Raw genomic sequence first — 111,553 nt, 5'->3', positions numbered from 1 at the left:
TGGAAGGAGTTGTCCGGCGAGATGCTAGTTAGATAAACTAGCGAAAATCGCCACAACACATGATCGACCGTCACGGTCGAAGAGATGAGGCCGCGGATGCACGGGTCGACACCCATCGAGGGGCCGTCCTCGGCCGCAGGTCCAGGTCCTGCCGGGATGCCGGGAGTCGGGGTCCGCACCGACCCGACCCAGCGCGCCGATCCCGCGACTCGGACCGACCCTCGCCACGCCTACGGCGATCCCGCCCTCCGAACCGACCCCGCGGCGATGCCCGTCGTGCCGGCCACGACGCCGCGACCCTCATCGGCCCCGGGCTTCGACGCCCCGGCGTCTAACGAGCCCGAGCCGGTCGGAGAGGGCGCGCCGAGGTACGAGTTCCTCGAGCACATCGGCTCCGGCGGCATGGCCGACGTCTACCGCGCGCGCGACAACGAACTCGGCCGCCACGTCGCCGTGAAGCTCTTCCGTGAGACCGAGGAGACGGTCGCCGACCAGCAGCGGCGCGAGCGCGAGATCAACCTCCTGAGCGGCCTCACGCACGTCGGCCTGGTCCCGGTCCACGACGCCGGCAGGCTCATGCACGCCGGCATCGAGCGGCGCTACCTCGTCATGGAGCTCGTCGACGGACTCTCGCTCGCCCATCGGATCGCCGAAGGGCCGCTGAAGCCGCGCCAGGTCGCCGACGTCGGCGCGCAGGTCGCCGACGTGCTGAGCTACGTGCACGGCCGCGGCGTCATCCACCGCGACATCAAGCCCGAGAACATCCTCGTCAGCGAAGTGCCGACCTTCGGGTACACGCTCATGACCCGCCTCGCGGACTTCGGCGTCGCCCAGTTCGTCGACGGGACCAGGTTGACCGGCCACGGCACCATCATGGGCACGGCCGCCTACATCTCTCCCGAGCAGGCGCGTGGAGAGGACGTGACCGCAGCGACCGACATCTACTCGCTCGGGCTCGTGCTCCTCGAGGCGCTGAAGGGCGAACGCGAGTACACCGGCACCCCGATCGAAGCAGCGCTCGCGCGGCTGCACCGGCCGCCTGCCATCCCCGAGAGCCTCAGCCCGGAGTGGCGAGCGATCCTCGGCGCGATGACCGCCGACGATCCCGCGGTGCGGCCCAATGCGCACGATGTCGCGAGCACCATGCGCGACCTCATCCGGCTGATGATCCTCCAGACCCAGGTGCGCAAGGGTCGGCTGCCGATCTGGGCGCGTGCGAACGGCGGCGCGTCCGACGCGACCGAGCGCCGACGTCGAGCGGCGGGCATCGCGGGGCTCGTGCTCGGGGTGCTCGGGGTCGGCATCGCGATCGCGGTCGGCCTGGCGGCGAGCAGCGGCCTGATCTGATCGTGGTGACCGGGACCGAACGGAGCGGATCGGGCATGCGCGCCCGTCGGGCGATCGGCGCGGCGCGGCGACCGTGCACGCGCCGGTCACGGGCGTAGCGTCGCAGCCATGTGGAGACGCGTGGCCGGAGCCATCCGGAAGCCCGAGCCGGCCGTGCATGCCGAGGTGACCGCCGATCGGGACCCGAGCGCCCCCGAGGTCCGGATCCGCGCCTTCCGGATCGGCTTCGTCGGCGCGATCGGCGTGCTCGTCGCGCTGTTCCTCGGCGGTGTCATCGGGCAGCTCAGCACCGTGATCCTCTACATCGCGCTGGCGCTCTTCCTCGCCCTCGGCCTCGACCCGATCGTGAGCTGGCTTCAGCGCCGGGGCATGCCGCGATGGGTCGCGATCCTCATCGTGTTCGCGTTCGTCATCGGCCTCTTCGTCGGGCTGATCGCGACCATCGTGCCGATCGTCGTCGCGCAGATCACCGAGGTCGTCACGAACTGGAAGCAGATCGTCGCGGACTTCCAGAACAGCGACCTCGTGGCTTGGATCGGCTCGATCACGGGCAGCAGCACGTGGCTGTCGGACTCGATCTCGGCCATCGGCGACTGGCTCGCCGATCCCGCGAACATCGGGGCCCTCACGGGGGGCATCCTCGCGGTCGGCGCCGGGATCGCCGGCGGCTTCACCGGCGCGACGATCGTGCTGATCCTCACGCTGTACTTCCTCGCCTCGCTGGACGCCATGAAGCGCTACGCCGCGCGGTTCGTGCCCGCGTCCTCGCGCAACGGCTTCGTCGACGTGTCGCAGGAGATCACCGGATCGGTCGGCCGCTACGTCATCGGCCAGATCAGCCTCGCGTCGGTGAACGGCGTGCTGAGCCTCGTCTTCCTCACGATCATCGGCGCACCCGCACCGATCCTGCTGGCGTTCATCGCGTTCCTCGGCTCGCTCGTCCCGCTCGTCGGAACGCTCACGGGGGCCATCGTCATCTCGCTGATCTGCCTGGCCGCCTCGCCCGCCACCGGCCTCGCCGCCGGCATCTACTACCTCGTCTACATGCAGCTCGAGGCCTACGTGCTGAGCCCGCGGATCATGAGCCGCGCCGTCGCCGTGCCCGGTGCGCTCGTCGTGATCGCCGCGGTCGCCGGTGGCACGCTCGGCGGCGTGCTCGGCGCGCTCGTCGCGATCCCGGTGGCCGCGTCGCTCATCATCATCGTGGAGAAGGTGATCTTCCCGCGGCAGGATGCCGCCTGACGGCCCCTGTCAGAACCAGATGCTGAGGTGCGGCGCGCGCGGCGACGCGAACATCCGGTCGGCCAGCTCGAGCGCGCCGTTCGAGGACGCCGTGATCCGACCGGCGCGCGCGAGCACCGACGGGCGCACGCCGCCGAGGTAGATCGACGCGAGGTCGCGCACGTCGAGCTTCAGCGAGCGGGGCTCCGCGGCCCGTGCAGCGCTGCGGGAGCCCGAACCCTCGGCGCCGGCGCGGGCTCGGGATCGTTCCCGCTTCGGCGCGGCGGAGGCGTTCGACGGCGCGTCGGCCCCGGCATCCGCCGACCCGTCGGAGCGGGGGACGTGCACCACCGCACGTCCGTCTGCCGACGCGAGCAACGTGTAGCGGCCCGCGGCGTAGCCGAGCGGGTCGTCGATGTCGAGCACGAGCTCCCCGGCGGCGCCGTACCGGCGCGCGCCGAGCGCCGCGGCCGCGTCCACGATGCGGATCCAGAGGTGGTCGGTCACGTCGCACACGGTCACCGCGCGGGGGTCTTCGAGCAGCCACTCGATCGGCTCGTCGATCGAGCGGAGACGCCCTCGGACGCCGGTCACGAAGTCCTGCTCGACGAGCACCCGCCAGAGTGCGCGCTCGGCGTCGTCGGTGGCCGCGGCGAGCACGTCGAACTCGGCCCAGCCCGGCTCGTTCGGCTCGCGCGTGACGCGGAAGGCGGCGAACCCCTGGGGTTGGCCGTGCTCGTCGTCGTAGCGGATGGCGCGCAGCGCGCGCGACGCGTCGGAATCGGGATCGACGAGTCCGAGCATCCGGTCGAGGATGCCGGCCCATCGGTCGATCTCACCGGGGGTGCGCGACACGGCGCGCCGCGAGATCGCCGCGGCCGCGTCGCGGAGCGCCGCCGGCTCGACGAAGTGCACGCGACCGGGCGCGCTCGGCCCGTTCCACTTCGCCCGGCGCCGGTCGATCTCGATCGTCGCAGCCCTCGCCGCGGGTGCGTAGCCGTACCTGCCGTAGATCGTCGCCTCGGTCACGGTGAGCATGGCCACCGCGGCGCCGGCGTGCTTCGCCGCGCGGAGCTCGGCCTCCATCATCGCGCGGGCGATCCCGCGCCGTCGGTGCGTGGGGGAGACCGTGACCGAGCTCACCGCCCACCCGTCGACGCTGCGACCCCCCGGCACGCTGAGGCCGGTCGGCCAGCTCGACACGGTCGCCACCGGCACGTTCGAGTCCGGAACGCCGGGGTCGAAGACGCCGTGGAGCCGACGCTCGCCCATCACGCGCCGCTCGTACCCACGAGTCACCTCGCGCGGGCGCGCGTGGTGGAACCCACGGTGATCCGCGTCGATCCAGCCGTCGAGCGCCGTGGTGTCGCTCGGATCGATCAGGCGGTAGTCGAGTCCCTTCGACGCGAGCGCGCCCTTGGCATCGGGATCAACCGGGATGGAGCTGGGTTCGAACGACACCGATCCAGCCTACCGAGGCTCCCGACGACGAAGCCGGGAGCCCGGGTGAGCGTTGAGGTGCTGCTCAGGTCCGCATCAGCGAGCCGCCCGCCCGCACGCGGGAGACCGCGTCGACCGTGGCTGCGAGGATGAGGACGCCGCCGGTGACCATGAGGTTCACGCCGGCGGGGAGGTTCAACAGGCCGAGGCCGTTGGTGATGACGGCGATCACGAGGGCGCCGATCGCGGCGTGCATGAGGCGTCCGCGTCCGCCGAACAGGCTCACGCCGCCGACGACGGCGGCGGCGACGCCCGAGAGCACGATCTCGCGGCCGGCCGCGGCGTCGATCGACCCGACCTTGCTGATCGAGAACAACCCGGACACCACGGCGAGGGTGGAGCAGACGATGAACGCGGTCCATCGGATCGCCATGACCTTCACGCCCGAGCGGCGCGCGGCTTCGGCGTTGCCGCCGATCGCGTACAGGTACCGGCCGAATCGGGTGCGGTCGAGCACGAACGTGCCGATCCAGAGGATCACGAGCACGATCGGCACGACGATGGGCACGCCCTCGACGACACCGACCGACTGCCCGCGGTTGCGGCTGAGGACCACGATCGCGGCGCCGCCGATGACCGCGATCACCCCGAGCTTGATCCAGACCAGCGCGATCGTGCGGTTGGGGACGCCCGCGCGGGTGCGTCGGGCGCGATCCCAGAACGAGATGCCGGCGGAGATGGCGAGGATGATGCCGAGCATGACCCAGCCGGCCCAGACGGGCATGTTGGAGTTCTGGATGTCGCGGATCTCGGGGATCTGCACCCGGTACAGGCCGCCGGAGCCGATGATCATGAGCGTCAGGCCCTGGTAGCCGAGGAAGAGGCCCAACGTGACCACGAAGGACGGGATGCCGACCCTGGCGACGAAGAAGCCGATCAGCGTTCCGGTGAGGATGCCCGCGGCGAACGCGATCGCGAGCGCGATCGGCCACGCGATCGCGTGCACGTTGACCAGGACGATGAACAGCGCCATCGTCATGCCGCTGGTCACGCCCGCGGAGAGGTCGATCTCGCCGAGCAGCAGCACGAACACGAGTGCCATGCCGAGCATCACGAGCGTCGCGGCCTGGGTGAGCAGGTTCGCGAAGTTGCGCTCGGTGAGGAAGAACGGGCTGAGGAAGCTGAACAGGATGGTCAGCACGACCAGGCCGGCGACGGCGGGCAGGGCGCCCATGTCGCCGTGCTGGATGCGCTGGAGGTAGGCGCGGGCCTGGTCGGCCACCGAGCCCTCCTGCCCCGAGCCGATGAGGTCGTTGACGTCGTTCACGCTCGTGTCGGGCGCGGGACCGGTCGTCTGCGGCGTCTGCGGCGTGGTCATGCGCTGGCTCCCTGCTGGACCTTGGTGCCGGTGATGTACCCGACGACGTCGTCGCGGGAGGTCTGGTCGGCGTTCAGGTGCGCGACCATCTGGCCGAGGTAGAGGACGTCGATGTGATCGGCGACCTCGAACACGTCGGCCAGGTTGTGGCTGATCAGGATCACCGCCACGCCCTGGTCGGCCAGGCGCCGCACGAGGTTCAGCACCTGCTCGGTCTGGGCGACGCCGAGGGCCGCGGTCGGCTCGTCGAGGATCACCAGGCGGGCCTTCTTCAGGACCGCGCGGGCGATGGCCACCGTCTGGCGTTGCCCTCCGGAGAGGCTGGAGACCTTCTGCCGGACCGACTTGACCGTGCGCACCGAGAGGGAGCGGAGCGTGTCGGAGGCCTCCTTCTCCATCAGGCCCTCGTCGAACGTGCCGAACTCGGTCTCCTCGCGGCCGAGGAACATGTTCTGGACGATGTCGAGGTTGTCGCACAGCGCGAGGTCCTGGTAGACGACCTCGATGCCGAGCCGGGAGGCGTCGCGCGGATGGTGCAGCGACACCGACTCGCCGTCGAACCTCACCTCGCCTCCGTCGTAGGGCTGCACGCCGGCCAACCCCTTGATCAGGGTCGACTTGCCGGCGCCGTTGTCGCCGACCAGTGCGGTGACCCGGCCGGGGTAGGCCTTGAGGTCGACCCCCTTCAGCACGCTGACCGGGCCGAAGCTCTTCACGACCCCGCTCAGTTCGATCAATGGCGCGTCCATGGGCGTTCCTTCCGACATCGTCGTCGTCGCTCCCAGCGTGGCACGCTCGACGCCGCGGCGGGAGAGGGAATTGGTCCCGGGTCGCGGCAGCGCGCCGCGACCCGGGACGGATGGATGATGCAGCCGGCTAGCGCCGGCCGTGACCGATCGTCACTGGATGCCGTACTCGGTGCACTTGGCCTCGACCTCGCCCTGGCAGAGCTCGGCCGGGTCGGCGTCACCGGCATCGACCACGTCGATGACCTCTTCCGGTCCGACGAGCTGCGGGGTGACCGCGAAGTACGGCGTGCCGTACGGGTCCTCGAGACCGGGGTCGTCGGGCGTCTCGCCGTTCAGCAGCTGCACCGCGAGGTCGACGGCGGCCTCGGCCTCGAGCTTGACCGGCTTGTAGACCGTGGCGGTCTGCTTGCCGAGCAGCACGTTCTGCAGGCCCGCGATCGAGGCGTCCTGGCCGGACACCGGCACGACGAGGTTGTTCTTGTCGAGGACCGTGATGACGCCCGCGGCGTTGGTGTCGTTCGCGACCCAGACCGCGTCGACCTTGCCGTCGAGCGAGGTCAGCGCCTGCTCGAAGTTCGTCGCGGACTTGTCGCCGTCCCACACGCCCGGCGGCTCGGCGGCCGGCGTGATGCCCTCGGCCTCCATGACCTCGACGGCACCGTCGTGGAACATCTTCGCGTTGTTGTCGGACGGGTCGCCGCCCATGTAGACCACGACCGCCTCGGCCGGGTCCTTGCCTGCGGCCGCGAGGCCGTCGAGGATCGACTGGCCCTCGAGTCGTCCGACCTCGACGTTGTCGAACGACACGTAGTAGTCGGCGCCCTCGATCGAGCGGTCGTACGCGATGACCGGGATGCCCTCGGCCGTCGCCTTCTCGGCCACGGCGGCGCCGGCGCCGTTGTAGTCGACGAGCAGCATCACGCCGCAGCCCTTGCTGAGCTGCTGGTCGGCGATCGTGGCGTACTTGTTCGTGTCGCCCTGCGCGTTCTGGATGTCGGTCTCGAAGCCGGCGTCCGAGAGTCCCTCCTCGAGGTACTTGCGGTCGAAGTTCTCCCAGCGCGGCGACGACGCCGCATCCGGCAGGATCACGCATGCGCGTGCCGCAGCCGCGTCTCCACCACCTGATCCACCACCGGAATCACCGCTCGAACAGGCCGCCAGCAGCAGCGCTGACGCGCCCGCGACTGCGACGGCGGAGACCAAGGATGTCGTTCTCATGTCTCTCCCCTAGCAAGGTGAGGTCGACCCCTCCGGGTGTCACCGTCATCATCGGCGGTGGCACGGGCCATATTCCTCCTTATCGCCAGAGGCCCCAACAATTGTTGGTAACGCTTCCGTAACTCCCGGCATTCGGGGCGGAGAGCGCTCCCACCCGTTCGGGGGACGTCGCCGAGGACTGGCGGGCGGCCCCGAACAGCGGCAGAATCGGACCATGCATGGGCAAGCGCTTTCCGAAATCGAGCGGGCCATCGACGGACGACGGCCCGGACGCTCGGTGCTGCGGCTGCTCGCCATGCATCGGGGTCGCGTCGCGGCATCCGTCGCTTTCTTCGCCCTGAAGGACACCCCGCTCTGGCTCATGCCCGCGGTCACTGCCGAGATCATCGACGTGGTCGTCGCCGGCGGTCCGCTCCGCGAGCTCGCTCTGTGGGCGGGCATCGCGATCGTCGCACTCCTCCAGAACTACCCGAACCACGTCGCGTACACGAAGCTCTTCATGGGCGCCGTGCGCGACATCGGCCGCGACCTCAGGAACGCCCTCGCCGCACGGCTCCAGGCGCTCTCGATCGGGTTCCACACGCGCTCGAACTCGGCGATCGTGCAGACCAAGGTCGTGCGCGACGTCGAGAACATCGAGGTCATGCTCCAGCAGACGGCGCATCCGCTGCTCTCGGCGACCATGGTGCTGATGGGCGCCATCGTGATGACCGCGACCAACGTGCCGCAGTTCCTGCCGGTGTACGCCCTCGCGATCCCGCTCGCGGTGCTGCTGCGCGCCATCCTGAACCGCCGCAGCCGGGTGCGCAACGAGCGCTTCCGGCTCGAGGTCGAGCAGTTCTCGGCGCGCGTCGGCGAGATGGCGACCCTGCTGCCCATCACCCGGGCGCACGGCCTCGAGCACGTCGCGGTGGATCGCGTGGCGACCGGGGCCGAGGGCGTGCGCTCGGCCGGCCTGCGGCTCGACCTGCTCAACGGCCGCTTCGCGTCGCTGTCGTGGGTGACGCTGCAGCTCCTCGGGGTCGGATGCCTCGTGCTCGCCGCCTGGATCTCGATCGCCGGGTGGCTGCCCATCACCGCCGGGCAGGTGGTGCTGCTGAGCTCCTACTTCGCGCTGCTCACGTCGGCGGCCACCGGCCTGCTGATGCTGCTGCCGATCATCGCGCGCGGCACCGAGTCGATCCGGTCGATCGCCGAGGTGCTGCAGGAACCCGACCTCGAGTTCAACGAGGGCAAGCGTGCCGTGCAACGCGTCGACGGCGGCATCCGCCTCGACGGGGCCGAGGTGCGGTACGAGTTCGGCGAGCCGCCCGCGCTGGACGGGATCGACCTCGACGTCCGCCCGGGGGAGACCGTCGCGTTCGTGGGCTCGTCGGGCTCGGGCAAGTCGACCCTGCTGAACCTCGTGCTCGGCTTCCTGCGGCCCACGCGCGGACGCGTGCTGCTCGACGGCGTCGACACGGAGGAGCTCGACCTCCGCACGTTCCGCCGGTTCGTCTCGGTCGTGCCGCAGGAGTCCGTCCTCTTCGAGGGCACGATCCGCGACAACATCGTCTACGGACTCGGTGAGGTCGCGGACGAGCGCGTGCTCGCCGCGCTGCGCGACGCCAATGCGCTCGAGATCGTCGAGGCGCAGCCCGACGGCTGGGACACCGTCGTCGGCGAACGCGGCGCACGACTCTCGGGCGGCCAGCGGCAACGACTCTCGATCGCGCGTGCCCTCGTGCGCGACCCGCGCGTCCTGATCCTCGACGAGGCGACGAGCGCGCTCGACCCTGCCTCGGAGGCGAAGGTTCGCGACGCGCTCGGCCGCCTCATGCGGGGGCGCACGACGCTCGTCGTCGCGCACCGGCTCTCGACGATCCGGTCGGCCGACCGCATCGTGGTGCTCGAGCGCGGGCGCGTCGTCGAGATCGGATCGCACGACGAACTCGTCGCGCGGGGCGGACGGTACGCCGAGCTGCACCGGGTGCAGTCGGCGTAGGGGGCGCCGGCTCCCGGCGGCGCTGCGCCGCGCTGCGCGCAGTGCCGAGCCACGGCGGGCCGGTGCCGGCGGGGCGCGCGTCGTGCCGCCGCTCGCTCGGGAGGAACTTCTCGGGCGCGATCGGCGTGTCGCAGGCTCGTGCACGGCGTGTCGGGCGCAACTTCCTCCCGGCGGGTCGGCGGGTCGGCGGGTCGGCGGGTCGGCGGGTCGGCGGGTCGGCGGGTCGGCGGGTCGGCGGGTCGGCGGGTCGGCGGGCCGGCGGGCCGGCGGGCGGAGCCGCTACGCGACCCGGGCCGTGAATCGCACGAGGGCCCACGACTCAGGCGGCAGCGGCACGGTCGTCGCGTCGCCCGCGGTCGAGATCCGCTCGAGCGGGCGCGGTGCGGAGGCGGCGCCGCGCGCGGCGAGGTCGACCGCGGCATCCGTCGACGACGCGCCGCGCACGTTGTCGTCCGCGACGATGACGGATGCCTCGACGAGGCCCACGTCGGCGAAACCCAGGTGTTCCACGACCGCGTCGACCGGGTCGGCCGTGCGGTTCACGAGGATCGCCACGAGCGAGCCACCATCGGCATCCCACGTCACGGTAGCCGAGAGGCCGGCGACCTCGCCGTGCGTGTCCGTCGGGAGGATCGGCCCGTCGACGCGCGCGTCGAGCGCGACGCCCCGCGCGTGCGCGGCGGTGAGCGCGATCGGATGGAACGTGGTCTGCTTCCACGCGTCGCCGCCGGGCTCGGTGAGCATCGGCGCGATCACGTTCACGAGCTGCGCGAGGCACGCGATCGCGACGCGGTCGGCGTTGCGGATGAGGGTCGCGAGCAGGTCGCCGGCGACCACGGCGTCGAGCCCCGAGTACACGTCCTCGATGAGTCGCGGCTGCTCGAGCAGCTCGAGGTGGTCCTCGCCCGCGAACTCGTCGATGTACCAGACGTTCCACTCGTCGACCGAGAGCTTCAGGCGCTTGGCGGAGTGGCGGCGTGCGGCAACCGCGTCGGCCGTCGCGACCACCTCGTGCATGAAGGCCTCGAAGGATGCCGCCGAGCCGAGGAACGACGCCCGGTCTCCGCCCCGCTCCTGGTAGTACGCGTGCACCGAGATGTAGTCGACGTCGTCGAACGTGTGCTCGAGGACCACGCGCTCCCACTCGCCGAACGTCGGCATCTCGCGGCTCGACGACCCGCACACCACGAACTCGATCGACGGGTCGACGCGCCGCATGGCCTGCGCGGCCTGGCTCGCGAGCTTGCCGTAGTCGTCGGCGGTCTTGTGGCCGATCTGCCACGGGCCGTCCATCTCGTTGCCGAGGCACCAGAGCTTGACGCCGTACGGCTCCTCTGCGCCGTTCGCCCGGCGACGGTCGCTCCACGCGGTGCCGCCGGCGACGTTGCAGTACTCGACGAGGTTCGCCGCGGCATCCGCCCCCCTCGTGCCGAGGTTCACGGCCATCATCGGCTCGACCTCGGCCTTGCGCGCCCAGCGCATGAACTCGTCGGTGCCGAACGTGTTCGGCTCGATCGTGCGCCACGCGAGGTCGATGCGCGTCGGGCGACCCTCGACGGGGCCGACGCCGTCCTCCCAGGAGTAGTTCGAGACGAAGTTGCCGCCGGGGTAGCGCACGAGGCTCGTGCCGAGCGCGCGCGTGAGCTCGATGACGTCGCCGCGGAACCCGTCGTCGTCGGCCGTCGGGTGCCCGGGCTCGAAGACCCCGGTGTAGACCGCGCGGCCGAGGTGCTCGACGAACGATCCGAAGATGCGCCGGTCGATCTCGCCGACGACGAAGGACGGGTGGACGGTGATGCGGGCGGTCTGCGTCATCGCGGTGCTCGGCTCTCTGCGGGTTCGGCGGTTCGGTGGGCGGGTGCGGCGGTTCGGGGTGCGGCGCCGCGTTCGCTCGTCGGAGACGCGTCGCCCCGATCGGTCGCATCCTCGGGATCTTCGACCGGTCGGGGCGACGCGGCGGGGGCAGGCGGCCGGCGTCAGCCGGCGGGGGTCGGGGCGGATGCCGCAGCAGGTGCCGCGGCGGGGGCGGGCTCGGGCACCGGGGCGGCCGCGAGGTGCGGCGCCACGATGCGGTCGAACGATGCCGCGGTGCGCGCGACGACCTCAGCGTACGGCGTCGCCCAGATGTCGGCGTTGAAGAGCTCGACCTCGATGTCGCGGTCGTAGCCCGTCGCCTCGACCGCCCGGGTGAACGTCGCGAAGTCGATCACGCCGTCGCCGGGGTAGTGGCGGGAGAGCAGCACGTCGGCCGGGAGCGGGGCCTTCCAGTCGCACACCTGGTAGCTCGCGATGCGACCCTCGCGTCCGGCGCGCGCGACCTGGTCGAGCACCTCCGGGTCCCACCAGACGTGGAACGTGTCGACCTCGACGCCCACGGTCTCCGGGGCGAACGGTGCGGCGAGGTCGAGCGCCTGCTTCAGCGTCGACACGACGGCGCGGTCGGACGCGTACATCGGGTGGAGCGGCTCGATCGAGAGCTGCACGCCCGCGGCCGCGGCATCCGGAACCAGCTCGGCGAGGGCGTCGGCGACGCGGGCCCGCGCGCCGACGAGGTCGGTCGAGCCCTCCGGCAGGCCGCCCGCCACGAGCACGAGCACCGACGTCGAGCCGGTCGCACCCGCGGCGGCGAGCGTCGCGGTCTCCTCGATCGCGCGGCGGTTGTCGTCGATCGACGCGCGACGCTCCGGACCCTCGGGCATCGTGAAGAAGCCTCCACGGCAGAGGCTCGTGAAGCGCAGCCCCGAGTCGGTGAGGCGAGCGGATGCCTCGGCGAGGCCGACCGCGGCGACCGGCTCGCGCCACAGGCCGATGGCCTGGTACCCGCCGGCGGCGGTGACGTCGAGCGCTTCCTGCAGCGTCGCGTGCTTGATCGTCGCCTGGTTCAGCGAGAGGCGGGGGTGCGCGCTCATGCGTGGACCGCCTGCGGCGTCGCGTCCGCGTCCGCGTCGGTGCCGCGGGCGACGGCGGTGGCGGCATCGGCGGCTTCGTCCGCCGGAGCGGGTGCCGCGGCATCCGTCACCGTCGTGTCGACGCCGTTGATCGTCAGGAGCTCATGCCAGCGCGCGGCCGCGAGCTCCGGGCGCTCGAGCGCGCCCGAGGCGTTCGCGAGCTCGACGATGCGCGAGAGGTGCGGGAGGCTGCGCGCGGCGTGCAGGCCGCCGACCATCTGGAACGCGGCCTGGTGGCCGTTGAGCCACGACAGGAACGCGACGCCCGTCTTGTAGTAGTACGTCGGGGCGGCGAAGACCTGGCGCGAGAGCTCCTCGGTCGGGCCGAGGATGCGGCGGTACTCGTCGACGTCGTCGCGGTCGAGCGCCTGGATCGCCGCCGAGGCGTTCGGCGCGAGCGCCGCGAACGCGCCGAGCAGCGCGTCGGAGTGGCCCTCGTCGTCGCCCTCGATGAGTCCCACGTAGTGGAAGTCGTCGCCCGTGAACATGCGGGCGCTCTCCGGCAGGCGGCGACGCACGGCGATCTCGGCGTCCGCGTCGAGCAGGCTCATCTTCACGCCCTGCACCTTGTCGCGGTTCGCCTCGATGACCTGGAGGAGCGTTCCGGCCGCGGCATCCGTGTCGGTCGACCCGAAGTAGCCCTCGAGCGCGGGGTCGAACGCGGTGCCGAGCCAGTGCAGCACCACCGGCGCACCCGCCTTCGAGAGCACCTCGCGGTACACGCGGCGGTAGTCGTCGGCGCTCTGCGCGGCGCGCGCCAGGTGGCGGCTCGCCATGAGCACGGCGCCGGCGCCGGCATCCTCGGCGTGGTGGAGCTGCTCGGTGTACGCGTCGATGACCTGCTCGAGCGAGATGTGCTCGTCGTCGAGGTGGTCGGTGTTGACGCCGACCACGAGCGCGCCGCCCGCCGAGGCCGCCTCGGCGGCGCTCCGCGAGATGAGCTCCCGCGTCGCGGCCGCGTCGAGGCCCATGTTGCGCTGCGCGGTGTCCATGGCGTCGGCGACGCCGAGGCCCCACGACCACACGTGGTGACGGAAGGCGAGCGTGGCGTCCCAGTCGATCTCGGCCGGCTGCCCCGGCGTGTTGTCGGCGTGCGCCTTCGGCACGACGTGGGCGGCCGCGTAGGCTACGCGCGAGGCGAGCGGGCGGCGCGGCTTCGCGAACGCCGGCGGCGGGTTCAGCGGGACGGCGCGGGTCGCGCCATCCGCCCCCAGCAGCGTGAGCGTGGTCATGATCAGCGCGCCTCCGTCAGCTCGCTCGCCTCATCGGCGCCGGATGCCGCGGCATCCGCGGCCTCGACGCCCACGTCGAGCGTGACCTCGGGCACGTCGATGCGGCGGCCGGTCTTCGACGACTCGAGGCCGAGTTCGGCGAGCAGCATGCCGCGCGCACCGGCGAGGAAGTCGTAGGTGTTCGGGGCGTCCTCGACGACGTGGCGGATGAAGTCCTCCCACTGGGTCTTGAATCCGTTCTCGAACTCCTCGGTGGTCGGCACCTCGATCCAGTCGTGGGCGTAGTCGTGGTCGTCGGCGAGGTCGGGGTTCCAGACCGGCTTCGGCGTCGCGTTGCGCGGTTGGATCTTGCAGCCGAAGAGGCCGACGACGGCCGAGCCGAGCGTCCCGTCGACCTGGAACTCGACGAGCTCGTCGCGGTTGACGCGCGTGGTCCAGCTGGAGTTGAGCTGCGCGGTCACGCCGCCCTCGAGCTCGAAGATCGCGTAAGCGGCGTCGTCGGCGGTCGCGGTGTACCGCGCGCCCTTCTCGTCGACGCGCTCGGTGATCTCGGTCACGGCCTTGGCGTAGACGGACTCGACCCGGCCGAAGGTGTTCTCCAGCACGTAGTTCCAGTGCGGGAACATGTCGACGACGATGCCGCCGCCGTCCTCGGCCCGGTAGTTCCAGCTCGGACGCTGCGACGGGTGCCAGTCGCCCTCGAACACCCAGTAGCCGAACTCGCCGCGGACGCTGAGGATCCGCCCGAAGAAGCCCGAGTCGACGAGGCGCTTGAGCTTGCGCAGGCCGGGCAGGTAGAGCTTGTCGTGCACGACGCCGTTCTTCACGCCGGCGTCCTGCGCGAGGCGCGCGAGTTCGAGCGCCTCGGCGTAGCTCTCGGCGGTCGGCTTCTCGGTGTAGATCGCCTTGCCGGCCGCGATGGCCTTCGTGATCGCTGCGGAGCGAGCCTTCGTCACGAGGAAGTCGGCGTAGATCGGCCAGCGGTCGTCGGCGAGCACGGCGTCGAGGTCGGTCGAGTAGTGCTCGATGCCGTGCTTGGCGGCGAGGTCGGCGAGCTTCTTCTCGCTGCGGCCGACGAGGATCGGCTCGACCTGCACGCGGGTCTCGCCGTCGGCGAGGAGCACGCCGCCCTGCTCGCGGATCGCCAGGATCGAGCGCACGAGGTGCTGGCGGTAGCCCATGCGGCCGGAGACGCCGTTCATGATGATGCCGATGGTCTTCGGGGTCGTCGCGTCTGCCACGGTGGTTCCTCTTCGGTGCCGGGAGCGGTCGACTGCCCGGACCTCGTGGCCCGGCCGCCGCGCCGCTGCGGGAAAGCGTTTACCCGAGTGTATGGCACGTATCGCGGTTCGCGCAACACCCCGGCGGGTCGATCGGTCTTCGGGAGGAGATTCCGGTCCATCCCCGGCGTGTCGCCGCGCGACTCGCCGGGTGCCGCCGGAAGTTCCTCCCGACGGGGGTGCGCGAGGGGGGCCAGAAGGGTGCGCGGGCGGCGCAGTGCGGCGGCGCAGCGGCGCGGCGGCGCAGCGGCGGGGCGGCGTGCGGATGCCGTGTCAGCCGCGCGGCGGCGTCGACTCGCGCAGCACGACCTCGGTCTGCACCGGCGTGTCGTCGACCGCGCCCGGCTCGTCGAGCGCGAGCCGCAGGGCGCGGCGGCCGACCTCCTCGAGCGGGATCCGGACGGTCGTGAGCGGCGGGGTGACGTCGCGCACCGTGGGGATGTCGTCGAAGCCGGCGATCGCGACATCCGTACCGGGGGTGAGCCCGGCGTCGCGGATGGCCGACATCGCGCCGACGGCCATGACGTCGTTGCCGGCGAAGACGAGCTCGATGCCGTCGAGCCCGTCGTCGATGAGCTGCGTCATGCCCTCGTATCCGCCGTCGCGCGTGAACGCCGATCGCACGATTCGATCGAGCGTGCCTCCGCCCGCCTCGAGTCCGGCGCGGAATCCCGCGAGGCGCTCGTCGGCCGTGCGGATGCCCTCGGCCCCCGTGACCGCGGCGAAACGGCGATAGCCGATCCCGGTCAGCTCGCGTGCGAGCGCCTCGGCGCCGGCGCGGTTGTCGAGTTGCACGGCGCGGAACGCCCCGGCAGCGCTGCTGACGAACGCGACGCGGCCGCCGTTGGATTCGAACGCGTGCAGTTCGGCTTCGAGGGCGTCGTTGTTCGGGTCGTCCTCGCGACGCGAGGCGGCGAGGATCATGACGCGGGGCCGCTGGCCGCGCAGCGTGCGGACGAGGTCGAGCTCGCGCTCGGTGTCGCGCTCGGTCGCGGCCATCGTGACGATGAGGCGTTCGCGATCGGCCTCGCGGACGACGCCGGCCGCCATCTGCGAGAAGTAGGGGTCGGCGATGTCGGCGACGAGGAGCGCGACGGTCGTCGTGCTGCCGCGTGCGACGGCCTGCGCCGACAGGTTGGGGGAGTAGTTGAGCTTCGCGGCGGCGGCGAGCACCCGCTGGCGGTACTCCTCGTTGACCTTGCGGGTGCTGCCGTTCAGCGAGCGGGACGCGGTGGCCAGGGAGACGCCCGCCTCGCGGGCCACGTCGTGCAGGGTCGCGGGCGCGGTGCGCCGGTTCTCGACGGCGTCGTCGGTCATGCGTCCTCCGTATCCGTGAGGCACTCTCGCGAGGCTCTGGCAGGCGCCCCATGCTATCGCCGAGGGCGACGGATGCCGCGGACGTCGCGGCCGCGGGGTGCCCGGATGACGCAATGCTACCGTAGTGAGATAGCGCTTTCCCGGAGTGTTCGCGCGGGGGCGGCATGCGGATGGCAGGACCAGCGAGTGGAGCAGCGATGACGCAGCGGGAACGGTACGGACTCATCGGCGCGGGCAGCCGTGCGGGCATGTACATCGGGGCGATGAGCGGCACCGTGCTCGGCGCCGAGCGCGTGCCCGAGGTCGCCGAGCTCGTCGCGTGGGCCGACGTGAACCCGGGCCGGCTCGACGTCTACGAGCGCGAGGTCGTCGCGGCGGGGCATCCGTCGCCCGCGCGCTACGACGTCGACGACCTCGAGCGCATGATCGCCGAGGAGCGACTCGACCGCGTCGTCATCACGACGCCGGACGTCACGCATGCGCAGTTCATCGTGCGCGCGCTGCGCGCGGGTGCCGACGTGGTCGTCGAGAAGCCGCTGACGATCGACGCCGAGAGCGTGCGTCGCATCGGCGCCGCGATCGTCGAGACCGGTCGCGAGGTCATCACGACGTTCAACTACCGCTACAGCCCGCGCAACTCCACGCTGCGCCGGGTCATCGCCGAGGGTCGCATCGGCGCCGTCACGAGCGTGCACTTCGAATGGGCGCTCGACACCGTGCACGGCGCCGACTACTTCCGCCGCTGGCACCGCGACAAGGCCAACTCGGGCGGCCTGTTCATCCACAAGGCCTCGCATCACTTCGACCTCGTGAACTGGTGGATCGGCGCGACGCCGGTGCGGGTGTTCGCCAGCGGCGGGCTCCGCTTCTACGGCGCCGAGAACGCGGCGGCGCGCGGACTCGGCGAGCGGCCGGTCCGCGGCACGGGAGCGGGCGAGGCCGGCGGGCCCTTCTCGCTCGACCTCGCCGCCGACGCGCGCCTCACGGAGCTCTACCTCGACCAGGAGCACCACGACGGATACCTCCGCGATCGCGACGTGTTCGACGAGGGCATCACGATCGAGGACAACCTCGCGGCGCTCGTCGACTACGACTCGGGCGCGACGCTCAGCTACTCGCTGAACGCCCACGCGCCGTGGGAGGGCTACCGGGTCACGGTCAACGGCACCGAGGGTCGCGCCGAACTCGAGGTGGTCGAGCGCGGCGCCGTGCTCATCGGCGAGGACGGCCGGGTCGTCGTCGACCCGAGCATGCACCCCGACCACTCGCCCGTCGACGAGGTGCGGCCCGACATCGAGCGCCTCGTGCTGCAGCGGCACTGGGAGGGCGCGGAGGTCGTTCCGATCCCCGAGGGCATCGGCAGCCACGGCGGCGGCGACGCCTACCTGCTGCAGCACCTCTTCGACCGGGTGACGGATGACGCGCCCCTCGGTCGCGTCGCCGGCTACGCCGACGGCGTGCGCGCGGTCTCGGTCGGCATCGCCGGGAACCGCTCGCTCGAGACCGGCGAGCCCGTGCGGATCGCGGACCTCGACCTGGGCGCCTGAGCCGCCCGCGGCATCCGCTCGCCCGTCGCTCACGGCCGGGTGCGCCCCGTGGGGCTTAGTACCCGAGCGGATGCGCCGGGGTGCTGGGATCATCGCGACCATGAGCGATCCCACGAGCGCGCCTCCGGGATGGTACGACGACGGGCGCGGACAGCAGCGGTACTGGGACGGCACGCAGTGGACCGAGCACACGGCGCCGCTGCCGGGAGCGCAGGATGCGACACGCCCGTACGACACCGCGGCCCTCGGCGGCGAGGCGTCGCCCGATGCCTCGCCGTACGCCGACACGACGCCGTTCGCGGGGCTGCCGACGAACGGACCGGCCGGATCCGGCGGGGCTCCGCCCGCGGAGTACACGGGCTACGCCGCCTACGGCGGTGCCCCTGGCGCACCGGGCGCGCCGCCCGAACCCGCCGGGACGAACGTGCTCGGCATCGTGGCGCTGGTGATCGCCGCGGTCGGGTTCGTGTTCGCGTGCATCCCGTTCGTGCAGGTCGTGGGCCTCATCCTGCTGCCGATCGCCTTCGTGCTCGCGATCATCGCGCTGTTCCTCAAGGGCCGGAAGTGGCCGGCCATCACGGGCCTGATCCTCTCGGTCGTGGGCGGCATCATCGGAACGATCGTGTTCGCCGTCGTCGCCCTCGGGGTGTTCGGGCAGGTCGTCGATTCGGGTGTGATCCAGGACGAGATCGACCGCCAGCTCGAGGAGGAGTTCGGCGAGCCCACGGGCCCCGCGTCGGAGGAACCCGGCGACGACGCCGCCGAGGGCCAGGTGCTCCGGTTCGGGGAGACGATGGTGTGGAGCAACGGCGTCTCGATGACGGTCTCGGCTCCGGAGCCGTTCACGCCGTCCGACCTGTCGGCCGGCGCCGACCAGGCCGCGAACATCGTGTTCACGCTGACCATCCAGAACGACTCGACCGAGAACGTGCAGCCGGTCGTGTTCTCGCAGCTCTCGTCGGGCGGCACGGAGGCCACGCGCATCTTCGACGTCGGCGCCGAGGGCGGTCAGGTCGGCATCCCGCCGACCACGGCCATCCTGCCCGGCTCGTCGATCACCTGGAACGAGGCATGGTCGGTCGCCGACCCCACGTCGCTCACGATGCAGACGGCGCCGTCGTTCGAGTACGAGGACGTGATCTTCACGAACGAGCCGCAGTAGTCGGGGAACGAGCGTTCAACTCCCGTCGATCGCGGGAGCGTCCTTCGGGTAGGCGAGCAGCATGGCGCCGGACGCGATCCAGACGGCGCCGATCGCGACGATGAGCGCCTCGGCGCCGACGCCCGCCGCGAGGCCGGCGACCGCGGCGCCCGCTGCCGCGGCGGCGGCACGAAGGCCCGCCCCGACCGTGAAGACCTGCGAGCGCAGCGCGGGCGGGCTCTGCTGCTTGCGGATGAGGAGCATCGCGGCGGCGCTCGGGGCCGTGAACAGCCCCGAGGCGCCGATCGCGGCGATCGCCCAGGCCGGGCCGAGGTCGAACGCGGCGACGACCGTGCAGAGCCCGGTCGCGGCGAATCCCCAGCCCATGACCCACTCGGGCGAGCGGCGTGGCGGGCGCCGCGAGTTCCACAGCGCGCCGATGAGGCCGCCGATCGCGAACGACGTGACGATGATCGCGCCCTCGCCGGCGTCGCCCGAGCGGGCGATCGACAACGCGACCGCGGCGATGGCGAGACCGCCGGAACCGAACTGGCTGAGGGTGCCGCTCCACGTGATGACCGCGAGCGGCCGGTGCGTGGCGATGTGCCGGAACCCGGCCACGATCGTTCCGAGGAACGAGGGTCGGTCGTGGGGGGATGCCGCGGCCGGATGCAGCCGCAACGGCACCGTGCCCACCGCGCCCGCGAGCGCGCTCGCCGCCATCACGATCGTCGCGATGCGCGCCGAACCGAGGGCTGCTGCGGCCGCGACCACGGCCGGTCCGGCGACCGCGCCGAGGTTGTAGGCGAGCGCGTCGATCGCGTACGCGCGGCGTTCGTCGGGGATGCCCTCGGTCACGAAGCTCGACAGCCCGCCGAAGACGAACGGCGTCACGGTGCCGGCGACGACCAGTGCGATCGCGACGGCCCACGCGGGCATCGGCCCGAGGAACGCCGCGAACGCGTACGCGGCGGCGATGACGAGACCCGCTCCCGCGACGAGGGCGCCAGGGCGTCGACTGCGGTCGAGCATCGCTCCGGCGATCGGGGCCGCGACGATGCTCGGTCCGAGGGCGGCGGAGGCGAGGAGCCCGCCGACGGCGACGCCGACGCCCTGGTCGACCGCGAGCACGGGGATCGCGATGGTGATCCCGCCGACCGCGAGGCGCGGCGGGGTGGCGGCGACGAGGTAGGAGGCGACGCCCACGCGGCGGCTCAGCGGGCGGCGGGCGCGGCCCCGGCGGCGTCGCCGGAGTCGGCGCCGGCGTCGCCGGAGTCGACGCCGGGCAGCACGAGCACGCCGTCGACGCGACGCGGGATGCCGAGCGGGTTGCCGTCGCGGAGCTCGGGCGGCAGCGCGGCATCCGGTGCGTCCTGGAAGGCGATGGGCCGGAGGAACCGGCGCATGGCCGTGACGCCGACCGAGGTGTGGATCGTCGTGCTCGACGGGTACGGCCCGCCGTGCTGCTGCGCCCAGCTGACGGCGACGCCCGTCGGCCAGCCCGCGAACAGGACGCGGCCGGCGATCTCGGAGAGCACGTCGACGATGGGCGCGAGCTCCTCGCCGGGTTCGGCGTGCACGGTCGCGGTGAGGCTGCCGCCGACGGCGCGCATGGCGTCGAGGGCGTCCGAGACCTCCGTGTACTCGACGATCAGGGTCGAGGGCCCGAAGCACTCGTGCAGGAGCGTGTCGGGGTCGGCGATCACGGCCGCGGTCGTCGTGCGGAGCACGACGGGTGAGCCGGTGCCGGGTGACTGCCCCTCGGGGTCTCCCGCGACGACGTCGACGCCGTCGTGCGCGCCGAGTCGCGCGACGCCCGACGCGAAGGCGCCGGCGATGCCGTCGGTGAGCATGAACACCGCGCCGGCGGAGGCGGCAGCGAGGGATGCCGCCACGCGCTCGCCGAACCCGGAGCCGGCGGGCACGAGCACGACGCCGGGGTTCGTGCAGAACTGGCCGGCGCCGAGCGTGAACGACCCGGCGAGGCCGGTGGCGAGCTCGTCGGCGCGGGCCGCGATCGCGGCCGGCGTGATGAGCACGGGGTTCACGGCGCTGAGCTCGCCGTAGAACGGGATCGGGTCGGGGCGTCGCTGCGCGAGGTCGAAGAGCGCGCGTCCGCCGCCGAGCGAGCCGGTGAACCCGACGGCGCGGATCTCCGGGTGCTGCACGAGCGCGACGCCCGTCTCGTGCCCGGTGACGTGCGCGAAGACGCCCTCGGGTGCGCCGGCCGCGACGAGCGCGTCGCGGACGACCTCGGCCGTGCGCGCCGACAGGCGCGGGTGCGCGGGATGGCCCTTCACGATCACCGGGCAGCCCGCCGCGAGGGCCGAGGCGGTGTCGCCGCCCGCGACCGAGAAGGCGAACGGGAAGTTCGAGGCACCGAACACGGCCACCGGCCCGAGCGGGCGCAGCATGCGGCGGAGGTTCGGTCGCGGCGGGATCGTCGTCCCATCGGGATGGTCGATCGTCGCCTCGAGGTAGGAGCCCTCGAGGATCGCGTCGGCGAAGAGCCGCAGCTGAGCGGTGGTGCGGGCGACCTCGCCGGTCAGGCGCGCGGTTCCGAGGTGCGTCTCATCGTCGGCGATCGGCACGAGTTCGTCGCGGGCGGCGTCGAGCGCGTCGGCCGCGGCGCGGATCCAGGCGGCACGTTCGGCGGCGCTCGAGGCCACGGTGACCGCGAAGGCGCGGCGTGCGGCGGCGGCGACCGCGTCGAGCTCCTCGCGCGTGGTGTCACCGGCCGTCGCGGGTGCGGCGGCGGCGCGTGCGGGTGCGGCGGTGTCGATCATCGGTCCTCCGTGGGTGAGACGGATGCCGTGGCATCCGTCAGCTCGTTCGAGAAGCGTACGCCGAGGCCCGGCTGCCCGGTCGTGGACACCGTGGCGCCCGAGACCGCCACGGGCGACGGCGCGGCGAGTGCGCCGAGCCCGGCGAACGAGGCGTCCTCGACGGACTCGACGAGGTGCTCGCCGGGAAGCGCGAGCGCGAGCTGCGCGGAGAGCTCGAGCAGCAGGTGGGGCGCGAGGCCCACGCCGCGGTCGGCGGCGAGCTCGGCGATGCGGAGGAACGGCGTGATGCCGCCCACTCGCACCGCGTTGGGCTGTACGAGATCGACGGCGCCGGCGTCGATGAACTCGGCGAACCGGTAGTGCGTGTGCAGGTTCTCGCCGAGGGCGACGGGCACGTCGATGCGGCGGCGCAGTTCGACGTGGGCGGCGAGGTCGTCGGCGCGGAGCGGCTCCTCGATCCAGGTGAGGTCGAACGCGGCGAGTTCGCCGATCGCGCGTTCAGCCTGCTCGAGGCTCCAGCGCTGGTTCGCGTCGATCATCAGCCCGCGGTCGGGGCCGAGCACCTCGCGCAACGCCGCGATCCGCTCGATGTCGCGCGCGAGGTCGAGGCTGCCGACCTTGACCTTCACGGCGCCGAAGCCGGCCTCGACCCAGCGTTCGGCCTGCGCGACCAGGTCGTCGAGGGGGTAGTGCAGGTTCACTCCGCTGCCGTAGACGGTCGCGGTCTCGTGGCGACGGCCGATGAGGTCGGTCAGCGTCAGGCCGGCTCGCCGGCCCGCGAGGTCCCACAGCGCGAGGTCGAGCCCGGCCATCGCGATCGTCGTGATGCCGCCGCTGCCGCCCTCGTGCAGGTGCTCCCACAGCGCCTGCCAGAGCGCGGATGCGTCGGCCTCGCGCCCGAGCGCGAAGGCACGGATGTCGTGGTCGAGGTGCGCGCGAACGGCGGCGGCGCCGATGCTCGGCGTCCACGAGAAGCCCCAGCCGACCGCGCCGTCGGAGTCCTCTACCTCGACCTCGATCACGGAGAGGTCGCGGACGTCGGGACCCCAGGGGCGCCGCAGGGGGATGCGGATCGGGCGCGTCGCGATGCGCGCGATGGAGGCGGTCACCGCGTCGCGGCCCCCGCGGCATCCGCCAGCGCCGTCGACGGGCACGCCGACGCGGCCGGGCGCGTGCCGCCGAGCTCGACGAGCGCGAGCCCGCAGTCGAGGATCGCGGCGAGGCGCCGCTCCTGCTCGGGCGTCGGGTCGACGAGCGGCGGGCGCACCGAGCCGACCGGGAGCCCGCGCAGCCGCAGTCCCGCCTTGATGAGCGACACCCCGAAGCCCGGTGTCTCGTCGCGGAGGCGCACGAGCGGCGTGTAGAACTCGCGCAGCAGCGACATCCGCGTCGTCTCGTCGCCGTCGACGTAGGCCCGGTAGTGCAGTGCTGCGAGTTCGGGGATCATCGCGAACGCGGCCGACGAGTAGAGCGGGATGCCGATGCCGCGGTACGCGCCCTGGCTGAGCTCGGCGGTGAGCAGGCCGTTGAAGAACGCCCAGTCGTCGCGGCCGGCGGACTCGGCGGCGAGCACGATCTCCTGCGCGAGGCCGATGTCGCCCGTGCCGTCCTTGAACCCGACGACCTTGGGATTCGCCGCGAGGCGCGTGACGGTGTCGGCCGTGTAGCGGGCCGTGCCGCGGTGGTAGACGACGACGGGCAGGTCGGATGCCGCGGCCACCGCCTCGACCCAGGCGACGAGCCCGTCGGTGGTGCCCGACACGAGGTACGGCGGCAGGAGCAGCAGGCCGTCGGCGCCCGCCTCGGCCGCGCCGCGTGCGAGCTCGATCGCGTGGCCGAGCGGGCCGCCGGCGCCCGCGATCACGGGGACGCGGCCGGCGACGACGTCGACGCTCGTGCGCACGACGTCGATCGCCTCGCGGGCCGAGAGCGCGTGGAACTCGCCCGTGCCGCAGGCCGGGAACACGCCGCCCGGGCCGAACGGGAGGCGAGTCTCGAGGTGCTCGCCGAGCACGTCGCGGTCGACGCGCCCGTCGCGGTCGAACGGGGTCACGGGGAAGAACAGCACGCCGTCGAAGTCGAGGCGGGCGGTGGGCCTGGTCATGCGGTCCTCGTTCCGGTCGTGGTCGTCGCGCCCTGCGCCGAGTGATGCCGTTCGCGCCGAGTGATGGCGGTGGGCCCATCCGTCTCGGCGCGACCGGTATCACTCGACGACGGGCCTGCGGTGGGCGTGGCGAGCTCGGCGCGCCAGTCGCGCGACGGCGACCAGCCGAGCCTGGCCCTCGCCTTCGCGATCGAGAAGACGGGCGCCGTGCCGACGAGGGCATCGGCGCCGGGGCCGAGGGCCGGCGCGTACTCGCGCCACAGCTCGGCGACGGGGCGCTCGGCGAGCGCGTCGGCGGCGCCGACGAAGAAGCCCTCGCCGTCGATCGTGTTCGCGGGGGCGGCGAGCCACGCGTCGACGAACGCGGCGACGTCGCGCGCGTCGACGTAGTTGAACAAGCTGACCGCGGCGAGGGCGGGATCGGCGAGCCGTTCAGCGACGGTGTGCCCCTGCTGGGTGGGCGCACCCGCCCACTCCTCGGGCGAGATCACGTAGCAGGGACGGAAGAACCCGTACGCGCCGGGGGCGGTGCGCGCGAACATCCGCACCGTCTCCTCGATCACGACCTTCGAGAAGGCGTAGGCGTTCGCCGGGGCGAGCGGATGCGTCTCGTCGATCGGCACCCCAGCGGCGCGCCAACCGGGGGAGGAGTAGCCGATGGGGGTCGGGCTCGATGCGGCGAGCACCCAGCCGACGCGGGCGGATGCCGCGGCCGAGAGCACGTCGTACGCGAGCGCCGTGTTGGTCAGCAGGATGTCGTGCTCGGGCGCGCTGAAGGGCACGGCGATGCCGGCGAGGTGCACGAGCGCGTCGGGGCGGAGGTCGGCGAGCAGCGCGGCGGCGGCTCCGGGCGCCGCGAGGTCGACCGTCCGCTCGTCGACGCCGTCGAGCCCGGCCGGCGCGCGGTCCAGGCCGACGACCTCGTGCCCGGCGGCGTCGAGTCCGGTCGCGAGCGATCGCCCGAGGCGACCGGATGACCCGGTGACGACGATGCGCATCGAGGCTCCGTTCCGCGAGATTGAGAAAGCGATTTCTCTGATCGAGCCTAAGTGAGATGCGGACTTCCCGGCAACTCGGACGCTACACTGAGGAACCGATTTCTCAACGCCGGAGGCTTCGGGGACCGGGCCCGAGCGGCTGACGAACACGGCGACGGAGCGCAGGAGGCGCACCGCGGCATCCGGAGGGGAACGCATGGGCGAGCGCAGCAGGGGCGTGACGATCTCCGACGTCGCCACGCACGCCGGCGTCTCGCCGGCGTCGGTGTCGCGCGTGCTGAACGGCCGGGCGAGCGTCGACCCCGAGATCGTGCGCAAGGTGCAGGCGTCGATCGCGACGCTCGGCTACGCCCCGAGCCTCGTCGCCCGGAGCCTCGTGCACGGCCGCAACACGACGGTCGCGATGGTCGTGCCCGACCTCGAGAACCCGTTGTTCCAGGGCATCCTCAAGGGCCTCAGTATCGCGGCCGCCGCCGACGGGTACCGCGTGCTCGTGGCCGACACCGCCGAACGGGCCGACGACGAGGAGGTGATCTCGATCGAGGCGCGCCAGCGCTGCGACGCGCTCGTGCTCTGCGCGCCGCGCATGCCGGAGGCGAAGCTGCGCCGGCTCGTCGAGCGCGTCGCGCCGGTCGTCGTCGTGAACCGCCCGCTGCCCGACCTCGACGTGCCGATCATCGGTGTCGACTACGTCCGCGGCATCCGCGACCTCGTCGACCACCTGGTCGGGCTCGGGCACCGGCACCTCGCGTACGTCACCGGTCCGGAGACGAGCGCGTCGAACGCGGAGCGCCTGCGCGGCATCGACGAGGCGCTCGCGATGCATCCGTCCGTCCGGATCGACCGCATTCAGGGCGGGTCGCGACCGGAGGACGGCGAGGGGGTCGCGGGCGCCGTCGTCGACGCGCACCGCGCGGGGGTCACGGCCGTCATCGCGTTCAACGACCTGGTCGCACTGGGCCTGCTCGCCAGGCTGCGGGAACTCGGCGTCGACGTACCGGGGGAGCTGTCGGTCGCGGGCTTCGACGACGTGCCGATGGCGCGGTATGCGACCCCTCGCCTCACGAGCATGTCGGTGCCGCGGACCGAGATCGGCACCCAGGTGTGGGTGCGGCTGCGCACCCTGATCGGCGGTGAGCCGGCACCGCACACGGTGCTCTACCGACCGAGGCTGGAGGCGCGCGAGAGCACGGCGGCGCCGGCGAGCGGGGCCTCGGCATGAGTCCGCCCGCGCACGCGGCATCCGCTCTCGGGACCGATCGTGCGCCCAAGCGCGCCCGCGTGCTCGAGCTGCTCGATCGGCACGGCGCCTCGGCCGTCGTGCTGCGGTCGCACGCCTCGGTCGCGTGGATCCTCGACGGGGCGCGCACGCACGTGTCGCTCGCGGGCGACCCGGTCGCCGCAGTGGTCGTGCGGCGGACGGGCACGGAGGTCCACGTGTTCGCGAATGAGGTCGATCGACTGCTCGCCGAGGAACTCGGCGACGCCTCCGACCTCGAGGTGGTGCGCGTGGCGTGGCACGAGCCGCTCGTGCCGACACGTTTCGACGCGCTGGACGAGTCGGAGGTGGCCGTCGACCTGCGCGCAGCCCGCGCCTCGCTGCTGCCCGCCGAGCTCGCTCGCTACCGCGTTCTGTGCCGCGAGGTCGCCGAGGTGATGACGGATGCCGCGCTCGCAGCGTCGCCCGCCGACTCCGAGCGAGCCGTGGCCGCTCGCCTGACCGGCGGCCTCGCTGCGCGCGGGATCGACCCGCTCGTGACCCTCGTCGCCGGGCGCTCGAGGCTGGGCCACCGGCATCCGCTGCCCACCGACGCGCCGCTCGACGACCGGGCGATGCTCGTCGCCTGCGGGCGCCGCCACGGCCTCATCGCCAACGCGAGCCGGTGGGTGCGGTTCGGCGCGCCCGACCCCGACGAGACGGATGCCACGCGCCGCATCCTCGACGTCGAGGCCGCGTTCCTGGACGCGACCGTGCCGGGAGCGACGCTCGCCGACGTCTTCGCGTCCGGCACCGCTGCATACGGTTCGCACGGCTTCGACCCTCGCGAGTGGACGCGGCACCACCAGGGTGGCGCGGCCGGCTACGCCGGCCGCGACCCGCGCGCGGTGCCCGGCGTCCCCGACGTCGTGCAACTCGGCCAAGCCTTCGCCTGGAACCCGACCGCGGTCGGCGCGAAGGTCGAGGACACGGTGCTCGTCGGCGCCGGCGGCATCGAGGTGCTCACGGTCGACCCGCGGTGGCCGACGGTCGTGGTGGGGGAGCGCGAGCGACCCGCCGAGCTGCAGCCGGGCTGACACCGCGCTGCATTGGGCGTCCCGTCACTGAGAATCCTTGCGGGCGGGGCAACTGCGACGACGGTGGGCCAGGCCGAAGCGACCGGGCGTTCGCTGCGCGGTTGTGGCGGTCACCACGGCCGCGCAGGCTGCGAGCATGAACGAGTTGCTCATCGGATACGCGCGCGTATCCACGCACGACCAGGACCTCACGGTGCAGCGCGAGGCCCTCGAACGGCTCGGCGTCACGGCCGAGCGCATCTACACCGACCAGGGCCTGACGGGCACCAATCGCGATCGCCCCGGCCTGCGGCAGGCCATGGCCGCATGCCGCGACGGAGACACGTTCGTCGTCACCAAGCTCGACCGTCTCGCGCGGTCACTCCGCGATGCGAGGGACATCGTCGACGAGCTGACGGCGAAGAACGTCAAGCTCAACCTCGGTGGGTCCATCCACGACCCGAACGATCCGGTCGGTCGGCTGCTCTTCAACGTCCTGGCGATGGTGGCCGAGTTCGAGTCCGACCTCATCCGGGCACGTACACGGGAGGGCATGGAGGTCGCACGCGCGAAGGGCCGGCTGCGCGGGAGGGCGCCGAAGCTGTCCGCGGCGCAGCAGGAACTGCTGATGCAGGTCTTCCGAGCCGGAACCCATACGAGCGCCGAGCTCAGCGCCATCTTCAAGGTGTCGCGGGCGACCGTCTACCGCACGATCCAGCGCAACACCCATTGACGGGACCGCGCGGAACAGAGGAATCGCTGAGGGACCGGCAAATGGGCGGTGGGCTGCAGTGTTCCGCTTCAACGCCAGCGCCACGTGCGGCGCCATCCGCAGCTGTGGCAATGTTTGTCCGGTGACTGCCCAAGACGACCTGAAGGCTGCCCTGCGAGATGCGTTTGGACCCGTCGCTCGTCGGCGGGGGTATCGGGGGTCGGTGCCGACTTGGAGGAAGTCCAGTCCGACTGATGATTGGGCGATCGTGAACGTCCAATCGTCGTCGTGGAGCACCGCGCAGAGCCTTTGTTGCGTTATCAACATCGCCGTCGCTCCCGAGCCATGGTTGCGATGGCAGCGTCATCGGCTGGGGGCGCGGATGCCGAAGCAGGTTAGTGAGTCCCTCGGGCTGTTCCGAGACCGGGTGCACCCGACCGGTACGCCGGAAGGTGTCGACGGCTGGTGGCAAGTCAGTGACGCTTCATCCACTGCCCGCGTGGTGGCGGACATGGTGCGGCGCATGGAGGATGTCGGTTGGGCGACGTTGGATTCCATGATGCCTAGGCAGGGATGCTTCAACGGATCGAGTCCGGCGACCTTGGACTGATGAAGCGCGAGCACCAAGGGATCTTCTTTTCGCGAGCTGAAGCGTTGATGCTGATGGACGAAGGGCCGAGCGAAGCTCTAGAGGCCTGCCTAGTCCGGGCGATGGGCAGCGCGATCCCCGTCACCGCGCGTGATTATGCAGAAGAGTTCGACAGATGGGTCAGAAGCAACGCGACCTCTCGAGCCACATCCGGTGTCATGCAGTCGCCAACGGAGCGCTGAGGGATCGTGTTTGATCTCTGCCGTCGACTCACCGGCGAGCGGTGCGCGTGTAGACCACGGTCATCACGGTCGCGACGATGAGGGCGATGGCGCCAGCGGGGAGTAGCACCGGCCGAACTGAGATCAACGGAAGGAGGACAGCGGCCCAGAGCCCGAAGAGCGTGAGGGCGGTCACGGCACCCCAGAATGCGGCGGTCGCTACTGGGTGCTTCTGCTCGGTCTCGGGAGCACTCATCGCGTCAGCATTTCGTGAGGGTCACAGCGGTGTCAACAGTCGCAGCGAGGGATCCGGGGCTGCGCGCGGGTTAGGCTCTGCCGCATGACGGGCAGCGGCCTCAACGAGTCCGAGCAGTGGGCATTCGCGGTGCTGTCCGATGTGCTGGACGCGGACGTCGAAGCGGCGGACATCACCCCGGCACCGGCAGGAACCGTCGACGGCAGGCTCCTCTATCGCGATGGCCGCGAGGGCGCGGTCGAGGTCACTGAACTGGTCACGACCGAAAGCCGACGCCTGGACGCGTTGCTCCGCCAGCGCGGGCGCAAGCTTGACCCGGTGGGGACGTGGGACTGGTCCATCGTCATCGACGACGCGCGCGAGCTTCCCGCGCTCGTGGAGCACTATCCCGAAGTGCTCACAACGATGGAGCATCTCGGTGTCGACCAACTCCACAAGCTTCCTCTCGAGCTGACCATCGAGCGCCCGGCGCTGCGATGGGCGATGGAGACTTCGACAGTCCAGTTCACACCATTCGGGCGTACGCATGGCGCAGGCTCCGGGAGGATCCATCTCTCACGCGGGGCGACCGCGGTGTGGGCAGCCGACAGCGATCCGATTGGGGAGGCGGTGCGCGATGCGGTCGCATCCCACGACCTGATTGCCCGTAAGCTCTCGAAGCTGCTCCCCGTCGAAGCGGACGAGCGGCACCTGTTCCTGGTTGTGGGACAAGGTGGACTCACGGACGCCGCTTACCTCGAGCTCGCGATGCCGGAGCGCACGCCTTGGACTGACCCTCAGGCACCGGATCGGTTGACTCACCTCTGGGTCACGAGCGGATTTGGCCACGAGGTCCTGTGCTGGGAACGAGGCGCAGGCTGGGAGGCACGGCGTCTTAGCACGGCCTCCTAAGGACCGGCTCACGGGCGCGCCGGGCACGATCGCGCTGCCGTTACGCTTCCGACATGCAGTCGTCCGTGCTCGCCGCGATCGTGTTCCCCGGTCTGATCATCGGGGTTGGCGCGTGGATGCGTTGGCGCGCACTCGCGTTGGCGCGAAGGAACTACCGCAACGGATTCCTTCGCATGGTCCACGGAGAAACGTCGGTCGAGGGCCTCGAGCGTTGGTACAGAACGATGGGAGTGATCTACATCATTGCTGGACTCTCCACGGCACTGTGGGGCGCACTCCTCATCTTTGGAGTGGTGCCGACGCTCCCGAATGCGTAGCGATTGACGATCGTAAGCGAATCGACAGTGTGGTCGCGGCTCAGATGCCCATGACGAGGCGAATGCCGTCGGCGATCTTCGTCTGAACGTAGCTCGGGAGGTGCCCGACCGGGAACGCGTCGAGGAACTCCCGGCTGACCGGACCGACTTGCGACACGACCGCCACCGAGTCCTTCTCGAGGCCGGACGCGTCGACGGGCACGAGCACGTTGCCGGGGAATGCTTCCAACGCGACGTTCGACGTCAACGGCACGACCAGGACGGTGGCGATCCGCGTGGCGAGCAGCCAGTCCTCCTGCATCACGACGGCAGGTCGCCGCTTCGCCGGTTCCGATCCCCGCGGTGAGCCGAAGTCGACCCAGACGACGTCGCCGTGGGCGATCACCACTCGGTCGCCTCGAGCATGCGGCGCTCGGACTCCGTGAGGAACGGGCTGTCGGCCGAGGGCTGCCCGACGCGTTCGATGACCGCGTCGGCCAAGGCGGTCAGCTCTGCCTCGCCCTCGAGTTCCTCGACGAAGCGACGGCCAGCGCGTCGAAAGAACTCCGAACGGTTCATGCCGTGCCGGGCGGCCACGCGTTCGAAACGCTCGAAGTCACCATCCGGGATGGAGATCGCAGTCTTCATGGCCATAGTATAACCGGTCATACCAACCGTGTCGTTGAGGGATCCAGGTCGTGAGAGCGGGAGATCGGAAGAATGCCACCAGAGCTGCAGAGCGATCGGGGCGGCGACGCCCCATGCGCCGTGACCACTCCCGGGCTCAGCGTTGGACGCCGAGCTTCGCGAACTCGTTCCCGGCCGCGAATACGCCGAGCGCGATGCAGAGCGCGACGGGGGGAATCCACGCGGCCCGCCGCCGCGAACGCAGAAGCGCGATCGAGCTGACGATCGCGACGAGGCCGACCACGATGGTGCCGAACCTCGAGATGTAGTGCCCCGCGAGGATGAGGTCGCGGTTGCAGTCGGTCACCGGCGGAGTGCAGCGATCGCCGACGAAGAACACGACGACGGCATACCAAGCGAGGGCTGCCAGGACCGGCACCAGGAGGACGAGACCGACGATGGTCAGGCCGCGGTCCTCGCGGTCGATGGGCCTCCGGGCCACGCTCAACTCCATCGGTGGATCGTCCATTCGCTCGACCCTACGGTCGATGCGTTCGTCCGGGACGGCGCCGGACCGTCCGCGCCGGAATGAAGCGGAGGTCGTCGCGTCGGCACCGGCTCGACGCGGGTGGGCGCCGGGGGATGAGGAGAAGTGGCGCCGACCGTAGTCTGAGCACGTCGCGCTGCGTGCACGAGGGGAGCCTCAGGGATGAAACCGCTTCGGTACTCGATCAACGTCACCCTCGACGGCTGCGTCCATCACGAGGCGGGAGTCGCCCCGGATGAGGAATCGATGCGGTTCTGGACCGCTGAGATGGAACGGGCCGATGCCATGCTCTTCGGCCGGACGACCTACGAGATGATGGAGTCGGCCTGGCGGCGGCCGGCCACGGGCACGTGGCCCGACTGGATGCGGGAGTGGGAGATCCCGTTCGCCGAGGCCATCGACCGCACGAGGAAGTACGTCGTGTCGAGCACGCTGAGCGCGGTCGACTGGAATGCCGAGCTGGTGGGAGGCGATCTCGAGACCACGGTCCGGCGACTCAAGGAGAAACCGGGCGAGGGCCTGTCGGTGGGTGGCGTGACGCTCCCGCGAGCGTTGGCGGACCTGGGGCTGATCGACGAGTACGTGTTCGTCGTCCAGCCGATCCTCGCCGGACACGGGCCGACGCTCCTCGCCGGGCTCCGCGAACGCATTCCGCTCGAGCTCGTGGATCGCCAGGAGTTCCGGTCGGGCGTGGTCGTACAGCGCTACCGGGTCAGTCGCCCGGCGGGCGGCGGAGGCGCTTGACGTCGGTTCGCCGCTTCTTCGCCTCGAGGCGCCGCTCCTTGGACCCGCGGCTCGGCTTGGTCGGTCGTCGTTCCGGCGCCGGTGGGCGCAGCGCGTCCGCCACGAGCGCGGCGAGCCGAGCTCGCGCGGCATCCCGGTTGCGCAACTGGGAGCGGTGCTCGGATGCGGTGATCGTCAGTACGCCGTCGGTCACGCGACTGCCGAGGCCCGCGAGGACTCGCTCGCGCTGGAGTGCGGAGAGCACCGCCGAGCCGGCGACATCCCACACGAGTTCCGCGCGGGAATCGGCGGTGTTCACGCCCTGCCCGCCCGGGCCGGACGATCGCGAGAACCGCCACGACAGCTCCGACTCGGGGATCGTGAGCCTCGAGTCGACCCGGAGGCCGGGACGGTGGACGGCAGGCATGGATCCATCATGCTCGTTCGCTCGGCCGCCAGGGCTCGTGCTCGTGTGCGAGCCAGACCCGGTCGGGAGCCAGCGAGCGGATGAGTCGCTGCCCATCGGTCTGCGGATCATCGAGCTCGCCGAACCACACTGCGGTGTCGCCGGCGATGACGACCGGGCCATCTGCGCCGTCGACGACGACGATCTGCGAGCCGGGGGTGTGACCAGGCGCCGGAAGAAGGCGGATGCCGGGCAGCAGCTCGAGTTCGCCGCCGACCTCGACGTAGTGCACGCCCGGCGGGTCGACCCATTCGCGGATCGTGTAGTCCTCCTGCGTCCGGGCGTCGTGGAGTTCCCGTCGCTGGACGTGGATCGGCGTGCCCGGGAAGAGGTGATTGCCGCCGCAGTGATCGAAGTGCAGGTGGGTGTTGACCACGAGGTCGACGCTCGCGAGGTCGAACCCCTGCTCGTCGAGCGGGAAGGGTCGGGGATCGAGGTCGGCGGCCGCCGGGTGGACCTCGGTGAAGCCGGTGTCGACCAGCACGCGACCGTCGGCATGGTCGATGACGTGCACGTAGACGGGCATGAGCTCGCCCTCGGCGACCAGGTCGGCGACGCGGATCGGCGTGACGCCGATCGAGGCTCGAGCGGTCATGGTGCGCCTCCGCCCGTCATCCCGCCGCGACCGGGAAGCGGGTCGCGATGCGGTCGAGGATCGGAACGAGGTCGCGAACCATCTGGTCGAAGAACTCGTTCTCCCAGTCGGCGCCGCTGCCGTAGGCGCTGGTGACGACGCGGAGCACGCACGTGCCGCCCGACGCCGCTTCGATCAGGAACTCCGTGGCGATCGGCGTGACCCCGTCGAGGTCGGCGTAGACCTCGGAGAGCGGGGCGCCGATCGATTCGAACCACTCCGCCATGTCGGCCGGCAGGTCCTCGGGTCGTGTGCCGATCGGCCACGGCTCCTCGTAGGCGAACCGGCGGTTGGGCGCGTACTCGGTGACCACTCCGGTCGAGGTGAGCTCGCCCAGTTCGAACGAGATCTCGCCGCCGGCACGAGGTTCGAGTCGGGCCGGCGCCATCCACGACGAGATCCCGTCGGAGGTGGCGATCGCCTCCCACACCTGTTCGGGCGTGGCGACGAGGTCGTAGGTGCGTTCCAACCGGTGCTCGACGCGGTCCGGTCGATCGGGCGAGGTCATGGCGACTCCTTCGGGCGTGGGTAGGACGAGACGGTCAGGCGATGCGGTCGACCCTCGTCGTGGTGGTACTTCGCGACGAGGGCGGCGATCGCCGACTGCAGTTCGGCGGCGAATGCGGCCCGATCGTCGGGCGTCGCGAACCCGATCACCGTGTCGACCGTGAGCGTCGGCAGTCGCGTGCCGGGAGGCGCGTCGGCCGCGATCGCCCCGACCTCCGACACGGCCCGCGCGTTCACCGCGATCAGGTACGCGGCGGAGAGGCGATCGGCGACCGCATCCGGATCGACCGCGTCTGGCTGCAGCACGTTCGGCGAGACCACGAGGTGCCGAGCGGATCGACGCACGAAGCGTTCGTTGATTCCGCCCCACGTGCGGGTCTCGACCGGCTCGACGAGCCCGTGTGCTTCGAGCGACTTCAGGTGGTAGTTCACCTTTTGCCGGGTCGAGCCGATCTTCGCCGCCACCGTCGTCGCCGAACCCGGTTCGGCCAGCGCGTCGAGGATCGCCGCTCGGATCGGGTCGAGCGCGGCCCCCACGGCGTCGCCGTCTGCGAGTACCCGAAGCTCCTGCACGGGGTCAACCTACGCTTGACAAGAAATATTGTCAATGGTTGAGCCTAGGACGCAGAGCGACAAGGTATTCCGGGGTCGGCTCAGTCGACGCCGACGCGCTCCCTCAGGCCACGGAGCATTCCCCGCGACATCACGAAGTCGGCGGGCACGATGAACAGGTGCGCCCCGAGCGTCAGCCACCACGGCGCCGTGCGCGCACGCCACCGGAAGACGAGGCGGGTCGCACGACCGCCGTCGACGGGCGCCAGGCGGAAGCACCACGTCCAGCGCAGCCGGGCGAGCCCGCGCTCCCGCCACGACAGGGGCAGGTGGGTCGTCGATTCGAGGAGCAGGAGTTCGCCGGGCGCGATCTCGCGCACGATGAAGCCGCACTCGGTCTCCGGTGGGCCGTCTGGGATGAAGTCGCCCGCGGCGAGTCCCTGGAATTCCGGACGGATGCTGCCCGCGCTCGGTCGGTTCGCGGGGAAGAGGAGCACGTCGACCCAGCGCGGGGTGTACCAGCCGCCTCGATGCCAGCCGACCTGCACGAGCCAGGGCCACACCTCGTCGGGCGGCGCGTCGATCGTCGCCGCGTGCGTTGCGACGATCTGCGGCCGGTCGACGATCTCGTCGCCGGGGAGTCGTGCCGAGCGTTCCGCCGCGGTCGAGCCGGCGGTGCGACCGCACCACTGCAGTGCGGAGAACCCGGCGAGCAGCGGGACCGCGACGGCCAGGGCGATGCGACGAGGCGACGGCATGCGCCGAGTCTGGTCGGCGTCGGCTCGCTCGCAGGGGTCGATGGTCCTGCTGGATCGGACGGCACGGCGCGGCAGGTCCAGGGGGCGGGGTCGGCCGCATGCCGGGTCGCCCGAGGCGTGGCGCTGAGGTCGCCGGCATCCGCACGCTCGACCCGGGCCGACCCTCGGTCGAGCGGCCGTGCGACACTGGCTCGATGGACCCGGACTGGATCGAGCACCGGCGCGGCATCGACGGCGAACTGCTCGGCTGGATGGAGCCTGCCGGCGACGGCTTCGTCGTGATCGACCTGCTCGGTCGCCCGCGCGCCGGGCCGCTAGACTGGCTCGAGGCCGAGGAGGTGCTCGACGCGCTGGGCATCGGCTACCTCGGCGAGCCACACGAGCTGCGGCTGGAGACGGGGGAGTGGATCCGGGTGCGGATCCTCGAGGCGTCGCCCCGCGGCATCCGCCTGAAGAAGGACGACTGGGCAGCGCAGGCCGTCGGCGCGCCGCAGGAGTTCTTCGCCGTCGTGTTCCCGGCGCCGGCGGGGTTCCGGGCGCTCGTTCGCGATCCCGGATGACGGTGTAGGCTTGGGATAGCGCTTTCCAAAGGCGAGCGACCGCCACAGCGAGAGCCCCACCGCCGCATCCCGGATCGACGACGAACCCGAAGGAGCCCGATGCCCGACCTCCGCATCGCCAGCGACGACGACCGCCTGATGATCCACGCCGACGGCGAGGTGCTCGCCGAGTACGTCTTCCGCCCCGACCACCCCACGTTCGAGTCGCCGCGCCCGTACCTCAGCCCGATCCGCACGCTCGGCGGCGAGACCGTCTCGCTGTACCGCCCGCACGACCACGTGTGGCACAAGGGCATCGCCTGGTCGCTGCCCGTCGTCGGCGACGAGAACTTCTGGGGCGGGCCGACGTTCGTGCGCGGCGAGGGCTACGTGCAGCTGCCGAACAACGGCGAGCAGCGGCACGTCGCGTTCGAGACCGGTGAGGCGGATGCCCCGGCCGCCGGCACCGCGAACGACGGCGTCGCCCGCATCCGCGAGCGCCTCGACTGGGTCACCCAGGCGGGCGAGACGATCTTCCACGAGGTGCGCTTGCTCGCGGCATCCGTCATCGCCGACGATGCGTGGCTGCTCGGCTTCGCGACCGCGCTCACCGATACGACCGGCCGCGCCGTCCCGATCGGCTCGCCCACGACCCGCGGCCGCGAGAACGCCGGGTACGGCGGCCTGTTCTGGCGTGGACCGCGCTCCTTCACCGGCGGGCGGGTCCTCGCGCCGGGCGTCGCGGGCGGTGACGAATTGCGCGGCACCCGCGCGCCGTGGATGGGCTTCACGGGCCGCCACGACGAGTCGGGAACGGCGTCGACCATCGTCATGGTCGACGATCCCGGCAACCTGCAGCACCCGCCCCAGTGGTTCGCGCGCAGCGAGGAGTTCGCGTGCCTCTGCCCCGCGCCGTTCTTCAGCGAGGAGCACCTGATCGAGCCGGGAGCGACCATGGCGCTGCGGTACGGGGTCGTGATCGCCGACGGCGAAGCCGATCCCGCGCGCGCCGGCGTGCTCGCGGCCGCGGCCTCCGAGCGGTTGCCCGCGTTGCTCGGCCCGCATCCCGCAGGGCTCCGAGGCACCGCAGGCGTCGCCGCCGTGCCCGGCGGCGCGGAGAGCCCGGGCGCGCCGTGACCACCCCCGCCTTCCCCGGTGCGACCTCGGTCAGCGCCCTCCAGGTCTACGACGGCGTCGCACCCGACGGCCTCGCGGGCGGCGCGCCCCACCTGCACCTCGTGTCGGCCGAGGCGTACCTCGTGGTCGCCGGACGCGGGCGGCTCCACACGATCGACGGCGCCGGCGTGTTCGACGAGCGCGCGCTCTCGCCGGGCGACCTCGTCTGGTTCGCGCCGGGCGTCATCCATCGCGCGATCAACGACGGCGCGCTCGAGGTGCGCGTCATCATGCAGAACGCGGGCCTGCCGGAGGCAGGCGACGCCGTGATGACCTTCCCCGACGACGTGCTCGCCGACCCCGACCGGTACGCGGATGCCGCGCGCTTGCCGGGCCCCGAGGCATCCGACGCCGATCGCCTCGCCGCCGCGCACGCGCGCCGCGACCTCGCGGTCGAGGGGTACCTCGCGCTGTTCCGGGGCGACGGCACCGTCGACCCGGAGCGCCTCACGTGCCTGCACGCCCGCGCGTCCGACCTGGCTCGGCCGCGCGTCTCCGAGTGGCGCGCACGCTGGGAGGCCGGTGCGCACGCCGTCGCCCGCGAGACCGGCCATCGACTCGACGCGCTCGCGAGCGGGGGCGACCCGGGCCTCGCCGAGTCGCGCGTGGCCGAGGCATCCGTCGCCCACGCCTTCGGCATGTGCGGGCGGCTGCAGCGCTACGACACGACCCTCGACCCCGACATCGTCCGCCACGGAGGAGCCCGATGACCGACCAGACCGACCAGGCCGAGCAGACCGGCCCGGTCACCCCGACCACTCCGCTGCGCGCCGCCATCCTCGGCACGGGCGCCATCGCCGATGCGCACGCGCAGGCGCTGCGCGCCACCCCCGACGGCGAGCTCGTCGCGGTGGTCGACCGGCACCTCGACCACGCGCAGGCGTTCGCCGACCGCTGGGGCGGACCCGCGGTCGCCGACTCCCTCGGCGCGCTCCTCGCGGCCGGCGACATCGACGTGCTGCACATCTGCACGCCGCCCGGCGTGCACGCCGAGCAGGCGATCGCCGCGCTCGATGCGGGCGTGCACGTGGTCTGCGAGAAGCCCGCGGCCCTCTCGCTCGACGAGCTCGAGGCGATGACGGATGCCGCGGCCCGCAACGACCGGCGACTCGCCGTCGTGTTCCAGCAGCGCACCGGCACGGCCGCGGCGCACGTGAAGGGCCTGCTCGAGTCGGGTGCGCTCGGCCGGCCGCTCGTCGCGACGTGCCAGACGCTCTGGTACCGCGCGCCCGAGTACTTCGCCGTGCCGTGGCGCGGCAAGTGGGCGACCGAGGGCGGCGGGCCGACGCTCGGCCTCGGCATCCACCAGATCGACCTGCTCGCGTGGCTGCTCGGCGACTGGGCGAGCGTGAACGGGCAGCTCTGGCGGCTCGCGCGCGAGACCGAGATGGAGGACGTCTCGACGGCGACCGTCGCGTTCGAGAGCGGCGTCGTGGCATCCGTCGTCACGAGTGCGCTCTCGCCCCGCGAGACGAGCTCGATCCGCATCGACACCGAGCTCGCGACCGTCACGGTCGACCACCTCTACGGGCACGGGCACGAGCACTGGCGCATCACGCCCGCCCCGGGCGTCGACCCGGCCGTCGTCGACGCGTGGTCGGCGCTGCCCGCCGGCGAGGAGCCGAGCGGACACGACCCGCTCGTGCGCGACATCTACCGCGCGCTCGCCACCGGCGCTCCGCTGCCCTCGACGGCGACCGATCCGGCGCGCTCGTTCGAGATCGTCACGGCGATCTACTCGTCGGCGACGAGCGGGCGCACCGTCGAGCGGGCGTCGCTGCGCGACGACGCCGACCGGATGCGCAGCCTGGAGAGTCCGATCGTCGACCTGCGGCGATGAGCGGGCCGATCGACGACGCCCTCTTCCACGACCCCGTGCACGACGGGGCGACCGATCCGACCGTGATCCGCCACCACCTGACGGGGGAGTGGTGGATGTTCTTCACGCAACGGCGCGCGAGCGTCGACGAGCCCGGCGTCGCGTGGGTGCACGGCAGCCGCATCGGCGTCGCGCGCTCGGTCGACGGGGTGCGCTGGCGCTACGACGGAACCGTCGACGACCTGCGGCTCGGCGAGCGCGACGGCACCTGGGGCGAGACGCACTGGGCGCCCGAGGTGATCCACGACGGCGAGCGGTACCGCATGTACCTCACCGTGATCGACGGCATCCCCGACCGGTGGGAGGGGCACGCGCGACGCATCGTCGAGTACCGGAGCGACGACCTCGCGTCGTGGCGCCTCGTCGGCGAGATCCCGTTGGGCTCCGACCGCGTGATCGACGCGTGCGTCGCGCGCTGCCCCGACGGCCTCTGGCGCATGTGGTTCAAGGACGAGGCGGACGACTCGACCACGTGGGTCGCGGCGAGCGCCGATCTCGCGCCCGGCTCGTGGCGGGTCGGGGGTCGCGCGATCGGCGGGCGTCCGCACGAGGGCCCGAACGTCTTCGAGCTCGGCGGCTGGTGGTGGATGCTCGTCGACGAGTGGCGCGGCATGGGCGTGTACCGGTCGGCCGATGCGGTGCACTGGGTCCGCCAGGGCGGGCCCGACGACGTGATCCTCGGTGCGCCCGGTCGGCGGCGCGGGGACGCGACCTTCGGTCGCCACGGCGACGTCGTGGTCGGCCGGGACCGCGGCATCCTGTTCTACTTCACGCACCCGCACTGGGACGGCTCGGAACTGGGGTCGACGGATGCCGCGGCCGCGCGCCGCAGCGCCGTCTTCGCCGCCCCGCTCGAGGTGGTCGACGGCGTCCTGACGTGCGATCGGGATGCTTCAGCCGATCTCGGTTCGATCACGGATTGAAACGATTTTCCTCGCCGCATTGACCATTGGCGTCGATGGGGCTACATTTGGGGAAGCGCTTTCCCACCCAGCGTGAATGCACCAGGCAGACAGAGACGTTTCCGGGAGGACAACGATGTTCAACATCCGCACCCGACGCGCGGCCCTCGCCGCAGCGGCGGTCACGGCGAGCGCGGCGCTCGTGCTGACGGGCTGCTCCGGCGGCTCCCAGCCGGCCGCGACCTACGACCCCGATGAGGAAGTGACGCTCAACCTCGCGTTCTGGGGCAACGACGTGCGCGCCGACCTGTACGACCAGGCGATCGCAGCGTTCAACGAGGAGTACCCGAACATCACGGTCAACTCCTCCTTCCTCGGCTTCCCCGAGTTCTGGGAGAAGCGGCAGACCGAGGCGGCCGGCGGCGGCCTCCCCGACGTCATGCAGTTCGACTACTCCTACCTCCGCCAGTACTCCGAGAACGGCCTCCTGCTCGACCTCGAGCCCTACCTCGGCAACATCATCGACACCGAGCCGCTGAGTGAGAACATCCTCTCGATCGGTGTCGTGAACGGCGAGACCACCGGCATCCCGACCTCCACCAACGCGTGGGGCATGTTCACCAACCCGGTCCTGCTCGAGCAGGCCGGCGTCGACGACTTCGCCGGCGGCAGCTGGGAGGACTACAACGACTGGATGGCCGAGGTCACCGAGGCATCCGGCGGGGCGGTCTACGGCGGCACCGACTGGACGGGCCGCATCCAGAACTTCGAGATCCAGCGGCGTGCCGCGGGCGAGGACCTCTTCACCGACGAGGGCGAGCCGAACTTCACCGAGGAGGACCTCGCGGCCTTCTGGGAGCAGGGCGACTCGATCCGCGAGGACGGCACGGTCATCAGCCAGCAGCAGCTCGAGGAGATCTACCCGGTCTCGGGCTTCGACGCGGCGAAGACCGCGAGCGAGCTGACCTGGGACAACTTCGGCGCCGGCTACCTCGGCAACCTCGGCGAGGGCTACACCGAGCTCGGCCTCATCGCCCCGCCGGTCACCGAGGAGGACGCGAAGGACCTCTACCTCAAGCCCTCGATGCTGCACTCGATCGCCGCGACGACCGACCACCCCGAGGCCGCTGCCACGCTCGTCAACTTCCTCGTGAACAGCCCCGAGGCGGGTGCGATCTTCGGCACGAACCGCGGCCTGCCCGCGTCGGAGACCATGCTCGAGGGCGCTGAGCTCGACCCGATGGGCGAGCAGATCCGCGCCTACGAGGAGTCGATCAGCGACCGCCTCGGCGACGCCCCGCCCGTGCCGATCGTCGGCTACGGCACCCTCGAGGAGAAGTTCCGCCAGCTCGGCACCGAGCTCGGCTTCGGCACCCTCACCGTGGACGAGGCCGTGAGCCAGTTCTTCTCCGAGATGGACGTCGTCCTGAACCAGTAGGGATCCTCCGGGTCCGGGCCCAGACGGCCCGGACCCGGGGTACCCTCGGCACGGAACCGGGAGAGAGACCATGAGCACCACCCTGACGAGAGCCATCGTCACGGCCGATCAGGAGAAGCGTCCGCGCCTCCTGGGCCGTCGCGGCCCCGAGACCCCCACGCGGCACGGACTGAAGGTCCGCAACCGTCGCGAGACGGCGACGGGCTACACCTTCCTCCTCCCGTGGATGATCGGCTTCCTCGGCCTCACCCTCGGGCCGATGATCTACTCGCTGTACCTCGCGTTCACGAAGTACAACCTCTTCACCGAACCCGAGTGGATCGGGTTCGACAACTTCGTCCGGATGTTCACGGAGGACCCGCAGTACATCCAGTCGGTGCAGATCACGCTGGTCTACGTGCTGGTCGGCACCCCGATCAAGCTGGCCGCCGCGCTCGGCGTGGCGATGCTGCTGAACTACCGTGACCGCGGGTCGACGTTCTTCCGTTCGTCGTTCTACGCCCCATCGCTGATCGGCGCGTCGGTGTCGGTCGCGATCGTGTGGCGGGCGATGTTCTCCACCGACGGACCGGTCGACAACACCCTCAGCTTCTTCGGCGTCGACATCGGCGGCTGGGTCGGCAACGTGGCCCTGGTGCTGCCGATGATGATCCTGCTCGCGGTGTGGCAGTTCGGCGCCCCGATGGTGATCTTCCTCGCCGGCCTCAAGCAGGTGCCGCGCGAGCTCTACGAGGCGGCCGAGGTCGACGGCGCCGGCCCGATCCGGAAGTTCCGGTCGGTGACCTTCCCGATGCTCTCGAGCGTGATCTTCTTCAACCTGCTGCTCGAGCTGATCAACGCGTTCCAGGTGTTCGCATCGGCGTACATCATCTCCAACGGCTCGGGCGGCCCGGCCGGCATGACGAACTTCTACACCGTCTACCTGTACAAGCGCGGCTTCGCCGACCTGCAGATGGGCTACGCCGCCGCGATGGCGTGGGTCCTCGTGATCGTGGTCGCGATCATCGCCGCCATCCTCTTCAAGACCCAGAAGTCGTGGGTCCACTACGCGGGAGACAACCGATGACGACGTCGACCAGCGAGATCGCCCGTCCCGAGTTCCTCGAGATCGAGCTCGAGCAGAAGCCGGCGCCCGAGCGGCGTCGTATCAAGCGCAAGACGATCAACACGATCATCTGGTTCGTGGTGCTCGCCGCGCTCACCGCGATCGTGCTCTACCCGCTCGTGTGGCTCTTCATCGCCACGTTCAAGCCCTCGAGCGAGTTCGGCCAGAACCCGGGCCTGATCCCCGACAACCCCACGATCGACAACTACTTCAAGGTGCTCGAGGGCATCGCGGGCGTGCCGCTCTGGCGGTTCTTCGCGAACTCGACCTTCATCGCCGTGATGGCCGTGATCGGCACCCTGTTCTCATCGGCGCTGGCCGCGTACGCGTTCGCCCGGGTGCAGTTCAAGGGCGTCGGCATCCTGTTCGCCGCGATGATCGGCACGCTGCTGCTGCCGTTCCACGTCGTGATCATCCCGCAGTACATCATGTTCCAGAAGCTCGAACTCGTGGACACGTACTGGCCGCTGATCCTGCCGAAGTTCCTCGCGACCGAGGCGTTCTTCGTGTTCCTGATCGTCCAGTTCATCCGCAACATCCCGCGCGACATGGACGAGGCGGCGAAGATCGACGGCGCCGGGCACTGGCGCACGTTCTTCTCGATCATCCTGCCGCTGATCAAGCCCGCCCTGATCACGTCCGCGATCTTCACCTTCATCTGGACCTGGAACGACTTCCTCGGCCCGCTGCTCTACGTCAACAGCCCCGAGCAGTACCCGCTCCCGGTCGCCCTGCGCCTGTACAACGACCAGACGTCCACGTCGGACTACGGCGCCACCGTCGCGGTCTCCTTCCTCGCGCTGCTGCCGATCCTGATCTTCTTCATCGTCTTCCAGCGCTTCCTCGTCGACGGCGTCGCCACCCAGGGCCTCAAGGGCTAGGAGCGAGCGGATGTCACGGGCAGGCGGTCGCGCAGAACGCGACGCGCGTCGCGCCGAGCGGTCGGGCTCAGGTCCGGTCCGCTCGGGCGCGGCGCCCGCCCGTTTCCCCGGCGCGACGAGCGCGTTCGCGCTGCTCGGCGAGGTGCTCCTCGTCGGGGTGCTCGTCGCGCTCGTGTCGATCCCGCTCGTGACCCTCCCCGCGGCGCTCGCCGCCGGCGTGCGGCACCTGCGGCGGTACCTGCTCGCGGAGGGCTCCCGGCTGGGTGGGTTCTGGGCCGACCTGCGGGCCGGTCTCCTCGGCGGGATCGGCGTGGGCGGGGCATCCGCCGTGGTCGTGCTCGTGCTGCTGCTCGACATCGACCTCGCGAACAGCGGCGCGCTGCCCGGCGGGCCGGTCGTCGCGGCCGTCGGCTGGCTCGGACTCGCGGCCCTCGCCCTCGCGCTGTTCACGGCGGCAGGGCTCTGGACGCCGAACCTCGGCTGGCTGGGCGCGCTGCGCGCGGTGCCGCGCGCCGTGGCGGGCGACCCCGTCGGGGCGGCGTACCTCGTGGCCTCCGCGGGGTTCGCGGTGGTCGTGACCTGGCAGCTGTTCCCCCTCGTCGTGCCCGCGCTCGGGTGCGTGGCGCTCGCGATCGTGGCGGTGCCCGAGCGGCCGCGGCGTCGCCATCGGGACGACGTCGGCGGCTGACTCGCGCCTGCCGGAGGGGCGCCGCAGCGACGGGCGTCCGGGGCGCCACGGGCGACGCCGGTCGGACCGACGGACCCGCGCGCCGCGCGGACCCTCGTTCGACGGTGTCCGGTGGGCAGGTCGAGCTGAGTGCCTGCCGGACGGGGCGGACGCCCGGCGTCGGGCGCGCCGGGGCGGACGCCCGGCGCGCCTGTCGGGAGGAATATCGCGCCGGCGCGCGGCGTGTCGGCCTGCGCTCGGCGGCGTGTCGGGCAGAAGTTCCTCCCGAAGCGATGGGGTGGGGAGCGGGACGTGAGCAGGATGGGGAGCGGGATGGGGAGCGGGACGGGAGTGGGCCAGGGGCCGGCCCGGGTTGGGCCGGGCCGGGCAGGGCCTGGCAGGGCCGGGGCATCGGCGAGATTCCGGCCTTGACGAGTGAAACGTTGCACGCTACTCTGCGGGGAAGCGCTTTCCCAAAGCGCAGCACCTCTCACCCCCATTGCACGGAGGACGACGATGTTCACGAGGAAGAACGGCCGCCACTGGCTCACCGCCGCGGCGATCACGGGGGCTGCGGCCCTCGCCCTGACCGGTTGCGCGGGCGGCGGCGACGCCGGCGGCGAGTACGACCCCGAGGAGGAGGTGACGCTGAACTTCACCTGGTGGGGCAACGACGACCGCGCCGACCGATACGGGCAGCTCATCGAGGCGTTTGAGGCCGAACACCCCAACATCACCATCGACGGCACCTTCACCGACTTCCCGTCGTACTGGGAGAAGCGCAAGACCGAGGCGGCGGGCGGCGGCCTGCCCGACGTGTGGCAGTTCTCCGACTCCTACCTGCGCGAATACGCCGAGCCGGGACTGCTCCTCGACCTCGAGACGGTCGGCGACTACATCGACTTCGACGCGTTCGACGACGGCCTCAAGCAGACCGGCCAGCTCGAGGGCACGCAGTACTCGCTGCCGACCGGGTACAGCGCATGGGCCGTGTTCCTCAACGACAAGCTCGTCGCCGACGCGGGCGTCGAGCCCTACGAGGGCGGCACGTCATACGACGAGTACACCGAGTGGATGGCCGAGGTCACCGAGGCCACGGGCGGCGAGGTCTACGGCGGCACCGACATGACCCAGCGCATCCAGACGTTCGAGAACGTGCTGCGGGCGCAGGGCGGCAACCTGTACACCGAGGACGGCGAGCTCGGCTTCACCGAGGACGACCTCGCCGACTTCTGGAACTCTGGCGCCGAGGCGCGCGACGGCGTCGCGATCCCGCAGCAGCAGCTCGAGGAGATCTCGCCGATCTCGGGCTTCGGCTCGAACCGGACCGCGAGCGAGGCGAGCTGGAGCAACTTCCTCGGCGGCTACCTCGCCGACTCGGGCGCCGAGTCGGTGACCATGGTCGCCCCGCCCATCGACGAGGCCGGCGGCAAGGACCTCTACCGCCAGGCCGGCCTGCAGATGGCGATCTCGGCCGACACCGAGCACCCCGAAGCGGCCGCGATGTGGCTCGACTTCGTCGTGAACAGCGAGGAGGCCGGGCAGGTCTTCGGCACCACGCTCGGCTTCCCGGCATCGGAGACGAAGCTCGCGGGCACGACCCTCGAGGGCGTCGACGCGCAGGTCGCGGACTACCTCGACTCGGTCGCCGACCGCATCGGCGACGCGCCGCCCGTTCCCGTCGTCGGCTACGGCTCGCTCGAGCAGACCTTCTGGGACCTCGGCAAGTCGATCGGCCTCGGCGCGATCACCGTCGACGAGGCCGTGGACCAGTTCTTCGCCGAAGCCAAGGTGATCCTCGGCTGACGTGATCCGGCCCCGCGGGCGCCGGCTCCCACTCGGGGGTCGGCGCCCGCGGCATGATTCCCATGCGCGGCAGCGCCCCCGAGGCATCCGCCCGCCAGACACCCGACGAGGAGACCGACGTGCACTACGGCGCCGACTACAACCCCGAGCAGTGGCCGGAGGAGACCTGGCCGGAGGACGTCGCGCGCATGCGCGAGGCCGGCGTCACGATGGTCAGCCTCGGCATCTTCTCGTGGTCGCGCATCCAGCCGCGCGAGGGCGAGTTCGACTTCGGATGGCTCGACCGGGTGATCGACCTGTTGCACGCGGGCGGCATCGCCGTCGACCTCGCCACCGCGACCGCGTCGCCCCCGCCGTGGGCGACCGCAGCCTACCCCGAGATGCTGCCGCAGGACGAGGACGGCGCCACCTACTGGCCGGGCAGTCGCCAGCAGTTCGCCCCGTCGTCGCCGGTCTACCGCCGCCTCGCGGCCGAGCTCGTCACCGCGCTCGCCGAGCGGTACGCGAACCACCCCGCGGTCGTCATGTGGCATGTCAACAACGAGTACGGATGCCACCTCAACGCCGACTACTCGGATGCCGCGCGCGACGCGTTCCGCCGCTGGCTCGCCGGTCGCTACGGCGACGTGCAGGCGCTCAACCGCGCTTGGGGCACGGATTTCTGGTCGCAGCGGTACCAGGCCTTCGACGAGGTGTTCCCGCCGCGCAAGGCGCCCTACTCGCGCAACCCGGGGCAGGAGCTCGACTTCCGCCGGTTCACGAGCGACATGCTGCTCGAGTGCTACCTCATGGAGCGCGAGATCCTCCGCGCGGCGGGGGCGACCCAGCCGATCACGACGAACTTCATGGGCGCCTTCAAGCCGGCCGACTACGCCGGATGGGCCGAGCACATGGACGTCATCAGCGACGACTGCTACCCCGACCCGAACGACCCCGACTCGTTCCGCGCGGCGGCGTTCCAGCGCGACCTCGTCCGCTCGCTGAAGCCCGAGGTGCCGTGGATCCTCATGGAGCAGTCGACGAACGCCCTGAACTGGCGGCCGACGAACGCACCGAAGGCGCCGGGGCAGATGGCGGCGCTCAGCGCGCAGGCGATCGGGCGCGGTGCCGACGGCATCCTGTTCTTCCAGTGGCGGCAGTCCAGGGCGGGTGCCGAGAAGTTCCACTCCGCGATGCTCCCGCACGCGGGCACCGAGACGCGAACCTGGCGCGAGGCGGTCGCGCTGGGCGAGGCGCTGGCCGCGCTGCCCGCGCTTCCGGCCGGTGCCGAGACGGCCCGCGACGCGCGCGTCGCGCTGGTGTTCGACTGGGAGAACTGGTGGGCCGTCGAGGCGCCCGACCACCCGCAGAACGCGCTCGACTACGTCGCCGTGATCCAGCGCTGGTACCGCGCGCTGCACCGCCGCCACGTGCAGGTCGACGTCGTGCCCGCCTCGCGCGTCGGCGAGGGCTACGACGTGGCGATCGCGCCCTTGCTCTACCTGGTGCGCGAGTCGGATGCCGCCGCGCTCACCTCGTTCGTCGAGGGCGGCGGGCACCTGCTCGTCGGTCCGTTCAGCGACATCGTCGACGAGGCCGACCGCTTCCGCGACGGCGGGTTCGCGACGCAGCTCGGCCCGCTCTGCGGCATCCGCATCGAGGACTTCGGTGCGCTCGTCGCGCCGGATGCCGCCGACGGGGTGCCGGGGGAGCGGGTCGCGCCGTTCGCCGGGGCGGGGGCGGCCGCGGCGACGGATGCCACGGGCGACGGCGCGGCCGCCTCCGGTGCCGCGATCTCCGGCGTCGGGACCCTGCTCGCCGAGGAGGTCCACGTCGTCGTCGCCGACGCCCGCGTCGAGGCCGCGTTCGCCGGCGGACGCCGGAGCGGCGACCCCGCGCTGACGGCGCGCGCGGCCGGCGCAGGCACCGCGCGCTACCTCGCGACCGTGCCCGACGAGGCGGGCGTGCAGTCCGTCGTCGACCACCTGCTCGCGGCGACCGGAGTGGAGCCCGTCGTCGCGGGGCTTCCCGATCACGTCGAGGCGGCCCGCCGCGGACGGCTCGTCACCGTCGTGAACCACGGCGGCCCCGAGGCATCCGTCGACCTCGTCGGCACCGACGCCGTGAGCGGCGAGCGCGTCGAGGGGGTCGAGCTCGGCGCGTTCGACTGGGCCATGGTGCTCGTCGACTGATCGCCGTACGATGCAGCCCGACGAGGAGGTTCCCATGGCCGCACGCCGGATCGTGTTCGCGCCCGATTCGTTCAAGGGCACGGCGACCGCCGCCGAGGCCGCCGAGGCGCTCGCGCGCGGCTGGCACTCGGTCGCGCCCGACGACGAGCTCGTCGTGAAGCCCATGGCCGACGGCGGCGAGGGCACGCTCGATGCGTTCGCCGCCTCGGTGCCGGGCGCGCAGCGCGTGGCCGTCACCGTGCAGGGGCCCGACGACCGGCCGGTGGATGCCGCGTGGCTGCGCCTGCCCGACGGCGGTGCGCTCGTCGAACTCGCCCTCTCGAGCGGCATCACGCTCTGCGACCCGCTCCGCCCGCTCGACGCGCACACCGTCGGCTTCGGCCAGGCGATCGCCGCGGCGCTCGACGCCGGCGCGACCCGGGTGCTGCTCGCGATCGGCGGCAGCTGCTCGACCGACGGCGGGGCCGGCACGCTCGCCGCGCTCGGCGGCAGGTTCCTCGACGGCGACGGCCGGCCCGTTCCGAACGGCAATCGCGGGCTCGGTTCGATCGCGCGAGTCGACCTTTCGGGGCTCCGCGAGCGACCGCCGGGCGGCGCGGCGATCCTCAGCGACGTGACGAACCCGTTGTTCGGGCCGTTCGGTGCGGCCGCGATCTTCGGCCCGCAGAAGGGTGCGACGCCCGAGCTGATCGAGCCGATGGAGCGCAACCTCGGCCGCCTCGTACGCGCCATGCCCGACCGGGCGGCCTTCGCCGACGCGGCCGGCGCGGGGGCGGCGGGCGGCACCGGGTTCGGGCTGCTCGTGTGGGGTGCGCACATGGCGGGGGGATCGGCGGCGGTCGCCGATGCGATCGGGCTCACCGCGGCACTCCACGGCGCTTCGCTCGTGATCACGGGCGAGGGGCGCTTCGACGGTCAGTCCGCCGCCGGCAAGGTGCCGAGCGAGGTCGCCGCGCGGGCGGATGCCGCGGGCGTGCCCGTCGCCCTCGTGGCCGGCGCGGTCGACGCGGACACGTCGGGCTACGCGACATCCGCTTCGCTCACCGACCTCGCCGGCGGGGGAGCGGCCGCGATGGCCGACCCGCTGCGCTGGCTCGAGGCGGCGGGAGCGGAGCTCGCGCGATCACTCGGATGATCGCGCGAGCTCCCGGTCGGCCGCTGCCGGGCGCTCAGCCCTTGTGCATCCCCGGGTGCGGCTTCGGCCGCTCGTCCTCGCGCGTGTAGTCGCCGTGCTCCTCGGACGCCGGGTGGGTCTCGGGGTGCTCCGCGGTCGACGTGTAGTCGCCGACCACCGATTCGTCCTCCACGACGCCGTCGGAGCGCGTGTACTCGCCCTCGACGGTGCGCTTCCGCGGTGCTTCGCCTTCGACGTCGGTGTACTCGCCCTCGACGTCGTCGGGATCGGGTCCGCGGACCTCATCGGATTCGGACATCATCATGGTCCTCCTACCTCGTCGGCGGGGCGTCGTCAGACGGCGACGTCCACTCGCCATGCTACGCGCCGAGCCTCGACGGAGCCCAGCGCCGGCGACGGGTGTCGGTGGGGTGGACGAACGGGGGGCGGGGCGCGAGAATACGCGATCCCGCCTCGAGCGGGCGACCCCTGCGCGGTGGACCGGGCGCGGTCCCGTCAGCCCGTCGCGCGGGCCCGCGCCGCGGCGTAGCGCCGACGGATCTCCGGTCGTTCGTCGGCCGGCAACGGGTCGCCCGCCTCGATCGGCCACGTCGGCCGCTCGCCGGTCAGCACCCATGCGGCCTGCCGGGCGGCACCGTCCGCGACGTACTCCCCGGGCGTCGGCACCACGACCGGCACGTCGAAGACCTGCGTGGCCGCGAGCTGCACCGCGGGATTCTGGGCCGCGCCGCCGATGAGGAGGATGCGCTGCGCGTCGACGCCCTGGGTGCGCACCGCGTCGAGCCCGTCGGCGAGCCCGCAGAGCAGCCCCTCCACCGCGGCGCGCGCGAACGACGGACGGGTCGTGTTCGCGAGCGTGAGCCCCGAGAACGCGGCGGTCGCCTCGGGCAGGTTCGGCGTGCGCTCTCCCTCGAAGTACGGCACGAGCACGGCGCCGGATGCTCCGGGTTCGGCCTCGAGCGCCAGCCGCCCGAGTTCGGCGTGGTCGACGCCGAGCAGCCCGGCAGTGGCGTCGAGCACTCGTGCGGCGTTCAGCGTCGCGATGAGCGGCAGGAACCGGCCGGTCGCGTCGGCGAACCCCGCGACGGTGCCCGAGGTGTCGGCGACGGCGACATCCGTCACCGCGAACACCGTGCCGCTCGTGCCGATCGAGACGACGACGTCGCCGGATGCGGCGTCGAGTCCGAGCGCGGCACCGGCGTTGTCGCCGGCGCCGGGGCCGACGAGGATGCCGTCGGGCGTCCGCCCGGCCGCCTCACCGGGACCGAGCACGCGCGGCAGGATCGCATCGTGACCGAGCGCGCGCACGAGCAGTTCGCGGTCGTAGCCGCCGGTGCCCCAGTACGCGGTGCCGCTCGCATCCGATCGATCCGTCCTGAGCTCGTCGAGCACCGGTCCGAGCGGCGACTCGCCGGCCGGCCCGAAGCCGCGCAGGCGCCAGGTGAGCCAGTCGTGGGGGAGTGCCACGGCGGCGACGCGCGCCGCGTTCTCGGGTTCGGCGTCGCGCAGCCAGCGCAGCTTCGTCGCGGTGAACGAGGCCACGGGCACGACGCCCGTGCGCTCGGCGTACGCCGGCGCACCGACCTCGTCGATCAGGTCCCGAGCGGCCTGCGCCGAACGGGTGTCGTTCCAGAGCAGGGCGGGGCGGATGACGCGGCCCTCCTCGTCGAGCACGACCATGCCGTGCTGCTGGCCCGCGATCGAGATCGCCGCGACGCCCTCGAACCCGCCGGCATCGGCGAACGCCGTGAGCAGCGCGCCCCACCATGCGGCGGGGTCGACCTCGGTGCCGTCGGGGTGCGCTGCGCGGCCGGAGCGCACGAGCTTCCCGGTCGCGGCATCCCGGATCACGACCTTGCACGACTGGGTCGACGAGTCGACTCCGGCGACGAGCGTCACGGTGTCCTCCTGAGTGGTTCTGTCGGTCTGCCCCGCGGTCCGAGCGCGCGGGCTTGCGTTCACGATGAAGGAGTCCACTCCCACCCGGCGGCATGTCGGCCGCCCCGGCCGGCGTGTCGGCGGAGAAGTCCTTCATCCTGCCCGCTGGGGCGCCCGCCGGGCCCGGAGGCGCGGCGGGGGCGGGACGGATCGGTCAGCGCGCGCCGAGCAGGTGCTCGGTGGCGAGCTGCTGCAGGCGCACGAAGCCGAAGCCCTTGCCGCCGAGGTACGCCGACGGGTCGAACTCCTCGTACGCCGAGCGGTCGGCGAGGAAGTCGTCGTAGGTCTCGCCCTCGCCCAGGGTCGGCTGCGCGAGCTCGTCGACCTTCGCGGCCGCGAGCGCGTCCTGCACCTCGGGGTCGGCGCGGAAGGCCGCGGCCCGCTCCTTGAGCAGCAGGTAGGTGCGCATGTTGGCCGCGGCCGAATCCCAGACGCCGGTCTCGTCCTCGGTGCGCGAGGGCTTGTAGTCGAAGTGGCGGGGGCCATCGTACGCGGGGACGCCGCCGGGGCCGCCGTTCTCGAGCAGGTCGACCAGCGCGAACGCGTTGTGGAGGTCGCCGTGGCCGAACACGAGGTCCTGGTCGTACTTGATGCCGCGTTGGCCGTTGAGGTCGATGTGGAAGAGCTTGCCGTGGTACAGCGCCTGCGCGATGCCGGCGGCGAAGTTGAGGCCCGCCATCTGCTCGTGGCCGACCTCGGGGTTGAGGCCCACGAGCTCGGGGCGCTCGAGCGAGTCGATGAAGGCGATCGCGTGGCCCAGGGTCGGCAGCAGGATGTCGCCGCGGGGCTCGTTCGGCTTCGGCTCGATGGCGAAGCGGATGTCGTAGCCCTTGTCGGTCACGTAGTCGCCGAGCAGGTTCACGGCCTCGCGGTAGCGCTCGAGGGCCGAGCGGATGTCCTTGGCCGAGTCGTACTCGGCGCCCTCGCGGCCGCCCCACATGACGAACGTCTTCGCACCGAGCTCGGCGCCGAGGTCGAGCTGGCGGAAGACCTTGCGGAGCGCGAAGCGGCGCACCTGGCGGTCGTTGGAGGTGAACCCGCCGTCCTTGAAGACGGGCGCCGAGAAGAGGTTGGTCGTGACCATGGGCACGATGAGGCCGGTGTCGGCGAGCGCGTCCTTCAGCCGGTCGATCTGCTTGGTGCGCTCGGCGTCGGGGGAGCCGAACGCGAACAGGTCGTCGTCGTGGAAGGTGAGGCCGTAGGCGCCGAGCTCGGCGAGCTGCTCGACGACGTGCACGACGTCGAGGGCGTTGCGGGTGGGGCCGCCGAACGGGTCGGTGCCGTTGTAGCCCACGGTCCAGAGGCCGAAGGAGAACTTGTCGTCGCGGGTGGGCGCGCTGGCCATGGGTGATCCGCCTTTCAGCGTCATCGATGATTTGTTGGCACTATCAACATAACCGGATGCCGCGCCGGCGGCAACTCCGATCGACACCGACGCGTGCGTCCCAGCGCACTCGGTGACGGTGCGGTCAGTGACGTGCGCGGCTGAGTGCGGTCCGTAAGTTTCGCGACTAGAATTCGAAACATGACAACGGATGCCGCGGCCGGGCGCGTCACGCTCGCCGACATCGCCGCCGAGGCGGGCGTGTCGCTCGCGACGATCTCGAAGGTGCTGAACGGCCGGTCGGATGTCGCCGCGGCGACCCGCGCGCGCGTCGAGCAGGTGCTCGCCGAGCGCGGCTACCGTCGGCGAGGGGGCGGGCGCAGCGAGGCTCGCGCCGAGCTCATCGAGCTCGTCTTCCACGAACTCGACCCGATCTGGTCGATGGAGGTCATCGACGGAGTCGAATCGGTCGCGAAGCAGCACGGGCTCTCGGTCGTGCTGACGGTGAGCGGCACCCGCCACTCGCCCGACCCCGACTGGGTCGAGGGCGTCATGCGCCGACGCCCGGTCGGCGTCGTGCTCGTCTTCAGCGACCTGGCGCCCGAGTACCACGAGCAACTGCACTCGCGCGCGATCCCGTTCGTGATCGTCGACCCGGCGGGCGACCCCTCGCCCGACGTGCCGTCGGTGGGTTCGGCGAACTGGTCGGGCGGGCTCGCGGCGACGCGCCACCTCATCGAGCTCGGCCACCGGCGCATCGCCGCGATCACCGGTCCGGCCGACATGATGTGCTCGCTCGCGCGCATCGACGGCTACCGGTCGGCCATGAACTCGGCCGGACTCCCGATCGACGAGGAGTGGATCCGCTTCGGCGACTTCCATGTCTCCGGTGGCCGCGACCGCGCCCGTGAACTGCTCGATCGCGACGACCGCCCCACCGCGATCTTCGCCGGCAGCGACATGCAGGCGCTCGGCGTCCTCGAGGCCGCGCGCGAGCGCGGCATCCGCGTGCCGGAGGACCTCTCCGTCGTCGGCTACGACGACATCCCGCTCGCCCGCTGGCTCACGCCGAAGCTCACGACCGTCCACCAGCCGCTGCGCCGCATGGGCGAGGAGGCGGCGCGTCTCGCCATCCGCTTGGCCGAGGAGCCGCTCGAACCGGGCGAGCCGACGCCTCGCACCGACCTGGCGACGAGTCTCGTGGTGCGCGACAGCACGGCCGTCCCGGCTGCTGCGATCACGGGGACGTCGCAGCCGGGCGTCAGAGCAGCGACGGCACCGTCGGCGTGACCGGCACGACGATGACCGACGTGCCCCCGTGCTCGAGCGCGTGCGCGAGCGCCGAGCGCACCTCGTCGTCCGTGCCGGCCTCGACGCCGCGGCATCCGTAGCCCTTCGCCAGCGAGACGATGTCGAGCCCCGGGATCTCGAGGCCCGGCACGCCGGGGGTCTCCTCGAGTTCCGCGAACGACTTGAGGATGGCGTACTCGCCGTTGCGAGGCACCACGACGATCAGGTGCGCGTCGTGCTGCGCCGCCGTCCAGAGCGCTTGGATGGAGTACTGCAGCGAGCCGTCGCCCATGACGGCGAGCACCGGGCGGTTCCGACCCGTCCTGCGCTCCGCGAGCGCGATGCCCACGGAGGCCGGCAGGTTCCACCCGAGGCTGCCCGAGGCGAACGTGAAGAACGTGTCGGGCACCTCGACGGGCCATGCGGCGTGGAGCTCGGCGAGGTTCGACGGCGACTCCTCGACGAGGACGGTGTCGGGCGGGGTCGCATCCCTGAGGATGCGGAACAGCTGCAGCGGGGTGAGGGCGCCCTCGGGCGCCTCCTGCTCGGCGTCTGCGGAGACCGGGGTCGGCGCCATCCGGTGCGGCAGCATCTCGACCGTGCGCATGGGCGCCGGGCTGGCCTCGATGATCTCGGTCAGCGCCTGCATCGTCAGCACCGGGTCGCCGATCAGGCTGTCGCCGACCGGTGCCTTCGCGGTCTCCGCCGGATCGTCCGAGACATGCAGGAGCTGGAGGCCGTCGGGCAGGTACGGGCCCGCGATGTACGGGTAGTAGCGGAAGACGGGGGCGCCGATCACGATCGCGACGTCGTGGCCGGCGAGCTTCTCGGCGAGCGGGCCGATCGCGAACGGCAGGCCCCCCGCGTACAGCGGGTGGTGCTCGGGGAACGGCGCCCGCTCGGAGGCCGGTGCCGCCCAGACCGTGGCGTTCAGGCGTTCGGCGAGCGTGACGGCCTGGTCCCAGCCCTGTTCGCGGGCGATCGAGGCGCCGAGGATGAGAGCCGGATGCTCCGCCGACGACAGGCGCACCGCGAACTCCGCGATGCGCGCCGGATCGGGGGCGATCCGATGCGCCACGCGGCGGACGACCGCGGGACCGTCGGCCTCCCGATCCCAGTCGTCCAGCGGGATCGAGAGGAAGACCGGGCCCTGCGGCGGCTGCGTCGCGATCGCGTACGCGCGCATGAAGGCGGCCGGGACGTCACCGGCCCGCACCGGCTCGTAGCTCCACTTCACCCACGGCTTCGGCAGCACCGACGGCTCGATGTTCGTCAGCCACGGCTCCATGAGCAGCATGTCGCGCGTCTGGTTGCCCGCCGTCACGATGAGCGGCGTGCGGTTCATGAACGCGGTCAGGATGTTCGACATCCCGTTCGACAGGCCCGCCGACGTGTGCACGTTGACGAGCGTCGGCGCGCGTGTCGCCTGCGCGAACCCGTCGGCCGCACCGACGGCGGCGGCCTCGGCGAGCGTCTGCACGTACGTGAAGTCGGACGGGAAGTCCTTGAGGAAGGTCTCCTCGGTCGAGCCCGGATTGCCGAACACGGTGGTCAGGCCCAGGTCGCGGAACAGCTGGAACGTCGCTTCTCGTACGGTGACCACGTCGCCTCGCCCCCTCGGCATCCCCGGGTCGTCTCGGCTTCCCGGGGTCGTCTCGGCGCACACCCTGCCAGAGCGGCCCGGATGCCGCAACGGCACGAGGACCCGCGGGGCCGATCTCAGCCGGCGAGCCCCGCCTCGTACGCGATGATCACCGCGTGCACCCGGTCGCGTGCGCCGAGCTTCGCGAGCAGCCGCCCGACGTGGGTCTTCACCGTCGTCTCGGAGATGAAGAGGTCGTCGGCGATCTCGCCGTTCGTGCGACCTCGGGCGACGAGGGCGAGCACGTCGCGCTCGCGATCCGTCAGTGCGGCGACGAGATGCGATGGGGCGGATGCCGCGTCCGGCCGCGGCCGCGCGACGAACGTCTGGATCATCCGCCGGGTGACGCTCGGCGCGAGGAGGGATTCGCCCTCGTGCACGGCACGCACCCCGGCGACGAGCAGCTCGGCCTGCACGTCCTTCAGGAGGAACCCGCTGGCCCCCGCCTGCAGCGCGTCGTAGACGTACTCGTCGAGGTCGAAGGTCGTGAGCATGACGACGCGCACGCCGCTGCAGTGCTCGGCGACGATCCGGCGAGTCGCCTCGATGCCGTCCACTCGCGGCATCCGCACGTCCATGAGGACGACGTCGGGCGCGAGTGCCCGGACCGCGTCGACCGCCTGCTCGCCGTCCGCGACCTCGCCGACGACCTCCAGGTCGGGCTCGATCTCGAGGATCATGCGGAAGCCGGTGCGCACGAGCGCCTGGTCGTCGACGACGAGCACGCGGATGGCGCGGTACTCCGCGCCGCGTTCGGTCGACGCGAGCGCCCTCGGGTCGCCAGTGCTCATGCGACCTCCCACGGCAGTTCGGCCGACAACTCGCAGCCGCCGTCGTCGTGCGGCCGCACGAGGAGGGAGCCGCCGTAGAGCGCCACCCGTTCCCGCAGCCCGGCGAGCCCGCTGCCGCTGCCGCCGACGTCGGGCCCCGCGGTCGGCGCACCGGGACCGGGCCCGTCGTCGCTCACCCGCAGCCGCAGCGCCGTGTCGCCGAAGTCGACGTCGACGCGCGCGTGCGTGGCGCCCTCTGCGTGCCGGAGCGCGTTCGTGAGGCCCTCCTGCACGAGCCGGTAGGCGGTCACGTCGAGTGCCACGGGCAGGTCGCGCGTCTCGCCGGTGACGGATACCGAGACCGGCAGCCCGGCCGCCGTGACCCGCTCGGCGAGACGATCGAGGTCGCCGAGACCCGGTGCGGGCTCGCGCCCCGCGGCTTCGTCGGTGCGGAGCACGCCCACGAGACGGCGCATCTCGGTGAGCGCCTCGCGCCCCACGGACTCGACGGACTCGAGGGCTGATCGCTCGACCTCCTGCGCTGCGGCCAGGCGACGGCGGACCGCGGCGGCCTGGACGATCATGACCGACAGGCTGTGCCCGACGACGTCGTGGAGTTCGCGCGCGATGCGGTTGCGCTCCTCCGCGATCGCGCGCGACTCGCGCTGCGCGAGCGCCGCGCGCCGCTGTTCGCGTGCCTGCAGCGTCGCGCGCACGAGCGCCCCCACGAGCCAGGCGATCACCCAGGGGGCGAGCCACACGATCGTGTCCATCCGGTCCGCGAAGGTCGCGTTCAGCGGGTCGAACCACGACCAGCCGGCCCAGAGCACCGCGCCCAGCGCGACCCCGAGCAGTGACCGCGGCATGGTCTCGAGCCGACCGACGGTGTAGATCGCCACGAGGGGCGTGATCAGCACCGCGGTGCCCTCGGGCGCGCCGAAGACCGCGAACTCGACCAGGTACACGCCGGTCACGCCGGCGAGCACCCCGAGCGGATGCCGCCGTCGGAACAGGAGCAGGGCGGCGGCCGCGCCGAACGCGAGCGAGCGAGCCCATTCGGGGCCGACCGCGTTCGTCGTGCCCAGTCCGGCCCAGACGTCGAGCTGCGCGATCACGAACACGACCGCGACGACCGCGATGTCGATGGCCCGTGTGTTCGCCCGCACGTGGGGATGCTACGCCCGGCAGCGCGCCGAGGGCATCCTCCCGTGGGAGGACGCGGCGGTTCGTCCCACGGTCCACCCGTTCCGTCCGCCGGCACGACGCCGCGGCATCCGCTCGCCCCTACCGTCGGCGGCGACCGCACCGCATTGCACCAGCACCGAAGGAGAAGAACGACCATGAGCGACCGCATCGCGACCACCGCACCCGAGACGACGCCCGCGGCGCGCCGCACCGCCGAACCGCGCGTCTCGGCGAGCCGCGCCCGACTGATCGCGGCCATCGCGTGGACGATGGCCGCGTTCGGCACGGTCGCCGGCCAACTGCACGCCCTGAGCCGCGTCGCGGCGCACCCCGAGGACCTCGAGTCGCCGATCGTCGCCGCCTGGGCGCCGCCCGCGATGGACGCCCTTCGACCGCTGCTCGACTGGGGCGATCCGACGCTCGTCTACTGGACCTACGGCAAGATCTGGCTGCCGGTCGGCCTCGCCTTCCTCGCCGCGTCCGTGCTGGCCTACCGGGCCCGCGGTCCGGTCGGGGCCGAGCGGGCGCTCTGGCGTGTGCAGCTCGGCGCCTATGGCCTGCTCGTCCTCGCGCTCGCCGGAGATTACTGGACGCCGTGGACCGACGCGTTCTTCCTCGTCGGCCTCGCCGCATTCGCGGTGATCGGCCTCGGCGGCATCCCGCTCGGCATCGTGCTGCTGCGGCGCGGGTTCCGTCCGCGCACGACCGCCTGGCTGCTGATCGCGATGCTGCCGTTCTTCTTCCTGATCACCCAGGTCACGTCGATGGGCAGCGCCATGCTCCCGCTCATGTGGGGGTGGGCGATCGCCGCGGAGTCGGTCGCGCGTCGCGCGGCCGCGGCATCCGTCGGCTGATGCACGGGCGGGGCGCCCGGGATCGATCCGGGCGCCCTGTTCGCAGGCCGCGGGGGAACGTAGAGTCGAGCCATGGGGGAGAACACACTGCAGGCGGTGGCGCGACCGCACCTGAGCGACACGGTCCAGGACTCGGGATGGTCCATCGCCGTCTCCGGCGCCGACGGGACGGTGCTCGACGTCGAGGTCGTGCACCCGAGGGACATCGGCGCCGACGGCGACGAGGCGGCGATCCGTTCGAAGCTCGCGAAGCGCTACGACGTCTCGGACCTCGAGTTCTCACGCGGTCTCGAGGAGACCGACGACGGCCTGCGCGAGCCGGTGATCCGGATCACCGGGCTGCGCACCGCGTCCTAGCCGTCATCGGACGCGGGTCGCGGTTCCGAGTCGACGGGGCCGACCTGGAGGTCGTCCGCGTCGTCGTCGACGCACACCTCCACGTCGGCGGGCGCGACGACCGGCGCGGATGCCCCCGGCAGCACCATCGTCACGCCCGTCGCCGAGACGGGGAGCCGGCACGGGTCGTCGCTCGTGCGCGCGTCCGTGCGTGAGATCCGAGCCCAGACGTAGGCGCGCCCGCCCGGCGTACACATGGGCTTGCCTTATAGGCATATATCTTCCTATAGTTTCGACATGCCGAGACGAACGCCAGGGGTGCTCCTACCGATCGAGGTGTCGATCCTCGACGTCGGGTCGACGCTGCAGGCCGCGGAGGGGTCGTTCTTCGGGTTCGGGCTCGCTCGCGCGCTCGCCGATCACGACGGCTCCGCCCTGCTGGCGCACGGCACGTTGTACAAGGCGCTCAACCGGATGTCGGAGGCGGGGCTGCTCGAGTCCGAATGGGAGGCCGCCGAATCGGCCGAAGCCGCTGGGCGTCCGCGCCGCAGGCTGTACCGCGTGACGGGTGCGGGGGAGGCGGCGCTCCGCGCGTCCGTTCGCGCCGCGTCAGCGCCGAGCACCGTCACGAGGCCGGCGATCGCGTGAGGGTCGGATCGAGCCGCCACTTCCGGCGGGCCGCGCGCGGCGTCCTCCGCTGGACCATGGCCTACACCCGCGGCCTCGACGCGGCGGTCGCGACGGGCCGCCAGGACGAGATCGCGTCCGACCTCCACGAGCATGCGGCCTGGGCCGCCGAGGCGGGCGTCGGCGGTCGGAGACTCGCCTGGTCGATCGGCCTCCGCGCGATCCGCGGCGTGCCGGCCGATCTCGCCTGGCGCGCCGGCGTCGTGCGTCGGGCCGACCACGACGTGCGGGTCGTGCTCAGCGCCGACGCGGCGCTGCTCGCACTCGTCGCGACGATCGGCGTGCTCGACGTCGCGCTGGGCGCGTTCGTGGCGTACCGGCTCGTCCGCGCACTGGTGATCGGCGACATCGGGAACGTTCCCGGCCCCGTGGTCGGCGCATCGGCCCTCGGGCTGATCGCCCTGCTCGCACTGATCGCCCTGACGAGCGGACTGCACCGGGCCTGGGCCGCGCTCGTGCTGGCGGTTCCGACCACGTTCATCCTGGCCGAGACCGGCCGGGCACTCTACTTCCTCAGCGCCAGCGCGGTGCTCCTGGTGAACCGTCTCCCCTGGTGGGAGACCGCCGCATCCGCCGTCGGCGTCGCGCTCGCACTCGCCTGCGTCGCCGCCGCGATCCACTGGCACCGCGCACCCGGGAGCCACGGGGCTCCGCGCCCCACCGCCACCGATGATGAAGGAGCACCCCTTGGCTGAGATCGACGACCTGCTCGAGGCCGCGCGCAACCGGCCGCGACCCTCGAGTCGCCGCGCGCTGGTCGCGCTCGTGGTCGCCGGTGCCGCCACGATGGTCGCGATCGGCACCGGGGCGACGCTGGCGGCGACGGCTGCGGTGTCGCTGCTCGAGCACGAGGCCGAGTCATCGGCGGCCCGGGACCCGGGTGCGTCGATCCGACCAGCCGCGCCCGCGGTCGACTCGGACGTGGACGTCGTCACGTCGACCCCGACGGTGCCCTCACCTGAGGCGACCCCCACCGCGACGCCGCTCGCGCCGAGCGAGTTCGGCTTCCCGGTCTACGACGCGTCGACCGACATCGCGACCATCCCCCGGCCGGTCGACGACTCCGACCCGGCCCACACCGAGATCTGGCTGACCCAGCAGGGCATCATCGCCGACTGCATGCTCGAACAGGGCTTCGACTACGTGTTCACGGCCTACTGGCTCGTGCCCTCCGACCCCGCGGCGCAGCGTGCCATGATCGGGCTCGGCAACGCGCGACCCGGGACCGTCGAGTTCGAGGCGCTGTACGGCGTCCCCGAGTTCGGTCCCGACGATCCCGACGTCGCGCCCGCGTACCGGTGGGAGGACGCCGGCTGCGTCGGGTACGCCGTCCACGTCACCGGCATGGACGACGCGCACTGACCGCGCGGGGCCGCCGCCTCACACCCCGCCGGCGACCGGGATCGGCCGGGTGAGCGGCGGCTCCGCCACGCGTCGCGACTCGACGAGCGCCCGGTGCACGCGCCAGGCGGCGAACACTGCGAGCACGCTCACCCCGAGGTGCATCCAGAGGAACCCGTCGACGAGGCCGGCTCCGAGCAGCACGCCCGCCACGAGCGGCCCGGCCGCGGTGAAGGCCGTCTGCAGCGCCGCCATGGTGCCGAGCGTCTGCCCGACCATGCCCTTCGGCGCGAGTGATGCGGTCAGCGGGTTCAGCACGGGGCTGTAGATGGTCTCGCCGACCGCGAAGACACCGTACGTCGTGACGAAGATCGCCGCGGCGATGCCGGGTGCGAGTTGCGCGGCCGACAGGCCGAGCCAGGCGATGACCCAGATCGCGCCGACGCCCATGAGCAGCACGGGCGCGCTGCGCTTCGCGGTGAGGCGCACCATCACGACCTGGATCGCGACGATCACGAGGCAGTTGACGGCGGCCGCGGTGCCGATCACGGTGGGGTCGACGCCGAGCACGGTGATGCCGTAGGCCGGCAGCCCCGACTCGAATTGCGCGTAGAAGCCGAGCGCGAGCGTGATCGTCACGATCGCGGTCCAGCGCAGGGCCGGGGTGGCGAAGATGATGCGGAGGATGCCGCGGGAGCGCGCCTCGACGGCGCGGACCGACCCGGTCGGATCGGCCGCGAAGTCCGACGGGACGGTCGCGCCGCGACCGGCGATCCAGATGATGGCGGATGACACGGCGAACCCCGCGGCCGCCATGAGGAAGCCGACGTCGAGGCCGTCGTGCCGGTCGAGGTCGACGAGCAGCCCGGCGATGAAGGCGCCGGCGGCCATGCCGAGCGCCTCGCCCGTGAACTTGTAGGCGAACACCTTGCGGCGGTCGTCGCTCGTGGACCACTGCAGGGCGAGCACCTGCTTCGCGGGCGCGGCGGCCGAGAGCCCCATGCCGAAGACGAGCATGCCGGCGAGGAACGCGCCGGGCTCGTCGGCGACGATGAGCGAGGCCGCGGCCGCGGCGCCGATCAGCTGGGCGGCGACCGCGACCCGCACCGGCGGGAACCGGTCGCTCAGGCGGCCCGCGAGGGGCGCGGCGACGAGCGCGCCGACCGAGAACAGGGAGGCGGCGCCGGCCGCGACGAGTGCGCCCCAGTCCCTCGTCTCCGCGGCATAGGCGTACTGGTAGGGCAGGATCCCGCCCCATCCCAGAGAACCGATGCTCGAAGCGAGGACGAGCAGCATCGCGCGCACGGGCGCACCCCTTTCGTGTTGCCGATCGTCGGGCGATCGATGACGGATGCCGCGGCAGGTCACCGCGGCGACACCGTCGCCACACGGGGCTTCGGTGTCGAATACTTCGATGTCGAAATCTTAGCAACCGAAAGACGTGTGCGAGAATTCCCGCATGGCGAGACGCGGGCCGAGTGCAGCCGAGCAGCACCGCAGGGCCGTCGCGGCCTACGTGGCCGCGGGCGGCGAGGAGTCGGTGCAGCGCGTGATCACCGCCGTGCAGGGCCTCTCGAAGAAGCTCGACCAGTGGTACGCCAGGCAGCTCGCCGACCTCGACGTCACGGCGGGGGAGTGGGCGGTCGTCGCCACGCTCGCGAAGGACGGCGGCGCACTCACGCCGAGCCAGCTCGCCGACCTCACGAACGTGGCGCCCTCATCGATGACCCATCGGCTCGACAAGCTCGTGGAACGGGGCTTCGTCGAGCGCACGCCCGACCCTGAGAACCGGACCCGTATCCTCGTGCGACTCACCGACGGCGGCTGGGAGCTGTTCAGCCTCGCGATCCGCAGCTCCGACGTGGTGGAGTCCGACGTGCTCCAGGACCTCGGCGACGCCGAGCGCGCCGAGCTCGCACGCCTTCTCGAGGTCGTGATCGCCCGCCTCGACGACATCGAGGCCTGAGGCGGCGTCGCACCCGGCGAGCGCATCCCGGTCCGCGACGTCGGCGGTGGTCGCGTCAGACGGGTTCCGGCATCGTTCCGCCGGCCGCCAGGTGGTCGAGGATCGTCGTCCGCCACTCGTCGAGGTAGGCGTCGTACCCGTCGGCGAATCGTGCGAGGTCGGCCGCGGCATCCGTCGTCATCGCGGTGAGGTCGTAGGCGACGCGCACGATGCAGCCCTCGGCGGCGTCGGCGAGTCCGACCGTCACGGTGCCCGCCGTCCACCCCTCGGCGACCCGGGCGTATCGGACCGACCTGCCGATCTCGCAGTCGAGGACGATCCACGTCGTGGGGCGGGCGTCGGCGCTCGTCTGCCAGACCGTGCCCACCTCGAGGTCGTCGGCGCCGTCGACGAAGAACAACGGCAGCCACCCGGGCACCCAGAGCTCCTCGCCGCGCGCCGTGAACAGCCGGAACGCGGCGCCGCGTGACAGCGGAAGCGCGAAGGCGCCGTACAGGACGGCGCGGCCACCGGCCCCCGGCGTCGTCACGGCCCCACCGGCGGGATCGCCGCGATCGCGTCGACCTCGACCAGCGCGCCGGGCCGGGCCGGGGCGACCATGAGGACGGTCACGGCCGTGCGATGGGACCCCCAGACGGCTGCGCTCGCGGCGAAGCCGTCGGCGGGGTCGATGCCCGGCGCGAGGTGGATGTTCAGCTTCACGACGTGCTCCGGTCCGCAACCGGCGGCGGCGAGGACCGCGAGCACGTTGCGGAGCGCCTGCTCGGTCTGCGCTCGGAGGCCCGTGAGCAGCGCCCCTGAGGCATCGATGCCGTTCTGGCCGCCCACGAACAGGAGCGGACCGGCCGGGGCGATCATGCCCTGCGCGAAGGCGGGACTCATCGCGAGGTCGTCGGGATCGACCGGGGTCACGTGCGTCGTCATGGGAGCTCCTCTCGGCTCGATCCGAGTCTTGCGCCCGCCTCCGACACCGGACGTCGGCCGACCCCGACGGTCACCGCGTCATCCGGTCACCCGCTCACACCTGCCACCCGGTCGATCGCGATCGTCGGATGCAGCGTCCGCCGATGGTCGACCACGCGAGTCGGCCCGTCCAACCGCACGCGGTGCGCGTGCACCAGGTCACCGCTCGAACGCCCCACCGAGAGCACGATCTCACCCGGCTCGACGATCCGCGCGCCGGAGCGCGAGGTGAACGACGTGAGGTCCGCCGGCACGCTGAACCCGACGTCGGCGGCGGCGCCCGGCTCGAGCACGACGCGCGCGAAGCCGATGAGCCGCTGCACGGGTCGCACGACCGAGGCGACGGGGTCGTGCAGGTAGAGCTGCACGACCTCGGCCCCGGCGCGCTCGCCGGCGTTCCGAATACGCAGCCGCACGGTCGCCGTGCCATCCGTCGCGATCGACGACTCGTCGCCCGCGAACGACGACCACTCGAACGTCGTGTACCCGAGTCCGTGGCCGAAGGGGAACGCCGCGGTCGGATCCACGTTCGAGACGTCGCTCGCCCGCGCGAGCGGCGCGGCGAGGTAGGTCGTCGGCTGTGCGCCGGGCGTCGACGGGATCGACACGGGCAGGCGCCCGCTCGGGTTCACCCGACCGCTGAGCACGCCCGCGATCGCCCCGGCCCCCTCCTCGCCCGTGAAGAAGGCCTGTACGATGCCGGCCGCCTCCGTCGCGGCCCGTCCGAGCGCGTACGGGCGCCCCGCGAGCAGCGTCAGGACCGCGGGGGTCCCCGTGTCGAGTACCGCGTCGACGAGCGCCTGCTGCGCGCCGGGCAGCGCCAGCGACTCCGCGTCGCAGCCCTCCCCGCTCGTGCCGCGGCCGAAGAGTCCGGCCCGGTCGCCGAGCGCGAGCACGACGACGTCCGCGGATGCCGCGAGCCCGACCGCCTCCGCGAATCCGTCGGTCTCCCCGCCGTCCACGCTCGTGCCGACCGCGTGCCGGATCTCGCTGCCCGGGAACTCCGCGCGGAGCGCGTCGAGCAGGGTCGGGATTCGGATGCCGATCTCCACGCCGGGGTGCTGCGTCACGACGTGCGTCGGGAACGAGTAGCAGCCGAGCATCGCGTACGGGTCGTCGGCGTTCGGGCCGATCACCGCGATCACCGGCGGCGACGCGATCGGCAGCGTCCCGTCGTTCCGCACGAGCACGACCGCGCGCTCGGCGAGCTCGCGCGCGAGCGCGCGGTTGCCGGGCGGGTCGAGGTCGATGCGGCCGCGGAGCCGGTCGGCGTGGGCCGCATCGGCCTCCGCGAGGTCGGCGTCGGCGAGGCCGAGCCGCCCGAGTGCGGCCGGCACGGGGGACCAGCCGGCGTCGAGCAGGCCGAGCTCGGCCTTCTGCCGCAGCACGCGGCGCAGGGCCGTGTCGACGAGGGCCACGTCCACCGCGCCCGACTCGATCGCGGCCCGCAGCGGCTCGCCGAATGCCTTGACCGTGGGCAGCTCGACGTCGATGCCCGCCTCGAGCGCCGCGGCCGCGGCATCCGCCCACGTGTCGGCCACGCCGTGCAGGAGCTTCAGGAAGGCGACCGCGAAGTAGTCCGCGACCACCGTGCCCTCGAACCCCCACGTCTCCCGCAGCAGCTCCGTGAGCAGCCACCGGTCCGCCGCCGACGGCACGCCGTCGAGGTCGGAGTAGGAGTTCATCACACTCCGGGCCCCGCCCTCGCGCACGGCCATCTCGAAGGGCGGCAGCAGCACGTCGCCGAGCTCGCGCGGCCCGATCGAGACGGGCGCGAGGTTGCGCCCGCCCTTCGAGGCGGAGTAGCCGACGAAGTGCTTCAGGGTCGCGACGACGCCGGATGACTCGAGCCCGCGCACGTACGCCGTGCCCACCGTCGCCACGAGGTACGGATCCTCGCCGATGGTCTCCTCGACGCGGCCCCAGCGCGCGTCGCGGACGACGTCGAGCACGGGCGCAAGGCCCTGGTGCACCCCCACCGAGCGCATGTCGGTCCCGATGCGGCGCGCCATCCGCTCGACGAGCACCGGATCGAACGACGCGCCCCACGAGAGCGGCACCGGGTAGGCGGTGGCGCCCCACGCGGCGAAGCCCGCAAGGCACTCCTCGTGGGCGACCGACGGGATGCCGAGCCGGCTCGCCCCGACGATCCGCTGCTGCATCCGCGCGAGCGAGAGCGCGCCGACTGCGGCGTCGACCGGCGCCGTGCCGAACGGCCGCGTGATCTGGCCGAGCCCCGAGGGGAGCAGTGCGTCGAGGTCGACGTCGTCGTTCAGGTCGTGCTGGTGCGGGGCGACGTCGCCGCCACCGTCGTCGGCAGCGCCGACCCACACGCCGTAGAGTTGCGCGAGCTTCTCGTCGAGCGTCATCTCGGCCATGAGGGCCGCGACGCGCTCGTCGATCGACCGTGCGGGGTCGCGCCAGGCGGCATCCGTCACCGGGGTCGTCGGATCGATCGCGGTCATCCCTTCACCGCCCCCTGCAGGCCGCCGACGATGCGACGCTCGGCGACGAGGAAGAACGCCAGCGCCGGGATCATCGCGAGCGACGTGTACGCGAGCACCGCCGCCGTGTCCTGCGAGTACTGGGTCGAGAACTGCGTGACGCCGAGCGGCAGCGGCCAGAGCTCCTGCGGCAGCGTCCCCGTCGAGATCACGAGCAACGGCAGCAGGTAGCCGTTCCAACTGCCGACGAACGCGAGCACGCCGACCGTCACGAGCCCGGGCATCGACAGCGGCAGGAGGATCCGCCAGAAGAACCCGATGCGGCTCGTGCCGTCGATGGACGCCGCCTCCTCGAGTTCGTCGGGGATGGCGCGGAGGAACGGCACGAGGATGATGATCGTCGTCGGCAGTGCGAACGCGATCGACGGGATGATGACCCCGAGGTAGGACCCGTGGAGCCCGAGCGTGCGCAGGAGCAGCGTGAGCGGCAGCGCTGCGACCGTGAGGGGGAACATGAGCCCAGCGGTGAAGAGGGTGTAGAGACCCTGCCGCCCGCGGAAGTCGTAGCGCGCGATCACGAACGCGGCCATGATGCCGACGATCACGACGCCGGCGGTGGTGCCGACGGCGAGGATGACGCTCGCGAGCACGTTGCCCCAGAACCGCTCGGAGCCGAGCACGTTCGCCCAGTTCTGCACGGTCCACGGGTCGGGCAGGCCCGCCGGGTCGGCGTTGAGGTCGGCCGTCGTGCGGAACCCGCCGAGGAAGACGTAGAGCACCGGGCCGATGGCGACCGCGGCGACGACGAGCGCGACGAGGTACACGAAGGGCTGGCCCCAGTCGATGCCACGACCGGCGGCGCGGCGCGGAGGCAGGTCGTCCTCGGGTCGCCCCGTGGTGATGGAGGTCGTCGCGGTCATGTCAGCGCACTCCTCGGGTGACGGCTCCGGCGAGGTCGCGGCGGAGGGCGAGGCGCTGGTAGATCAGCGCAACGGCGAGCGAGATGAAGAACAGGATGACGGCGATGGCGCTGCCGTAGCCCGGCTGGCCCGCGAACTGGCCCTGCTGGACCATGTAGGTCGCCATGGTCTCGGTGGCCATGCCGCGCACGGTCGGCGCGACGGTGACCCACACCATGTCGAACAGCTGGAGCGCGCCGATCATCGACAGGAACGCCCAGATCCGGATCGTCGGACCGAGCAGGGGGATGGTGATGTGCCGCTGGATCTGCCACCAGCTGGCGCCATCGATCGCGGCGGCCTCGGCGAGCTCTTCCGGCACGCCCTGGAGCCCGGCGAGCATCAGGATGATCGCGAAGCCGAGGTACTTCCACGTGAGGATCCAGAACAGCGTCCACAGCGCGATGCTCGGGTCGGCCAGCCAGTTCTGCTGGAGGAAGCCGAGCCCGAGCGCCTCGAGCATGGCGTTCACGCCACCCGTCGGCTGGAGCAGCAGCTTCCAGGCGAGGCCGGCGATGACCTCGGCGAGCACGTAGGGGACGAAGATGAGGAGTCGGAGCGCCGTGCGACCGCGCAACGGGCGGTTGAGCAGGAGCGCGATGCCGATCGCGAGCGGTCCCTGGATGAGCAGGGACGCGAACAGGATGATGAAGTTGTTGCCGATCGCCCGCACGAACTCGGGGGACTCGAACGCGCGCTGGTAGTTGGCGAAGCCGACGAAGCGGTCCGGCTCTGCCAGCTGCTCCCAGCGGAACGCCGGGGGCAGGTTGTAGAGGCTGTAGACCGCGGCGAGGATCACGGGCAGGATCACGAAGCCGAGGAACAGGATCAGGGCGGGGCCCACGAGCAGCACGATCTCGCCGCGCTGCGGAGCCGCGGTGGCGCGCGGGCGCGGGGGGCGGGGGGGGGGGGGGGGGCCGGGGGGGGGGGGGGCCCCGCCCGGCTGGAGCGTTGCGGTCATCAGAGCGTCGCCGCAGCGTCCTGCATCTTCGTGACGATCTCGTCGGGCGTGCCTGAGCCGCCGAAGAGGTTGACGATGCCGTCGTTCATCGCGTTGCCGACGGTGGTGCCGAAGGCCGTGTCGAGCCAGAGCTGCACGAACGACGAGGCCGCGAGGCCGTCGGCGACGAGCTTCAGGTTCGGGTCCTCGAGCGACTCCGTCGCGGCGGGGACGGTGGGGATTCCGGCGCCGCTGGCGGCGAACTTCGCCTGGATGTCCTCGCTCATGATGAACTCGAGCAGCTCGGCGCACTCCGGCGGAGCCTCGGCCGAGCAGGCGAACCCATCGCCGCCGCCGAGCGCTGCGGTCGGGTCGCCGGCCGCGCCCTCGATGCCGGGGAAGGGGAACCAGCCGAGGAACTCGGGCACCTGCTGGTCGGGCGTGAGGCCGCCGATGACGCCGGCGTTCCAGTGGCCCATCAGCTCCATGGCCGCCTGGCCGTTGGCGACGAGGCCGGCCGAGCTGCCCGCGCCCTGCTGGGCGGGCGTGCCGAGGAAGCCCTCCTGGAACGGGTCGATGCCGAGGAAGTCCTCGAGCTGCTCACCCGCCTCGACCCAGCAGTCGTCGCTGAAGTCGAATTCGGTCTCGGCGGACTGCAGCGTCTCGGGGGAGCAGGAGTGCAGGGCGAACTGGTACCACCAGTGCGCGGCGGGCCACTTGTCGCCCGCGCCGACCGCGATGGGCGTGATGCCGGCCTCGCGGAGCGCGCCCACGTCGTCGATCAGCTCGTCGAGCGTGGTCGGCGGTTCGTCGATGCCGGCCTGCTCGAAGAGGTCGGTGTTGTACCAGAAGCCCTCGATGCCGAAGGTGAACGGGATGCCGTAGGTGGCGCCGTCGACCTGCCACGGGTTCACCGTCGCGCCCACGCTGTCGATCGTGTCGGGGATCGCGTCGTCGAGCGGCATCAGGTAGCCGTTCTCGACCTGGTCGCGGAGCTCGCCGCCGGGCCAGACCTGGAAGAGGTCGGGCGGATCGCCGGCCGCAAGGGCGTTCGGGATGAGCGTGCGCTGCAGGTCCTCGTTCTGGTAGCCGGTCTGCTCGACCGTCACGCCGGGGTGCGCCTCCTCGAACTCCTGCGCGACCTCCTCCCAGACCTCGGGGAGTGGACCCGTCGTGCCGTTGTGCCACCAGGTGAGGGTGACCTCGCCATCGCCGCCCTCGTCGCCGCCGCCGGCGCAGCCGGTGAGCGAGGCGACGGCGAGCCCGGTCGCCGCGGCGAGCGTGACGAGCCGCGTGGTGCTGCGTCTGTTCATCATCGAACCTCTCGAAAATTTCGACCACAACGTCGAAAGTGATCTGGACGTGACGAATATACGCTGCGCCCGATATGCGGTCAAGCGCAACATATTCGGCGCGGGAGCGCACGTTCGTGCTCGGGCGAACCTAGAGTGGTGCGCGTGACCGACCGCAGCAACGGCAGCACCGGCAGCTTCGACGGGGTGCATCGACGCAACCTCGCGAGGATCCTGGGGCTCGCTCATCTCGAGGGCCCGCTGTCGCGCGCGCGCATCACCGCGCTCACCGGGCTGAATCGCTCGACCGTGGCCTCGCTCGCCGGCGAACTCGTCGAGCTCGGACTCGTCGAGGAGCGCGCCCCCGGCCCGACCAACCGCGTCGGTCGCCCGTCGCCCGTCGTCGCAGCGCACCCGGGCGTCGTCGCCGTCGCGGTGAATCCGGAGGTCGACGCCGTCACGCTCGCCGCGGTCGGCCTCGGCGGCCGCATCGACGTGCGCGAGCGCATCGAGGTCGACGACCTGGTGACGCCCGAACGTACCGCACTGCTCGTGGCCGACGCGATCGATCGCTGGCGGGCGGGAGACCTGGCTCACGCGCGGTTCGCGGGCGTCGGCCTCGCGGTGCCCGGGCTCGTGCGTGCCGCCGACGGGCTCGTGCGGTTCGCTCCCCACCTCGAGTGGCGTGACGCGCCCGTACGCGAGTTCGTCGAGGAGGCCACCGGCATTCCGACGACGGTCGGCAATGACGCGAGCCTCGGCGCGCTCGCCGAGCACCTGTTCGGCGCGGGGCGCGGCGTCGACGACCTCGTCTACCTGAACGGCGGCGCGAGCGGCATCGGCGGCGGTCTCGTCGTGCACGGGCGCGCCGTCGGCGGCCACAGCGGCTACGCGGGCGAGTTCGGGCAGAACCGACCCGGGATCGCCGCATCCGACGACCGACGTGCCGACGGCGGCGTGCTCGAGGACGAGGTCGGCCGCGCCAGGCTGCTGGAGGCGGTCGGCATCCGCTCGGCGGACGAGCCGACGCTGGCGGGAGCCATCCGCTCGGCCGTCGAGGCGGGCGACCCCGCGATCGCATCGGAGCTCGATCGCCAGCGCCGCATCCTCGCGACCGCGCTCGCGAACGCCGTCAACGTCCTGAACCCGTCGCTCGTGATCCTCGGCGGGTTCCTCGCGACGCTCGCCGAGCAGGATCCCGATGCCCTCCGGGCGGCAGTCGCCGCCCAGGCCATGCCCGCCGCGATGGAGGACGTCGACGTCGTGGTCGCCGCGCTCGGTGAGGATCGCCTCATGATCGGCGCCGCCGAACTGGCGTTCACGAGGCTCCTCGACGACCCGCTCTCGGTCGCCGGCTGAGGCGTCGGCGGGGCCTGCGGCCAGAATCCGAACGCAGTTCGGCTTGCGTCGACGGGGGGACGTCGCGCTAGACTCGAAGTTCAGTCGAATCGATTCGAGGCCAGGACGGCCGAGATCGCACCCGACGGCGCCCCACGGGGCGCCGTTCCTGTTCGCCCGGCGCCCGACGGCGTGCGCCAGCGCAGCCGCCTCCGCAACCGCACTCCAGCACGCCTCGGGAACCGCCTATGTCAACCGCCTCCATCCCCATCGTCCGACCGGACGACTACGCCGCACCCCGCCACCCCGGCGACCTCCTCAGCCGCCGTCAGCGGCTCGTCTACGTGCTCGTCCTCGGGGCGCTCACGGCCCTCGGGCCGTTCACGGTCGATCTCTACCTGCCGGCGTTCCCCGCGCTCGAGTCCGAGCTCGGCGTCTCGGCGGCCGCGGTGCAGATCACGCTCACGGGCACCATGATCGGCTTCGGCCTCGGCCAGCTCGTCGTCGGCCCCTGGAGCGACAAGGTCGGCCGCCGGCTGCCCCTGATCCTCGCGACCGTGCTGCACATCGCGGCATCCGTGGCCGCGGCCCTCGCTCCCGACATCACCTGGCTCGCGGTCTTCCGCCTGCTGCAGGGCTTCGGCGCCGCCGCGGGAGGCGTGGTCGCGATGGCCATGGTGCGCGACCTGTTCGGCGGCAAGCCGCTCGTGCGGATGCTCTCGCGCCTCGCACTCGTCAACGGCCTCGCTCCCGTGCTCGCGCCCGTGATCGGCTCGCAGCTGCTCCAGTTCATGGACTGGCGCGGCGTCTTCTGGGTGCTCGCCGGCTACGGCGTCGCCGTCGTCCTCGCGGTCGCCTTCCTGATCGTGGAGACGCTGCCCGAGTCGCGCCGCCACATCGCGGGCCACTCGTCGATGCGCGAGCGCTACCGCGCCCTGTTCCGCGACCGCATCTACCTCGGTGCCGCGATCATCGGCGGCATGACGTTCACCGGGCTGTTCGCCTACCTGTCGACGTCGTCGTTCCTGTTCCAGCAGGTCTACGCGTTCAGCCCGCAGGAGTTCGGCCTGCTCTTCGCGGTCAACTCCGTGGGCGTCATCATCGGCGTGCAGACCTCGTCGCGGCTGATCCGCGGCCCGATCCCGCCGCAGTACGTGCTCGCCGGCACGACGATCGTCCACGCCGCGATGGCGATCGCGATCGTCGTGCTCGACTCCTCGGGCGCCGGGTTCTGGGGCACCGCCATCCCGCTGTGGATCTACATCACCGCGTGCGGCTTCACCTTCCCGGCCGTGCAGGTGCTCGCCCTCGCCCACCACGGGGCCGAGGCCGGAACCGCCGCGTCGCTGCTGGGCGCCCTGAACTTCGGCCTGGCCGGCGCGATCTCGCCGCTGATCGGCCTGTTCGGCATCCACAACGCGGTCCCGATGGCCTCCTTCATGCTCGGTGCCGCGATCATCGCGATCGCCTCGGTGTGGCTGCTCGTGCGACCGAAGACCGTGCCGGCGCTCTCGGACTGATCGGCGCGACGAGCGGATGCCGCGTGCCGCATGCCGGCTGCGGCATCCGCTCGTCCCACGGCGCCGCGGGCCGTTCCGTCCGGGTCTCGGGCCACGCGGCGGCGCTGCACCGGCGGCTCAGGTCGGCGCGACTAACGTGTCGACATGAGCGAACCCGACCGGACCGCGTCCGACCTCGACTCGACCGTCGACGGTCGAGGACCGGTGAGCGCCCCGGATGTCGACCTGGACCCCGGCGTCAGGGAGCAGCGCACCGAGCACGTCGGCCGCTTCGTGCCGTTCGCCGCGGGGATCGCCTCGCTCGTCATCGCGGTGGTGCTCGGCATCGTGATCCTGTTCCGCGCGGGAACCGTCTTCGAGATCGACGAGGAGTGGGCCGAGGAGATCTTCACGCTCCGCGGGCCGATCGGCGACCTCTTCGCGTTCGGCATGAACGCGCTCGGCGGCGGGATCATCGGCGTGTTCGTCGTGCCCATCACGATCGCCGTCATCCTGCTCGCCATCCGGAGGCCCTGGGCCGCGCTGTACTTCATCACCGCATCGGCGGCCAGCGCCCTCGTCGTGCAGGTGCTGAAGAACCTCTTCGGGCGCGCCCGTCCGGAGGACATCATCGTGCTCTCCGACTTCGGCTCGTTCCCCTCCGGGCACGTCGCGAACGCCGCGACGATCGCGGTGACGCTCGGCATCATCGTCCCGCGCGGCTGGGTCTGGTTCTGGGGTGCCGTCTACACGGTGCTCATGGCGATCAGTCGCACCTACCTCGGCGCCCACTGAATCACCGACACGATCGGCGGCGCGCTCGTGGGCGCCGGCGCCGCGCTCCTCGTCTGGACGGTCTTCGCCCAGCGGATGGAACGCGAGCGCCTCGCCCGAGCGGCCGCGATCGCGGAGCACAACCGCGCCGTCGCGGCCTCGCACGTCACGCCGCCGGCGCGCCCGCGCGAGTAGCGCGCGGTGCCGTGCGCGAGAGTTCGGGAGGAGATCTCGGCCGGCGCCCGGCGTGTCGCGGGGCGACACGCCGGGCCGGCCCCGGAAGTTCCTCCCGAGCGGCGTTCAGGTGCTGCGGGAGCCGCCGGCCGGCGACTGCTCGACGCGCTGCAGCAGCTCGGCGGCGACGCTGACGGCGATCGCCGCCGGCTCCTTCGAGCGGATGCCGTCGATGCCGATCGGGGTCTCGATACGGGCGAGCGCCGCCTCGTCGTGGTCCGCCGAGGCGAGCTGCGTACGGAAGCGCGCCCACTTCGAGCGCGAGCCGATGAGGCCGATCGACGCGAGGCCGGGGGTGCGCAGCGCGGCGTCGCAGATCGCGAGGTCCTCGGCGTGGTCGTGCGTCATGACGAGCACATGCGCCCCCGTCGGCAGGTCGGCGAGCGCCGCCTCGGGCACGGGCAGGTGGTGGATCCGGATCGTCGCGACCGCATCGGCGAAGGGCCCGGAGACGCCGGGCTCGCCGAGGCGATCCGGCGCGAGCATGGCCGCGCGCGAGTCGACGAGGTCGAGTTCGAGCGGATGCCGCGCCAGGATCCGCGCGAGCTCGAGCCCGACGTGCCCGAGGCCGAAGATCGCGACGGCCGGGACGACCGGAAGGGGTTCCAGCAGCATCGTGACCTCTCCTCCGCAGCACTGCACGCCGTAGTCCGCGGCGGCGCGGTCGCTCAGCGTGAGCGTCAGCAGTTCGGGCTCCGCGGCCCCGGCGGCGAGCATCTCCCTCGCCCGGGCCAGCGCCGTCTGCTCCAGGTTGCCGCCGCCGACCGTGCCCACGACCTCATCACGGGCGACGACCATCTTCGCCCCGCCGTTGCGCGGCGCGTGGCCGCGCACCATCGCGAGCGTCACGAGCACCGCGGGCGTGCGCGCGACCCGGAGGCGCTGCACGGCGTCGACCCAGTCCATCGGCGACCGTCCGTCAGCGGTCGGCGGACACGCGTCCGGCGCGCGCGGTGCGCGACGCGGCATCCGTCGCGTCGATCGCGACCGGCTCGGCCGAGGCATCCGTCGCCCGTGGCGCGGCCGACGCAGCCGCCCGACCGGCCTCTCGCGCGGCTTCGATCGCAAAGAACACCGCCTCGGGCGTCGACGGCGCGGCGAGCTCGACCGAGTGCCCGGGCGGGCCGAAGGCCGCGACGGCCTCGCGGATCGCCTCGCGCGCGCTGAACGCGAGCATGAGCGGCGGCTCGCCCACGGCCTTCGAGCCGTAGATCGCGCCGTCCTCGTGCGCGCGCTCGAGGAAGTGCACGTTGAGCTCGTCGGGCAGCTCGGAAAAGCTCGGCAGCTTGTAGGTACTCGCCGACGGCGTGAGCAGGCGCCCGCGGCCGGGGCCGTCGGTCTCGTCCCAGCGCAGCTCCTCGAGGGTGAGCCAGCCGACGCCCTGCATGAACGCGCCCTCGACCTGCCCGAGGTCGATGAGCGGCGAGAGCGAGTCGCCGACGTCGTGCACGATGTCGACCCTCCGCAACCGGGTCGCGCCGGTGAAGCCGTCGACCTCGATCTCGCTCGCGGCGACGCCGTAGGCGAAGTACTTGAAGGGCGTGCCCGTCATCGTCGCGGGATCCCAGCCGAGCCCCTCGGTGCGGTAGTAGCCGGCCGCGAACAGCTGCACGCGCTCGGCGTACGCGGTCGCCGCGAGCTCGCCGAAGAGCACGGAGACGCCGGGGTCGCCGCCGTGGACGCGGCCGTCCTCGAACCGCACGTCGGCCGCGTCGACGCCGAGCACGTTCGCGGCCACTGGACGCAGCCGGGCGATGATCTGGTCGCAGGCGTCCTTCACGGCGGCGCCGTTGAGGTCGGCGCCGGAGGAGGCCGCGGTCGCCGAGGTGTTCGGCACCTTGTCGGTGCGCGTGGGCGCGAGGCGCACCTGCGCGAGCGGAACGCCGAGCGCGGTCGCCGCGACCTGGAGCATCTTGGTGTGCAGACCCTGCCCGAGCTCGGTGCCGCCGTGGTTCACGAGCACGGAACCGTCGCGGTAGACGTGCACGAGCGCGCCGGCCTGGTTGTAGGCCGTGAAGGTGAACGAGATGCCGAACTTCACCGGCGTGATCGCGAGCGCGCGCTTCACGTCGGGATCGGCGGCGTTCGCCGCCGCGATCTCCTCGCGCCGCCGCGCGACGTCGGCCTCGTCGAGCACGCGCGACCACGCCTCGCCGAGGCGCTCGGCGTGCCGCACCTCCATGCCGTACGGCGTCGTCTGCCCCGGACGGTACAGGTTGCGCTCGCGGAGCTCGGCGGCGTCGATGCCCAGCTGCGGGGCGACGCGGCCGAGGATGTCCTCGATCACGAACATGCCCTGCGGGCCGCCGAACCCGCGGAAGGCGGTCTGCGAGGTGACGTTGGTGCGTGCGATGCGCCCGTGCACCTCGATGTCGGGGATCCAGTAGGCGTTGTCGACGTGGCACAGCGCGCGCCCGAGCACGGGGTCGGAGAGGTCGAGGCTCCAGCCGCCGTTCGAGGTCAGCGTCGCCTCGAGGCCGAGGATGCGCCCGTCGTCGTCGAACCCGGCCCGCCAGGTCGCGTGGAACGGGTGCCGCTTGCCGGTCATGGTCATGTCCTGCGCGCGGGTCAGGCGGAGTCGCACCGGCCGGCCGGTGCGCACGGCGCCGAGCGCGGCGATCGCGGCGAGCCCGTGCGGCTGCATCTCCTTGCCGCCGAAGCCGCCGCCGAGGCGCAGCGACTGCACGGTGACGCGGTGGTTCGGCACGCCGAGCACGTGCGCGACGATCTCCTGCGTCTCGGACGGATGCTGCGTGCTCGACTCGACGAACACCTGCCCCTCGGAGTCGACGTGCGCGAACGACGCGTGCGTCTCGAGGTAGAAGTGCTCCTGCCCGCCGACGACGCTGACGCCCTCGAAGACGTGCGGCGCCGAGGCGAGGGCGGATGCCGCGTCGCCGCGCCGCACGGTCGGCGCGATGCCCTGGAAGGAGCCGGCGGCGATCGCCTCCTCGACGGTCACGATCGACGGCAGCTCCACGGCGTCGACCACGACCGCGGCGGCCCCGAGCCGCGCGGCCTCGGCGGTCTCGCCGAGCACCCACGCGAGCGCGTGCCCGTGGTACTGCGCCTCGTGGGGGAAGAGCGGTTCGTCGCCCTTCGCGCCGGCGTCGTTGACGCCCGTCACGTCGTCGGCCGTGAGCACGTGCACGACACCGGGTACCTCGAGCGCCGGCGAGACGTCGAGCCGTACGCGGGCGTGCGCGTGCGTCGAGGTCACGGGCCACGCCGTGAGCACGTCGCGCCGGGTGGCGGCGAGGTCGTCGGTGTAGACGGCGGTGCCGGTCGCGTGCAGCCGGGCGCTCTCGTGCGGAACGGGCGTGCCGGCGACGGCGCCGGCGGGGCGGTCGCTGAGCTCGCTCATGCGGGCACCCCCTCGCGCGCGGTGCGCCGATGCAGCTGCAGCAGCGACTGGGCGAGCATCGCGGACCGGTACTCGGCGCTCGCGCGGTGATCGGACATTGGAGTGCCCTCCCCGCCGAGCACGGAGGCCGCCTCCCGCACGGTGTCGGCGGACCATTCGCGGCCGACGAGCGCGGCCTCCGTCGCCCGCGCCCGGATCGGGGTCGCGGCGACGCCGCCGAGGCCGATGCGCGCCGATGCGACCGTGCCGCGCTCCTCGTCCAGGTCGATCGCGAAGGCGACGGCCACGCTCGAGATGTCGTCGTAGCGGCGCTTGGCGACCTTGTGGAACGCGGTCAGGTTGGCCGTCGGCCGCGGGATCCGGATCGTGCGGATGAGTTCGCCGGGCCGGCGGAGGGTCTCGCGATACCCCGTGAAGTAGTCGGCGAGGTCGACCTCGCGCTCGCCGTCGGGCGAGGCGAGCACGAGCCGCGCCTCGAGGGCGAGGAGCGCGGGCGGCGCGTCGCCGATGGGGGAGGCGGTGCCGAGGTTGCCGCCGAGCGTGGCGCGGTTGCGGATGAGCGGCGACGCGAACTGGGGAAACAGCGCGGCGAGCAGCGGCACGCGCCCCGCGAGCTCGCGCTCGACCTCGGTGAGGGTGAGCGCGGCGCCGAGGTCGAGGCCGGCGTCGTCCTCGTGGAAGCCCCGCAGCTGGTCGAGGCGGTCGATCGCGATGACGAGCGGTGCGCGGCGCCCGCGCAGGTTCGCCTCGACGCCCCAGTCGGTGCAGCCGGCGATCGCGACGGCGTCGGGTTCGACGTGCAGCAGGGCGAGCGCCTCGTCGAGCGACTCGGGCCGCACGAATCGTCCGCCCTCGCCGGCGAGGCGGGTCGGGCGGGCGGCGGGCGCGGGCCGCGCGCGCCGCTCGGCGAGCACGTCGCCCGCGGCGGGCCTCGTGTCGATCCCGAGCGCGGCGTCGCGGATCGGTCGGTAGCCCGTGCATCGGCACAGGTTGCCGCTCAGCGCGTGGAGGTCGAAGTGCTCGGGACCACCTGGCGGCGAGGCGCCGGCGACGGCGCCGTTGCCGCCGTCGGCGCCGGCGCGGACGGAGGTTGCGCCATCCGCGCCGCCTCCCGTGCTCCGCGCCGCTCCGGCCCGGTAGAACTCGGCCGCCATGCTGCAGGCGAAGCCGGGCGTGCAGTAGCCGCACTGCGATCCGCCCGCCTCGGCGAGGGCGGCCTGCACCGGGTGCATCCGCTCCGGCGTGCCGAGGCCCTCGGCGGTCACGACCTCCTGGCCGTCGAGCGAAGCGGCGGGCATGAGGCAGGCGTTCACCGCCGTCCACGCGGTGCCGCCGCCGTCGGGCGTGGCGACCAGCACGGCGCAGGCGCCGCACTCGCCCTCGGCGCAACCCTCCTTCGCGCCGGTCAGGCCGATCGACCTGAGCCAATCGAGCGCAGTGGTGTGGGCCGCGATGCCGGAGGCATCTCGCGGCCGGCCGTTCACGGTGACGACGATGTCCATGCCTTCGCTCCCTCTGTCCGGAGTCTACGCCGCGCGCAGGCCCGGCTTCCGGTCGCGCTCATGCGCGCAGGCCGGTTCCGACCCGCGCGCTTCTGCGCGAAGATGAGGGCGAGGCCTGGAGCAACCACCCCGCAAGGGAGCGGAAGGGAGCGAGCGCCGCATGACCATCGAGATCGTCCACGCCGACGGCGTGGCTGACGACGACATCCTCACGGAGGATGCGCTCGCGTTCGTGGAGCAGCTGCATCACCGGTTCGACTCGCGACGACGCGAACTGCTGGCGGCACGCCGCGAACGTCGGGAGCGCATCGCGAGGGGTGAGCCGCTCGACTTCCTCGCGGAGACCCGCGACGTGCGCGAGGGCGACTGGCGCGTCCCCCCGCCCCCCGACGCGCTCGCCGACCGCCGCGTCGAGATCACCGGGCCCGCCGCTCCGGCGAAGATGGCGATCAACGCGCTGAACTCGGGAGCCCGCGTCTGGCTCGCCGACCTGGAGGACGCGTCGAGCCCGACCTGGGGGAACGTCGTCGGCAGCGTTCGCAACCTGCGGGATGCGGCTCACGGCACGCTCGCCTGGACCTCGCCCGAGGGCAGGTCGTACACGCTCCGCGACGACCTCCGCCGGCCGACCGTGGTCACCCGACCGCGCGGCTGGCACCTGCCCGAGAAGCACGTGCTCGTCGACGGCGAGCGGGCGTCGGGATCTCTCGTCGACTTCGGCCTGCACTTCGTGCACACCGCTCACGCCCTCATCGAGCAGGGCGCGGGCCCGTTCTACTACCTTCCGAAGCTCGAAGGTCACCTCGAGGCGCGGCTCTGGAACGACGTGTTCTCGTTCGCCGAGGAGCGGATGGCACTGCCCGCCGGGAGCATCCGCGCGACGGTGCTCATCGAGACGATCCCGGCGGCATTCGAGATGGACGAGATCCTCTTCGAGCTCCGCGAGCACGCGTCGGGGTTGAACGCCGGCCGATGGGACTACCTGTTCAGCATCATCAAGGTGTTCCGCGACGCAGGGCCCGAATTCATCGTTCCCGATCGCGCCTCGGTGGCGATGACGGCGCCCTTCATGCGCGCCTACACCGAACTGCTCGTGAAGACCTGCCACCGGCGCGGCGCCGTCGCGATGGGCGGCATGGCCGCGTTCGTGCCGAACCGCGCCGACCCCGAGGCGACCGCGATCGCGTTCGACAAGGTGCGGGCCGACAAGACCCGCGAGGCGGGCGACGGGTTCGACGGCTCATGGGTCGCGCATCCCGACCTCGTGCCCGTGTGCCGCGAGGTCTTCGACGACGTGCTCGGCGAGCGACCGAACCAGATCGACCGGCAGCGACCGGAGGTCGAGGTCACGGCCGCCGAGCTGCTCGACGTCGCCTCGACGGGCGGTGCCGTCACCGAGGCGGGGCTCCGTACGAACCTCTCGGTGGGCGTGGCGTACACGGCGGCGTGGCTCGCCGGCAGCGGCGCGGTCGCCCTGCACAGCCTGATGGAGGACGCCGCCACGGCGGAGATCTCGCGCTCGCAGGTCTGGCAGCAACTGCAGCACGACGTGGTGCTCGCCGACACCGGTCGCACGATGACGCGCGAGCTCGTGCGCGAGGTGCTCGACGAGGAGGTGACGGCGCTCCGCGCGGCGACCCCTGCCGCGCCGTACGCGGCCCACTACGCGCGCGCGGCCCGGCTCGTCGCCGACCTCGTCCTCGACGACCACTACGTCGACTTCCTGACGCTCCCCGCCTACGAGCTGCTGGGCTGACCCGTGCGGACCGCGCTGCCTCCGACGCTGTCGACGTCGCTCGACGACCGCCTCGCCGAGACGGATCGACTGCTCGCGTCGGCCTATCCCGGCGATGACGGGTCGCGTCAGCCGGTGCACACCGTCTACGTCCCGGGTGACACCGTCACCCACGACCTGCCGGCCGCGTGGGGCGCGCAGGCGCTCGCCGCCGCGGACTCGGCCGGGGGCGTCGAGGCGCTCGCGAACGCGGTCGGCATCCCGCGAGACGTCGCCGCGACCGTGGCTCCGCTCGTCGAGCGCAAGCTGCAGCGCGAACCCGTCGAGGACCTCCGCGTCGACTTCGAGGACGGGTACGGCGACCGCGGTGACGATGTCGAGGACGCCGACGTCGTGCGCGCTGCCGGGCAGGTCGCCGCCGGAGTCGAAGCGGGCACCGCGCCGCCCTGGATCGGGATCCGGTTCAAGTCGTTCGAGGCCGCGACGCGGGCCCGCGGCATCCGCACGCTCGACCTGTTCGTGACCGCGCTCGCCGAGCACGGCGACCTGCCCGACGGGCTGGCACTCACGCTTCCGAAGGTCTCGACACTCGCGCAGGTCGAAGCGATGGCGGAGGTGGCCGCCGCCCTCGAGCGCGTCCACGGGCTGCCCGACGGCAGGCTCCGGTTCGAGGTGCAGGTCGAGACCCCGCAACTCGTGCTCGGCGCCGACGGCCTCGCGCCCGTCGCCCGCATCGCGCACGCGGCGGGAGGTCGGGTATCGGGACTGCACTTCGGGACCTACGACTACACGGCCGCGCTCGGCATCGCCGCGCCGCACCAGTCGCTCGCCCACCCTGCGGCCGACCACGCCAAGGCGGTCATGCAGCTCGCGGTCGCCGGCACCGGCATCCGGCTCTCCGACGGCTCCTCGAACGTGCGGCCGATCGGAGATCTGGCGGACGAGGCGTGGCGCCTGCACGCCCGCCTCGTGCGGCGCTCGCTCGAACGTGGCTTCCCGCAGGGCTGGGACCTGCACCCGGCGCAGCTGCCCACCAGGTTCCTGGCGACCTACGCCTACTACCGCGACGGCTGGGCCGAGGCCTCCGAACGGCTGCGGCACGTGCACGACCGCACGTCGGCCGCCGTGCTCGACGAGCCCGCGACGGTGCGCGCGCTCGCCGACTTCGTCCTCCGAGGCGTGCGGTGCGGGGCGATCACCGTGGAGGAGGTGGCGACCGGCACGGGGCTCGACGGGTCGGGCCTCGCCGCGCTCGCGAACCCGAGGCGCATGACGAGCTGGGCGGACGCCGCTGCCGCACCGGACGTGCGGCGGCCGGCATCCACCGACGAGGAGGTCGAATGAGCTACTACACCCCAACGGGCGGACTGCCCGCGCAGACGGAGCTGCTCACCGACCGCGCCATCGTGACCGAGGCGTACACCGTGATTCCCAAGGGGGTGCTGCGCGACATCGTCACGAGCAACCTGCCGGGCTTCACGGGCGCCCGGTCGTGGATCATCGCCCGCCCGATCGCCGGCTTCGCGACCACGTTCGCGCAGCTCATCGTGGAACTCGCGCCGGGCGGGGGAGCCGAGCGGCCCGAGGCCGAGGCCGGGGTCGAGGGCGTCCTCTTCGTCACCTCCGGGTCGCTGACCGTCGACCTCGACGGCGCGCGACACGTGCTCGGTCCGGGCGGCTACGCGTACGTCGCGGCCGGCGAGGCCTGGTCGATCGCGAACGACGGCGACACCGCGACCTCGTTCCACTGGATCCGCAAGGCGTACGAGCCCGTCGACGGCATTCCGGCGCCGGCCTCGTTCGTGACGAGCGACGCGGACGTCGCGCCGCAGCCCATGCCCGACACCGACGGCGCGTGGGCGACCACGCGGTTCGTCGACCCCGACGACCTCGCGCACGACATGCACGTGAACATCGTGACCTTCCGGCCGGGCGGGAAGATCCCGTTCGCCGAGACGCACGTCATGGAGCACGGGCTCTTCGTGCTCGAGGGCACGGGCGTGTACCGACTGAACGGCGACTGGGTCGAGGTCGAGGCGGGCGACTTCATGTGGCTCCGCGCGTTCTGCCCGCAGGCCTGCTACGCGGGCGGGCCGGGGCCCTTCCGCTACCTGCTCTACAAGGACGTGAACCGGCAGGTGCGGCTGACCGGGCCGGGCGTCGGCGAGGGCTCGCCGCCGGGCGGCGCGCGGACGGCGGGGTGAGCATGGGCGAGCGGATGCCGCAGGGCGACGCCTCCCCGATCGGGGGCGCCGAGGCATCCGTCGTGTTCGACCTCGTCGTCACCGGCGACCGCGTGCTGGTCGACGGTGCGTTCGCGCCCGCCCAGGTCGCCGTGCTCGACGGTCGCATCGCGCGCATCGCCGAGCCCGGCGCCGCGCTGAGGGCGGCCCACCGCGTGCGTCTCGGCGCCGACGAGGTGCTCATCCCCGGCCTCGTCGACACGCACGTGCACGTCAACGAGCCCGGTCGCACCGACTGGGAGGGGTTCGAGACCGCCACTCGGGCCGCCGCGGCGGGCGGCGTCACGACGATCGTCGACATGCCGCTCAACAGCATCCCGCCGACCACGTCGGTCGCAGCGCTCGCGGTGAAGCGGGCGCGGGCGACCGGACGCGTGTTCGTCGACGTGGGCTTCTGGGGCGGGATCGTGCCGGGCAACGAACCCGACCTGCTGCCACTCGTCGCCGAGGGCGTGTTCGGCTTCAAGTGCTTCCTCATCGACTCGGGCGTGGCGGAGTTCCCGCCGGTCACGGCCGAGCAGATGGAGCGCGCGATGACCGTCCTGTCACGCGGCGAGCCCGCCGCAGACCGCGGGGACCATGCCGACGTGCCCGTCATCGTGCACGCCGAGGATGCCGAGATCATCGACGCCGCGCCGCACCCGCACAGCCGGCAGTACGCCGACTTCCTCGCCTCCCGGCCCGACGCCGCCGAGGGAGCGGCGATCGGGGCCGTGATCGGGGCCGCCGGCCGAACCGGCGCCCGTGCGCACATCCTCCACCTCAGCTCGTCGGCCGCCCTCGACGCGATCGCCCGCGCCCGGGCCGACGGCGTCCGGCTCACGGTCGAGACGTGCCCGCACTACCTCGTGCTCACCGCCGAGGACGTGCCGGACGGCGCCACCGCGTTCAAGTGCTGCCCGCCGATCCGCGGGGCAACGAACCGCGACGCGCTGTGGCAGGCGCTCGAGGACGGCGTGATCGACGCGATCGTCTCCGACCACTCGCCGGCGCCCGCGTCGGTTAAGTTCGCGGGCGACGGCGACTTCGCCGTGGCGTGGGGCGGCATCGCATCGCTCCAGCTCGGACTGCCGGTGGTCTGGACCGAGGCGCGTCGCCGCGGCATCCGCCTGGAACGCGTCGTGGAGTGGATGTCGGCGGGGCCCGCGCGACTCATCGGCCTCGACGGAGCCGGCAAGGGTGGGATCCGCGAGGGCGCGGACGCCGACCTCGCGATCCTCGCGCCCGACGAGGCCTTCACGGTCGATGCCGCGGCGCTCCACCATCGGCACCCGATCACGCCGTACGCCGACCGCGAGCTCGTCGGGGTCGTGCGGGCGACCTACCTGGCCGGCCGCGAGGTCGACGGCACGGTGGCGCGCGGGCGGCTGCTCCGACGGGCACGATCGGATGGAGGACCGCGTGTCCACGCTTGACACGTTCAACGGGGCCGACCGCGACGACGCGATCGCGTTCCTCCGGCCCTGCCTCGACGTCGACCGCTGGTGCGCCGAACTCGTCGACGGTCGCCCCTACGACGCGATCGACGCCCTCGTCGCACGCGCCGAGGTCGCGGCGAGCCCGCTCACGCCCGCCGAGGTCGAGGCAGCGCTCGCCCACCACCCGCGGATCGGCGAGCGGCCGTCCGGCGGGGGCGCGGAGGCCGCGATGTCGCGCGCCGAACAGGCGGGCGTCGACCCCGCCGACGCCGCGCTCGCCGCGGGCAATCGCGCGTACGAGGAGAGGTTCGGGCGGGTGTTCCTGATCCGCGCCGCCGGACGCTCGTCGCGCGAGATCCTCGACGCGCTCACCGTGCGGCTTCGGCACACGCCCGACGAGGAGCAACCCGTCGTCGCCGACCAGCTCCGCCAGATCGCCGTGCTCCGACTGAAGGGACTCCTCGCATGAGCAACCAGGACGCCGCGCGATCGCGGTCGCGCATCACGACCCACGTGCTCGACGCCACGTCGGGTCGTCCGGCCGAGGGCGTCGCCGTCGCACTCTCCGCCCGCGGCGGCGACGGGGACGGCGCAGGCGACGGATGGCGCGAGCTCGACCGCGCGGTGACGGATGCCGACGGTCGGATCTCCCGCATCGGCCCCGACGAGTTGCCCGCGGGCGACTACCGGCTCCGCTTCGACACCGCGGCGTGGTTCGCCGCACGCGGCACGCCGACGTTCTACCCGGAGGTGGTGCTCACCGTCCACGTCGCCGACGACGGCCGGCACGTGCACGCTCCGCTCCTCCTCAGCCCGTTCGCCTACTCCACCTACCGAGGGAGCTGACCATGTCCGAACCCGCCATCGTGCTCGGCGCCAACCAGTACGGCAAGGCCGAGGTGCGCGTCGTGAAGGTCGCGCGCGAGAGCGCGCGCCATGAGATCGACGACCTGAACGTCACCTCGCAGTTGCGCGGCGACTTCACCGCCGCCCACCTCGTGGGCGACAACGCGCACGTCGTGCCGACCGACACCCAGAAGAACACGATCTTCGCCTTCGCCCGCGACGGGATCGGCTCGCCCGAGGCGTTCCTGCTGCGACTGGCCGATCACTTCGTGTCGTCGTTCGAGTGGGTCTCCGGCGGGCGGTGGGCGGCTGAGCGGTTCTCCTGGCAGCGCATCGCGGTCGGCGGTGCCCCGCACGACCACGCCTTCGTGCGGTCGGGGCACGAGGTGCGCACCGCCGTCGTCGTCGCCGAGGGCGCCACCCGCCATGTCATCGCCGGGCTCAAGGACCTCACGGTCATGAAGTCGACCGGCTCTGGCTTCGAGGACTACCCGCACGACCGCTACACGACGCTGGCGGAGACCCACGACCGCATCCTGGCGACGGATGTCTCGGCCCGGTGGCGCTACGCACGCGCCGACGTGGACTTCGACGGGCGGTTCGAGAGCGTGCGGGCGCTGCTGCTGGAGGCCTTCGCCGAGGGGTATTCGCCGGGGTTGCAGGCCACGCTCTTCGCCATGGGGCGTCGGGTCCTCGAGGCGCACGACGACATCGCCGAGATCCGGTTCTCGATGCCGAACAACCACCACTTCGTGGTCGACCTCTCGCCCTTCGGGCTCGACAACCCGAACGAGGTGTTCTTCGCCGCCGACCGGCCCTACGGGCTCATCGAGGCCGCCGTCGTCCGCGAGGGCGTGGAGAGCCCTTCCGCAGCCTGGGACGGCATCGCCGGTTTCTGCTGACGGATGCAGTCGCACCCTCGGGAGGAACTTCCGGCCGCAGGTCGGCGTGTCGCAGGGCGACACACCGCATGCCGGCCGAATCCTCCTCCCGTGGGAGCACGTCCGTTCGCGACCGCTCCTCCCGAGGCCGTCTGTCGACGGCTGTTCCCCGGATCCGGCCGACCGGCACGGGCGCGTGCACCGGATTCGCGACGCTCGCCGCATGCCCGGACTGTTCGACGAGCTCTCCCGGCTCGGCCACGTGGCCCGCGCCAGCACGCTGATCGCCCACGGCGTCGATCGACGGCAGATCTCGCGGGCCGTCGCACGTGGGGACGTGTTCCGGCCTCGGCGTGATTGGATCGCCGCTCCGTCGGCCGACTGCGAGCAGCTCGAGGCGATCGCCACCGGCGCCGCGATCGGCTGCGTCTCGGCCCTGCGACGGCTCGGGGTCTGGGCCGGCGAGCATGACGTGCTGCACCTGCACGCACCGCCGTCCGCGGGGCACATCCGTCCTGCATCGCGGTCGTACCGGGGAGGAGCGTCGAGGGTGTGGCATCCGCTCGCCGCCCACCACCGTCGGCGAGCAGACGGAGTCCGTGCCGCGATGGAGGGCTCGCCGCGCGTGCACTGGGCGCCCGATCCGGCTCCGGAGCGGGCGTTCGACTGGATCGTCTCACCGGAGGCCGCGCTCGCGCGCGCGGTGCGATGCCTCCCCGAGGAGCATGCGCGAGCGGCCGTCGACTCGGTCCTGCACGAGCGCGTGCTGACCCGCCTCGGGGTCGAGGCCGTCCTGGCGGGCGTCGCGACGACGCGCGTGCTCGTCGACGAGTACACGGGAAGGCTCGAATCGGGGGTCGAGAGCCTCTTCGTCCGCAGGCTCGTCGATGCGGGCCATTCGGTCATGCCGCAGGTGCGCTTCCCGAACGTCGGCCGGTTCGACGGACTGATCGATGGCGTGGTCCTCTTCGAGATCGACGGACGCGCCCACCACTCGGGGCCGGAGGAGTTCCATCGTGACCGGGACCGAACCCTCGTCGGTCACGCGTTCGGCGTTCCGGTGGTCCGACCGAGTGCCCGGCACGTGCTCGAGGACTGGCCGACGGTGATGGCGGCGGTCACGCGCGCGGTGGCGGATGCCACGATCGTCCGGGCCTCGCGCGGCCTGCCTCCGGCGTTCGACTGACTCGGGGGTCCGAGCCTCATCCCGACGTCGTGCTCGCGTCTCGGCGTCGTCGACCGGTCGTCGCCGGGCTCGTTCGGGAGGAAGAACGCCGGGACACGCCGTTGCGACGCCCGCGACGCGCCGCACCGGAATCGGAAGTTCCTCCCGAAGGCCTCGGCGCCGACCGATGCGCCGACGCGCATCCGTTCAATTGTCCAACTGGACAATTCAGCGGATGACGGCTACCGTACCCACCATGCGAATCCTCCTCATCGGTGCGGGGGGCGTGGGCGATGCCATCGCCAAGATCGCCGCCCGCCGTGACTTCTACGAACTCCTCGTCGTGAGCGACTACGACGAATCCCGCGCGCGGCGAACGGTCGACTGGATCGCCGCGAAGCACGGCGACGCCGTGGCTGCCCGGTTCGCCACGGCGCAGGTCGACGCGAGCGATCCCGAGGTCGTGGCCTCCGTCGCCCGCGAGCACGGGGCCACCCACGTGATGAACGCGGTCGAGCCGAAGTTCGTGCCGTCGATCTTCCGCGGCGCCCTCGCTGCGGGGGCCGACTACCTCGACATGGCGATGAGCCTGTCGGAGCCGCACCCGACCGAGCCGTACGCCGAGACCGGCGTGAAGCTCGGCGACGACCAGTTCGCGCAGGCCGACGACTGGGAGACCGCCGGGCGCCTCGCGCTCGTCGGCATGGGCGTCGAGCCCGGCCTCTCCGACGTGTTCGCGCGGTACGCGGCCGACCACCTCTTCAGCGAGATCGACGAGCTCGGCACGCGCGACGGCGCGAACCTCGTCGTGCGCGACGAGGCGGGGAACGAGATCTTCGCACCGTCGTTCTCGATCTGGACGACGATCGAGGAGTGCCTGAACCCGCCCGTGGTGTGGGAGAAGGACCGCGGCTGGTTCACCACGCCGCCGTTCAGCGAGCCCGAGGTGTTCGAGTTCCCCGAGGGCATCGGCCCGGTCGAGTGCGTGAACGTCGAGCACGAGGAGGTGCTCCTCATGCCGCGCTGGGTCGACGCGAAGCGCGTGACCTTCAAGTACGGCCTCGGCGACGAGTTCATCAACGTGCTGAAGACGCTGCACCTGCTCGGGCTCGACTCGACCACGCCCGTGCGCGTGCGGAGCGCGAACGGCCCGGTCGAGGTCGCTCCGCGCGACGTGGTCGCCGCGGCACTGCCCGACCCCGCCACGATCGGCCCGAAGATGACCGGCAAGACCTGCGCCGGGCTCTGGGTGACGGGCACCGGCACGGATGGCGAGCCCCGCGAGGTGTACCTGTACCACGTGAGCGACAACGAGTGGACGATGCGCGAGTACGAGGCGCAGTGCGTCGTCTGGCAGACCGCGCTCAACCCGGTCGTCGCCCTCGAGCTGCTCGCGACCGGCGTCTGGTCGGGCCGTGGCGTGCTCGGCCCGGAGGCCTTCGACGCGAAGCCGTTCCTCGACCTCATGGCCCGTGCCGAGGCCGAGGGCGGCTACGGGCAGGCGTGGGGCATGGAGGACCGCCTGGCCCGCTGACGCTCGGCGCGCGGTGCGGCTCGGACGCATCGCGCGCAGCGCGCGCACGGTCGGCCTGCGCATTGTTGGCCAGGCCGACCGACCCGGCCGCGCGCGATCCGTTCGAGTCCGGTTCCTGCGGCGCAGTGCCGATCGAACCGGGCCTCGACCGTCGGAACGGCACTCGAACCGCGCGGGAACGAAGGCCGCCCGTGCGGCTCGCGCACGCGGTAGGGTCCGGAACATGACGGATGCCGCGACCCTCGCCCGCGCGGACGAGCTCGCCGACGAGGAGGACCGACGCGCTGGCGTCGTCACCCGCGAGGCGACGCCCGATGAGCTCGCGGGCGCGCTCGCGCGCTTCGACGCGACGTGGGGCGCGGGCCGCACGGTCGACCTCGCGTCGCTGAAGGCGATCGCGCACGCCGGCAACACGGTGCTCGTGGCCGTTGCCGCGCCGGGGCGGGCGGATGCCGCGCGCGAGCTCGCCGATCCGGCCCGTCCGCCGCTCGGCGCCGCGCTCGGATTCCTGGGCTGGGAGGGCGGCCTGCACGTGCACTCGCACATGAACGCCGTCGATCCCGCCGCGCGCGGCCGGGGCATCGGCGTCGCGTTGAAGCTGCGACAGCGCGCGATCTGCCTCGACCACGGCGTCGACGAGATCCGCTGGACGTACGACCCGCTCATCCGCCGCAACGCGCGCATGAACCTGGTCCGCCTCGGCGCCGAGGTCGCCGCGTACCGCCCCGACTTCTACGGCGAGCTCCGCGACGCGATCTCGGGCGGCGACCGCAGCGACCGGTTCGAAGTGCGTTGGCGACTCGCCTCGCCCCGGGTGGCCCGCGCCCTCGAACGGATGCCGCAGCCGGCCTGGCGCGCCGAGGGCGGCCTGCCGCTCGTGGCCGACTTCGAGGCGGTCCGGGCGGCCGATCGCGAGACGGCGGCCGCACTCCGCGACGCCTCCCGCGAGGCCTTCGCCGCGCTCGCGGACGGCCGCCTCCGCCCCGAGCTCGATGCCGCGGGCGACTACGTCTTCACCGCCGACGACCCCGACCGGGAGGCATGATGTCCGAGACCGCCGAAGCCACGCGGGCCGATGTGCCCGCACCCCGCATCGAGGCGATCGAGCTGCACCGCCTCGAGGTGCCGCTCGTCCGCCCGTTCGAGACCTCGTTCGGCCGGGAGGTCGCGCGCGAGGTGCTCCTCGTGCACGTGCGCACCGATCGCGGCGACGGGTGGGGCGAGTGCGTGGCCGGCCGCGACCCGTTCTACTCGGCGGAGTACGTCGACGGCGCGGCATCCGTGATCGAGCGCTACCTCGCACCCGCGCTGCTGCGCGCCCCGGCACCGCACGTCGACGACGACGGTCACGTGAGCGGCGTGCTCATCGAGGATCCGGCCCACGCGACGGGGATCTGGCTCGACGACCGCGAGCAGCAGGTCGATGGCGCAGGCAGGGGCGCGGCGGGCGCGGGCGGAGGAGCGGCCGCGTCGATCCGGAGCGTACCGCTCGCCGCATCCGTCGGCCCGGCTCTCTCGTTCGTCGCGGGCCACCGTATGGCCAAGGGCGCGCTCGAGGCGGCCGTGCTCGACGCCGAGCTGCGGGCGCAGGGACGCTCGATGGGGGAGTGCTTCGGCGCGGTGCGCGACTGGGTCGACTGCGGGGTCTCGGTCGGCATCGCGCCGATCCTCGAGGAGCTGCTCGACGAGGTGACCGGCTACGTCGAGGAGGGGTACCGGCGCATCAAGCTGAAGATAAAGCCCGGGTGGGACCTGGTCCCGGTCGCCGCCGTGCGCGAGCTCATCGGTCGTGACGCCATGCTGCAGGTCGATGCGAACACGGCGTACACGTCCGACGACATCGCGCTGCTCGCGGGCCTCGACCCGTTCGACCTGCTGCTCATCGAGCAGCCGTTCGCCGAGGAGGACCTCGCGACCCACGTGGCGCTGGCCCGCGCCGCCCGGACGCCCGTGTGCCTCGACGAGTCGATCCTCGACGTCACGACCGCGGTCGACGCGATCGAGCGCCGCGCGACGAGCATCGTGAACATCAAGCCCGGCCGCATGGGCGGGTTCCTCGAGGCGCTGCGCGTGCACGACGCGTGCCGCGCGCGCGAGGTGCCGGTGTGGTGCGGCGGCATGCTCGAGACGGGCGTCGGCCGTGCGGCCAACGTCGCGATCGCCGCTCTGCCGGGCTTCGTCCTGCCGGGCGACACGTCGGCGTCGGGCCGGTACTTCGCGGAGGACCTCACCGAGCCGTTCGTGCTCGGCTCGGGCGAGCACCGCGGACAGATGCGCGTGCCGGACGGCCCCGGCACGGGGGTCGCGGTGCGCGAGGATCTCGCGCGCGACTGGGCGGCGCGGCCGGCGGTGACGATCGGCGCGTAACGCCGGCCTACCGTCGCGCCCGATCGGCCGTCGCCCGCTCGGGCTTCGGCGCGAGCACCGGCAGTGCGAGGCCGCCGACCGCGGAGCCCAGCCCGCCCCACACGAGGTCGCCGATCGTGTCGCGATAGTCGACGTAGATGGCGTCGTCGATGAAGTTCTTGCCGAACCACTCGAAGACCTCCCAGATGACCGCGAGTCCGAGCCCGAACGCGGTCGTGACGAGCACCGCGGCGAGCACGGGGCTGGGCAGTCGCTGCGGGTCGGCGATGAGGCGGAGGCGCACGAACAGGAGCACCGCGATCACGGCCGCCAGCCCGTTCATGAGGAAGTGCATCGGGATGTCCCACCAGCGGACGGCCACGTAGAGATCGGTCACGCTGCTCCACACGGAGACGAGTGCGATGAGGCCGAACGAGAGGTCGAGCGCGGGGCGCACGTGCAGCAGGCGTGGCAGCACCATGGCCGCGGACACGAACGCGAGGCTGACGAGCCCGAGCGGACCCCATCCGATGCCCGCGATGGGGATGCAGACCAGCGCGACGAGACGCAGCACGTCGGCGGCGATCTCGCCCGGGCCCTCGGCCCGCTTCGTGAGTCCGCTCCAGATGCTCCGCATCAGGCCTCCCTCTCCCGGCGGTCGCCCGCCGCCTCGTCGTGGGATCGCGTCGCCGCGCCGCTCGTCCGGTGCCGCAGCACCGCCTGCACGGGTTCGTGGTCGGATGCGGCGCGCCCCTCGAACCTGGTCGCGTTGATGCCGGCGTGCGTCACCTCCGCGGCGCCGCCGACGAGGATCAGGTCGATCCGGCGTCCGCCGCGCTTGCGGGGGCCGTAGTTCGAGAAGGTGCCCCACTCGGGCGTCAGGCGTTCGGAGGTCGCATCCCAGGCGTCGCGCAGGACCCCGTCCCCGGTGAGGCGGCGGTGCACGGCGGACCGCTCGTCGGCGTTGAAGTCACCCGTGACGACGATCGCCGATCCGGGGTCCTCGAGGTGCGCGGTGTGCGCGAGACCGGCGATCATGAGCGCCGACTGCAGCCGCGAGCGACGCGAGAAGTGGTCGAGGTGCGTGTTGAGGACGTGCAGGCGCCCGCCGGTCTCCCGGTCGGTGAAGTCGACGGAGACCACGACGCGGCGGGTGAGGTTGCCCCACGACCGGGAGCCGTGCTCGTCGGGCGTCGCGGAGAGCGCCAGCTGCCGCCAGTCGGTGAGCTCGAGTCGCTCGTCGTCGTAGTACACGGGGCAGGCCTCGCCGTGGCCGCCCGGGTCGCGTCCGGTGCCCACCCAGCGGTGGTTCGCCCCGAGGGCGTGCCCGACGACCTCGACCTGCTCGTCGAGCGCCTCCTGCACGCCCAGGACGGTGGGCCGCTCAGCCGCGAGGAGGCGCCGCAGGAGCGGCTTGCGCGTCGCCCAGCGGTCGGGGCTGCCCGGGCGGTTGCGCGGCATCCGTCGTCGGATGTTGAACGACATGACGTGCAGGTCGGGGGCCTCGACCGGGCCGATGAGCGGCTGGTCCGTCATCATGCGCTCAGCGTACGCCCGGGCCGGGGCGGGTGACGGGCCGTTCAGCCCAGCAGTTCGCGCCGCGCCTCGGGGTAGCCGAGCAGGTTGGGTTCGGTCGCGTCGGCGGAGCGCGAGAGCAGGTCGGTCGGGCACCATCCGGTGATCGCGCCGATCGCGAGGAAGGTCGAGCAGATCCCCGCGGGGATCGCGCACCAGGGGTTGTCGAGGTTGGAGAGCGCGAACGCACCGAGGAACACCGCGATCACGCCGCGGAGCGCACGTTCGCCGCGGCCCACCGCGCACGAGCGCGCGGCGAGCGAGCGGGCCAGGCGGCTCACGCCTGCGCGGCGGCGGCGGCCTGCTGCTCGGCGAGCTGGCGACGCACGTCGTCCATGTCGAGCCCCTTGGTGCCCTCGATGACCTGCTCGAGCTGGGCGCCGTTCAGCGCACCCGGCTGGGCGAAGACGATGATGCCCTCGCGGAAGACGACGAGCGTGGGGATCGAGGTGATGCGGAAGCCGGCGGCGAGCGCCTGCTCGGCTTCGGTGTCGACCTTGCCGAAGACGACGTCGGCGTGCTTCTCGGACGCCGACTCGAAGATCGGGGCGAACATGCGGCAGGGGCCGCACCATTCCGCCCAGAAGTCGAGGAGCACGATGTCGTTGTCCTTGATGGTCGACTCGATCGTGTCGTGGGTGATGTTCACGGAAGCCATGCCCCGATTCTAGCATGAGATACCCCTGGGGTATTATTCAAGGCATGCAGACCACGATCATCCGCCCCTCGACCACCGCGTCGACCCGTTCAGAGCTGCCCGCGCGTCGCGCCCGCGGCATCCGCACCGCACTCGTCGCGGCCGTCGGCGCCGCGGCGCTCGCCCTCACCGGGTGCGCCTCGACCGAGCCCATCGAGCTCGGCGCCGACACCGTCGTCGTCGACGTGCGCACGCCTGCCGAGTACGCCGCCGGCCACCTCGACGGCGCCGTCAACCTCGACCTCACCTCGGGTCAGCTCGCCGCCGAGATCCCAGCGCTCGACGCCGAGGGGGAGTACGTCGTCTACTGCAAGTCGGGCAACCGCTCCGCCCAGGCCACCGCGCTCATGGAGGGCGCGGGCCTCGACGTGACCGATGCCGGCTCGATGCAGCAGGCTGCGGATGCCACGGGGCTGCCGATCGTGCAGTGAGCCGTGCCCGGCGGGGCGAGGCCGGGCAGGGCCGGGCAGGGCCGCGTCGCCGCGCCGGGCGTGGTCGTCGTCAGACCGCCAGCCCGGCCGCGACCTCCCCGATCCGGGCCGCCGACGCCGCGCGCTGCGGGCGGCCGTCGAGTTCGAACCACGTCGACGACAGCGCGCTCCACGCGACGAGCCAGTCGCGGAGTCGCTTCGGCGCGAAGCCCGTCGCGTCGAAGACGACCGCGAACTGACGGGCCAGCCGGCCCGGGACCAGTGCGCGCTCGTGCGACGGGTTGCAGAGCAGGTTGCACACGTCGAACTCCGCGTCGCCGAGGAGCGCCTTCGGATCGATGGCGAGCCAGCCGCGCTCGCCGAAGTCGAGCACGTTGCCGTGGTGCAGGTCGCCGTGCAGGAGGACCGGCTCGCGATCCTCGTCGAGGAGTCGCCGGGCGAGGTCGGCGCCCGCGCGGTGCAACGGCTCCAACCGGTCGGCGTGGGCGAATAGCTGGCCGAACCAGGTCTCCAGCGGAACGAGGGGCGGGGGGTCGGGGAGCGCGAGGACGCGGTCCGTCTCGCCGTGGAGTCGCTCGGCGACCGCGCACAGGATGCGGGTCGCGGCGTCGTCCTCGCCATCGCGCACCATCGAGACGAGGTCGCGCGGGCCCATCGCCCGTTCGATGAGCAGCGCGCGGTGGTCGTGCCGGATGACCCGGACGGCGCCGTGCCCGTCGAGCGCGACGAGGAGCGCCGACCCGCGCGCCTCCTCGGTCTCGTGCGCGATCTTGAGGACAGCGGCGACGTCGTCCTCGGTGCGCACGGGGATCAGGCGGCTCGACGCGGTGGTCGACGGTTCGCCGTCGGGACGGAGCCGCCAGCGGCGGAGCCACGCCGCCTCGTCGGCTCTCCCGGGATCGACGGGACCGAGATCGCTCACCAGCCCAGTATCCCGACGCGGAGGTGCCCGCGCCGTTAGGATCGGGCCCATGTCGGACGACGCGGTGAAGCGGGCACAGGAGGCGGCGGAGGCGGCGGCGGCAGCGGCGGCGGCCCTGCAGGAGCAGGCGGCAGAGGCGATCCGCAAGGCCGAGGAGGCCGCGGCCCTCGCGAAGGCGGCGGCCGCGGCGGCGACGGATGCCGCGACCACGACCGTCACGACGGATGCCGCTTCCACTCCCGAGGCATCCGCCCCGCCCGCGATCGCCGGCCCCCTCGCCGCCGACGAGGTCGACCGCATCCGAGCCGGCTACGCCTTCGAAGGGGCGGCGCTCGAGATGGGTGCACTCGTGAACGGCGAGGCGATGCCCGACGTGCCGGTGCGCATCCCGCTCGCGATGACGAACCGACACGGCCTGGTCGCGGGCGCGACCGGCACGGGGAAGACCCGCACGCTCCAGGTGCTCGCCGAGCAGCTCGCGGCCGCCGGCGTCGCGGTGTTCGCGGCCGACATCAAGGGCGACCTGTCGGGCGTCGCGACACCGGGCACGGCCAGCGAGAAGCTGCTGAAGCGCACCGACGGCATCGGGCAGGCCTGGGAGGCGGCGAGCTTCCCGACCGAGTTCTTCTCCCTCGGCGGCGTCGGCCGGGGCGTGCCGATCCGCGCGACGATCTCGGGCTTCGGCCCGCTGCTGCTCAGCAAGGTGCTCGGATTGAACGGGACCCAGGAGTCGAGCCTCGGCCTGGTCTTCCACTACGCGAACGCGAACGGGTTGGCACTGCTCGACCTCGACGACCTGCGCGCGGTGCTCGCCTACCTCGTGAGCGACGAGGGCAAGGGCGAGCTCGAAGGGCTCGGTGGCCTGTCGAAGGCGACGGTCGGCGTCATCCTGCGCGAGCTCATCGCGTTCGCCGACCAGGGCGCCGACGTGTTCTTCGGCGAGCCCGAGATCGACACGGCCGAGTTCCTCCGCACGAGCCCCGACGGCCGCGGCGTGATCAGCCTGCTCGAAGTGCCGGGCGTCGCCGACAAGCCGGCGCTCTACTCGACGTTCCTGATGTGGCTCCTCGCCGACCTGTACGGCGCCCTGCCAGAGGTCGGCGACCTCGACCGGCCCAAGCTGGTGTTCTTCTTCGACGAGGCGCACCTGCTCTTCCGCGACGCGTCGAAGGACTTCCTCGCGCAGGTCGTGCAGACCGTGCGGCTCATCCGGTCCAAGGGCGTCGGGGTGTTCTTCGTCACGCAGACCCCGAAGGACGTGCCCGGCGACGTGCTCGCACAGCTCGGCTCGCGCGTGCAGCACCAGCTGCGCGCATTCACGCCCGACGACGCGAAGGCGCTGCGCGCCACCGTCTCGACGTACCCGAACTCGGGCTACGACCTCGAGGAGACGCTCACCGTGCTCGGCACCGGCGAGGCGATCGTGACGGTCATGAACGAGAAGGGCGCTCCGAGCCCCGTGGCCTGGACCCGGCTGCGTGCGCCGCAGGCGTCGATGTCGCCGAGCGACGGCGCCGCGATCGAGGCCGCGGTGGCGGCATCCCCCCTCACCGCGAAGTACGGCACGGCGATCGACCGCGAATCCGCGCACGAACTGCTGACCAGGCGGATGGCGGATGCCGCGGCGGCGGCGGACGCGGCCGACGCCGCCGAGGCGAAGGCGAAGGCCGACGCCGAGTACGCCGAGATGCAGGCGAGGATCGAGGCCGACCAGGCGAAGGCCGAGAAGAAGGCGCAGGCCGAGTACGACCGGCTCATCAAGCAGACCTCGTCGCGCTCTCGCTCGCGGACCCCCCAGCGGTCGCCGCTCGAGGAGGTCCTCGGCTCGAAGTCCACGCAGAAGGTGATCACGCAGGTGCTCACGGGCCTCTTCGGCATGGCGAAGCGGAAGTGAGCCCGGCCGAGGGCGCCGCGGTGGAGCGGGCCGCGGGTGAGCCGATCATCCGCCCGTACCGCGACGCGGACCGGTCCGCGGTGGCCCGCGTGTGCCTGAAGACGGCCGCCGCCGGCGGCGATGCCACCGGCATCTACTCGGACGACGCGCTCATGCCGGAGGTCTACGCCCTGCCTTACGTCGACTACGCGCCCGACCTCGCCTTCGTCGTCGAGCTCGACGGGCGCGTCGCCGGGTACGTGCTCGGCATCGCGGACACCGCCGACTTCATCGACTGGTACGCGAGCGAATGGGCGCCGGGTTTCCGTGACCGGCACCCGGTCGTGGGCCCGCCGACCGCGCATCGACCGGCGTATTCCGAGGCGCAGCTCATCGCCGACGGGGGCGACCCCGAGCGGATGCGGATCCCCGAACTCGAGGCGTACCCCGCGCACCTGCACATCGACCTGATGTCCGAACTGCAGGGTCGAGGTCTCGGCCGCCGTCTCATCGACACCCTCCGAGCGGCGCTGGCGGAGCGGGGCGTTCCGGCGCTGCACCTCGGGATCGACGCGGCGAACGTCGGTGCTCGGGCGTTCTACGAACGTCTCGGCTTCCACGAGTTGACGTCGAGTCGACCCGACGCGCCCCGATTCGGCATCACGACGGCGTGAGGCAGGATGTCGCCCCGGACTCGGCGGCGGTCAGCGGCGGAGTCCGCGTCCTTCGAACCAGTAGAGCAGGTGCGGGTCCGACGCCCTGAGCTCGGTCAGTGTCACCGGCTCGGTGCGCACGGTCTCCTCGAGCTGGAGGACGTCGGCGATCGTGTCGAGGGACCGATCGTCCCAGAAGGCCCCGCGCATGCGGAAGAGGCAGGCGCCGTCGGCGTCGACGACGAATAGCTGCCGGACGGTCTCGAGCGAGTCGCCCCGGTAGGTCTCGATGCGGAGCACTCCGGCCATGTCGCGACGGGCGACGCTGTGGATGCGACCCAGGAACCCGCGCTCGACGATGCCGTGCGGGCTGACCACGACCTCGGTGCGCTGGTAGCTGACGTAGGCGGCGACGCCGAGCGCCGCCAGCACGACGACGACCACCGCAGTGAGTCCCACCGCGGTGCTTCCGAGCGGGGAGACGAGCCAGGCGACGGTCAGGATGACGGGCACCAGAAGGGCGACCACCGGGAGCCCCACGGCCCTGGTCAAGGAGCGACGGGGTCTCAGGGTGAGCACCCTGAGACCCCCGCCCCCTGCCTGGCCGATGCGGGATTCCCCTGCGTCCCCGTATCCCGTTCTCATCGTTGCCACTGACATCGGGACCATGATGTTCCGTCGACGGCGATGCCGCCATTCGGCATTAAGGGGGACTTGCGCAGGCCGGGATGGTCGTGCTCGCGTCCTCGCTCAGGACACGGCCGGGAGTACGGCGGCGCAGAAGTCGTCCGTTCGACCGGTCGAGCCCTTCACGACGCCGAGGAACTCGAGGAACTCGTCGTCGGAGGGGTCGGAGATGTCATCGCCGTAGTCGATCAGCACCTCGTACCGCACTTGGCCGGGATTGCGTGCGATGGCCTTGCCCGACTCGTCCAAGACGTTGGCGCTTCCGGTTGCGAGCACGAGGATCGTCATCGTCCCGTCACCGTTGTCGGTGATCGCGAGATCCTTGTCGACCGTCTTGCTCAGCTCCGTGACCGTCCCTCCCGGTCCCGTGTAGGTGCCGGTGAGCTCGGTGTTGGCGTGGAAGTACGGGGCCGTCCCCGGCTTGCGCGAATTGAAGAGGATGCGGACCTCGCGAATGAACTCGATCTCCACCGTGATTCCCGCACCGCAGAAGTCGTCGTCGGTGAACGACTCCTCCTCGGTGAACCTGACGTTCTCGAGCGGCCGCGCCATCGCGGTGGGTGCGGCGATGACGGATGCCGCGAGCGCGGCAGCAGCGGCGGCGGCGATCATGCCGCGACGTTGGTGCTGGATGGATGCAGACACGGATTCCCCTTCGTGAGGCGTGCGACGCAGGTCGTGCGTCGTTGCGCGACGGAGTCCGGGCTGTGCGCATCATCCCGCGTTCGTGTGCGGGCGGCGACGCCCGTTCGGGGACGAAACGGCAGAACCCCCGGTGCAGGACCGGGGGTTCGCGTCGCGGAGGATGGGGGATTCGAACCCCCGAGGGCTTTCACCCAACACGCTTTCCAAGCGTGCGCCATAGGCCACTAGGCGAATCCTCCTGGGACCCCTCACGCACCCGCCAGAGCCCGGTTACCCTTGCTGCGTTTCCGCCCTGGGGGAGTTGGCCTGGATGGCGCCACGTGAGGAGCCTCGGACAGTCTACCCGAGCGAACGCGTGCGTCGAACCGCGAGGTACTCCTCGAACGCCTCGCGGCTCGTCCGCTCGGGCGAGTAGCCGAGCACGTGCTTGAGGCGGGTGTTGTCGAGCACCGGGCGGAAGCGGAGGAAGCCCACCCGCTCGGGCCCGTGCACGGTGAGCCGCAGTGCGTGGGCAACGCGCAGCATCGCCGTGAGGGCCCGCGCCGAGACGGTCACGGTCGGCTTGCCGAGCGCGTCCGCGATCTCGGTCACCGTGACTCGCCCGTCGCCGGCGACGTTGAAGGCGCCGGTGACCTCGCCGGTCGCACCGCGGACGATGGCGCCGACCACGTCGTCGACCCACACGAACACGAACGGGCTCTCCGAGCCCGCGATGCGGAGGATCCGCTTGGCCTCCCACAGCGCCGTGATCTGGTTCGCGACGGTCGGGCCGAGGATGGTGCCGATGCGGAGCACGACCTGGCCGAGCTCCGGGTGCCGCGTGCGGTACTCGGCGAGCATCTCCTCGACGAGTCGCTTGTGCCGCGAGTAGCTGAACTCCTGGTTGCCGCGGAGCGGTGCGTCCTCGGTGAGCCACTCGGGATTGTCGGCGTGGTAGCCGTACGCGGCGCCGGAGGACGACACCACGATCCGGCGGACGCCCGCGGCGACGGCGGCGTCGAGCACGTTGCGCGTGCCCTCGACGTCGACGCGGTACTCGACCTCCTCGCTGAGTCCGCCGGGATTCACGATCGCGGCCAGGTGCACGATCGTGTCGATCGCGTGTCGTTCGACGACGGCGGCGACGGACGCGGCGTCCGTCACGTCGCACGGCTCGACGACGACGCCGTCCGGCACCGGGGCCGCGGGCGGGCGCACGTCGCCCGAGACGACGAGCTCGACGTCCGGGTCCCAGGCCAGTGCGCTGACCGCGTTCGAGCCGAGGAACCCGCTGCCGCCGGTGACGAGGATGCGCCGGGTCACGACGACGCCCCGGGCTCGTCGACCGTCTGGCTCGGGCTGTCCGACTCGGATGCCGCGGCGGCCGCGGCATCCGCCCGCCTGGTGCGCCGCGCCCACAGCGTCGCGAGCGCGAGCCCGGCGATGATGTCCCAGATGCCCCACCAGCCGGCGACGATCGCCATGCCGCCGATTCCGCCGAAGAACGAGAACACGAGGCCGAGCCCGAGCCCGGCGTTGCGGATGCCGACCTCGAAGGTGATCGCCTTGCGGTCGCGCACGCCGAGCCCGCCGATGCGGGCGCTCGCGTAGCCGAGGCCGAGGGCGATGGCGTCGTGAAGGAACACCGCGAGGAGGACCACGCCGATGTAGGCCATGAAGATCGCCCAGTTGCCGACGAGCGCGGCGACGATGAAGCCGACCAGGGCGAGCAGGCTGATCCAGCGCGCGTAGGGCTGCACCCGGGCCGCGAAGCGCGGCCAGAGCGCGCGGATGGCGAGGCCTGCGATGAAGGGCAGCCCGATGATGAGGAAGATGTCGAGCAGCATCTGCCAGCCGTCGAGGCTGACGGCCCGCACGAGCTCCGACGCCTTCGGGTGGATTCCGCCCCAGAACGCGATGCTGAGGGGCAGCACGAAGATGTAGACCACGTTCGCGACCGCGGTCATCGACACCGAGAGCGCCACGTTGCCGCGGGCGCGGTAGGTGAGGACCTGCGAGATGTTGCCGGGCGGGCATGCGGCGACGAGCAGCATGCCGAGCGCGACGGACGCCTGCACGTCTAGGAGCAGCGTGAGCCCGAACGTGACCGCGGGCAGCAGGACGACCTGCGCGAGGAGCGCGATGAGCATCGCCTTCGGCGCGCGTGCGACGGCACGGAAGTCGGCGGGCGAGGTGTCGAGCGCGATGCCGAACATGATGAAGCCGAGCACCACGTTCAGCGCGATCATCGAGCCGGGCGCGAAGTTCAGGACGACGTCGTCGATGTTCATGCGCGGGTGCCCGCCTTCGGAGTGCCGGTCGCGGTGTTCGGGACGGGTGCCGCCGGGGCGGGCGAGGCCGCAGCGCCGACGGATGCCGCGGGCCGGCTCAGCGTCCGCAGCATCCGCTTCACCGTGCGCCGGTAGGCGTCCTTGTTGACGTAGTACGACATGCGGTCGAGGCCGAGGTAGCGGTACCCGCCCGTGAGGTCGGGCCACGGCTTCGCCGCGGCGTCGCGGAAGCGGCTCGCGGCGTCCGGCTCGTCGCGCTGGGCTGCGAGGTAGGCGGCGATGAGCTCGGCCTGCTCGTAGCGCCCCTGCCAGCCGATACCGGACGCCTCGATCATTCCGAGCACGAAGAGGCCGTTGAAGCTCGGCGGGAAGACGTTGAGGTACAGCTCGGGTGCCGCAGCCGTCCAGTTGAGGTGGGTGCGGTCCACGAACGGGTAGTCCAGCCGGTAGCCGGTCGCGAGGACGACGAGGTCGTACTCGCCGGCGCTGCCGTCGGCGAAGCGCACCGACCCGCCGTCGAAGCGGTCGATGTCGGCGACGACTCGGAGGTCGCCCTGGCCGAGGTGGTTCAGGATCAGGGTGTTGACGATCGGATGCGACTCGTAGATCCGGTAGTCGGGCTTCGGGAAGCCGAACCGCACGGGGTCGCCCGTGAACGCGCGAAGCACCCGCGTGTCGACGAACTGCTTGATGCGCGCCGGAAGCGGCCGTCCCTGGTTGAGGGTGTCGCTCGGGCGGCCGAACAGGTAGCGGGGCACGAAGTAGTAGCCGCGGCGCACCGAGAGGTCGACGGATGCCGCGTGGTGCACGGCGTCGACGGCGATGTCGCAGCCCGAGTTGCCCGCGCCGATGATGAGGACGCGCTTGCCCTCGAACACCTTCGGCGACTTGTAGGCGCTCGTGTGGATGAGCTCGCCCGCGAACTCGCCGCGGAAGCCCGGCACGTTGGGCTCCGCGAGCGTGCCGTTGGCGAGGACGACGGCCGAGTGCTCGGTCGTGGTGCTGGCGCCGTCCGCGTCGACGGCGGTCACGCGCCATCCGCTCGCCCCGGTCGCATCGCCGTCGATCGGCTCGACCGCGGTGACCCGCGTGTCGAAGCGGAAGTGCTCGCGCAGGCCGTACGCGTCGGCGTAGTCGCGGAAGTAGCGGTGCAGCTCGCGGTGGCCGGGGTAGTCGGCCGTCGAGTCCATCGGGAACTCGGCGAACTCGGTCGTGGTCCGCGACGAGATGAGGTGCGCGGACTCGTACATCGTCGACCGGGGGTTGTCGATGTTCCAGAGGCCGCCCACGTCGGGGCCGGCCTCGAAGCCGATGAAGGGGATGCCGGCGCGACTGAGCGCGCGGGCGCCGGCGAGACCGGATGGGCCCGCTCCGATGAGGGCGATGGGGTTCACGGGTTGATTCCTGGTGCGTGGGCGTCGTCGGGGGTCGACGCGGTCGGGTCCGAACAGCATAAGCGAACGGTGCTCGGCTTCCGGACCGCGACGTCCGGAACGGCCTCCGCGAGCCTGCGCCGCCCTGATCCGCCTCGGTAGGCTGGCCGGGTGGCGCACAGCATCTACATCTGCTCCGCCGAGGGGAACACCGGCAAGTCGACGGTCGCCCTCGGAACGCTGGACACGCTGAGCCGACGGGCGACCAGGGTGGGGGTGTTCCGGCCCATCGCCAGGTCCACCGACGAGCGCGACTACGTGCTCGACCTGCTCCTCGCGCACGACGGCGTCATCGACCTCGGCTACGACGAGGCGATCGGCGTCACCTACGAGGACGTCCACGGCGACCCCGAGGCCGCGCTCGCGACGATCGTCCGCCGGTTCAAGGCCGTCGAGGCGCGGTGCGACGTGGTCGTCGTGATCGGTTCCGACTACACGGATGTCGGCAGCCCCACCGAGCTCGCCTTCAATGCCCGCATCGCGGCGAACCTCGGGGCGCCGGTCCTCCTCGTGGTCGGCGGGCGCGTGACGCAGGGGCGGGGCGCGAGCGAGCGGCTCGGGTACACGGACGCGAGGACGCCCGACGAGCTCGCGCAGCTGACCGAGCTCGCGGTCGAGGAACTCGTGCGCGAGCACGCGACGCTCCTCGGCGTCGTCGCGAACCGCGCCGACCCCGACCGGCTCGACGACGTCGTCGAGGCGGTGCGATCGGCCTCGGGCGCGGCCGGCGGTCCGGAGGCATCCGTCTCGGTCTGGGCGATCCCCGAGGACCAGTACCTCGTCGCGCCCTCGATGCGCTCGGTCATGCGCGCGGTCGGCGGCGAGCTCTACGCCGGCGATCCCGAACTGCTCGAGCGCGAGGCGCTCGGAGTGGTCGTCGCGGCGATGTCGATGGAGAACGTGCTCGCCTGGCTCACCGAGGGCGCCGTCGTCGTGGTGCCGGGCGACCGCAGCGAGGTACTGCTGGGGGTGCTGACGGCTCATTCGTCGGCCACGTTCCCGTCGATCGCGGGCATCGTGCTGAACGGCGGGTTCCCCGTCTCCGAGACGGTCGAGCGCCTGATCGAGGGCCTGAAGTCGGGCCTGCCGATCATCCGGACCCAGCTCAGCAGCTACGACACCGCGCTCGCGATCACGCAGACCCGCGGCAAGCTCGCCGCCGAATCCCAGCGCAAGCGCGACACGGCCCTCGCCCTCTTCGAGAAGCACGTCGACGGCGTCGAGCTGCTCGACCGGCTCGACGTGGCACGAACCGACGTGGTCACGCCGCTCATGTTCGAGTACGGCCTGCTCGCCCGCGCGCGCGACGCGCGCAAGCACATCGTGCTGCCCGAGGGATACGACGACCGCATCCTCCGCGCCGCGGCGACGCTGCTCTCGCGCGACGTCGCCGAGCTCACGATCCTCGGCGAGGAGATCGAGATCCGCTCGCGCGCGATCGGCCTCGGCCTCGACATCTCGCGGGCCACCGTGCTCTCGAACCACGACCACGTGCTGGTGTACCGGTTCGCCGACGAGTACCAGCGGCGTCGCGCGCACAAGGGCGTCACGCTCGAGCAGGCCCGCGACACCGTGCAGGACGTCTCGTACTTCGGCACCATGATGGTCGAGCTCGGCCTCGCCGACGGCATGGTCTCCGGGGCGATGCACACGACGGCACACACCATCCGCCCGGCCTTCGAGATCATCAAGACCAAGCCGGGCGTGCAGGTCGTCTCGAGCGTGTTCCTCATGGCGCTCGCCGACCGCGTGCTCGTCTACGGCGACTGCGCGGTCGTGCCCGATCCGACCGCCGAGCAGTTGGCCGACATCGCGATCTCGTCGGCGCAGACCGCGGCGCAGTTCGGCATCGAGCCACGCGTCGCGATGCTGTCGTACTCGACCGGCGAGTCCGGCTCCGGGGCGGATGTCGACAAGGTGCGACGCGCGACCGAGCTGGTGCGCGAGCGCGCCCCCGAGCTGCCGGTCGAGGGCCCGATCCAGTACGACGCGGCCGCCGATGCCGCGGTGGCGCGCACGAAGCTGCCGGGATCGTCGGTCGCCGGTCGCGCGACGGTGTTCGTCTTCCCCGACCTGAACACGGGCAACAACACCTACAAGGCCGTGCAGCGCTCGGCGGGCGCGGTCGCGATCGGTCCGGTGCTGCAGGGCCTCAGGAAGCCCGTCAACGACCTCTCGCGCGGCGCGCTCGTGCAGGACATCGTGAACACCGTCGCGATCACGGCGATCCAGGCGGCGTCGTGAGCTCGGCGGATGACGCAGACGTCGTCCTCGTCGTCAACTCCGGGTCGTCGTCGCTGAAGTACCAGCTCGTCGACGTGGCGGCGGGCGAGCGGCTCGCCTCGGGCCTGGTCGAGCGCATCGGCGCGGGCGCGGGGCGCGCCACCCACACGGATGCCTCCGGGCGGACCTTCCGCGAGGAGGTCTCGGTCGCCGACCACCACGCGGCGTTCGCGTGGATGCTCCGGGCGTTCGCCGAGCACGGGCCGTCGCTCGACGAGCACGCGCCCGTGGCCGTGGGCCATCGCGTGGTGCAGGGCGGCGCCAGGTTCTTCGAGCCGACGGTTATCACCGAGCTCGTGAAGATCAACATCGACGAGCTGTCGCTGCTCGCGCCGCTGCACAACCCCGCGAACCTCGCCGGCATCGTCGCCGCCGAGCGCGCGTTCCCGTCGGTGCCGCACGTGGCGGTGTTCGACACCGCCTTCCACCAGACGATGCCTCCAGAGGCGTACCTCTACGCGATCGATCGCGACGTGGCGGAGAAGCATCGCATCCGGCGGTACGGCTTCCACGGCACCTCGCACCGATACGTCTCCCGTGCCACGGCAGCGTTCCTCGGCCGGCCGGTCGAGGAGCTGAAGCTCATCGTGCTGCACCTCGGCAACGGCGCGTCGGCGTGCGCCGTCGACGGCGGGCGGTCAGTCGAGACGAGCATGGGGATGACCCCGCTCGAGGGCCTCGCGATGGGCACGCGGTCGGGCGACCTCGATCCGGCCGTCGTATTGCACCTGCAGCGACGGGCGGGGTTCCGCGTCGACGAGGTCGACGACCTCCTGAACAAGCGCAGCGGCATGCTCGGGCTCGGCGGGCACGGCGACATGCGCGACCTCACCGAGGCCGCGGCATCCGGTGACGAGCGGGCGCGGATCGCGCTCGAGGTGTACGCCCACCGCGTCCGCTCGTACGTGGGCGCGTACGCGGCGCAGTTGGGTCGCGTCGACGCGATCGTGTTCACGGCGGGGGTTGGGGAGAACGCGGCCGTCGTACGTGCGATGTCGCTCGCCGGGCTCGACGGGTTCGGCGTCGAGGTGGATGCCGAACGGAATGCCGTGCGGTCGGGTGAGGCGCGCCGCATCTCGACCGATGACTCGCGGACCGCGGTGCTCGTGGTGCCCACGAACGAGGAGCTCGAGATCGCGAGGCAGACGCTCGCAGCCCTCTGAGAACTCTGCAAGAAGTGTTGTGCAAGGAATCTTGTGGAGTTAGCATGGCCGCGTGAGCGAACACGGGAAGTCCATCGACCTGCGCGATGCCGGGGCCATGCGCGCCATGGCGCACCCGCTGCGGCTGCGCATCCTCGGCCTGCTGCGCATGCAGGGGCCGCATTCGGTCGGCATGCTCGCCGCGGCGACCGGCACGGCATCGGGGTCGATCAGCTACCACCTGTCGACGCTCGCCAAGTACGGATTCGTCGAGCCCGCCCCCGAGCACGAGCGCGACGGGCGCGAGCGCTGGTGGCGCGCGGCGCACGAGATGACGAGCCTGGATGCCGAGAGCTACCTCGACGACCCCGACCGTCGCGAGGCGGCCGAGGCGATGCGCCGCACCGTCATCGACTCGTACCACCGCGAACTGCTCGCCGCGCTCGATGCCGAGCTCGATCTCGAACCCGAGTGGATCGCGGCATCCGACTCGAGCGATGGCGGCGCCCAGCTCACCCTCGACGAGTTCCGCGAACTCACATCCGACCTCGCGGCTGTGCGCGAGAAGTGGTGGGCCGTCGGTCGGGAGCCGCGCCCCGGCACCCGTGCGGTGCGCTGGATCACGCACACTTTCCCGCGGAGCGAGCGATGAGCGCGGAGGCCGACCTGCGGCTCGACGAGCCGACGACGCCGGAGGGCGGGTCCGCGAGCGCGGCGGCCGCGCCGCGTCCGGACCGACTGCAGCTGCCGCGCCGCCGATCGCCGATCATCGCGAACCTCACGGCCGCGTTGTTCTCGCGCGGCGGCAACGCGATCGCCCTCGTCGCGCTGCCGATCATCGCCCTCCAGCAGACCGGCTCGCCGCTCGCCGCCGGCGTGGTCGGGGTGTTCGCGACTGTGCCGCTCGTCATCGGCGGGGCGCTCGGCGGTGTCCTCGTCGACCGCTTCGGCTACCGTGCGTCGAGCATCGTCGCCGATCTCGCGAGTGCGGTGACGGTGTTCGCGATCCCGATGCTCCACGCGACCGTCGGCCTGCCCTTCGGAGCGCTGCTCGCCCTCGTGTTCCTCGGCGGTCTCCTCGACCCGCCCGGCGACACCGCGAAGACCTCGCTGACGCCCGACCTGGCCGCGCTCGCGCACTGGCCCATCGAGCGCGCCGCGGGTGCGCAGTCCGCGGTCGAGCGGAGCGCGATGATGCTCGGTGCGGCCACCGCGGGCGGCCTCGTCGCGCTGCTCGGACCCATGCCGGCGCTCCTGGTCGACGCCGGCGGCTTCGTCGTCTCGGCACTGCTCGTCGCGTGCTTCATCCCGCGTCGCGTCGCACGACCGTCCACCGGGCCGGACGCGGGTGCTGCGCAGTCTCCGGACGGGGCCGCGTCGGCCGGGCGCGGCGGCTTCGTCGAGGGGCTCCGCTTCGTGGCATCCTCGCCGCTGCTGCGCTCGATCGTGCTGCTCGTCACCCTCACGAATGCGATCGACGCGGCGGGCCTGACGGTGCTGAAGCCGCTCTATGCGACCGAGGTGCTGGGCGACCCGGCCCAGCTCGGCTTCATGGTCGGCTGCTTCGCGGGCGGCGCCCTCATCGGCTCGGTCGTCTTCGGGGCGGTCGGGCACCGCTTCTCGGGGCGGCTCGTGTTCGCCGCCTGCTTCACCGTGGCCGGCACCGTGCCGTACCTGACCATGGCGCTCGGCGCTCCGGCAACGGTGCTGCTGCCTGTGCTCGCGCTCTCGGGGCTCGCCGCCGGAGCGATCAACCCCATGATCTCGACGGCGATGTACGGGCTGATCCCCGACGGCATGCGGGCCCGCGTCTTCGGCGTCACGACGGCCGGCGTCACCGCCACGATGCCGCTCGGCGCCTTCCTCGGCGGCCTCGCCGCCGAACAGCTCGGCCTGGTGCCGACCGTCGCGGCGTGCGCTGTGATCTACCTGGTCCTTGCGTCATCGCCGCTGTACCTGACGTCGTTCCGAGGTCTGCGGTCGGTCGGCTGAGGCTCGGGCCCCCTCCGGGCGCGGCGGTGGCGGATGCCGCGGCCGTGCCGTCATCGACGGACCGACCCCGCCTCTCCGGTCAGCGCACGAGCCTCGCGCAGTCGATGCAGAGCGTCGCGGTCGGGCGCGCCTCGAGGCGGGCGACGGTGATCTTGTTGCCGCAGCGCTCGCAGACGCCGTAGGTGCCCTCGTCGATGCGCGCGAGCGCACGGTCGACGTCGGTCAGCTCGTGCTCGACGTCGTGGAGGACGGCGGTGCGCTGCGACCACTCCTGGCTCATCGTCGGGCCGTCGGGGTCGTGCTCGTCGTCGACCGACGTGTCGGATCTCGCCGCGCGGACCGCGGTGATCCCCTCGCTCTGCTCGGCGAGCCGTTCCTCGGCCTCGCGCTGTTCCGCCAGCAGGAGTTCTCGGAACCGCTCGAGTTGCGCGGCTGTGCTGACCCCCGTCGTCACGTGACCACCTCCGTCGTCGTGCACCGGGGCGAGCGGATGCCTCGTCCGCGCCGATGCGGTCCACCGATCCTATGCCCGCCCGCCGACATCGCGGCCGGGTCGAACGGCCCGTTCGCGGGCGAAGCATTCCACATCGGCTCCCGGTAAGCGCTCCCCCAGAACGGGTGTATGTGAGGCTGATCTCCGCTTCGATAGCCTGCACGAGCGGCCTCGACTCGGGGCCGCTGACGCGTGCAAGGGAGACAGCATGGTGGATCGGCGCGGTATCGGTTCGACGGACCGGAAGGCGGCGCGCCCACCACGTAGGGTCGTCCGCTCCGCGCTCGCTCTCCTCGTCACAGCGGCGCTGACCATCAGTGTTGCGCCCGTCGCGTTCGCGGATTCGCGGACCGGAGCGGCCGGTCGCGACGCCGCAACGTCGGCAACGAGATCGGCAGCTGACGCGGAGCCGACCTTCGACCTGACGGGTGTGCAGATCGGAACGATGCCCGTGGCTCGAACCGACGCCGCCGCTGCAGCACCCGCGACGGTGACGCTCTCCGGGACGATCGTCGACCTGAGCGGCGAACCCGTGTCGGGGGTCGAGGTGCACGCGGGCTACACGTACCACGAGCTGCCGATCGCCACCGCCGTGACGGCGGCCGACGGGACGTTCACGATGCCGGTGACCACGGAGTGGAAGTTCCCGTTCCAGGTCGGTGATGCCGACGCCCTCGGGCTGGTCGGCGGATTCCTGGCGGTCGATGGGACCCTCATCGACGGGTACGAGACCATGCGTCGGTTCGAAGCCGTCCCGGGCTACGTGGAGCTCGGAGACATCCAGCTCAGGCAAGGACATCAAGTCGGCGGCACGATCACGGTCGCGGGGCTGCCCGCTGGCGCGACGACCGAAGCGCGACTGCTGCTCTCCCCTGGTGGCGCTGACTACACCTACCGTGAGGAGTTCATCCGGATCGGCAACGGAGCGAACCCTTGGTCGATCGTTCTGCCGGACGGCGAATTCGGAGTCCGGTTGAGCGCCTCGTCTCATGCGATCCTGACGTATCCCACGAGGGGGGCGGAATCGGTGGTCGTCTCCGGCGCGTCCGTTCCCGACGTCGACTTCACTGTGGACCTGTCGGGACGCTCGGTCGCGGGCTCCGTCGTGGACGCCGATGGTTCGCCGGTCGGCGGCGCCCATGTCAGCCTCGCCCCCGAGGATTCCAACGGGCAGTACCACTGGACGACCACCGCGGATGACGGCGCCTACGTCCTCGGGAGCGTGAAATCGGGGAGCTACCGACTCGCCTTCTCGTTCGAGAATGGCCCCGCGAGTTACTGGGATGGCGCGACCTCGTACGAGGACGCCGACCTGATCGTCGTGGTCGAATCGACTCCGAGCCTCGCCGGCTACGACGCCGTGGTGTATCGAGGAGCCAGCGTGGCGGGCACATCGACCGATCCCGACGGCACACCGCGAAGCGGAGACGTCGTGAGGGCGTATCGCGACGGCGTCGAGCAGCGGATGGCCTACGTCGGTTACGACGGGACCTTCACGTTCACCGGACTGCCCGCGGGCGACTACACCTTTTCCATGGAGCAGGGTGGCTGGGGCGGACTCCTCCAGTACTTCGACGGCGTGATCACGGCCGAGCAGGCCACCGTTGTGCCGCTCACCGAGGGCGAGGCCGTCGATGGCATCGACTTCGTATCCCGGGAGGGCGCCTCGATCGCGGGAACCGTCGAGCTGAGCGACGGCACGCCGATCGCGGGTGCGGTCGTCCGGGCCTTCGCGGCGAACGACCAGGACTCGCCGATCGCCGAAGCGACGACGGATGCGGCGGGCACCTACGAGATCGACGAATTGAACGCCAACAACTACGCGCTCGCGGTTTCGGGCGGGACGCCCCTTGTCGCGTCGAGGTGGTTCGGCGGATCGGGGGTGCGTTCGGATGCGTCGGCAATCAGTCTCGGTGCCGATGAGTCCGCCACGGCGGCCTTCGAGGTCGACCTCGGGGCGACGATCCGGGGCACGGTGATCCTGCCTGAAGGTGAGACCTTCGTATCGCTCAGCGCATGGGAGGCGATGGGTTCCGCAGACTCCACCTGGATCGGAGTCTCGAGCGAGGAACCCGGCGGCCAGGTCGAATGGGCGCTGCCGGGACTGGCGGCAGGCACCTGGAGGGTCACCGCGAGCGCCGGAAACGCATGGATGGACACAGCGGACATTCCGCTTGAGGGCGGTGACGAGGTCGTCGACATCTCCATCGACCTGAGCGCACCGTCTCAGCTTGCGGGCGACGTCACCCTGAAGGGCGAACCCGACGCGACGCTCTCCGGCCGAGTCACGCTCCTCGATTCGGCGCAGGAGTGGGTCGCGGAAGACTGGATCGACTCTGGCCGCTACTCGTTCTCGAACGTCGCGCCCGGTACCTACGTCATGGTGGTGCAGGCGAAGGACTGGGACGGCGGCGCGACCCGAATCGCCCGGGCCGAGGTCGAGATCCCGTCCGACGGGTCTCCGCCCGTCGCCTTCGACGTCGAGGTCGAGCCCGGCATCCCGGTCGGTGGTCGGGTGTTCGATGCGGCGACCGGTTCGCCCATCTCCGGAGCTAATCTCAACTGGAACCGGGAGACGGGATTCGGTTCGCTCGGGTCGGACGGCTGGGGCTCTGGAACGACAACCGGGCAGTTCGAACTCACGGTCGACGACCCCGGCATCGTCGAACTGTCGGCTACCGCGGAGTACGAGGACTATCTCCAGACTGCAGTCGACGTCGATGTGCCCGAGTCGGGGGTCTCGGGACTCGAGATCGGGTTGACGAAGGGTGCGAGCGTCTCGGGTCGGATCGTCTCGGAGAACAACGGCGTTCCCCTGCCGAACGTCTCCGTGCACCTCACCGACGTCGGCGGCTCGTGGCGCTACTCCGGCTACACCGATTCCGACGGTCGATACACCGTGCACGGCGTGCTCACCGGCACCTATCGCGTCGAGCTCACGAACTACTCGGGCCTGTACGTCTCGGAGTGGTACGACGACCAGCCCTCCTTCGAGACCGCTGCGGAGATCTCGGTCGGAAGCGAACCACTGACCGGCGTCGACGCGGCCCTATCCCTCGGGTCGGTCATCACCGGCACGGTGACCGACCCCGACGGGGCTCCGATCCCGTGGGCCGAGGTCGGACTCGCAGTGCCGCCGACCCCGGTCGAGACGTTCATGGGCTTCGTTGCGGAGGTCTTCGGTGCGGAGCCCGCCGTCGGGCGCCTCCTCGACGTCGAGGTCTACACGGATGAGAACGGCGGGTTCCGCTTCCCCGCGGTGCCCGCCGGCGAGTACGCGATCTACATTCGAGAGGGCGCACATCGCACGACTTGGTACAACGGAAAGGCGACGCTCGACACCGCAGACCTCGTGTCGACCAGCACGGGCGGCGTGGCCACCGTTCAGATGACGGCGGAACCCCTGGCCGATGGCGAGTCCTCCCTCGCTCCCGAGCAGACCCTCACGACCGAGTTCGCGGTCACGCTGCACCCTGACGACACGTCAGCCGCCGACGGCGAGTGGGTTGAGCTCCGCGCGGCCGCCTCCGGCACGCCGGTGCCGACTATCGAGTGGGAACGACGTGCTCCCGGCGGGGAGTGGGAGTCCCTCGGCGTCGGCGACGTCTCGTACTGGTTCGCCGCGGAGTTCGCCCTCGACGGGTACCAGTACCGGGTGGTGTTCACGCATGACGGGGCCACGCTGATATCGGAGGCGGCCACGCTGACAGTCCGCGCGGCCCCGTCGGTCCCAGACGCGCCGGCCGCGCCGTCGGCCGACCAGATCACGAGCACCGGCGCGACGATCAGCTGGGTGCCCCCGGCCGACAACGGGGCCGCGATCAGTGGTTACACCGTCCGTCTCTTCGAGTCGGGTTCCGATGTACCGATTCGCACGCTGGAACTGGGAATCACCACGCAACAGGTGTTCGGCGGACTCGATCCGGAGTCGGAGTACGAGGTGGAGGTGAGCGCGCGCAACGCCGTCGGTTCTGGCGAGCACTCGGAGCGAACGTCGTTCTCGACTCCGGAGGCTCCGCCCGGCGTCCCGGATGCTCCGGCGGCGCCGACGGTCGACGACGTGATGATCGACGGCGCGACGATCGCGTGGGTGCCTCCGGCCGACAACCGTTCCGCGATTCTCGGCTACGCCGTGAGCGTGTACCTGGCCGGGTCCGAGACGATCGTCGAACGGCTCGACGTCGGGCCGCTGACCGAGGTGTCGGTCGATGGTCTGGATCCCGGAATCGACTACGAGGTCGCCGTGACGGCTCGGAACGCGATCGGGGAGGGAGACCCGTCAATCCGGACGGCGTTCACCACCCCGCCGTCAGTTCCAAGCGCTCCCGGCGCGCCTGTCGTGGACGAGGTCTCGAGCATCGATGCGAAGGTGACGTGGGGCGCGTCGGCGGACAACGGGTCCGTCCTCCTCGGATACACGGTCCGGCTCTTCGCGGCCGGCGCGGGCGAGCCCGTTCGAACGCTCGAGCTCGGCGTGGACATGAGCGTGACCGTCGGTGGTCTGGATCCTGAAACGGACTACGAGGTCGACGTGACTGCACGCAACGGCGTCGGCTCGAGTGCGGCTTCGCCACGGACATCGTTCACGTCGGCGGCTGCGCCGCCCCAGCCGACGGTACCTGCTGCTCCGACAGACGTCAGTGCAGCGCCGGGTGACCGTCAGGTCGCAGTGTCGTGGACTCCGCCTGCCGACGACGGCGGATCGGCGATCACGGGGTACACGGTGACCGCCTCGCCTGGGGGTGCGACTGTCGAAACCACGTCGGCCTCGACGAGCGCCACGGTCCTCGGCCTCTCGAACGGCACGTCGTACACGTTCGTGGTCAGTGCGAGGAATGTCGTCGGCGACTCGATGCCCTCCACCCCGAGCGCATCCGTGACTCCCAGCGCCGCCGTGGATCCCGTGGTCGAGCGGTTGTGGGGTGCGGACCGGTACTCGACGTCGGCGGAGATCTCGTCGAAGAACTTCAGTTCGGGTGTTCCGGTGGCGTACGTGGCCAGTGGTGCGGGTTTCGCCGACGCGCTTTCCGGGGCGCCCGTGGCGGGTATGAAGGACGCACCTGTGCTACTTGTCGGTTCCGGCATCTCGTCCGAGGTCGCGGCCGAGTTGACGCGGTTGAAGCCGGGCAAGATCGTCATCCTGGGTGGCGCCGGTGTGGTCTCGTCGTCGGTGGCAGCCCAGCTCGATGCGTACACGAGCGGGGC

The 111,553-nt window shown here is 72.1% G+C and carries 106 protein-coding genes, 1 tRNA gene and 1 other RNA gene; 55 read left to right on the top strand and 53 right to left on the bottom strand.

Annotation, left to right across the window (positions count from 1 at the left end; genetic code table 11):
- Window positions 1-156 precede the first annotated feature (156 nt).
- Together ACSJD1_RS05290 and ACSJD1_RS05285 are read left to right on the top strand one after the other, a co-directional pair.
- On the top strand, window positions 157-1,347 hold the full coding sequence (locus tag ACSJD1_RS05290) for a serine/threonine-protein kinase (protein WP_438854267.1): 1,191 nt from the start codon (window positions 157-159) through the stop codon (window positions 1,345-1,347).
- A 108-nt stretch (window positions 1,348-1,455) separates the two neighbouring features.
- Window positions 1,456-2,589 (top strand): AI-2E family transporter, encoded by a 1,134-nt coding sequence (locus ACSJD1_RS05285; RefSeq protein WP_438854266.1) that lies wholly within the window; start codon window positions 1,456-1,458, stop codon window positions 2,587-2,589.
- A gap of 9 nt (window positions 2,590-2,598) precedes the next feature.
- On the opposite strand, the gene ACSJD1_RS05280 is transcribed toward ACSJD1_RS05285, so the two are convergent.
- From ACSJD1_RS05280 to ACSJD1_RS05265, 4 genes are all read right to left on the bottom strand, one after another.
- Complete coding sequence (locus ACSJD1_RS05280; RefSeq protein ID WP_438854265.1) at window positions 2,599-4,029, bottom strand: GNAT family N-acetyltransferase; 1,431 nt, start codon at window positions 4,027-4,029, stop codon at window positions 2,599-2,601.
- Between the two features lie 64 nt (window positions 4,030-4,093).
- On the bottom strand, window positions 4,094-5,386 hold the full coding sequence (locus ACSJD1_RS05275; protein ID WP_438854264.1) for a sugar ABC transporter permease: 1,293 nt from the start codon (window positions 5,384-5,386) through the stop codon (window positions 4,094-4,096).
- A complete protein-coding gene (locus tag ACSJD1_RS05270) occupies window positions 5,383-6,135 on the bottom strand; it encodes an ATP-binding cassette domain-containing protein (protein ID WP_438854263.1) in 753 nt (250 codons plus the stop codon). Before ACSJD1_RS05270 ends, ACSJD1_RS05275 begins: the two co-directional genes overlap by 4 nt.
- Window positions 6,136-6,285: 150 nt before the next feature.
- Window positions 6,286-7,353: a sugar ABC transporter substrate-binding protein gene (locus tag ACSJD1_RS05265; protein WP_438854262.1), complete on the bottom strand. Its 1,068-nt coding sequence runs from the start codon at window positions 7,351-7,353 to the stop codon at window positions 6,286-6,288.
- Window positions 7,354-7,567: 214 nt separating this feature from the next.
- Between ACSJD1_RS05265 and ACSJD1_RS05260 the strand changes: the two genes are divergently transcribed.
- Entirely contained in the window at window positions 7,568-9,337 is a 1,770-nt protein-coding gene (locus ACSJD1_RS05260; RefSeq protein WP_438854261.1) for an ABC transporter ATP-binding protein, read from the top strand.
- 279 nt (window positions 9,338-9,616) lie between these two features.
- Here ACSJD1_RS05260 and arfA read toward each other — a convergent pair whose 3' ends face one another.
- The 5 genes from arfA to ACSJD1_RS05235 all read right to left on the bottom strand — a co-directional run bounded on the left by arfA (window position 9,617) and on the right by ACSJD1_RS05235 (window position 16,114).
- The gene (gene arfA, locus ACSJD1_RS05255; protein WP_438854260.1) at window positions 9,617-11,152 is read right to left on the bottom strand and encodes an arabinosylfuranosidase ArfA; all 1,536 of its coding nucleotides are present in this window, start codon (window positions 11,150-11,152) and stop codon (window positions 9,617-9,619) included.
- A gap of 161 nt (window positions 11,153-11,313) precedes the next feature.
- Window positions 11,314-12,246, bottom strand: coding sequence for a sugar phosphate isomerase/epimerase family protein (locus tag ACSJD1_RS05250; protein WP_438854259.1), 933 nt, complete (start codon window positions 12,244-12,246; stop codon window positions 11,314-11,316).
- Window positions 12,243-13,517: a DUF993 family protein gene (locus ACSJD1_RS05245; protein ID WP_438854258.1), complete on the bottom strand. Its 1,275-nt coding sequence runs from the start codon at window positions 13,515-13,517 to the stop codon at window positions 12,243-12,245. The genes ACSJD1_RS05250 and ACSJD1_RS05245 overlap by 4 nt, the downstream gene beginning before the upstream one ends.
- Window positions 13,518-13,519: 2 nt before the next feature.
- Complete coding sequence (locus ACSJD1_RS05240; protein WP_438854555.1) at window positions 13,520-14,719, bottom strand: Gfo/Idh/MocA family protein; 1,200 nt, start codon at window positions 14,717-14,719, stop codon at window positions 13,520-13,522.
- A 351-nt stretch (window positions 14,720-15,070) separates the two neighbouring features.
- A complete protein-coding gene (locus tag ACSJD1_RS05235) occupies window positions 15,071-16,114 on the bottom strand; it encodes a LacI family DNA-binding transcriptional regulator (RefSeq protein ID WP_438854257.1) in 1,044 nt (347 codons plus the stop codon).
- A 197-nt stretch (window positions 16,115-16,311) separates the two neighbouring features.
- Here ACSJD1_RS05235 and ACSJD1_RS05230 point away from each other — a divergent pair, with 197 nt between their 5' ends.
- On the top strand, window positions 16,312-17,661 hold the full coding sequence (locus ACSJD1_RS05230) for a Gfo/Idh/MocA family protein (protein ID WP_438854256.1): 1,350 nt from the start codon (window positions 16,312-16,314) through the stop codon (window positions 17,659-17,661).
- A 100-nt stretch (window positions 17,662-17,761) separates the two neighbouring features.
- Window positions 17,762-18,823, top strand: coding sequence for a DUF2510 domain-containing protein (locus ACSJD1_RS05225; RefSeq protein ID WP_438854255.1), 1,062 nt, complete (start codon window positions 17,762-17,764; stop codon window positions 18,821-18,823).
- 15 nt (window positions 18,824-18,838) lie between these two features.
- On the opposite strand, the gene ACSJD1_RS05220 is transcribed toward ACSJD1_RS05225, so the two are convergent.
- The 5 genes from ACSJD1_RS05220 to ACSJD1_RS05200 are packed head-to-tail and all read right to left on the bottom strand — an operon-like array spanning window position 18,839 to window position 24,690.
- Window positions 18,839-20,008: an MFS transporter gene (locus ACSJD1_RS05220; RefSeq protein ID WP_438854254.1), complete on the bottom strand. Its 1,170-nt coding sequence runs from the start codon at window positions 20,006-20,008 to the stop codon at window positions 18,839-18,841.
- A gap of 8 nt (window positions 20,009-20,016) precedes the next feature.
- Entirely contained in the window at window positions 20,017-21,588 is a 1,572-nt protein-coding gene (locus ACSJD1_RS05215; protein ID WP_438854253.1) for an aldehyde dehydrogenase (NADP(+)), read from the bottom strand.
- Window positions 21,585-22,697, bottom strand: a complete 1,113-nt coding sequence (locus ACSJD1_RS05210; protein ID WP_438854252.1) for a mandelate racemase/muconate lactonizing enzyme family protein — start codon at window positions 22,695-22,697, stop codon at window positions 21,585-21,587. Before ACSJD1_RS05210 ends, ACSJD1_RS05215 begins: the two co-directional genes overlap by 4 nt.
- A complete protein-coding gene (locus ACSJD1_RS05205) occupies window positions 22,694-23,692 on the bottom strand; it encodes a 5-dehydro-4-deoxyglucarate dehydratase (protein WP_438854251.1) in 999 nt (332 codons plus the stop codon). The genes ACSJD1_RS05210 and ACSJD1_RS05205 overlap by 4 nt, the downstream gene beginning before the upstream one ends.
- Window positions 23,689-24,690 (bottom strand): NAD-dependent epimerase/dehydratase family protein, encoded by a 1,002-nt coding sequence (locus ACSJD1_RS05200; protein WP_438854250.1) that lies wholly within the window; start codon window positions 24,688-24,690, stop codon window positions 23,689-23,691. The genes ACSJD1_RS05205 and ACSJD1_RS05200 overlap by 4 nt, the downstream gene beginning before the upstream one ends.
- 139 nt (window positions 24,691-24,829) lie before the next feature.
- Between ACSJD1_RS05200 and ACSJD1_RS05195 the strand changes: the two genes are divergently transcribed.
- The 5 genes from ACSJD1_RS05195 to ACSJD1_RS05175 all read left to right on the top strand — a co-directional run bounded on the left by ACSJD1_RS05195 (window position 24,830) and on the right by ACSJD1_RS05175 (window position 28,507).
- A complete protein-coding gene (locus ACSJD1_RS05195) occupies window positions 24,830-25,912 on the top strand; it encodes a LacI family DNA-binding transcriptional regulator (protein WP_438854554.1) in 1,083 nt (360 codons plus the stop codon).
- Window positions 25,909-26,985: a M24 family metallopeptidase gene (locus tag ACSJD1_RS05190; protein ID WP_438854249.1), complete on the top strand. Its 1,077-nt coding sequence runs from the start codon at window positions 25,909-25,911 to the stop codon at window positions 26,983-26,985. The genes ACSJD1_RS05195 and ACSJD1_RS05190 overlap by 4 nt, the downstream gene beginning before the upstream one ends.
- Before the next feature lie 136 nt (window positions 26,986-27,121).
- Window positions 27,122-27,697 carry a recombinase family protein gene (locus tag ACSJD1_RS05185; RefSeq protein WP_438854248.1) on the top strand — a complete coding sequence of 192 codons (576 nt, stop codon included), beginning with the start codon at window positions 27,122-27,124 and terminating at the stop codon, window positions 27,695-27,697.
- A 58-nt stretch (window positions 27,698-27,755) separates the two neighbouring features.
- On the top strand, window positions 27,756-28,286 hold the full coding sequence (locus tag ACSJD1_RS05180; RefSeq protein WP_438854247.1) for a DUF4304 domain-containing protein: 531 nt from the start codon (window positions 27,756-27,758) through the stop codon (window positions 28,284-28,286).
- Complete coding sequence (locus ACSJD1_RS05175; RefSeq protein WP_438854246.1) at window positions 28,286-28,507, top strand: hypothetical protein; 222 nt, start codon at window positions 28,286-28,288, stop codon at window positions 28,505-28,507. Before ACSJD1_RS05180 ends, ACSJD1_RS05175 begins: the two co-directional genes overlap by 1 nt.
- A gap of 28 nt (window positions 28,508-28,535) precedes the next feature.
- Here the strand turns inward: ACSJD1_RS05175 and ACSJD1_RS05170 are convergent, their stop codons facing one another.
- Window positions 28,536-28,742, bottom strand: coding sequence for a hypothetical protein (locus ACSJD1_RS05170; protein ID WP_438854245.1), 207 nt, complete (start codon window positions 28,740-28,742; stop codon window positions 28,536-28,538).
- Window positions 28,743-28,826: 84 nt separating this feature from the next.
- Here ACSJD1_RS05170 and ACSJD1_RS05165 point away from each other — a divergent pair, with 84 nt between their 5' ends.
- Together ACSJD1_RS05165 and ACSJD1_RS05160 are read left to right on the top strand one after the other, a co-directional pair.
- Window positions 28,827-29,633: a hypothetical protein gene (locus ACSJD1_RS05165; RefSeq protein ID WP_438854244.1), complete on the top strand. Its 807-nt coding sequence runs from the start codon at window positions 28,827-28,829 to the stop codon at window positions 29,631-29,633.
- Between the two features lie 53 nt (window positions 29,634-29,686).
- Window positions 29,687-29,950, top strand: coding sequence for a hypothetical protein (locus ACSJD1_RS05160; RefSeq protein WP_438854243.1), 264 nt, complete (start codon window positions 29,687-29,689; stop codon window positions 29,948-29,950).
- 40 nt (window positions 29,951-29,990) lie between these two features.
- Here ACSJD1_RS05160 and ACSJD1_RS05155 read toward each other — a convergent pair whose 3' ends face one another.
- The 3 genes from ACSJD1_RS05155 to ACSJD1_RS05145 form a co-directional block, all read right to left on the bottom strand.
- A complete protein-coding gene (locus ACSJD1_RS05155) occupies window positions 29,991-30,338 on the bottom strand; it encodes a type II toxin-antitoxin system PemK/MazF family toxin (RefSeq protein ID WP_438854242.1) in 348 nt (115 codons plus the stop codon).
- Window positions 30,332-30,577 carry a ribbon-helix-helix protein, CopG family gene (locus ACSJD1_RS05150; RefSeq protein WP_438854241.1) on the bottom strand — a complete coding sequence of 82 codons (246 nt, stop codon included), beginning with the start codon at window positions 30,575-30,577 and terminating at the stop codon, window positions 30,332-30,334. The genes ACSJD1_RS05155 and ACSJD1_RS05150 overlap by 7 nt, the downstream gene beginning before the upstream one ends.
- Window positions 30,578-30,713: 136 nt before the next feature.
- Complete coding sequence (locus ACSJD1_RS05145; RefSeq protein ID WP_438854240.1) at window positions 30,714-31,085, bottom strand: hypothetical protein; 372 nt, start codon at window positions 31,083-31,085, stop codon at window positions 30,714-30,716.
- A gap of 180 nt (window positions 31,086-31,265) precedes the next feature.
- Here ACSJD1_RS05145 and ACSJD1_RS05140 point away from each other — a divergent pair, with 180 nt between their 5' ends.
- Window positions 31,266-31,847: a dihydrofolate reductase family protein gene (locus ACSJD1_RS05140; protein ID WP_438854239.1), complete on the top strand. Its 582-nt coding sequence runs from the start codon at window positions 31,266-31,268 to the stop codon at window positions 31,845-31,847.
- On the opposite strand, the gene arfB is transcribed toward ACSJD1_RS05140, so the two are convergent.
- The 5 genes from arfB to ACSJD1_RS05115 form a co-directional block, all read right to left on the bottom strand.
- Window positions 31,816-32,253, bottom strand: a complete 438-nt coding sequence (gene arfB / locus ACSJD1_RS05135) for an alternative ribosome rescue aminoacyl-tRNA hydrolase ArfB (RefSeq protein ID WP_438854238.1) — start codon at window positions 32,251-32,253, stop codon at window positions 31,816-31,818. The genes ACSJD1_RS05140 and arfB overlap by 32 nt on opposite strands.
- Window positions 32,254-32,260: 7 nt before the next feature.
- A complete protein-coding gene (locus tag ACSJD1_RS05130; RefSeq protein ID WP_438854237.1) occupies window positions 32,261-32,887 on the bottom strand; it encodes an N-acyl homoserine lactonase family protein in 627 nt (208 codons plus the stop codon).
- A 16-nt stretch (window positions 32,888-32,903) separates the two neighbouring features.
- The gene (locus ACSJD1_RS05125; RefSeq protein ID WP_438854236.1) at window positions 32,904-33,434 is read right to left on the bottom strand and encodes an SRPBCC domain-containing protein; all 531 of its coding nucleotides are present in this window, start codon (window positions 33,432-33,434) and stop codon (window positions 32,904-32,906) included.
- Window positions 33,431-34,006, bottom strand: coding sequence for an ArsR/SmtB family transcription factor (locus tag ACSJD1_RS05120; RefSeq protein WP_438854235.1), 576 nt, complete (start codon window positions 34,004-34,006; stop codon window positions 33,431-33,433). The genes ACSJD1_RS05125 and ACSJD1_RS05120 overlap by 4 nt, the downstream gene beginning before the upstream one ends.
- An 80-nt stretch (window positions 34,007-34,086) precedes the next feature.
- Window positions 34,087-34,743: a hypothetical protein gene (locus tag ACSJD1_RS05115; RefSeq protein WP_438854234.1), complete on the bottom strand. Its 657-nt coding sequence runs from the start codon at window positions 34,741-34,743 to the stop codon at window positions 34,087-34,089.
- Between the two features lie 194 nt (window positions 34,744-34,937).
- Here ACSJD1_RS05115 and ACSJD1_RS05110 point away from each other — a divergent pair, with 194 nt between their 5' ends.
- The 12 genes from ACSJD1_RS05110 to ACSJD1_RS05055 all read left to right on the top strand — a co-directional run bounded on the left by ACSJD1_RS05110 (window position 34,938) and on the right by ACSJD1_RS05055 (window position 48,442).
- Window positions 34,938-35,303 carry a hypothetical protein gene (locus ACSJD1_RS05110; RefSeq protein WP_438854233.1) on the top strand — a complete coding sequence of 122 codons (366 nt, stop codon included), beginning with the start codon at window positions 34,938-34,940 and terminating at the stop codon, window positions 35,301-35,303.
- Between the two features lie 99 nt (window positions 35,304-35,402).
- Window positions 35,403-36,419 carry a DUF6807 domain-containing protein gene (locus tag ACSJD1_RS05105; RefSeq protein ID WP_438854232.1) on the top strand — a complete coding sequence of 339 codons (1,017 nt, stop codon included), beginning with the start codon at window positions 35,403-35,405 and terminating at the stop codon, window positions 36,417-36,419.
- Complete coding sequence (locus ACSJD1_RS05100; protein ID WP_438854231.1) at window positions 36,416-37,168, top strand: cupin domain-containing protein; 753 nt, start codon at window positions 36,416-36,418, stop codon at window positions 37,166-37,168. The genes ACSJD1_RS05105 and ACSJD1_RS05100 overlap by 4 nt, the downstream gene beginning before the upstream one ends.
- Window positions 37,165-38,298 carry a Gfo/Idh/MocA family protein gene (locus ACSJD1_RS05095; protein ID WP_438854230.1) on the top strand — a complete coding sequence of 378 codons (1,134 nt, stop codon included), beginning with the start codon at window positions 37,165-37,167 and terminating at the stop codon, window positions 38,296-38,298. Before ACSJD1_RS05100 ends, ACSJD1_RS05095 begins: the two co-directional genes overlap by 4 nt.
- On the top strand, window positions 38,295-39,260 hold the full coding sequence (locus ACSJD1_RS05090; RefSeq protein ID WP_438854229.1) for a glycoside hydrolase family protein: 966 nt from the start codon (window positions 38,295-38,297) through the stop codon (window positions 39,258-39,260). Before ACSJD1_RS05095 ends, ACSJD1_RS05090 begins: the two co-directional genes overlap by 4 nt.
- Window positions 39,261-39,375: 115 nt before the next feature.
- Window positions 39,376-40,677: an ABC transporter substrate-binding protein gene (locus ACSJD1_RS05085; protein ID WP_438854228.1), complete on the top strand. Its 1,302-nt coding sequence runs from the start codon at window positions 39,376-39,378 to the stop codon at window positions 40,675-40,677.
- A 70-nt stretch (window positions 40,678-40,747) separates the two neighbouring features.
- Entirely contained in the window at window positions 40,748-41,743 is a 996-nt protein-coding gene (locus ACSJD1_RS05080) for a carbohydrate ABC transporter permease (protein WP_438854227.1), read from the top strand.
- Window positions 41,740-42,663: a carbohydrate ABC transporter permease gene (locus tag ACSJD1_RS05075; RefSeq protein ID WP_438854226.1), complete on the top strand. Its 924-nt coding sequence runs from the start codon at window positions 41,740-41,742 to the stop codon at window positions 42,661-42,663. The genes ACSJD1_RS05080 and ACSJD1_RS05075 overlap by 4 nt, the downstream gene beginning before the upstream one ends.
- 10 nt (window positions 42,664-42,673) lie before the next feature.
- A complete protein-coding gene (locus ACSJD1_RS05070; RefSeq protein ID WP_438854225.1) occupies window positions 42,674-43,351 on the top strand; it encodes a hypothetical protein in 678 nt (225 codons plus the stop codon).
- Between the two features lie 495 nt (window positions 43,352-43,846).
- Window positions 43,847-45,136, top strand: coding sequence for an ABC transporter substrate-binding protein (locus tag ACSJD1_RS05065; protein WP_438854224.1), 1,290 nt, complete (start codon window positions 43,847-43,849; stop codon window positions 45,134-45,136).
- A gap of 62 nt (window positions 45,137-45,198) precedes the next feature.
- Window positions 45,199-47,307, top strand: coding sequence for a beta-galactosidase (locus ACSJD1_RS05060; protein WP_438854223.1), 2,109 nt, complete (start codon window positions 45,199-45,201; stop codon window positions 47,305-47,307).
- A 34-nt stretch (window positions 47,308-47,341) separates the two neighbouring features.
- Window positions 47,342-48,442, top strand: a complete 1,101-nt coding sequence (locus ACSJD1_RS05055) for a glycerate kinase (RefSeq protein WP_438854222.1) — start codon at window positions 47,342-47,344, stop codon at window positions 48,440-48,442.
- Between the two features lie 34 nt (window positions 48,443-48,476).
- Here the strand turns inward: ACSJD1_RS05055 and ACSJD1_RS05050 are convergent, their stop codons facing one another.
- The 3 genes from ACSJD1_RS05050 to xylA all read right to left on the bottom strand — a co-directional run bounded on the left by ACSJD1_RS05050 (window position 48,477) and on the right by xylA (window position 51,725).
- On the bottom strand, window positions 48,477-48,740 hold the full coding sequence (locus ACSJD1_RS05050; protein WP_438854221.1) for a hypothetical protein: 264 nt from the start codon (window positions 48,738-48,740) through the stop codon (window positions 48,477-48,479).
- A 197-nt stretch (window positions 48,741-48,937) separates the two neighbouring features.
- Window positions 48,938-50,341: a xylulokinase gene (locus ACSJD1_RS05045; RefSeq protein ID WP_438854220.1), complete on the bottom strand. Its 1,404-nt coding sequence runs from the start codon at window positions 50,339-50,341 to the stop codon at window positions 48,938-48,940.
- A gap of 193 nt (window positions 50,342-50,534) precedes the next feature.
- Window positions 50,535-51,725 (bottom strand): xylose isomerase, encoded by a 1,191-nt coding sequence (gene xylA / locus ACSJD1_RS05040; RefSeq protein WP_438854219.1) that lies wholly within the window; start codon window positions 51,723-51,725, stop codon window positions 50,535-50,537.
- 180 nt (window positions 51,726-51,905) lie between these two features.
- On the opposite strand from xylA, the gene ACSJD1_RS05035 reads away from it, so the two are divergent.
- A complete protein-coding gene (locus ACSJD1_RS05035) occupies window positions 51,906-52,994 on the top strand; it encodes a LacI family DNA-binding transcriptional regulator (RefSeq protein WP_438854218.1) in 1,089 nt (362 codons plus the stop codon).
- Here the strand turns inward: ACSJD1_RS05035 and mdlC are convergent.
- From mdlC to ACSJD1_RS05020, 3 genes are all read right to left on the bottom strand, one after another.
- A complete protein-coding gene (mdlC, locus tag ACSJD1_RS05030) occupies window positions 52,966-54,597 on the bottom strand; it encodes a benzoylformate decarboxylase (protein ID WP_438854217.1) in 1,632 nt (543 codons plus the stop codon). The genes ACSJD1_RS05035 and mdlC overlap by 29 nt on opposite strands.
- Window positions 54,598-54,713: 116 nt before the next feature.
- Window positions 54,714-55,427, bottom strand: coding sequence for a response regulator (locus tag ACSJD1_RS05025; RefSeq protein WP_438854216.1), 714 nt, complete (start codon window positions 55,425-55,427; stop codon window positions 54,714-54,716).
- Window positions 55,424-56,572 carry a sensor histidine kinase gene (locus ACSJD1_RS05020; RefSeq protein WP_438854215.1) on the bottom strand — a complete coding sequence of 383 codons (1,149 nt, stop codon included), beginning with the start codon at window positions 56,570-56,572 and terminating at the stop codon, window positions 55,424-55,426. The genes ACSJD1_RS05025 and ACSJD1_RS05020 overlap by 4 nt, the downstream gene beginning before the upstream one ends.
- Window positions 56,573-56,746: 174 nt before the next feature.
- On the opposite strand from ACSJD1_RS05020, the gene ACSJD1_RS05015 reads away from it, so the two are divergent.
- Both ACSJD1_RS05015 and ACSJD1_RS05010 read left to right on the top strand, forming a co-directional pair.
- Window positions 56,747-57,445: a hypothetical protein gene (locus tag ACSJD1_RS05015; protein ID WP_438854214.1), complete on the top strand. Its 699-nt coding sequence runs from the start codon at window positions 56,747-56,749 to the stop codon at window positions 57,443-57,445.
- Window positions 57,446-57,517: 72 nt separating this feature from the next.
- Window positions 57,518-57,802, top strand: coding sequence for a hypothetical protein (locus tag ACSJD1_RS05010; protein WP_438854213.1), 285 nt, complete (start codon window positions 57,518-57,520; stop codon window positions 57,800-57,802).
- Here ACSJD1_RS05010 and ACSJD1_RS05005 read toward each other — a convergent pair.
- Window positions 57,799-58,038, bottom strand: coding sequence for a hypothetical protein (locus ACSJD1_RS05005; RefSeq protein WP_438854212.1), 240 nt, complete (start codon window positions 58,036-58,038; stop codon window positions 57,799-57,801). The two genes, ACSJD1_RS05010 and ACSJD1_RS05005, sit on opposite strands and share 4 nt — an antisense overlap.
- A 40-nt stretch (window positions 58,039-58,078) precedes the next feature.
- Here ACSJD1_RS05005 and ACSJD1_RS05000 point away from each other — a divergent pair, with 40 nt between their 5' ends.
- Genes ACSJD1_RS05000 through ACSJD1_RS04990 form a run of 3 tightly spaced genes read left to right on the top strand, consistent with a single transcriptional unit; the run spans window position 58,079 to window position 59,830 of the window.
- Window positions 58,079-58,429: a PadR family transcriptional regulator gene (locus tag ACSJD1_RS05000; protein ID WP_438854211.1), complete on the top strand. Its 351-nt coding sequence runs from the start codon at window positions 58,079-58,081 to the stop codon at window positions 58,427-58,429.
- Between the two features lie 56 nt (window positions 58,430-58,485).
- Window positions 58,486-59,163, top strand: a complete 678-nt coding sequence (locus tag ACSJD1_RS04995; protein WP_438854210.1) for a hypothetical protein — start codon at window positions 58,486-58,488, stop codon at window positions 59,161-59,163.
- Window positions 59,156-59,830, top strand: coding sequence for a hypothetical protein (locus tag ACSJD1_RS04990; protein ID WP_438854209.1), 675 nt, complete (start codon window positions 59,156-59,158; stop codon window positions 59,828-59,830). Before ACSJD1_RS04995 ends, ACSJD1_RS04990 begins: the two co-directional genes overlap by 8 nt.
- Window positions 59,831-59,848: 18 nt before the next feature.
- Here ACSJD1_RS04990 and ACSJD1_RS04985 read toward each other — a convergent pair whose 3' ends face one another.
- A complete protein-coding gene (locus tag ACSJD1_RS04985; protein WP_438854553.1) occupies window positions 59,849-61,105 on the bottom strand; it encodes an MFS transporter in 1,257 nt (418 codons plus the stop codon).
- A gap of 163 nt (window positions 61,106-61,268) precedes the next feature.
- Here ACSJD1_RS04985 and ACSJD1_RS04980 point away from each other — a divergent pair, with 163 nt between their 5' ends.
- Window positions 61,269-61,775: a MarR family winged helix-turn-helix transcriptional regulator gene (locus tag ACSJD1_RS04980; protein ID WP_438854208.1), complete on the top strand. Its 507-nt coding sequence runs from the start codon at window positions 61,269-61,271 to the stop codon at window positions 61,773-61,775.
- A 55-nt stretch (window positions 61,776-61,830) separates the two neighbouring features.
- On the opposite strand, the gene ACSJD1_RS04975 is transcribed toward ACSJD1_RS04980, so the two are convergent.
- The 6 genes from ACSJD1_RS04975 to ACSJD1_RS04950 form a co-directional block, all read right to left on the bottom strand.
- A complete protein-coding gene (locus ACSJD1_RS04975) occupies window positions 61,831-62,304 on the bottom strand; it encodes a hypothetical protein (protein WP_438854207.1) in 474 nt (157 codons plus the stop codon).
- Window positions 62,301-62,699: a RidA family protein gene (locus tag ACSJD1_RS04970; protein WP_438854206.1), complete on the bottom strand. Its 399-nt coding sequence runs from the start codon at window positions 62,697-62,699 to the stop codon at window positions 62,301-62,303. Before ACSJD1_RS04970 ends, ACSJD1_RS04975 begins: the two co-directional genes overlap by 4 nt.
- Before the next feature lie 86 nt (window positions 62,700-62,785).
- Window positions 62,786-65,203, bottom strand: a complete 2,418-nt coding sequence (locus ACSJD1_RS04965) for a beta-xylosidase/alpha-l-arabinosidase (RefSeq protein WP_438854205.1) — start codon at window positions 65,201-65,203, stop codon at window positions 62,786-62,788.
- Window positions 65,200-66,102, bottom strand: a complete 903-nt coding sequence (locus ACSJD1_RS04960; protein WP_438854204.1) for a carbohydrate ABC transporter permease — start codon at window positions 66,100-66,102, stop codon at window positions 65,200-65,202. The genes ACSJD1_RS04965 and ACSJD1_RS04960 overlap by 4 nt, the downstream gene beginning before the upstream one ends.
- A gap of 1 nt (window position 66,103) precedes the next feature.
- On the bottom strand, window positions 66,104-66,985 hold the full coding sequence (locus ACSJD1_RS04955; protein WP_438854203.1) for a carbohydrate ABC transporter permease: 882 nt from the start codon (window positions 66,983-66,985) through the stop codon (window positions 66,104-66,106).
- Window positions 66,986-67,101: 116 nt separating this feature from the next.
- Window positions 67,102-68,394, bottom strand: a complete 1,293-nt coding sequence (locus tag ACSJD1_RS04950) for an ABC transporter substrate-binding protein (RefSeq protein ID WP_438854202.1) — start codon at window positions 68,392-68,394, stop codon at window positions 67,102-67,104.
- Window positions 68,395-68,538: 144 nt separating this feature from the next.
- On the opposite strand from ACSJD1_RS04950, the gene ACSJD1_RS04945 reads away from it, so the two are divergent.
- From ACSJD1_RS04945 to ACSJD1_RS04930, 4 genes are all read left to right on the top strand, one after another.
- Complete coding sequence (locus ACSJD1_RS04945; protein ID WP_438854201.1) at window positions 68,539-69,732, top strand: ROK family protein; 1,194 nt, start codon at window positions 68,539-68,541, stop codon at window positions 69,730-69,732.
- A gap of 227 nt (window positions 69,733-69,959) precedes the next feature.
- Window positions 69,960-71,231 carry a multidrug effflux MFS transporter gene (locus tag ACSJD1_RS04940; protein ID WP_438854200.1) on the top strand — a complete coding sequence of 424 codons (1,272 nt, stop codon included), beginning with the start codon at window positions 69,960-69,962 and terminating at the stop codon, window positions 71,229-71,231.
- Between the two features lie 144 nt (window positions 71,232-71,375).
- Window positions 71,376-72,005, top strand: a complete 630-nt coding sequence (locus ACSJD1_RS04935) for a phosphatase PAP2 family protein (protein ID WP_438854199.1) — start codon at window positions 71,376-71,378, stop codon at window positions 72,003-72,005.
- A 27-nt stretch (window positions 72,006-72,032) separates the two neighbouring features.
- Entirely contained in the window at window positions 72,033-72,179 is a 147-nt protein-coding gene (locus ACSJD1_RS04930) for a hypothetical protein (RefSeq protein WP_438854198.1), read from the top strand.
- A gap of 105 nt (window positions 72,180-72,284) precedes the next feature.
- Here ACSJD1_RS04930 and xdhC read toward each other — a convergent pair whose 3' ends face one another.
- Genes xdhC through ACSJD1_RS04915 form a run of 3 tightly spaced genes read right to left on the bottom strand, consistent with a single transcriptional unit; the run spans window position 72,285 to window position 77,084 of the window.
- Complete coding sequence (xdhC, locus tag ACSJD1_RS04925; RefSeq protein ID WP_438854197.1) at window positions 72,285-73,124, bottom strand: xanthine dehydrogenase accessory protein XdhC; 840 nt, start codon at window positions 73,122-73,124, stop codon at window positions 72,285-72,287.
- A 13-nt stretch (window positions 73,125-73,137) separates the two neighbouring features.
- Window positions 73,138-75,582, bottom strand: a complete 2,445-nt coding sequence (xdhB, locus tag ACSJD1_RS04920) for a xanthine dehydrogenase molybdopterin binding subunit (RefSeq protein WP_438854196.1) — start codon at window positions 75,580-75,582, stop codon at window positions 73,138-73,140.
- Window positions 75,579-77,084, bottom strand: a complete 1,506-nt coding sequence (locus ACSJD1_RS04915; protein WP_438854195.1) for a xanthine dehydrogenase small subunit — start codon at window positions 77,082-77,084, stop codon at window positions 75,579-75,581. Before ACSJD1_RS04915 ends, xdhB begins: the two co-directional genes overlap by 4 nt.
- A gap of 160 nt (window positions 77,085-77,244) precedes the next feature.
- Here ACSJD1_RS04915 and aceB point away from each other — a divergent pair, with 160 nt between their 5' ends.
- The 11 genes from aceB to menC all read left to right on the top strand — a co-directional run bounded on the left by aceB (window position 77,245) and on the right by menC (window position 89,273).
- Window positions 77,245-78,840 (top strand): malate synthase A, encoded by a 1,596-nt coding sequence (gene aceB, locus ACSJD1_RS04910; protein ID WP_438854194.1) that lies wholly within the window; start codon window positions 77,245-77,247, stop codon window positions 78,838-78,840.
- Between the two features lie 3 nt (window positions 78,841-78,843).
- Entirely contained in the window at window positions 78,844-80,163 is a 1,320-nt protein-coding gene (locus ACSJD1_RS04905) for a DUF6986 family protein (RefSeq protein WP_438854193.1), read from the top strand.
- Entirely contained in the window at window positions 80,160-81,023 is an 864-nt protein-coding gene (locus ACSJD1_RS04900; protein ID WP_438854192.1) for a bifunctional allantoicase/(S)-ureidoglycine aminohydrolase, read from the top strand. The genes ACSJD1_RS04905 and ACSJD1_RS04900 overlap by 4 nt, the downstream gene beginning before the upstream one ends.
- A 14-nt stretch (window positions 81,024-81,037) precedes the next feature.
- The gene (gene allB, locus ACSJD1_RS04895) at window positions 81,038-82,477 is read left to right on the top strand and encodes an allantoinase AllB (RefSeq protein ID WP_438854552.1); all 1,440 of its coding nucleotides are present in this window, start codon (window positions 81,038-81,040) and stop codon (window positions 82,475-82,477) included.
- A complete protein-coding gene (uraD, locus tag ACSJD1_RS04890; RefSeq protein ID WP_438854191.1) occupies window positions 82,464-82,949 on the top strand; it encodes a 2-oxo-4-hydroxy-4-carboxy-5-ureidoimidazoline decarboxylase in 486 nt (161 codons plus the stop codon). The genes allB and uraD overlap by 14 nt, the downstream gene beginning before the upstream one ends.
- Window positions 82,946-83,326, top strand: coding sequence for a hydroxyisourate hydrolase (gene uraH, locus ACSJD1_RS04885; protein WP_438854190.1), 381 nt, complete (start codon window positions 82,946-82,948; stop codon window positions 83,324-83,326). The genes uraD and uraH overlap by 4 nt, the downstream gene beginning before the upstream one ends.
- A 2-nt stretch (window positions 83,327-83,328) precedes the next feature.
- On the top strand, window positions 83,329-84,228 hold the full coding sequence (gene pucL / locus ACSJD1_RS04880) for a factor-independent urate hydroxylase (RefSeq protein ID WP_438854189.1): 900 nt from the start codon (window positions 83,329-83,331) through the stop codon (window positions 84,226-84,228).
- Between the two features lie 202 nt (window positions 84,229-84,430).
- Window positions 84,431-85,393: a hypothetical protein gene (locus ACSJD1_RS04875; RefSeq protein ID WP_438854188.1), complete on the top strand. Its 963-nt coding sequence runs from the start codon at window positions 84,431-84,433 to the stop codon at window positions 85,391-85,393.
- A gap of 235 nt (window positions 85,394-85,628) precedes the next feature.
- Entirely contained in the window at window positions 85,629-86,906 is a 1,278-nt protein-coding gene (locus tag ACSJD1_RS04870; protein WP_438854187.1) for a saccharopine dehydrogenase family protein, read from the top strand.
- Window positions 86,907-87,129: 223 nt separating this feature from the next.
- The gene (locus ACSJD1_RS04865; RefSeq protein WP_438854186.1) at window positions 87,130-87,951 is read left to right on the top strand and encodes a GNAT family N-acetyltransferase; all 822 of its coding nucleotides are present in this window, start codon (window positions 87,130-87,132) and stop codon (window positions 87,949-87,951) included.
- Window positions 87,951-89,273, top strand: coding sequence for an o-succinylbenzoate synthase (gene menC, locus ACSJD1_RS04860; RefSeq protein ID WP_438854185.1), 1,323 nt, complete (start codon window positions 87,951-87,953; stop codon window positions 89,271-89,273). The genes ACSJD1_RS04865 and menC overlap by 1 nt, the downstream gene beginning before the upstream one ends.
- A gap of 7 nt (window positions 89,274-89,280) precedes the next feature.
- Here the strand turns inward: menC and ACSJD1_RS04855 are convergent, their stop codons facing one another.
- Genes ACSJD1_RS04855 through trxA form a run of 4 tightly spaced genes read right to left on the bottom strand, consistent with a single transcriptional unit; the run spans window position 89,281 to window position 91,485 of the window.
- A complete protein-coding gene (locus tag ACSJD1_RS04855) occupies window positions 89,281-89,889 on the bottom strand; it encodes a hypothetical protein (RefSeq protein ID WP_438854184.1) in 609 nt (202 codons plus the stop codon).
- A complete protein-coding gene (locus tag ACSJD1_RS04850) occupies window positions 89,889-90,791 on the bottom strand; it encodes an endonuclease/exonuclease/phosphatase family protein (RefSeq protein WP_438854183.1) in 903 nt (300 codons plus the stop codon). The genes ACSJD1_RS04855 and ACSJD1_RS04850 overlap by 1 nt, the downstream gene beginning before the upstream one ends.
- A 41-nt stretch (window positions 90,792-90,832) precedes the next feature.
- Window positions 90,833-91,108 (bottom strand): YgaP family membrane protein, encoded by a 276-nt coding sequence (locus ACSJD1_RS04845; RefSeq protein ID WP_438854182.1) that lies wholly within the window; start codon window positions 91,106-91,108, stop codon window positions 90,833-90,835.
- On the bottom strand, window positions 91,105-91,485 hold the full coding sequence (gene trxA / locus ACSJD1_RS04840; RefSeq protein WP_438854181.1) for a thioredoxin: 381 nt from the start codon (window positions 91,483-91,485) through the stop codon (window positions 91,105-91,107). The genes ACSJD1_RS04845 and trxA overlap by 4 nt, the downstream gene beginning before the upstream one ends.
- A gap of 44 nt (window positions 91,486-91,529) precedes the next feature.
- Between trxA and ACSJD1_RS04835 the strand changes: the two genes are divergently transcribed.
- Complete coding sequence (locus ACSJD1_RS04835; protein WP_438854180.1) at window positions 91,530-91,955, top strand: rhodanese-like domain-containing protein; 426 nt, start codon at window positions 91,530-91,532, stop codon at window positions 91,953-91,955.
- A gap of 70 nt (window positions 91,956-92,025) precedes the next feature.
- On the opposite strand, the gene ACSJD1_RS04830 is transcribed toward ACSJD1_RS04835, so the two are convergent.
- Window positions 92,026-92,877: an aminoglycoside phosphotransferase family protein gene (locus tag ACSJD1_RS04830; RefSeq protein WP_438854179.1), complete on the bottom strand. Its 852-nt coding sequence runs from the start codon at window positions 92,875-92,877 to the stop codon at window positions 92,026-92,028.
- 49 nt (window positions 92,878-92,926) lie between these two features.
- Here ACSJD1_RS04830 and ACSJD1_RS04825 point away from each other — a divergent pair, with 49 nt between their 5' ends.
- Both ACSJD1_RS04825 and ACSJD1_RS04820 read left to right on the top strand, forming a co-directional pair.
- Window positions 92,927-94,771 carry a helicase HerA-like domain-containing protein gene (locus ACSJD1_RS04825; RefSeq protein WP_438854178.1) on the top strand — a complete coding sequence of 615 codons (1,845 nt, stop codon included), beginning with the start codon at window positions 92,927-92,929 and terminating at the stop codon, window positions 94,769-94,771.
- Complete coding sequence (locus ACSJD1_RS04820) at window positions 94,768-95,424, top strand: GNAT family N-acetyltransferase (protein WP_438854177.1); 657 nt, start codon at window positions 94,768-94,770, stop codon at window positions 95,422-95,424. The genes ACSJD1_RS04825 and ACSJD1_RS04820 overlap by 4 nt, the downstream gene beginning before the upstream one ends.
- Window positions 95,425-95,454: 30 nt before the next feature.
- Here ACSJD1_RS04820 and ACSJD1_RS04815 read toward each other — a convergent pair whose 3' ends face one another.
- The 7 genes from ACSJD1_RS04815 to ACSJD1_RS04785 form a co-directional block, all read right to left on the bottom strand.
- Complete coding sequence (locus tag ACSJD1_RS04815) at window positions 95,455-95,931, bottom strand: hypothetical protein (protein WP_438854176.1); 477 nt, start codon at window positions 95,929-95,931, stop codon at window positions 95,455-95,457.
- 222 nt (window positions 95,932-96,153) lie between these two features.
- Window positions 96,154-96,735, bottom strand: a complete 582-nt coding sequence (locus ACSJD1_RS04810; protein WP_438854175.1) for a hypothetical protein — start codon at window positions 96,733-96,735, stop codon at window positions 96,154-96,156.
- Window positions 96,736-96,889: 154 nt separating this feature from the next.
- A tRNA-Ser gene (locus tag ACSJD1_RS04805) sits at window positions 96,890-96,974 on the bottom strand.
- An RNA gene (gene ffs / locus ACSJD1_RS04800) (signal recognition particle sRNA small type) lies at window positions 96,972-97,068 on the bottom strand. Before ffs ends, ACSJD1_RS04805 begins: the two co-directional genes overlap by 3 nt.
- A 6-nt stretch (window positions 97,069-97,074) precedes the next feature.
- Window positions 97,075-98,037 (bottom strand): NAD-dependent epimerase/dehydratase family protein, encoded by a 963-nt coding sequence (locus ACSJD1_RS04795; protein ID WP_438854174.1) that lies wholly within the window; start codon window positions 98,035-98,037, stop codon window positions 97,075-97,077.
- Window positions 98,034-99,005 carry a bile acid:sodium symporter family protein gene (locus tag ACSJD1_RS04790; protein WP_438854173.1) on the bottom strand — a complete coding sequence of 324 codons (972 nt, stop codon included), beginning with the start codon at window positions 99,003-99,005 and terminating at the stop codon, window positions 98,034-98,036. Before ACSJD1_RS04790 ends, ACSJD1_RS04795 begins: the two co-directional genes overlap by 4 nt.
- The gene (locus ACSJD1_RS04785) at window positions 99,002-100,399 is read right to left on the bottom strand and encodes a flavin-containing monooxygenase (RefSeq protein ID WP_438854172.1); all 1,398 of its coding nucleotides are present in this window, start codon (window positions 100,397-100,399) and stop codon (window positions 99,002-99,004) included. The genes ACSJD1_RS04790 and ACSJD1_RS04785 overlap by 4 nt, the downstream gene beginning before the upstream one ends.
- A gap of 150 nt (window positions 100,400-100,549) precedes the next feature.
- Here ACSJD1_RS04785 and pta point away from each other — a divergent pair, with 150 nt between their 5' ends.
- From pta to ACSJD1_RS04765, 4 genes are read left to right on the top strand one after another with little or no spacing between them, the layout of a single operon-like run.
- A complete protein-coding gene (gene pta / locus ACSJD1_RS04780) occupies window positions 100,550-102,682 on the top strand; it encodes a phosphate acetyltransferase (protein WP_438854171.1) in 2,133 nt (710 codons plus the stop codon).
- Window positions 102,679-103,884 carry an acetate/propionate family kinase gene (locus ACSJD1_RS04775; RefSeq protein WP_438854170.1) on the top strand — a complete coding sequence of 402 codons (1,206 nt, stop codon included), beginning with the start codon at window positions 102,679-102,681 and terminating at the stop codon, window positions 103,882-103,884. The genes pta and ACSJD1_RS04775 overlap by 4 nt, the downstream gene beginning before the upstream one ends.
- 52 nt (window positions 103,885-103,936) lie before the next feature.
- Window positions 103,937-104,515, top strand: coding sequence for an ArsR/SmtB family transcription factor (locus ACSJD1_RS04770; RefSeq protein WP_438854169.1), 579 nt, complete (start codon window positions 103,937-103,939; stop codon window positions 104,513-104,515).
- On the top strand, window positions 104,512-105,855 hold the full coding sequence (locus ACSJD1_RS04765; protein ID WP_438854168.1) for an MFS transporter: 1,344 nt from the start codon (window positions 104,512-104,514) through the stop codon (window positions 105,853-105,855). The genes ACSJD1_RS04770 and ACSJD1_RS04765 overlap by 4 nt, the downstream gene beginning before the upstream one ends.
- A 79-nt stretch (window positions 105,856-105,934) precedes the next feature.
- On the opposite strand, the gene ACSJD1_RS04760 is transcribed toward ACSJD1_RS04765, so the two are convergent.
- Complete coding sequence (locus ACSJD1_RS04760) at window positions 105,935-106,309, bottom strand: TraR/DksA family transcriptional regulator (protein ID WP_438854167.1); 375 nt, start codon at window positions 106,307-106,309, stop codon at window positions 105,935-105,937.
- A gap of 490 nt (window positions 106,310-106,799) precedes the next feature.
- Here ACSJD1_RS04760 and ACSJD1_RS04755 point away from each other — a divergent pair.
- A partial coding sequence (locus tag ACSJD1_RS04755) for a carboxypeptidase regulatory-like domain-containing protein (protein WP_438854166.1) occupies window positions 106,800-111,553 on the top strand: 4,754 nt, incomplete at its 3' end.

It is taken from the genome of Agromyces excoecariae (assembly GCF_051715505.1).
Taxonomy (GTDB): Bacteria; Actinomycetota; Actinomycetes; order Actinomycetales; family Microbacteriaceae; genus Agromyces.
Note: the sequence above shows the minus strand (reverse complement) of the source record. Positions and strands in the feature narration are given on the sequence as shown.

Coding starts and splice junctions, on each gene's coding strand:
- ACSJD1_RS04870 (WP_438854187.1), top strand. CDS start 85,629: ATGCGAATCCTCCTCATCGGTGCGGGGGGCGTGGGCGATGCCATCGCC.
- ACSJD1_RS05245 (WP_438854258.1), bottom strand. CDS start 13,517: ATGACCACGCTCACGCTGCTGGGGGCGGATGGCGCGACCCGCGCCGTC.
- ACSJD1_RS04900 (WP_438854192.1), top strand. CDS start 80,160: ATGAGCTACTACACCCCAACGGGCGGACTGCCCGCGCAGACGGAGCTG.
- ACSJD1_RS05025 (WP_438854216.1), bottom strand. CDS start 55,427: ATGAGCACTGGCGACCCGAGGGCGCTCGCGTCGACCGAACGCGGCGCG.
- ACSJD1_RS05165 (WP_438854244.1), top strand. CDS start 28,827: ATGACGGGCAGCGGCCTCAACGAGTCCGAGCAGTGGGCATTCGCGGTG.
- ACSJD1_RS05005 (WP_438854212.1), bottom strand. CDS start 58,038: ATGTGTACGCCGGGCGGGCGCGCCTACGTCTGGGCTCGGATCTCACGC.
- ACSJD1_RS05175 (WP_438854246.1), top strand. CDS start 28,286: ATGAAGCGCGAGCACCAAGGGATCTTCTTTTCGCGAGCTGAAGCGTTG.
- xdhB (WP_438854196.1), bottom strand. CDS start 75,582: ATGAGCGAGCTCAGCGACCGCCCCGCCGGCGCCGTCGCCGGCACGCCC.
- allB (WP_438854552.1), top strand. CDS start 81,038: ATGCCGCAGGGCGACGCCTCCCCGATCGGGGGCGCCGAGGCATCCGTC.
- ACSJD1_RS04855 (WP_438854184.1), bottom strand. CDS start 89,889: ATGCGGAGCATCTGGAGCGGACTCACGAAGCGGGCCGAGGGCCCGGGC.
- ACSJD1_RS04950 (WP_438854202.1), bottom strand. CDS start 68,394: ATGAACAGACGCAGCACCACGCGGCTCGTCACGCTCGCCGCGGCGACC.
- ACSJD1_RS05185 (WP_438854248.1), top strand. CDS start 27,122: ATGAACGAGTTGCTCATCGGATACGCGCGCGTATCCACGCACGACCAG.
- ACSJD1_RS05275 (WP_438854264.1), bottom strand. CDS start 5,386: ATGACCACGCCGCAGACGCCGCAGACGACCGGTCCCGCGCCCGACACG.
- ACSJD1_RS05250 (WP_438854259.1), bottom strand. CDS start 12,246: ATGAGCGCGCACCCCCGCCTCTCGCTGAACCAGGCGACGATCAAGCAC.
- ACSJD1_RS05090 (WP_438854229.1), top strand. CDS start 38,295: ATGAGCGGGCCGATCGACGACGCCCTCTTCCACGACCCCGTGCACGAC.
- uraH (WP_438854190.1), top strand. CDS start 82,946: ATGAGCAACCAGGACGCCGCGCGATCGCGGTCGCGCATCACGACCCAC.
- arfA (WP_438854260.1), bottom strand. CDS start 11,152: ATGACGCAGACCGCCCGCATCACCGTCCACCCGTCCTTCGTCGTCGGC.
- ACSJD1_RS04875 (WP_438854188.1), top strand. CDS start 84,431: ATGCCCGGACTGTTCGACGAGCTCTCCCGGCTCGGCCACGTGGCCCGC.
- ACSJD1_RS04995 (WP_438854210.1), top strand. CDS start 58,486: ATGGCCTACACCCGCGGCCTCGACGCGGCGGTCGCGACGGGCCGCCAG.
- ACSJD1_RS05265 (WP_438854262.1), bottom strand. CDS start 7,353: ATGAGAACGACATCCTTGGTCTCCGCCGTCGCAGTCGCGGGCGCGTCA.
- ACSJD1_RS05215 (WP_438854253.1), bottom strand. CDS start 21,588: ATGATCGACACCGCCGCACCCGCACGCGCCGCCGCCGCACCCGCGACG.
- ACSJD1_RS04940 (WP_438854200.1), top strand. CDS start 69,960: ATGTCAACCGCCTCCATCCCCATCGTCCGACCGGACGACTACGCCGCA.
- ACSJD1_RS05065 (WP_438854224.1), top strand. CDS start 43,847: ATGTTCACGAGGAAGAACGGCCGCCACTGGCTCACCGCCGCGGCGATC.
- ACSJD1_RS05240 (WP_438854555.1), bottom strand. CDS start 14,719: ATGAACGGCGTCTCCGGCCGCATGGGCTACCGCCAGCACCTCGTGCGC.
- ACSJD1_RS04935 (WP_438854199.1), top strand. CDS start 71,376: ATGAGCGAACCCGACCGGACCGCGTCCGACCTCGACTCGACCGTCGAC.
- ACSJD1_RS05035 (WP_438854218.1), top strand. CDS start 51,906: ATGACAACGGATGCCGCGGCCGGGCGCGTCACGCTCGCCGACATCGCC.
- ACSJD1_RS05200 (WP_438854250.1), bottom strand. CDS start 24,690: ATGCGCATCGTCGTCACCGGGTCATCCGGTCGCCTCGGGCGATCGCTC.
- ACSJD1_RS04980 (WP_438854208.1), top strand. CDS start 61,269: ATGGCGAGACGCGGGCCGAGTGCAGCCGAGCAGCACCGCAGGGCCGTC.
- ACSJD1_RS05170 (WP_438854245.1), bottom strand. CDS start 28,742: ATGAGTGCTCCCGAGACCGAGCAGAAGCACCCAGTAGCGACCGCCGCA.
- ACSJD1_RS04790 (WP_438854173.1), bottom strand. CDS start 99,005: ATGAACATCGACGACGTCGTCCTGAACTTCGCGCCCGGCTCGATGATC.
- ACSJD1_RS05000 (WP_438854211.1), top strand. CDS start 58,079: ATGCCGAGACGAACGCCAGGGGTGCTCCTACCGATCGAGGTGTCGATC.
- ACSJD1_RS05060 (WP_438854223.1), top strand. CDS start 45,199: ATGCGCGGCAGCGCCCCCGAGGCATCCGCCCGCCAGACACCCGACGAG.
- aceB (WP_438854194.1), top strand. CDS start 77,245: ATGACCATCGAGATCGTCCACGCCGACGGCGTGGCTGACGACGACATC.
- ACSJD1_RS05085 (WP_438854228.1), top strand. CDS start 39,376: ATGTTCAACATCCGCACCCGACGCGCGGCCCTCGCCGCAGCGGCGGTC.
- ACSJD1_RS05145 (WP_438854240.1), bottom strand. CDS start 31,085: ATGGACGATCCACCGATGGAGTTGAGCGTGGCCCGGAGGCCCATCGAC.
- ACSJD1_RS05095 (WP_438854230.1), top strand. CDS start 37,165: ATGACCGACCAGACCGACCAGGCCGAGCAGACCGGCCCGGTCACCCCG.
- ACSJD1_RS05080 (WP_438854227.1), top strand. CDS start 40,748: ATGAGCACCACCCTGACGAGAGCCATCGTCACGGCCGATCAGGAGAAG.
- pucL (WP_438854189.1), top strand. CDS start 83,329: ATGTCCGAACCCGCCATCGTGCTCGGCGCCAACCAGTACGGCAAGGCC.
- ACSJD1_RS04970 (WP_438854206.1), bottom strand. CDS start 62,699: ATGACGACGCACGTGACCCCGGTCGATCCCGACGACCTCGCGATGAGT.
- ACSJD1_RS05205 (WP_438854251.1), bottom strand. CDS start 23,692: ATGACCAGGCCCACCGCCCGCCTCGACTTCGACGGCGTGCTGTTCTTC.
- ACSJD1_RS05115 (WP_438854234.1), bottom strand. CDS start 34,743: ATGCCGTCGCCTCGTCGCATCGCCCTGGCCGTCGCGGTCCCGCTGCTC.
- ACSJD1_RS05230 (WP_438854256.1), top strand. CDS start 16,312: ATGACGCAGCGGGAACGGTACGGACTCATCGGCGCGGGCAGCCGTGCG.
- ACSJD1_RS05070 (WP_438854225.1), top strand. CDS start 42,674: ATGTCACGGGCAGGCGGTCGCGCAGAACGCGACGCGCGTCGCGCCGAG.
- ACSJD1_RS05160 (WP_438854243.1), top strand. CDS start 29,687: ATGCAGTCGTCCGTGCTCGCCGCGATCGTGTTCCCCGGTCTGATCATC.
- ACSJD1_RS04965 (WP_438854205.1), bottom strand. CDS start 65,203: ATGACCGCGATCGATCCGACGACCCCGGTGACGGATGCCGCCTGGCGC.
- ACSJD1_RS05150 (WP_438854241.1), bottom strand. CDS start 30,577: ATGAAGACTGCGATCTCCATCCCGGATGGTGACTTCGAGCGTTTCGAA.
- ACSJD1_RS04985 (WP_438854553.1), bottom strand. CDS start 61,105: ATGCTGCTCGTCCTCGCTTCGAGCATCGGTTCTCTGGGATGGGGCGGG.
- xdhC (WP_438854197.1), bottom strand. CDS start 73,124: ATGGACTGGGTCGACGCCGTGCAGCGCCTCCGGGTCGCGCGCACGCCC.
- menC (WP_438854185.1), top strand. CDS start 87,951: ATGTCCGAGACCGCCGAAGCCACGCGGGCCGATGTGCCCGCACCCCGC.
- ACSJD1_RS05050 (WP_438854221.1), bottom strand. CDS start 48,740: ATGTCCGAATCCGATGAGGTCCGCGGACCCGATCCCGACGACGTCGAG.
- ACSJD1_RS04850 (WP_438854183.1), bottom strand. CDS start 90,791: ATGATGACGGACCAGCCGCTCATCGGCCCGGTCGAGGCCCCCGACCTG.
- ACSJD1_RS05235 (WP_438854257.1), bottom strand. CDS start 16,114: ATGACCGACGACGCCGTCGAGAACCGGCGCACCGCGCCCGCGACCCTG.
- ACSJD1_RS05110 (WP_438854233.1), top strand. CDS start 34,938: ATGGACCCGGACTGGATCGAGCACCGGCGCGGCATCGACGGCGAACTG.
- ACSJD1_RS05010 (WP_438854213.1), top strand. CDS start 57,518: ATGGGGGAGAACACACTGCAGGCGGTGGCGCGACCGCACCTGAGCGAC.
- ACSJD1_RS05260 (WP_438854261.1), top strand. CDS start 7,568: ATGCATGGGCAAGCGCTTTCCGAAATCGAGCGGGCCATCGACGGACGA.
- ACSJD1_RS05130 (WP_438854237.1), bottom strand. CDS start 32,887: ATGACCGCTCGAGCCTCGATCGGCGTCACGCCGATCCGCGTCGCCGAC.
- trxA (WP_438854181.1), bottom strand. CDS start 91,485: ATGGCTTCCGTGAACATCACCCACGACACGATCGAGTCGACCATCAAG.
- arfB (WP_438854238.1), bottom strand. CDS start 32,253: ATGCCTGCCGTCCACCGTCCCGGCCTCCGGGTCGACTCGAGGCTCACG.
- xylA (WP_438854219.1), bottom strand. CDS start 51,725: ATGGCCAGCGCGCCCACCCGCGACGACAAGTTCTCCTTCGGCCTCTGG.
- ACSJD1_RS04960 (WP_438854204.1), bottom strand. CDS start 66,102: ATGACCGCGACGACCTCCATCACCACGGGGCGACCCGAGGACGACCTG.
- ACSJD1_RS05015 (WP_438854214.1), top strand. CDS start 56,747: ATGAGCGACCGCATCGCGACCACCGCACCCGAGACGACGCCCGCGGCG.
- ACSJD1_RS05105 (WP_438854232.1), top strand. CDS start 35,403: ATGCCCGACCTCCGCATCGCCAGCGACGACGACCGCCTGATGATCCAC.
- ACSJD1_RS05290 (WP_438854267.1), top strand. CDS start 157: ATGCCGGGAGTCGGGGTCCGCACCGACCCGACCCAGCGCGCCGATCCC.
- ACSJD1_RS04915 (WP_438854195.1), bottom strand. CDS start 77,084: ATGGACATCGTCGTCACCGTGAACGGCCGGCCGCGAGATGCCTCCGGC.
- ACSJD1_RS04835 (WP_438854180.1), top strand. CDS start 91,530: ATGCAGACCACGATCATCCGCCCCTCGACCACCGCGTCGACCCGTTCA.
- ACSJD1_RS04765 (WP_438854168.1), top strand. CDS start 104,512: ATGAGCGCGGAGGCCGACCTGCGGCTCGACGAGCCGACGACGCCGGAG.
- ACSJD1_RS05190 (WP_438854249.1), top strand. CDS start 25,909: ATGAGTCCGCCCGCGCACGCGGCATCCGCTCTCGGGACCGATCGTGCG.
- ACSJD1_RS05270 (WP_438854263.1), bottom strand. CDS start 6,135: ATGGACGCGCCATTGATCGAACTGAGCGGGGTCGTGAAGAGCTTCGGC.
- ACSJD1_RS05225 (WP_438854255.1), top strand. CDS start 17,762: ATGAGCGATCCCACGAGCGCGCCTCCGGGATGGTACGACGACGGGCGC.
- ACSJD1_RS05140 (WP_438854239.1), top strand. CDS start 31,266: ATGAAACCGCTTCGGTACTCGATCAACGTCACCCTCGACGGCTGCGTC.
- ACSJD1_RS04865 (WP_438854186.1), top strand. CDS start 87,130: ATGACGGATGCCGCGACCCTCGCCCGCGCGGACGAGCTCGCCGACGAG.
- ACSJD1_RS04825 (WP_438854178.1), top strand. CDS start 92,927: ATGTCGGACGACGCGGTGAAGCGGGCACAGGAGGCGGCGGAGGCGGCG.
- ACSJD1_RS05125 (WP_438854236.1), bottom strand. CDS start 33,434: ATGACCTCGCCCGATCGACCGGACCGCGTCGAGCACCGGTTGGAACGC.
- ACSJD1_RS05075 (WP_438854226.1), top strand. CDS start 41,740: ATGACGACGTCGACCAGCGAGATCGCCCGTCCCGAGTTCCTCGAGATC.
- ACSJD1_RS05055 (WP_438854222.1), top strand. CDS start 47,342: ATGGCCGCACGCCGGATCGTGTTCGCGCCCGATTCGTTCAAGGGCACG.
- ACSJD1_RS05285 (WP_438854266.1), top strand. CDS start 1,456: ATGTGGAGACGCGTGGCCGGAGCCATCCGGAAGCCCGAGCCGGCCGTG.